This window comes from Enterobacter sp. JBIWA005, assembly GCF_019968805.1.
GTDB classification, from domain to species: Bacteria; Pseudomonadota; Gammaproteobacteria; order Enterobacterales; family Enterobacteriaceae; genus Enterobacter; species Enterobacter vonholyi.
The window spans coordinates 1,095,761-1,211,103 of the sequence record NZ_CP074159.1 but is presented as its reverse complement, the minus strand read 5'-3'; the positions used below and the strand labels follow the sequence as shown (position 1 = coordinate 1,211,103).

The following is a 115,343-nucleotide window of genomic DNA, read 5'->3' as shown; positions in this document are numbered from 1 at the left end:
ACTCGGCAGAAAAATCACGAAAGAAGATCGTCGTCAGGGAAAACAACAAAATCAGCCCGGCGGACGTATAAAAAACGACCGGGTTGATTTTGTCTTTTTCTCTGTCCTGTGAAAGGTCTGTCATCCAGTATCCTCACTGTTTTTGTAACTATTAAAATCCAAATCCGCAACAATTAAGACACATTTTATATTGAACGTCCAATCAAAAACCGCTTTAATGTATAACCAACGCTGATGAATGGAGTGGCAACAATGCCCAAAGTGGGGATGCAGCCGATCCGGCGCAGGCAGCTTATCGACGCCACGCTGGAAGCAATAAATGAAGTGGGAATGCATGACGCGACGATCGCGCAGATCGCCCGTCGGGCGGGCGTTTCCACGGGGATCATCAGTCACTACTTCAAAGACAAAAACGGTCTGCTGGAAGCGACCATGCGCGACATCACCGGCCAGCTGCGCGACGCGGTATTAAGCCGCCTGCACGCCCTGCCGAACGGCAGCGCGGAGCAGCGTCTGCAGGCGATTGTCGGCGGCAATTTTGATGAAACCCAGACCAGCGGCGCGGCAATGAAGGCCTGGCTGGCCTTCTGGGCGAGCAGCATGCACCAGCCGATGCTCTACCGCCTGCAGCAGGTGAGCAGCCGCCGCCTGCTGTCGAACCTGGTGTACGAGTTCCGCCGCGAACTGCCGCGCGAACAGGCCCAGGAGGCGGGCTACGGCCTGGCGGCGCTGATCGACGGGCTGTGGCTGCGCGCCGCGCTGAGTGGCAAACCGCTGGATAAGACCCTGGCCCAGTCACTGACCAGCCACTTTATCAGCCAGCATTTACCGACCGAATAACCGAGGAGAATTTATGTCCCGAATGGCAGAACAGCAGCTTTATATCAATGGTGGTTATACATCGGCCACCAGCGGTCGCACCTTCGAGACCATCAACCCGGCCAACGGTGAAGTCCTGGCGACCGTACAGGCCGCCGGGCGCGAGGACGTCGATCGCGCCGTAGAAAGCGCAACGCGCGGGCAAAAAGTCTGGGCGGCGATGACCGCCATGGAGCGCTCGCGCATCCTGCGTCGCGCCGTCGACATCCTGCGCGAGCGCAACGACGTGCTGGCAAAGCTGGAAACCCTCGACACCGGTAAAGCGTATTCCGAAACTTCCACCGTCGACATCGTCACCGGCGCGGACGTGCTGGAGTACTACGCGGGGCTGATCCCGGCGCTGGAAGGCAGCCAGATCCCATTGCGTGAGACCTCGTTTGTCTACACCCGCCGCGAGCCGCTGGGCGTGGTGGCGGGCATCGGCGCGTGGAACTACCCGATCCAGATAGCCCTGTGGAAATCCGCCCCGGCGCTGGCGGCGGGCAACGCAATGATCTTCAAGCCGAGCGAAGTGACCCCGCTCACCGCCCTGAAGCTTGCAGAGATCTACACCGAAGCGGGCGTTCCGGACGGCGTGTTTAACGTCCTTCCGGGCGTGGGCGCGGAGACCGGTCAGTACCTGACCGAGCATCCGGGCATCGCCAAAGTCTCCTTTACCGGCGGCGTCGCCAGCGGAAAAAAAGTGATGGCCAACTCGGCGGCCTCGTCCCTGAAAGAGGTGACGATGGAGCTGGGCGGCAAATCCCCGCTGATTATTTTCGACGATGCGGATCTGGATCTCGCGGCGGACATCGCCATGATGGCCAACTTCTTCAGCTCCGGCCAGGTGTGCACCAACGGCACCCGCGTGTTTATTCCGGCTAAGTTCAAAGCCGCGTTTGAGCAGAAAATAGTTGAGCGCGTGGGCCGCATCCGAGCGGGCGATCTGTTCGATGAAACCACCAACTTTGGTCCGATGGTCAGCTTCCCGCACCGCGACAGCGTGATGCGCTACATCGCCAAAGGCAAAGAGGAAGGCGCGCGCGTGCTGTGCGGCGGCGACGTGCTGAAGGGCGAAGGCTTCGATAACGGCGCGTGGGTAGCCCCGACCGTGTTCACCGACTGCACTGACGAAATGACCATCGTGCGCGAAGAGATCTTCGGCCCGGTGATGTCCATCCTGACCTATGACACCGATGAAGAAGCGATTCGCCGCGCCAACGATACCGACTACGGCCTGGCGGCGGGCATCGTCACGACAGACCTGAACCGCGCCCACGGCGCCATTCATCAGCTCGAAGCGGGCATCTGCTGGATCAACACCTGGGGTGAATCCGCCGCAGAGATGCCGGTCGGCGGCTACAAGCACTCCGGCATTGGCCGCGAGAACGGCGTCATGACGCTCCAGAGCTACACCCAGGTGAAGTCCATCCAGGTTGAGATGGGTAAATTCCAGTCCATATTTTAACCGGGAGGTTTATTTGCAATTTGACTACATCATTATCGGGGCCGGCTCTGCCGGCAACGTGCTGGCAACGCGACTGACTGAAGATCCGAACACCACCGTCCTGCTGCTTGAGGCAGGCGGGCCGGACTACCGCTTTGACTTCCGCACCCAGATGCCCGCCGCGCTGGCGTTCCCGCTCCAGGGCAAGCGCTACAACTGGGCGTACGAAACCGAGCCAGAGCCGTACATGAACAACCGCCGCATGGAGTGCGGTCGCGGCAAAGGACTGGGCGGCTCGTCGCTGATCAACGGCATGTGCTACATCCGCGGTAACGCGATGGACCTCGACCACTGGGCAAAAGAGCCGGGCCTGGAGCACTGGAGCTACCTCAACTGCCTGCCCTACTACCGCAAGGCAGAGACGCGCGACGTGGGGCCGAACGACTACCACGGCGGCGACGGTCCGGTGAGCGTCACCACCTCGAAGCCTGGCGTGAACCCGCTGTTTGAGGCGATGGTGGAAGCGGGCGTGCAGGCGGGCTATCCGCGCACCGACGATCTCAACGGCTATCAGCAGGAAGGCTTCGGCCCGATGGACCGCACGGTCACGCCGCAGGGCCGACGCGCCAGCACCGCGCGCGGCTATCTGGATCAGGCGAAACCCCGTCCGAATCTGACCATCCGCACCCACGCCATGACCGATCGCATTCTGTTTGACGGCAAGCGCGCCGTGGGCGTCGAGTGGCTGGAGGGCGAAAGCACCATTCCGTCCAAAGCAACGGCGAAGAGAGAAGTGCTGCTGAGCGCCGGGGCGATTGCCTCCCCGCAGATCCTCCAGCGTTCCGGCGTGGGCAACGCTGACCTGCTGAAGCAGTTCGATATTCCGCTGGTACACGACCTGCCCGGCGTGGGGGAAAACCTGCAGGATCACCTGGAGATGTACCTCCAGTACGAATGCAAAGAGCCGGTCTCTCTCTACCCTGCCCTGCAGTGGTGGAACCAGCCGAAGATTGGCGCCGAATGGCTGTTTGGCGGCACCGGCGTGGGCGCGAGCAACCACTTCGAAGCGGGCGGGTTTATCCGCAGCCGCGAGGAGTTCGAGTGGCCGAACATTCAGTACCACTTCCTGCCGGTGGCGATTAACTACAACGGCTCGAACGCGGTGAAAGAGCACGGCTTCCAGTGCCACGTTGGCTCCATGCGCTCCCCGAGCCGTGGGCACGTGCGCATTAAGTCGCGCGATCCGCACCAGCATCCGGCGATCCTGTTCAACTATATGTCCCACGAGCAGGACTGGCAGGAGTTCCGCGACGCGATCCGCATCACCCGCGAGATCATGCACCAGCCCGCGCTGGACAAGTACCGCGGCCGTGAAATCAGTCCGGGTATTGACTGCCAGACCGACGAGCAGCTGGACGAGTTCGTGCGTAACCACGCCGAAACCGCGTTCCACCCGTGCGGCACCTGCAAGATGGGTTACGACGAGATGGCGGTAGTCGACGGCGAAGGCCGCGTTCACGGGCTGGAAGGGCTGCGCGTGGTGGATGCGTCGATTATGCCGCAGATCATCACCGGCAACCTGAACGCCACCACTATTATGATCGGCGAAAAGATTGCCGACGCCATTCGCGGGCGCGAGCCGCTGGCAAAAAGTACGGCCGCGTATTATGTGGCCAACGGGGCGCCGGTTCGCCGCTGAGGATATTTCCCCTCACCCGAGCCCTCTCCCTCAAGGGAGAGGGCGTTTATCTTCCCACCCATAATTTTTTTATTTTCCTGCATCCAGTTTCCACCCTCCCCTCGTATATGCATATGTGAGCAACCCCTTTGCTCCCTAATCCGAGGAAAGATGATGAAAAAGCTAACCCGTGTTGCATTCGTAACCAGCGCTTTACTCTTCTGTGCAGGCGCATCAGCAGCCATGACGTCAGACACCGTGATGGTGGGCGGAGCGGCGATGTTCCCGAGCAAAAATATTGTTGAAAACGCCGTGAACTCGAAAGATCACACTACGCTGGTGGCTGCCGTCAAAGCGGCCGGGCTGGTGGATACGCTCCAGAGCAAAGGGCCATTCACCGTGTTTGCCCCAACCAATGCGGCGTTTGCGAAATTGCCTGCCGGCACGGTCGAGAACCTGGTCAAACCCGAAAACAAAGCCACGCTCACCAGCATTCTGACCTATCACGTGGTCGCCGGTAATTACGATATGAAAGCGCTGGAGCAGAAAATTAAACAGGGCGGCGGCCGCGCGGAGCTGAAGACCGTTAACGGTCAGCCGCTGTGGATCATGAGCAACGGCCCGCACAATATTCAGCTTAAGGATGGTAAAGGTAATGTGGCGAACATTAGCACTTATGACGTTCATCAAAAAAACGGCGTGATCGATGTGATTGATACCGTCCTGATGCCTAAGTAGTTGTCTATACTTCGGAAGTGTGACGTTGCCTTCCGGGAATAATATGGATAACGCGCTGGCTGAACAGCAGTTGAAATTAATGCAGGCGGTCGCAAACGGCGATCGCCGTGCATTTGAACAACTTTATCGACTCACATCGCCACACCTGTTTGCCGTCGCGCTGCGCATGCTGCACGACCGCGCATGGGCAGAAGAGATCCTTCACGACTGTTTTATCACCGTCTGGAGTAAAGCTGAAACCTACAACGCTGCACTGAGCTCCCCGATGACCTGGCTTACGCATATTGTGCGCAACCGGTGTATCGACTGGCTGCGCAGCGGGCAAACCCGGGCTGCCGACCGCGAGGCGCCGTATAACGAAGCGCTTTTGCCTTGCGAGAACGATGAGCAGAATAACTGGCACGACGATGGGCAGGCAGCACGGCTCAGGCAGTGTCTCGAACATTTGAGCAGCGAGCAGCGCCAGAGCATTACGCTCGCCTACTATCAGGGAATGTCTCACAGCGACATTGCCGACTGGCTCCAGCAGCCTCTTGGCTCGGTGAAAAGCTGGATACGTCGGGCAATGGACCATCTTCGGGAGTGTGTCGGGCTATGAATGACGCAGAAAAACGCGACGACATGCTGGCAGCAGAGTATGCCCTCGGCACGCTGCGGGGAGGAGCGCGGCTTCAGTTCCAGAAACGAGTTGCCCATGAACCCGCCCTGGCCGCCCGCGTCGCGTACTGGCAGGAAATGTTCAGCACGCTGGATAGCCATCTTGTGCCCGTCCCTCCACCCGAGACGGTGTGGAAAAAAATCGCCCTCGATCTGCCGCCTAAAAAGCCTTTACGCAAACGTCGGCCTTATGTCGGCTGGATGGTTGCAGCCTCACTCGCCGCCCTGGCGGTCGTTGCCTGGTATGCCACCCGAGCCCCGGAACTCGTTCCGCTGATGGTCCTCAACGATGCCCAACAGCACGGGGATTGGGTCGTCAGCGCGGACGCCAGCCGCCAGCACCTGAGCATTGCCCCTCTTCGACCAACTGCTGTCGCGGCGCAACACAGCCTGCAGCTTTGGCTGATCCCAGGCGGGCAGGCGCCGGTCTCCATGGGGCTGCTGCATAACGACATACCCACACGCGTCACCCTCCGGAACACAACGCTCCCTCCTGACGCCATGATAGCCATAAGCCTTGAACCAGAGGGCGGCTCGCCCACTGGCCTCCCGACAGGGCCGGTGCTTTACAGTGGCAAATTGTAATCCTCAGGCCCTGTTCGCAGGGCCGCTATTGTTAACCAATTTCATTTATATAATACCCTCGGTTACCTATAAGAATTAAATATTAGCCCTGCAATTAGTTTAATTATTAAAAAACGACATTGACAGACTCTTCCGCACTCCATTAAGTTTTATACGAACATCCTTTTATTCCTGATACACAATATATCAAAAACCGCGTTAATGAATTTGTCATTATTCATTAACGCTTCTCTGCCTTTTATTTTTTGCATCACTCAATAGCGAGATAAGATCATGAATAATAGTGCAAACAAAGTTGTTGTTATCACCGGCGCCAGCAGCGGTATTGGCGAGGCCATCGCCCTTCATCTGGCAGATAAACCTTTTTCACTGGTGCTGGTTGCCCGTCGTCTGGAGAAAATTAATGCCCTGGTGGACCGCATCATCCAGCAGGGTGGCCAGGCGATAGCCGTAAAAGCCGATGTCACCCGTCAGGAAGAGGTGCAGCGCGCCATTGACGCTGCCGTTGCCGCCTACCAGCGCGTGGATGTGCTGATCAATAACGCGGGCTTTATGGCTATCGCCCCGCTCAGCGAGCTGAAAACCGACGAATGGGACAAGATGATTGATACCAATCTGAAAGGGGTGCTGTACGGCATCGCCGCGGCTTTCCCGGTGTTCCAGCGTCAGGGCCGCGGGCATTTTATAAACGTTGCCTCCGTCGCGGGCATCAAAGTGCTGGCCCCTGGCGGCGTGGTGTATAGCGCCACGAAATTCGCCGTCCGCGCGCTGAGTGAAGGCTTACGTCAGGAGGCGGGTAAAACCATCCGCACGACGCTTATTTCTCCCGGTGCCGTCGAAAGCGAACTGCAGTTCGGCAGCTCTGATGCCCCAAGCAAACAGTTCCTGCATGAATTTTACAAGCAGGCTATTCCGGTTGACGCAATTGCCCGCGCGGTTTTATTTGCTATTGAACAGCCTGGCGACGTTGATATTAATGAGATTGTTGTTCGTCCGACGCAGGAAGAATTTTAGCCGGCGTTAAATAATGCTGAATGAGGTGTCATTATGATTAAATCATTAACGTCCTTATCAGATTTAAATATGCGATCGGGTGCCGACATTTTTCTTGAAGTGCTGGAGAGTGAAGGGGTGGAATATATTTTTGGTAACCCCGGAACAACCGAACTTCCGCTCATTGATGCCCTGCTTCGCCATGAAAATATTCACTATATTCTCGCGCTTCAGGAAAGCACCGTAGTGGCCATTGCCGACGGCTACGCAAAAGCCTCCGGCAAAACGGGCTTTATTAATTTGCATACCGCCAGCGGTCTGGGGCACGGCATGGGGAATCTCATTAATTCGCGGATCATGAAAACCCCGCTGGTGGTCACCGTCGGACAGCAGGACACGCGGCACTACGTCCGCGACCCGCTGCTGTATGACGATATTGTGTCCATAGGCTCCCCGGTCATGAAATGGGCGCAGGAGGTTACCAGCGCCGATCAGCTCCCGGTTCTTGTGCGCCGCGCGTTTCACGCGGCCAGCTACCCTCCGGGTGGCCCGGTCCTGCTTTCACTCCCGATGAACGTCATGGAAGAGCTGAGCGACGCCGGAATACAGACGGCGTCCAGAGTGAACTACCACACCGTCGCGGGCTCGCTGGACGAACTGGCCGAAGAACTGAGCCAGGTTACGCCCGGCAGGATCATGATTGTGGCGGGAGATGAAGTTCACTCCAGCGGCTCGACGCAGGAGATTGTCCAGCTTGCTGAAGCGCTCAGCGCCCATGTCTACGGCTCCTCCTGGCCCCTGAATTTGCCCTTCCCTACGCAGCATGCGCTCTGGCGGGGCAATATGCCCACCACCGCCAGCGAAATCGCCAGCATCATCAACGCCTACGATGCCGTATTTATCATCGGCGGCAGAAGCCTGATCACCATTTTGTACAGCGAGGGCGAGGCCATTCCGGAAACCTGCGCGGTATATCAGCTTTCGGCGGATATGCACGAGCTTGGCCGCACCTATGCCACTCGCCTTTCAGTGATGGGGGATATCAAACTGTCCCTGCATGAACTACTGCCAAAGCTTAAGCAGCGACTGATCGCCAGCACGCTGGTCCACCAGCGGCTGCTGGTTGCGGCCCGCGACGAACGGGAGAAGGAGTGGCAGCAGCAGGAAGAACGTCTGGCCGCCGAGCGGCTACGCCCGGCGATCTCCCCGATGGTGGCGGCCTGGGAAGTCATCCGGTCCATTCCGGCGGGTACCACCATCGTGGATGAGGCGATAGCGACCGCCCGGCATGTCCGCCGGTTCATCTCTGACCAGCAGCATCAGCGCTACTATTTTATGCGCGGCGGCGGACTGGGCTGGGGGATGCCTGCCTCAGTAGGGCACTCGCTGGGACGCGGGCGTGAGCCGGTGGTCTGCCTGATAGGCGACGGGGCCTCCCTGTACTCGCCGCAGGCGCTCTGGACGGCGGCACACGAAAATCTGCCGGTCACCTTTATCGTCATGAATAACAGGGAGTACAACATCCTGAAAAACTTTATGAAGAGCCAGGCTGACTACAGCTCAACGCGGCTGGGGCGTTTTATCGGGATGGACCTGGTGAACCCGCATATTGATTTTCAGTCGCTTGCCACCGCCATGGGCGTCCACTGCTGCCGGGTAACCGAGGCTGCAGATATCGCCGAAGCGGTAACGCGCGGCCTGCAGTCAGGAAAAACCAACCTGATTGAAATCGCGATTTCCGCGGATTAACCGCATGTTTACGCTGTACCCTACATAAAAAACTTATAACCGAAACGCCTCAAGCCGCTTTATCTGCCGCCCTTCATCGCCAAAATTCTCCGCCGCCAGCCAGGCGCGCAGCTCCGCATCTCTTTGCGGCCATTCGCCGTCAATAATAGAAAGCATATCGCTGTCGCGGTTGCGCCCTTTGCGCACCAGCTTCTGGCGCAGGCGCCCTTCCCAGACAAACCCCAGCCGCTCCGCCGCCCTGCGTGAGGCCACGTTCATCGAATCGCACTTCCACTCGAGGCGCCGGTAGCCGTGCTCAAACGCATTTTTCAGCAGCAGCCACACCGTTTCGGTGCCGATGCGGGATCCTTTCATTTTGCGCGACCAGGTGACGTGACCAATTTCCACCGAGCCCAACAGCCGCTCGTTAGCCATATAGCTCACCAGCCCTACCGCCCGTTCGGTGCGTAAGTCAATGACGGCAAACGGCACCAGCTCATCGTCCATAACCTTCGCCACGATCCAGTGCGCGGTGGCTTCCACGCTCGTGGGCTGCGTGCTGGCAAGCCACGTCCAGTCGCTGTCGTCACCCAGCGCGTAGGCCTCAAAGAGATCGGCCGCGTGGCGATCGGCGTCCAGCGGCTCCAGGCGACAATACTGGCCGAACAGCGGGGTGCGGGTTAATACGCGCGCGCCCTTCCAGTCGGGAACGATATCGTTAACGGTTTGACCATGTTGATTGATTTCGGGCACGGTGGTGACTCCCTGAAAGGTAAGGAGTTTGTTATAGCAGGTTAAAAAGCAGGCGAGAAGCAACATATTTTAATAGCCCCAGCGCATGCGATATTCCCGGAAGGCATAAGTAAAGCTGAATTTCGACTTTGCGGAATGTCACACTCGACCTAACGTAGCGGAGCATAAAACAATCACAATATATTCTTCTCAGGGATCGCTATGACAAAAAAACTGTTGCCGTTACTGGTGCTGGCTGCGCTCTCAGGCGCTGTCCACGCCGCTACTCCGCCCAACACGCTGGTGGTTGCCCAGGGGCTCGATGACATCGTGAGCCTCGACCCGGCCGAAGCCAACGAGCTTTCCAGCATCCAGACCGTCCCGAGTCTGTACCAGCGTCTGGTGCAGCCGGACCGCGATAACCCGGAAAAAATCACGCCGATTCTGGCAGAAAGCTGGGAAGCGGACGCGGCAGCAAAAACCCTGACCATCAAGCTTAAGCCCGATGCGAAATTCGCCTCCGGCAACCCGCTGCGCCCGGAAGACGTAATTTTCTCTTACACCCGCGCCGTGACGCTGAACAAATCCCCGGCCTTTATTCTCAACGTGCTGGGCTGGGACGCGAGCAACATCGCCAGCCAGCTGAAAAAGGTGGACGATCACACCCTCCAGCTTCACTGGACGGCGGACGTGAGCCCGTCGGTGGCGCTGAATATTCTCTCCACGCCGATTGCCTCTATCGTTGATGAAAAAGAGGTCGCCGCGAACGTGAAGGATAATGACTTCGGTAACGCGTGGCTAAAAATGCACTCGGCGGGCAGCGGCGCGTTCAAAATGCGCGTCTATCAGCCGCATCAGGCCATCGTGCTGGAAGCCAACGACTCCGCCCCCGGCGGCGCGCCGAAGCTGAAAAGCATCATCATTAAAAACGTCCCCGATCCGGCTTCGCGCCGCCTGCTGATCCAGCAGGGTGATGCGGACGTGGCGCGCGATCTCGGTGCAGATCAGATAAGCGCCCTGGACGGCAAGCCGGGCGTGAAGGTGCTGAGCATCCCGTCTGCGGAGCAGAATTATCTGGTGTTTAATACCGGCAACAGCGCCAACCCGCTGCTGAACAACCCGGCGTTCTGGGAAGCCTCGCGCTGGCTGGTCGATTATGACGGCATCACGAAGAACCTGCTGAAAGGCCAGTATTTTGTTCATCAGAGCTTCCTGCCGGTCGGCCTGCCGGGCGCGCTGGAAGACAACCCGTTTAAGTTTGACCCGGCAAAAGCGAAAGCCATTCTCGCCAAAGCGGGCATTAAGGACGCGCACTTCACGCTGGACGTGGAGAACAAGCCGCCGTTTATCACCATTGCCCAGTCAATGCAGGCGAGCTTTGCGCAGGGTGGCGTGAAGGTGGATCTGCTGCCTGCAGCCGGGAGCCAGGTCTATGCCCGCGTGCGCGCTAAGCAGCATCAGGCGGCGATTCGTCTGTGGATCCCGGACTACTTCGATGCGCACTCAAACGCCAGCGCCTTCGCGTGGAATGACGGGAAGTCCAGCACCGTGGCCGGCCTGAACGGCTGGAAAATTCCGGAGCTGAACAAGGCCACGCTGGCGGCGGTTGCCGAGCCGGATCCGGCGAAGCGTCTGGACCTGTACAAGAAAATGCAGGAACAGCTGCAGCAGAGCTCGCCGTACGTGTTCGTCGATCAGGGCAAAACCCAGATCGTGGTGCGCGATAACGTGAAGGGGTATCAGCAGGGGCTGAACGCGGATATGGTCTGGTACGATCGCGTTACGAAGTAGCTTTTCCCCCTCTCCCTGTGGGAGAGGGCGCCGTCCGTGCATATTTTCAGGATAACAGTTTTCCCATGCCACATCTTTCCACCCGCGTGCTTCAGGGCCTGCTTACCCTGCTGCTTACGCTCTTCGGGCTGCTGCTCGTCACCTTTGCGCTCTCGGCGTTTTCACCGGTCGATCGCGTGCTGCAGATCGTAGGCGATCACGCCAGCCAGTCGACGTACGATCAGGTTCGCCACCAGCTAGGGCTGGATCGGCCCCTGCCCGTGCAGTTCTGGCATTACCTGCAAAACCTTGCCCACGGGGATTTAGGCACCGCCAGCGCCACCGGACAGCCGGTGCTGCAGGATCTGCTGCACGCCTTCCCCGCCACGCTGGAGCTGGCAACGCTGGCGTTAATCATCGGCGCCGTGCTCGGCGTGACTGCCGGAGTGCTGTGCGCTCGCTACGCCGGTTCGCCGCTCGATTTAGCCATCAGAACCCTCACCCTGCTCGGCAACTCGGTGCCGATCTTCTGGCTCGGCCTGCTGATGCTGGCCCTGTTCTACGCGAAGCTGCAGTGGAGCGCGGGCCCCGGCAGGCTGGACGATATCTGGCAGTTCACCGTCGAGCCGCGCACCGGCTTTGCGCTGATAGATACCTGGCTTTCCGGCGATCGCGAGGCGTTCCGCAACGCCCTCAGCCACCTGGTGCTGCCGGTGCTGCTGCTGGCCTATTACTCGCTGGCAAGCATTACCCGCCTGACGCGCTCGGCCTGCCTGAGCGAGATGAACAAAGAGTACATCCTGCTTGCCCGCGCAAAAGGTGCCGGGGAGATGACCATCCTGCTGCGACACGTGCTGCCGAACATTCGCGGCACCCTGCTGACGGTGATCGCGCTGGCCTACACCAGCATGCTGGAGGGCGCGGTATTAACCGAAACCGTCTTCTCATGGCCCGGGATCGGGCGCTATCTCACCACCGCCCTGTTCGCAGGAGACACCACCGCGGTCATGGGCGGCACGCTGCTGATTGGCGTCTGCTTTGTCCTGATCAATAACCTTACCGACCTGCTCGTGCGGGCAACCGATCCCAGGGTACGCTGATGCCGTTATATCTCTTCTTACGCCGGCTGCGCCGCTCCCCTGCCGCATTTTGCGGGCTGGTTGCCATCGCGCTGCTGGGGGTTATTGCCCTGTTCGCGCCGTTGCTGGCCCCGGTTGACCCGAACTGGCAGGACGCCGCCGCGCGCCTTCAGGCACCCAATATCCAGCACTGGCTGGGCACCGACAGCTACGGGCGCGACCTGCTTTCACGTCTGATTTACGGCACCCGTCCGGCGCTCGGGCTGGTGGCGCTGGTTACCGTCATTACCCTGCCCGCCGGGCTGCTGGTGGGAATTTTGTCCGGCTACTACGGCGGCTGGCTGGAGCGCATCCTGATGCGTTTTACCGACGTGGTGATGTCGATGCCTCGCCTGATCCTCGCCTTCGCGTTTGTGGCGATGCTTGGCCCGGGGCTGGTCAACGGCGCGCTGGCGCTGGCCTTAACCACCTGGCCCGCATACGCGCGTCAGGCGCGGAGTGAAATTCAGCGTCTGCGCCACAGCGATTACCTGGCCGCCGCGGAGATGATGGGCATTCGCGGCCTGCGCCTGCTGGTCGGGCATATTCTGCCCCTGTGTTTGCCGTCCGCGATTGTGCGGCTGGCGCTGGATCTGGCAGGCATTATTCTGGCCGCCGCCGGTCTCGGCTTCCTCGGCCTTGGCGCACGTCCGCCCATGGCCGAATGGGGAGCGATGATTGCCGACGGCATGCAGGTGATTTTCGACCAGTGGTGGATTGCCGCCATTCCGGGCGGGGCCATCCTGTTTGCCAGCCTGGCGTTTAACCTGCTGGGCGATGGCCTGCGCGACGTTCTGGAGCCACAGCATGAATGAACCCCGCGTCATCGTCGATGCGCTGAATATCGACTACCCCGCCGCGCGCGTGGTCAACAATCTGAGCTTTACGCTTGGCAACGAGCGGCTGGCGCTGGTGGGGGAATCCGGCTCCGGCAAGTCCATGTCCGCCCGCGCCCTGATGGGTCTGGTGCGCAAACCCGGTATTGTAAGCGCCAACCGGCTTAACGTGCTTGGCAACGATCTGCTGACCCTGAACGCCCGCCGCTGGCAGGCGCTGCGCGGTAACGGGATTGCGATGGTCCTGCAGGACCCGCGCTACGCGCTGAATCCGGCGAAAAACGTCGCTGCTCAGCTTGATGAGGCGCAGACCCTGCATCAGCGCCTGCCCCGCGCTGAACGCCTGGCGCGCATTCACGACATCCTCCGCGCCGTCGGACTCAACGAACATGTCCTCCAGCGCTATCCCGGCGAACTCTCCGGGGGCATGGGCCAGCGGGTGATGATTGCGATGGCGCTGATCAACAACCCGCAGGTGCTGATTGCCGATGAACCCACCTCCGCGCTGGACGCCCGCCTGCGCAACCAGATCCTCGAGCTGCTGGTGCAGCAGTGCGAAGAACGCCAGATGGCGATGCTGTTAATCAGCCACGATCTGCCGCTGGTGGCGGAACACTGCGACCGCGTGCTGGTGATGTATCAGGGCGAAAAGGTCGATGAGATGGCGGCAAGCCATCTCCCGCAGGCGACGCATCCGTACACGCGAACCCTGTGGACCTGTCGTCCAGACGCCAATACCTATGGACAGATGCTGCCGACGCTCGACCGTTCGCAGCCGTGGAAGGAGGCCAGCGATGGCGCTCGTTGAGGTTAACCAGGTGCAGGTCACCTTCGGGGAAAAAACGGCGGTTTCGGCCGCCAGCTTTAGCATTGAGAGAGGCGAGACGTTCAGCCTGATCGGTGAATCCGGCTGCGGCAAATCGACCCTTCTGCGCGTGCTGGCTGGGCTGCAGCGCGAGTGGCGCGGCAGTATTGCGCTACTGGGAGAAGCGTTAACGCCAGGACGACGTTTTGAAGGCGAGCTTCGCCGCAACGTGCAGATGGTATTTCAGGATCCGTGGGCGTCGCTGCACCCGAACCACACCATTGCGCGCACCCTGTCGGAGCCGTTAAAAATCCACGGCGAAACGCAGATTGCCGAAAAGGTGGCGGATGCGCTGCAGCAGGTGGGGCTTTCCGCCGACGCGGGCAGGCGCTACCCGCACCAGCTTTCCGGCGGCCAGCGCCAGCGCGTGGCTATTGCCCGCGCGCTGCTGCTGCGCCCGCAGCTTCTGCTGCTGGACGAGCCGACCTCGGCGCTGGATATGTCGGTGCAGGCGGAGATCCTGAACCTGCTCAACCGTCTTAAGGCCGAGCACGAGATGACCTATCTGCTGGTGAGCCACGACGCGGACGTGATTGCCCATATGTCCGACCGGGCGGCGTTTATGGCGCACGGGAAGATCCAGAAGGTGTTTGACCGTGAGGCTATGTTAAGAGGCGAGCACAGGATGGAGTAAACCGTGCGGCGGCGCGGGTTTTCCAGGCCGGGTAAGGCATCGCCGCCACCCGGCCTACAATTACTTCAGCAGCTTCACCGTGGCATCAATGTCGATCTCATCTTCGGTGAAGATCAGCGTCGTGTTCTGGAAGGTGGTGATCGCCAGCTTCTTCACCGTGCGCATTTCGCCCGGCTTTTTATCAGATTTCGGCTTGATGCTGTTCATCAGCAGCCCCACCGACAGCACCGCATTCTCTTTGTCGATTTTGGTATCGGCAGGCTCTTCTTCGCTGAACACCACGAAGGACTTGATCGAGCTGAGCTTCACGCGCTCGCCTGCGATATAGAGATGTTTGCTTTCGGGGATCACCTTCACCGCGTAGGCGGAAAGGCCTTTGTTGTTGGTCGTTGGCTCAAAGGTCACCGCGGCATCTTTCTTAATCAGATCGGGGTTCGCGACCTTAATCACATGAAAATAGCGGTTGTCGCCGTTTTCATCTTTGATAAATCCAAAGCCTTTATCTTTAAACCACGTTGTGATTGTACCGTTCATCGCTGTTACCGCCTGTCAGATCGTAATGACTAAAGTTTTGCAGCGCGCAGTGTAATGCACAATGACGGAGGAGACAAAAAAAAGCCCCTGCACGGGTGCAGGGGAAAACTCATGTCAGAGCTTATTAGAATTTAGTTGAACACCATCCCGCCATCGATGAGCAGAGACTGGCCGGTCATGTAGTCGGAATCCGGTCCCGCCAGGTATGAAACGCAGGCGGCGACATCTTCCGGTTCGGACAGGCGGCCAAGCGTGATGCGTTTGGCAAAGGTTTCGGTACCGTAGCCGAGCGGTTTACCCGCCGCCTCGGAAACCTGACGGTCAATCTCTGCCCACATCGGCGTTTTAACGATGCCCGGGCAGTAGGCGTTAACGGTGATCCCCAGCGGAGCAAGATCCCGCGCGGCGGTCTGGGTTAGGCCGCGCACCGCGAATTTACTGGAACTGTAGACGGCCAGCTCGGGGTTGCCGGTGTGGCCCGCCTGGGAGCAGGCGTTGATGATTTTGCCGCCGTGCCCCTCTTTGCGGAACGCGTCAATCGCCGCCTGGATCCCCCAGATCACCCCTTTCACGTTAATGTTGTAGACCTTATCGACAATCTCTGGCGTGATGGATTCGATTGGCGTGGACGGCGCGATCCCGGCGTTGTTAACGATCACGTGGAAACCGCCCAGCGCGGTGCGGGCTTTCTCTACCGCCGCAAATACCTGCTCGCGGTCAGAGACGTCCACCTTCACGGCGACGGCGTTACCGCCGTTGCGGATAATTTCATCGGCCACGGCTCTGGCCGTCTCCGCGTTATAGTCGGCGATGGCGACGGCAAAGCCATCTTTCACCAGGCGAAGCGCAATCGCTTTACCAATCCCCTGGCCTGAGCCTGTTACGAGAGCAACTTTTTGCATTTCTCTGTCCTTATGTTGAGTCACAAAATCTGGCTGAGATGGAGCTGGCCCATCAGCAGCGGGTTATCGCTGTAGTCGACCGGAATGGCCACCACGGCCGGGCCATCCACATCCATCGCCGCACGCAGCGTGGGTTCGAGCGCGTCGGCGCTCTCCACGGCAAAGCCTTTCGCGCCAAAGGCGTCGGCATAGACTTTGAAATCGACCGGGCCGAACTCGACGCCGGAAAGACGCTGGTATTTTTTCTCTTCCTGAATGGCAACCATGTTGTAGCCGTTATCCACCCAGATGATGTGCAGCACGTTAGCGTTGAGGCGCACCGCGGTTTCCAGCTCCATGCTTGACTGCAGGAAGCCGCCGTCGCCGGAGACCGAAACCACCTTGCGGCGCGGGTTGACCAGCCACGCGCCAATCGCCCACGGCAGCGCGACGCCCATGGTCTGCTGACCGTTGGAGATCATCACCTGACGCGCACGGAAGCTGTAGAGGTAGCGGGCGATCCAGATGTGGAAGCTGCCCATATCCACGGTGAGCGTCACGTCGTTATTCACGATATCCTGCATGGCCCGCACGATGCGCAGCGGGTGCAGGGCAAACTGGTTGAGCGAGGCGCCGCGACGATCGAGCAGATCGCGCTGATGCTGGCGATCGACCAGAATTTCGGAGGCCCGCTGGCTCAGCTCGAGCTTATGGTCGATACGGTTAGCGAGCAGGTTCAGCGTTTCGGCAATGTCCCCCACCAGCTCCAGATCCGGCACGTAGTTACGTTCTTCATAGGCAGGCAGCACGTCAATGTGCACCAGCGTGGCGTCGCCGCTGTTCCACATGGATGGCTCGTACTCCACAGGGCTGTAGCCGATGCAGATAATCAGATCCGCCAGATGGAGCAGCCGGTCGCCCGCCTGGTTATTGAACAGACCGACGCGTCCGGCGAAGCGGGTGAAGTGCTCCTGATTCACCGCCCCGGCGGCCTGATAGGTGCTGGTGACCGGAATACGGCTTTTTTCCAGCAGCTTGCGCAGCGCGGCGCTGTTGGCGGGCTGGCTCGCCATGAGCCCCAGCAGGATGACCGGGTTTTTGGCCTTTTCGATAAGCTTCGCCACGTCGTTAATGGCGGATTCCGGTGCCGGGCCCATCAGCGCCGGGCCGCTGGCAGGCAAAATTGCTCCCGTGGCGGGCTGGTCGACAATATCCTGCGGCAGGCTGACGAACGCGCCCCCCGGCCTGCCGTGCTCGGCGGCGCGAAACGCGTTGGAAACCACCTCAGCAATCGCGTCCGGCGCACTCACTTCGACGGCGTATTTGGTGACCGGGCTGAACATGGCGACGGTGTCCATGCTCTGGTGCACCAGTTTGGCTTTATCTGCCCGCTTCACCGCCCCGCCCAGCGCCACGACCGGGTCGCCTTCGCTGTTGGCGGTGGCAATGCCGGTGATCAGGTTCGAACAGCCGGGCCCGGAGGTCACCAGCGCCACCCCGGCCCTGCCGGTCAGACGCCCTACCGCCGCCGCCATAAACGCCGCGTTGGCTTCGTGACGCACCGGAATAATCTCGATGGAGGAATCCAGCAGGGAGTCAAAGACCTTGTCGATTTTCGCCCCCGGGATCCCGAACACCTGCTTCACGCCCTGCGCTTCCAGCTGGCCGACAACCAAATCGGCGCCGTGCGCCCACTGACGTGACTGTTTCTCACTGTTCACGATAGTTCTCCTGTTAGTTTTCGACGGAACGGATCGCTGCGTCCAGATTGCTGGGGTGAAGGTTGGCCTGTAAAAACGCGTTGTCGGCGGGCAGGTCAATCATCAGCTTGTGAATTTCACCGAAGGTGAGCACGCCGCTCTCCAGCTGGTAATCGAGCAGATGGCCCCCGCCCTGACGGTCGTCGGTGATGAAATGTTCGTGGTAGCCCGCCACGTTGATGCCCTGCATATGCTGCGGCGTGCGGAACCCGACCAGCACCCCTTCGCGCTGGTTAAAGCGGAACACCGGCTGGTCGTCCAGCACGTCGGTCATCGCGCGGTACGGCGGCGTCTGGCGCGGTACGGTGCGGGTGTGGGCATGGCGGAAGTTGCCGTCAATGCGCAGCGCGCAGAACAGGTTATCGGAGGGGATCTGCTGGTCGATGACGTCGTGGATCTGCTGACGGCTAACCGGCGCGTCGAAGGTTTTACGGTACTGCGGCTGGAACCAGGTCATCACCGCGAACGGCGTTTTCTGCTCCGGCTTCGCGGCCCGGGCGCTGCCGTCGGCGCGCAGCTGGTACACCTGGCTGCTGAAGGCAATCATTTCGCCGTCCAGCTCGTTGAAGGTGCCCAGACCAAAATCACCGTGTGCCAGCAGATCGGCGATGGTGGTCTCTCCTTCATACACGCCGCTTAGCAGGGCGCTCATTAGCGATGTCTGATAGATCACGCTGTCAGGATGCTGGGCGGAGAACCCGCGCAGGGTCTCGCACAAGCTGGCTTCACAGTCGCAGGCAGATGAATGCACCATCATGCTCGTCCTCTTCAACTTTATTTAGAAAGGTTAAATAAATGTTGACCCGATTCAGCAGAGAGTTCCAATATAGAAACCATGCTGGTTTGAGACGTTTTAGATATGGAACTTCGTTATCTGCGGTATTTTGTCGCGGTTGCACGCGAGCGACACTTCACCAGGGCGGCCGAAGCGCTGGGTATTTCACAGCCTCCTCTGAGTCAGCAGATCAAACGGCTTGAAGAGGAAGTCGGTACGCCGCTGTTCAGGCGCCTGACGCGGGGCGTGGAGCTGACCGAGGCGGGAGAAGCCTTCTACGAGGACGCCTGCAAGATCCTGGCGCTGAGCGACGCCGCGCTGGAAAAAGCCCGCGGCATCGCGCGCGGGCTGAACGGAAACCTGTCGATTGGCATCACCAGCTCCGATGCTTTTCATCCCAAAATTTTCGCGCTGATTCGCCAGTTTCAGGTGCAGAATATGGCGGTGCAGGTTCACCAGGTGGAAGCCAATATGTCGTCGCTAACGACGATGCTGGCGGAGGGTGAACTGGATATCGCCTTCGTGCGCCTGCCGTGCGAGAGCAGCAAGGCGTTCGAGTTAAAAATCCTCGACCGGGAGCCGATGGTGGTGGCGCTGCATCGCGACCATCCGCTGGCGGCGTGCGGTTCGCTGGCGTTAGAGCAGCTTCGGGATACGCCAGTAGTGTTGTTCCCGCAGGAGGTCGCGCCGGGGCTGTACGAGCGGGTTCACGGCTGCTGCGAGCGGGCCGGAATCGACGTGCAGCACGCGCTGCAGTCGTCGCAGCTTTCCTCCTCCCTGAGCATGGTTTCCGCCGGCGGCGGGTTCGCGCTGGTGCCGAAATCCATGGCGGCCATTTCTCCGCCGAATGTCACCTACCACGCGCTGAGCTCGCCGGAGCTTTATACCGATATCGCGCTCTGCTGGCGGCGGTTTGAACGCTCGCGGACGGTGAAGCGGTTTTTGACGATGCTGAACGAGGGGTGACGGCAGCGCGGCTGTGCCCGGCGGCGCTGCGCTTGCGCGGGCCTACGGTTGGGGACGCGGTCAGGTTGGGTTTCACACGCCTGATGCTCTCTGTTCAGCTCCCCGTTGACTTATTTACGCTGTGTTTTCATCATCCGTTTCCGGGACAACGCGAGTCCGTTCAGTCTGCGAAGATCGAACGTCACTTGACAACTGCAGCGCTAACCTTAAAAAGCAGGACTATTTGCTATGAATCCAAGGGAAAATATTGTCAGTACATTCAGTGAGTTGTCTGCAGAATTACAGCGTGCTGCCGAGTTCTCGCTACAGAATACCAATCAACTGGTCGTGCTATCGATGCGCGCCTTCGCAAGTGAAGCCGGTGTGAAACCCGCCACGCTGCTGAGGTTGGCGCAACGATTAGGCTACAACGGCTGGGGTGAACTCAAGGACGCATTCATTGATGAACTCGGACTGCGCAATGATACATATGTATCAAAGGCCGAGAAGCTGATCGCCAAAGGCACTCAGCCGCAGTTATATGAAGAGGTGTTTCAGGCGCATCAGGCAAATTTGGCTTTTACACAGCACGAAAACCATCAGGCGATGGAGCAGGCCGTATCGCTGCTGGACGCGGCTGAGAATGTCTATATTTGCGGCTTCCGGGCCAGCTTTCCTATCGCCTGGTCGCTGTTTTATGTCTACCGACTGTTTAATCGTCAAGCGTCGCTCATTGATGGTCTGGCGAGCAACATCGAAGTGTTCACACGTGAATTAACAGCACAAGATTGCCTGTTACTCACCAGTTTTGCCCCCTATTCCCGTGAGTCGCTGGATGTCCTGCGTGCGGCCCGGCAGGCGGGCGCGACAATCGTCGCCATCACGGATTCTCCCGTCTCGCCATTAGCCCAGGCTGCCGATTGCACGCTGCTATTCTCTGTCGACAGCCCGTCATTTTTCCCTTCCGTAGTGTCGGGTATGGGGCTCGCCGAGTGTTTACTGGCGATGCTGGTCGCGCGACATGGTCGGGATGCAGTGAATAAAATCGAAAATGCTGAACGCTATCTTATCGACTCTGGTGCCTATGTGGTCCCTGGGAAACCCTGAAAAATGATTCATTTGCATTCGGCATAAGAAAACAGAATGCATTTGGATCAAAATGAAATTGACGCGATACAAATGGATCCTGCAAGATGCGCTTTATTAGCACAGCGCATTCAGGAGCAGGACCCGCATGACCCATATCATTCACCGCAGTTTACGCAGCACGCCCGCCGTGGCGGTACGCGCCCAGGGGGCGTACATTTTTGATGCACAGGGAAAACAGTATCTGGATGCCTGCGGTGGCGCCGCCGTTTCCTGTTTAGGCCACGCGCATCCTGACGTGCTGGCTGCGATGCATCGCCAGATCGATCGGCTGGCCTATGCCCACACCAGTTTTTTTACCAGCGACACCGTTGAACAGCTTGCTGAACAGCTGACGCGCACCGCGCCTGGCGATCTTAACTATGCCTATTTCGTTTCGGGCGGTTCGGAAGCGGTTGAAACCGCGCTTAAGCTGGCGCGCCAGTACTTTGTTGAGATCGGACAGCCGTCGCGCACCAAATTTATCGCCCGTAAGCAGAGCTATCATGGCAATACCCTTGGGGCGCTCGCGGTGGGAGGCAACGAATGGCGTCGCCGCCAGTTTGCTCCCTTGCTGATCGACGTGATCCGCGTTTCGGCCTGCAATGAATATCGCGACCGCCGCGCAGACGAAACCCAGCAGCAATACACCACGCGTCTGCTCAACGAGCTGGAGCAAGCCATTATTGAGGCCGGTCCCGACACCATTATTGGTTTCTGTGCAGAAACCGTGGTGGGAGCCACCACCGGCGCCACGCCGCCTACCCCGGGCTATCTTAAAGGCGTGCGCAACCTGTGTGATAAATACGGCATCCTCTATATCGCGGATGAAGTCATGTGTGGCATGGGACGCACCGGCACATTGCATGCGTTTGAACAGGATGATGTGGTGCCGGATTTGGTGACCATCGCGAAGGGGCTGGGGGGCGGCTATCAGCCGATTGGCGCAGTATTAGCGAGCGAGAAGGTTGTCTCAGCGCTGCAGGCCGGTAGCGGTCTGTTCCAGCACGGGCACACCTACATTTGCCACGCGACCGCCGCTTCCGCAGCTCTGGCCGTGCAGCAGGTGATTGCGCGCGATAATTTGCTGCAGGCGGTCAGGCAACAGGGGGCTTACCTGCACAACGCATTGCGTGAAGTGCTGGGGGAATTACCGCACGTCGGTGATACGCGCGGGCGCGGCTTGTTTGCGGGGGTTGAGCTGGTGCGCGATAAAGCCAGCAAAACCCCCTTCGATCCTGCCCTGAAGCTGCATGCAGCAATCAAAGCAAACTGTATGTCACGTGGGCTGATGGTCTATCCAATGGGTGGAACCATTGACGGACAGTACGGCGACCATATCCTGATCGCACCACCGTTTATCGTCACGCCTGGCCAGCTCGACTTTGTGGTGGACACGCTGAACACCGTGATTCGCGAAGAGACCAGCAAATTATGATCAATCGTTTACCGCCGCTGGCGGAGCATGAGTGGGACGACCAGCAGCGCGCGTTGGCCGAAGAGATAATCAACGGGCCCCGCGGTGCGCTGCTGCCACCTTTCGAGCCGCTGCTGCGCAGTCCAGAGCTCATGGCGCATGCGCAACGCATGGGAGAATACCTGCGTTATCGCAGCGCGCTGGGACAGCGCCTGTCGGAACTGGCGATTTTGATGACCGCGCGGCACTGGTCGCAGCCTGTTGAGTGGGCGATTCACGCGCCGATAGCGCGCGAGAAGGGTATTTCTGCCGCGTCGGTGCAGGCGATTAATGAAAAGCGTCTTCCAGAGGATCTGCAGCCAGATGAATGGGCGGTCTATCACTTTTGCAAGGAGTTACAGGAGCAGCAGAAGGTCAGCGATGCCACCTGGCAGCACGCTATCGCGCTCTGGGGCGAGAAAGGCGTGGTGGATCTGATCGGCATTAATGGCTATTACAGTTTTCTCTCAATGGTAATGAACGGCGCACAGACGCCGGTACCCGACAGCCGGGATGAGATTATTCCCGCATAAGCTTTCGCTTTAAATCTGGCGCATGAAAGTGCGCCCTGCATATCAACTTTTTATTTTCCCATTCCGCCGATGTATTTCGCCGGGTGACATTCATGCACGCTACTTCACTGACGCCGAGGGTTATCATGTCTGGATTATTCACTAAATTAAAAGTTACGTTAGCGCTGGTCGCTTGCTCCGCCAGTTTTGTGGCACAAGCGCAGGATAAATTAACGGTTGGCGTTGATACCGCCTTTGTCCCCTTTGAATTTAAACAAGGCGATAAATACGTCGGCTTTGATATTGATTTGTGGGATGCCATAGCTAAAAAAATGGATGTCAGCTACGAATTACGCCCGATGGATTTTGGGGGACTGATCCCGGGTTTACAATCACGCAATCTGGATGTCGCCATGGCGGGCATTACGATAACCGACGCGCGTAAACAGGTCGTCGATTTCAGCGACGGTTATTATGATGCTGATTTACTAATGGCGGTGAAAAGCAGCGATAACACCATTACTAAATTCAGCGATTTAGCAGGAAAGAAAGTGGGATTAAAGCAGGGAACGGCGGCGGCCAGCTTTATGAAAAGCAAATATAAGGCGAACTATGTTGAATTCCCGAATATCGACAACGCCTATCTTGATTTGCAGGCCGGTAACCTTGATGCCGTGGTGCATGATTCCCCCAACGTGCTCTATTACGTAAAAACGGCGGGCGATGGCAAAGTGAAATCGACCGGCGAGACTGACAGCATTCTGCCGCAGCACTATGGCTTTGCCATGCAGAAGAACAGCGCTCTGACGCCGAAGATCAACGCTGCGCTGCAGGCGTTACGTGCGGACGGGACGTACAGCAAGATTTACGTGAAGTGGTTTGCTAAACAGCCAAAATAATCCCGCCAGGTCGGAGCGATCCGACCTCGTTGCATCTTAACGGGTAACATATGAATTTCGACAGTAAATATATTTGGGAGTCCCTGCCGCTGCTGTTGCAAGGACTACAGCTGACGCTGATTATTTCATTATCAGGTTTATTGGGTGGTTTTGTTATTGGCCTGCTGGCGGGAACCTGCCGGGCGCTCGGAGGAAAAATATCAAAGACAGTCTCTTTAGTCTTTGTCGAGTTAATCCGCGGAACGCCTATTATGGTGCAAGTGATGTTTATTTACTTCGCACTCCCCATGGTGTTACCGATTCATATCGACCCGGTAACGGCGGCCATTACGACCATTGTGATTAACTCGGGTGCTTATATTGCAGAAATCACCCGAGGAGCGATCCTCTCAATTAATAAAGGTTTTAGAGAGGCCAGCCTGGCAATGGGATTATCCCAGCGCAGCACGCTATGGCATGTCATTATGCCGCTGGCATTACGCCGGATGATCCCTGCGTTGGGTAATCAGTGGATTATCAGTATTAAAGACACCTCGCTGTTTATTGTGATTGGTGTGGCGGAATTGACTCGTCAGGGGCAAGAAATTATTGCCGGTAATTTCCGCGCGCTGGAAGTCTGGACCGCAGTGGCAATGATCTACCTGCTGGTGACGCTGTGCCTGAGTTTCCTGCTGAAGCAACTGGAGAAGAGGATCCATATTTTATGAGCATGGTTGAATTTAGCGCGGTGTCGAAAAATTTCGGTGCCACTCGGGTGCTGCACGACATCAATTTAAAAATTGATGCTGGCGAAGTCGTGGTGATCATCGGACCTTCCGGTTCGGGCAAATCGACGCTGCTGCGCTGCATTAACAAGCTGGAGGAAATTTCCTCCGGCACGCTGCTGGTAGCGGGAATGCATATTACCGATCCTCACGCTAACGAATGTGATATCCGCCGTGAAGCCGGGATGGTGTTTCAGCAGTTCCATCTGTTTCCCCACCTGACGGCGCTGGAGAATGTGATGTTTGGTCCGGTTCGCGTACGCAAACAGAGCAAAGCCGCCGCGCGGGAACAGGCGCTGGCGCTGCTGGACCGCGTTGGCTTACGCGAACGCGCCAGTCACTACCCATCAGAGCTTTCTGGCGGTCAGCAGCAACGCGTGGCCATCGCCAGAGCCCTGGCGGTGAAGCCGAAAATGATGCTGTTCGATGAGCCGACATCAGCGCTGGACCCCGAATTACGGCATGAGGTGCTGAAAGTCATGCGCTCGCTGGCCGAAGAAGGCATGACCATGGTGATTGTGACCCATGAAATTGGCTTCGCCCGCGATGTGGCATCGCGGCTCATCTTTATTGATGGCGGTACCATTGCCGAAGATGGTCCACCTGATATGCTGCTGAATAGCAGTCGCAATCCACGCCTGAAAGAATTTTTGCAACACGTATCCTGAATAGAAGTGAATGATAACCCTATGAAAAAAATCGACATTCTTGGTTCCGCTTTTGCAGTAGGTCAGGCGCTTGGCGCGTTCGGACGCGAGGCCTGGCATGCAAAACTGACGCAAACGGCGCTGTGGCAAACCGTTACCGCCATGAAAGACGCAGAACAGACCCGGAGCATGCGCTCGCGGGTGCAGTCTCAGTATCCCCCGATCTGGCAGGAGCTGGAGGGATTGGCCGAGGGCCTGGATGCACCGTTTGATGAGGTGTTTGCCTGGAACTGCCGCGGCGATCTGGTGCGCTCAACCTCTGATGGTTGCACCACGGTAGCGGGAAGCACCGCGGAGGGAGAGCTGATTATCGCGCATAATGAAGACGGTTTCCCGCAGCTTCGCAATGACTGCGCCATCGTCAGCATCACCCCGGATGATGGCCTGGCGTTCACCAGTTTCGCATATCCGGGATCGATTTGCGGACACACCTTCGCCGTAAACGAAAAGGGTGTGGTGAACACGGTGAATAACATACGCGCTTTGCACCGTCCGAACGGCATGCCGCGCCAGATACTTGCCCGCGCTGCGCTGAATGCCGCCAGCCTGGATGAAGCTATCACTATACTGACCTCATCACCACGCGCCGGAGCCTTTCATCATACGCTGGGACAAATGGGAGACAGCCGGCTGTTTAGCGTGGAGGCGACGGGAACAGGCTGTTCCGTCACGCCGCTGCGGGATGTTTTCGCCCATGCTAATCACCTTATCCACCCTCAGCTTGATGCGGTTGAGCAGGTAATCACTGACAGCTCCCGGTCACGCCAGCAGCGGCTAAACGCCTGGCTGGATACGCAATCTCACCTTGATGCTGCAGCGGCTCTGGGTATTCTTTCAGACCAGCATGATCCCGCGCTCCCGATTTATCGTCTCTCGCCACACGACCCGGATGAAGAGAACACGCTGGCCACGGCCATTTTTACCCTGAGTACGTCGCAGATAAAATGGCAGATATTCACACACGATCGGCAAAAACCCATTTTACAGCAGGAAGGCCCGGCGGCGCTGCGCTAGCGCGGGCCTACAGGGCTGTGATTTTTGTAGGCCGGGTCAGGCGTAGCCGCCACCCGGCAATGCCGTTCTGGAAGCTGCCTCGCAAACCTGCAAGCAACCTTATGTAATTCAGGGGCATCCCCTTTCCTTCCTTTTTTCACCGCCGTAAAGTGCCTGCGTTGCGGCACATCCGTAACCGGGCGTAGGAACCCGTTAGCATGACATGACATTTTTGGACAAAGAGGATGCTAAATGGCGACTATCCCTGAATTTTCCTACGCGCTTTCTGAGGAAAGCGCTGTTCATCATCTCATCAACCACCCAAATTCCGATTCCGCGGATCTCTTCGAACTGGCCGATGCCTGCGCCGCTTACGTAAGCGTACTGGTGGAAACGGCGACGCGGTGACGTTTGCCATGCTCTGTACGCGATTACTGGCTGCGCTGAAACGGCTGCGCGAGTGCTGTGACTCGGAACTTCCGCCGTATCTGGTTGAACAGTTGGTTGCGGGGGAAAAGATTACCTCCTGCGTGCCGGACTGCTGGCAGGAAACGACGTTGCAGGTGGATTATGCCGTAGCGTTAACGCTGGCGGTGATGGGCGGAACACTGCCCATGAGCGTGGCGAAAGAACTGACCGGGCTGCTGCATGATATGGTCTGGCTGCTGGCGGAGTTTGTGAAGGAGCCGTATATCACGGCACACTGAGGCGGGTGATGGGAGGCCGGAATTCTGCTGCTGCGGATGGGGGAGCATTTCGGCCAGATACCCTCTCTTTTCCTGGTAATTGCTTGCGGAACGCCATCTGATACTCTGGCTGCACTCAAGGGATGACAAGGAAGAGAAATGCTGAATCCTGGATTCGTAACCCGCAAAGCGCTTGCTCAGTGGCAGGATGTCCCCGCTTTTTTACCTCAGTTCCAGTTTCATGAAAAACACCGAACGGTCATTCATACTGCGCATCCCGAACATATTCTGCCGTTGATTGCAAACTTTGACGTCCGGCAAGATGTCGTCATTCGGCGGCTGATGTTTTTACGGCAATTACCGCAGAAATTTCTGCGTAATCAGCAGGCTAACTCCATCGGCAACTTTGGCTTGCACAGTTTTACCCTTTTGAAAAACTCAGCATCTGAGCTCTGCTATGGCTTGCGAGGACAGTTCTGGCGTTCAAATTTTGGTCTGGAAAAAGTACCGGATGTCAGCGCTTTTCAGACGTCAGTGACGCCGGGCAGCGCGACATTGTTGCTGCGCTATCAAGTAACGGAATTGGCGCCAGGGCAGCATGAACTCAGTACAGAAACGTTCGTATATTGCCCGGACAGAAGCACCCGGCTCAGAATGGCGGCTTACTGGCTGGCAATACGGGCGGGCAGCGGCTGGATCCGTAAAAGGACGCTGAAGGCGGTCAGAGCGAATATTGAAAGTCAGACGTGAGGTGTACCTGTGAAATATTCCGAAAGGGAACCTTACGGGAATATTTTCCTGAACATTTATGGATAGAACAATGGAGGTTTTAATGAATAAACGCGCTATTGCCTGTTTGCTCTTACTCAGTTCATTCGCTGTAAATTCTGCTGATGGCGGTAAGGGTGGTGATGGAGGAAATGGCTCTGATGGCGGAAGCGGTTCTGATGGTACCGTCTCATCTAATGGCCGAGCGGGTTGTCCGGGCGGAACAGATCCGGATCCATCGGGGCATTTTTATCTTCCCGGTACAAAAAAACAATGCAACCCGGGGAAGCAGGATGCAATGAAGAGCGCCAGGCAATGAGATAAAGCGTCACAATACGCTAGCTCATCCTGATTCTGTTTCCTTACCTGCCTCCAGTCCCGGAAAAATGTTTAGCAAGGTAAAAGACAGGCATCACGACGACACCGACAGATAAGCGTTTATGGAAAGCTTCTCCATGAAAAAAAAAGAACCACCTGAGCGCTTATCACGAAAAATCGATTTTGACCACTTTGGGCAGCACGAGATTGAAAAGAGCTATCGATCCAGCGTGATTTTGACAATAATATCGACCTTATCTGGGATCGGTAAATTCATCCTTTAGTTAAGCGTCTATTCACTATGTCATTTACATAATGTTCAATCGAAATATTGTGCTCACGATTAATCTTAGAAATGAATGCGTTAAGATGCTCTTGCGATGCATGAAGGGTAGTGGCAATAAGGTTATCAAAATCGTTCTGAGTAAAATGTTTATGTCCCTTTAACGTCGAGCGCTGGAGCAAAGTGTGTGCGGACACTTCCAGGACGGCCCGCCGGTAATGATCGGACAACAGGATGTCAAGATCGGTCTGACGAATATCAAACTCAAAATGAAAACTGACAAACCCCGATTCAACAGGTAATGAATAAATCAATTTATCACCTAATTGCTCAACGTAAGGTTCATATCCTTCTCCCATTACTCGCGTAGTATGCATATAACCCCTCTCTTTTCATGCATTAGATTAATTACACTTAAATAAATACATAGTATTACTATTTTAAAGATCGAGAAAATCATTCCGGTATGTATCAGCCATTTCAAACACAGTATACTCTTTACCCGATTCTGCAAGGCCGTACAAAGACTCAAGCGTATCGTTTCCTTGATCATCAGACCATAGAGATGGTTGTAACACTTTGAAAACAATGTTTATATTAAAAAGAACAGAAGCGCCAAAATGAAGTAAATAGGCACGATAACTTTCAGGGATTAGCCCTATTGATGCTTCTAATGTATTTAAACACTTTATAAATTCATCTGATGGTAATGATGCCGGTTTCGCTCCAAAGCGCTCTAATTTTTCAACATTTTCCTTTCCTCCTCATATCAGATGCGGAGCCAATATGTTGCACATTATCATGAAGATCTCTTGGGACAAGAATTATAGTATTCGCACTAAGATGATTTGGAGTAAGCATTTTTCCCTTAACAAATTCTGAGCCGCTTTCTGTGTAATGCCTTTTTTCTATGCAATGGCATTATTACCAATGGCAAAATACAAGCATATCTGTCATTCTTTTTATTACTGTTTATCTATTTACTAGCATCTAAATGTAAAAAAAATAAGCCATGATCATATTCTGATTATGGATTTATTTTGAAATATCATAAATCAACAGTTACATTCATTCCTGCATCAAGAGATGCCTCACAAATTTCCTTGTATAATTCCGTAAAACTATTAGTAATTTCATAGATATTGCCGCACTCATTTTTCTCAGCGATTTCAGACTCTTGGATATCATCCTCAGCATGTAGATGTGTTCTGTCCCAATAATACACACCTTGGCTTTCACTGCCATTTAATATAAGGTAAAAATTACCTCCAGGATCATCACCAATAATTTACTTATCATCAATGAAATCAAGTTCACTTAAAAAATCTTCATTTTGACGAAAAATGTAGTGGTTTGGATTTTTCATATTTATTCCAAAAAGGGCATAAAAAGCGATAACCCCGTCATCGACACCTTCATACTCCAACTCACAAAAATCCGGAGATTTTACAACAAAGCCATTTTTCAACCTGAGAAATTCTTTATAATCTTCAGGTAAACTGATTTTGAATTTCCTCTCCAGAACTTTAATTTCATCTTAATTTGCAGGTTTACCATATGAAATAGGCATAAGCTCTCCTTGCAAAGGTCATGACTTAGTGATCTTAGATACTCAACCTCTATTATGGAAAAATAGATGGTAGTAATTAAAGCCGGAACTTAATGGTTTCCGGCATATTCCATTCATTTATCTAAATAAAAAAACATGTGCCCTAGCCATAAAAATAATCATAGAATGCATTAAAACTTTCATTACCGATAAGAGGCACAATTCTTTTCCGCAACTCATCAATAAAGTCATCTTTCACTTCGTCATTATCATCTGCTATATCAAAGATATCGTATTGACCATATACCAAATCAATAAGCTCAGCCAATGAAAATATAAACCCAGAGAGACTGCCAGCTATTTTAAATGGTTCAATTACATCATAACTAGCATAGACAGAGGTATTCCCTTCATCGATAACCGCAATTATAGGTTTACCTCCACCTAAATCATCACCAAAAACAAGATAATTGTTTGGTAAGTATTCATAACCACTTTGAGCCTTCGAGAGCTCACTGACAGAATGAATTTTAATTGGCGTGAAGCCTGTTTCAATCTTTAATTTTTCAGGATTATAATTTTTATATAAGTAATCAACATCTGTTGAACGAGGTAAGCTGGACGGGAATGCATTATCCAAGTCATTGATTGTATTAAAATTCCCTGACAGCGAGAATTTTTTGCAAACAGCAACAAGTTTTTTTAAAGACTCTTCAATTTCACTCATAACAATACCTCACATTCAGCATATTCATTGATATTATTGACAGCTCTTCAAATTCTTACGGGTAAGATTACGGTCTATCAATCGTCCTTTACCTGGAGTCTCATAGCTGCCACGGTGGCCTTGTAGACCATGTAAATGCTCATCATAGCCGCTTGGATGATTAGCATTCTGGAGAAATACAATATTCCTTGGATCACCTTGCCATTTCCCTCCCAGAACACCATTACCTTTCACACTATTGATATGATGGCCTGTATAACCCATTTCGGACATAACCGACGATAATTGGCGATTATTTTTTGTGCTTAATATTACTTCGCGTTCAGCGGCCGTCCAGTCTCGGCTTCCACCACCAGCCGCAACTAGTTCCCTTTCTTCTCCCCATGCTCGGCTTATTGCTGTCGCCCTAGCTCCCGGTTGCGCGCTAAGGGTGGGATCTGGTTTATAACGAACTAAACCTTGCGCAGAGAGTCCCCACGGATCAATCCACCCCAACGGATTTGGCGCATACTGATAAAGGTTCCACCCACCATTCAACCCAATCGGGTCCTGCACAATAAACCGCCCGACCTGCGGGTCGTAGTAGCGGAACAGGTTATAGTGCAATCCCGTTTCACCGTCAGCGTACTGCCCGGCATAGCGAAGCGGCTGGTGTGGCATCGCCGTACGGTTCACAACCCGTGAGAACCCTTCGCTCTGGTGGCGTACCTCGCCAAAGCTGTCGAACTGGCCGCTCCAGCACACCGCGCCGCGCTCGTCTGTGACTTCCAGCGGCGCGCCGTTCAGGTCGGTGTTGAACCAGTAAATCTCACCGCTGCTCTGGTCTCGAAGGTGATCCACCCGCGCCAGCGGGCTCCAGGCCTCATTCGGATCGTAAACATAGGTGCTGCACAGCCCGCTCTCCTGCTGCTCCTGCTGCTCCTGCAGCAGGCGGTAGCCCTGCCACAGGAAGCGCGTTTCTGTGGTGCCGTGCGTCGTAGTGACGATTTTGCGCGTACGGCGGCCCAGAGCGTCGTAGTGATAGCGCGCCTCAAACCGCCCTTCCGGCCCGGTTCCCCGGGCGGACACCAGACGGTTCTCGGCGTCATACGCATAATGCTGTTCATACAGCCCGTTCCGGCGGCTGACCAGGTTGCCCCAGGAGTCGTATTTCATAAACAGCGCCTGCCAGTGCTGCAGGCGGTTATCCGTGACCGGTTCCGCATCGTCATTGGCGGCGAGGTTATCCGCGGCGTCATAGCTGAACTGCGCGCGGCTGTGCCCCTGGCGGGCCTCGTAGTGCTTCAGCAGACGCCCTTCGGCGTCGTAGCCGTAGTCCACCTCACCGCGCAGGGTGTCGCTGACGCCGGAAAGCTCGCCGCGTGCGGTGTAGCGATACAGGCGTTCCAGTATCGCCTGCTCCGGCAGGGTCACGTCCGTGCTTAATTCGCTGCGCTGCAGGGTGCGTCTGCCGAGGCTGTCATAATGGCGAATCTGCTCGCGCGCGCCCTGAGTGCGGCGCACCTCGCGGTGCAGGCGGTCGCGGGTGAACTCGGTCACCAGCTGCTGCCCGAAGCGGATGGCGCTGACGTGGCCGGAGCCGTAGTGCAGCCACGCCAGCTTTTGCTCGCCGGGCAGCGTCAGGCCGGTCAGGTTGCTCAGGGCATCCCATTCGTAGCCCACCGCGCCGTTAATGCCGGACTCGCTCAGCACGCGCCCGGCGGCGTCGTGGCGGTAAGCGATCTCATCGCTTTCTATACCCAGGGCAACGCCTTCGGCCGTCGGCGTGCGGCGTATGCGGGTGATCTGGCCGCTCAGATCGCGGAAGTAGCGGTACTCCGCTTGGCGCTGAGTGCGTCCGATCAGCAGCCCGCTGTCGTCATAGCTGAACTGCTGGACGCGACGGGCGATGCCGCCGTCGGCGGCAGGCCGTCCGTTTTCTTCGAGCGCGCAGAGGAACCCTCGCGCGTCCCATTCCATATGGCGCACGGTCTCATCCGGGCGCGTTTCGCTGAGCGGGCGGCCCACGGCGTCGTAGGTGAAGCGGTATTCCGCCCCGTTGCCGTTATCAAGTCGCAGCAGGTTGCCGCGCGGGTCGTAGCGCCACTGGCGCACGCGGCCAATACGGTCGGTGAGGCTGACCGGGAGGCCGAGCACGTTGTAGGCCCAGCTCACCTCGCTTTCCAGCGGATCGCGCCAGCCCGTGAGCTGGCCGCGTTCGTTCCACACCAGCGACTCGCGGCTGCCGTCCGGGTGGATCACGGCGATCAGCAGCCCGGCACGGCTCCACTCCCGGCGCGTGATATTCCCTTCCGCATCCTCACTGGCAATCAGCTGCCCGAATCGATCGTAGGTGAAGCGGGTGACGCTGCCGGAGCAGTCGGTGCGCTGCGTCAGCAGCCCCTGGTGGTTCCAGACCAGGCGCACCACGCCGCCGACGGCGTCGGTAATGCTCTCCGGCAGGTTTTCTTCATCGTCAGGATAGCGATACGCGGTGGTGCTACCGGCCGGATACGTTTCCGACAGCAGACGACCGCGAAGGTCGTACATGGCCTGCGATGAGGTGCCGTCCGGGTACACCGTGCGGGTGATGCGGTCGGTCAGGCGATGCCAGTGATACTCGGTGCGGCGGCCCGCCGGGTCCGTCTCGCTGGTCATGCGGCCGTATTTGTCCCACGTGCTGCGGCGCATCGCGCCGCCGGGCAGAATAACGTCGCAGAGCTCGCCGTCGCGGTAAACAAACGTCGTCTGGCGACCGTCGTAATCCGCGAAGCGCGCGACGTTGTCGTCGTCGTCCACCAGCCAGTGCGCCTGAGCGCCGTCTTCGCGGGTCGCGCGGCGGGTGCCGTTATCAAAATCATATTCGAACGTCAGCTGTTCGCCGCCGCTGTGGCGGAAGCCGACCACGCGCGGCAGGCCGTCAATCTCCCGCCAGCGGTATTCGCTCAGCAGGCCGTTGACGTCCTCGTGGGCGCTCATCAGCCCGTCCTGCCAGCGGAAGCGTCGGCGCACGCTACCGCCCCGGCCGGTCACACAGACCAGCTGGCGCTGTTCATCATAAGCGTAACTGACCAGGCAGATCTCGTCATCCAGCCAGGCGCCGAGGAGCCTGTCACGGTCGTAGCGGCAGACCACGCGCTGGCCCGCGCTGTCGGTCAGGGCATGCAGGGTATTATCCGCATTCCACTCGAAGAGGATATCGTTGCCGCAGGGTTCAGAGATGCGCTGGAGCAGCGACGGGGCATCATCCTTAAGCGGTGAATAGCGCCAGCGTTCGCCGCTGACGTCATACACCGACCAGCTGTCGTCCTGATGATGTTCAAGCCAGTTCTTTTCGCTTTCGCAGTAGGTGCGCATCCCTTTAGGGACCTTCGGGAAGGCGACGTAATCGCCGGACGGCGCGCGCCACACCAGGCCGTCCTGATACGGCTCAAGGCGGCTTTCCCAGAACAGGCTCCAGCCGCGGCCCAGCACGCTGTCGCCGGGGTTGCCGCTGCGCCAATAGCGCTGCCAGCGCACCGGAAGACGGGAAGGCAGGACGAAGTCCAGCTCATCATCCCCGCTGAGAAACTTCTGTCCGCTGACGATATCTACCGGGCGGGCGATAATCCCCGCGGCCGCCACGCCGGTCATCAGCGTGCCGGCGCGACAGGCGATACGGGCCAGCTTGTTGATACCGGGGATTTTTCCCAGCAGCTTAGAGAGCGCCCCGACTTTACCAGCGGCACCGCCCCACCCGCCGATAAGCCCGGCGAACAGCAGGGTAAGATCGGAGACTTTGTAGAGCCACTCGGGGACTTCAGACTGAATGGGCAGGGTTTGCTGCGGATCGCCGCCGATAATGACGTTGTTCGAACCGGTCATCACCTTCGCGTCGCAGGTGGTTCGATCCCCGATGCGTGCCGCAGGCAGGCCGTTGATAGAGACCCGCGAAGAGCCTTCGGCCATCTGCTGCGAGCCGTCGTCAGAGCACTTCACCGTGCTGTCTGTTGCCATGGCTGCGGGTTTACCATTGATATACACATTGGGCGAGCCGGAGGTGATGACGCCTTTCTTCGTCATGCTGGATGCCCCGGCGTCCGCGATGCTGTCCCGGGCGGCGGTCGCCAGCTCCCCGGTATAATATCCCACGGCCAGGCTGGCGCCGACGAGCAGGACGCCCACCCCAAGACAGGATGCGCCGAGACCCGCAATAAACATGGCCCCCGCCAGGATGCCCCCGGCGGCGGCAATCAGGCCACCGACAATCGTTCCGGCAATCATCCCGGCCAGCGCACCGGAATGTCCGATATCATCGCCAACGCGTGCTGCTTCAAACATAACAACTGTCCCTGGTGTTAATGGTGGAAGCGGAAGCTCCTGAGAAGATCGCCAAACAGCGCGCTGTCGGCATCGCCCAGCGCACGGGTGCAGGTCATGGTGAAGACCAGAATTTTATCGCTGTCGACATTAAATACGGCCTGCTGCTGCCAGATGCGTTTCCCGTCGCGCAGGTAGCTGGCATGGACAATTTCACCCTGGGAAAGATTGTCGCCAAGCGTAGCGGCGCTGCGCTCACCCTGCTTCCAGCCCTTGATGTGTTTTTCCATCAGGACAAGCTGGCGATCGATATACGCGGCAAGCGCTTCGCCGGGGTGGAGGGCATCGCGGGAGATATTGAACGCCGGCGCATCCGCAGCGGGCGGCGCGAATACGTTGACGGTACGATCCTGATAACCCTCAGGAAAGGTGATCTGTCCTTCACTGAAAAGGCACTGCGAATGTAGTTCTGACATTGAGCGGGTCCCACCACATATTTTCAGAAGCGGCAAGTTTCGCATATGTGTTTAAGGCTGACTATCCCCAGATTATTGCCCAACGCCAGCCCTCGCCGAACGGAAAAACAGTAACCGTTAACCCGGCCCCTCGCTCCCTGCCGCCAGCAGCGGTACCACCACGTCGCTGATGGGCACCGCAATGCCGTGTTTGCGGCCGTAGCGCTGGATGACGCCGTTGCGGATATCCCACTCCATCGGGCGATCCGCCTGACGGTCAGCCAGAATCGACGTACCGAGGTCCTCGGGCGCGCGCTGAAAGTTCGCCAGAATCTCCTGCGCCACGTCATCGTTCAGCTTCGCCCCTTCGGCGCGGGCGACGGCCAGCCCCTCGCGCAGGTAGGCCAGCGAAAGTTCGCTGATATCCTCGCGCCTGAACATCCCGGCGCGACGGTTAGCGAGCACCATCAGCCCGGCGACCGCGTTTTGCAGCAGCTTGCGCCAGGCGACGGTGGGGAAATCTGCCGAGAGTTCAACTTCACAGCGCGTACCGCGAAGCGCCTCCACCACCCGCTGTGCCTGCGGCACATCCGGCAGCGTCAGGCGCGGTTTGGCGCGCAGCCAGACGGAGGCATCCGGCTCGCGCTGCGCCGGGAACCAGACTACCGACGGCAGCACCGTTGCGCCACTGACCAAAGGCTCAAGCTGAGCCTTCTGCTCTACGCCGTTTTGCAGGGCGCAGACCACCGTATTTTCATCGCACAGCGCGCGCAGCCATCCGGCGCTGTCGGCATTTTGCGTCGTTTTCACTGCGATAAACACGAGATCAACGGGACGCGTAATGGCCGTCGGGTCGGTTAGTACCGGACCGGGCACCACCGTTTCACCTTCGTCGTGGCGCAGGCGTAATTCCGGATGCGCGGTCCGTCCGCAGAGCAATGGCGTGCGGCCAGCGTCATGCAGTACCGCGGCAATGGTGGTGCCAATCGCACCGGGTCCTATCAGCGCAATGGTTGTATAGTCAGACATGATACACTCCCCTTTTGCTAAGCCTGCTATCAGTTATACCACCCTGAGACGAGCGCGCCACACCCGTTGTCTATACTCAACATTCACAGACAACGGAGTGCGCCATGCCTTTACCCGATTTCAAATCCTCTGAACCGTTCACCCTTGGCATCGAGCTCGAACTGCAGGTGGTTAACCCGCCGGGGTACGATCTCAGCCAGGACTCCTCCGCGCTCATCGCCGCCGTCAAAGACGACATCAAAGGCGGTGAAGTCAAACACGATATCACCGAAAGCATGCTCGAAATCGCCACCGGCGTGTGTCAGACCATCGACCAGGCAGCGGCGCAGTTTTCGGTGATGCAGCAGAGCATCCTGCGCGCGGCGGCGGAGCAGCATATCCAGATCTGCGGCGGCGGGACGCATCCGTTCCAGAAATGGCAGCGCCAGGAGGTGTGCGACGACGAGCGCTATAACGTCACGCTGGAGCGCTTTGGCTATCTGATTTTGCAGGCGACGGTGTTCGGTCAGCACGTTCACGTCGGCTGCCGGACCGGGGATGACGCCATTTACCTCCTGCACGGCCTGTAGCGATTCGTGCCGCACTTTATTGCCCTGGCGGCCGCCTCGCCGTACATGCAAGGCACCGACACGAAGTTCTCCTCGTCGCGGCTCAATATCTTCTCCGGGTTCCCGGATAACGGACAGATGCCGTGGGTAAACAGCTGGCAGGAGTTTGAAGGGCTGTTCCGCGGCCTGAGCTCCACCAGCATGATCGACAGCATCAAGGATCTGCACTGGGATATTCGCCCCAGCCCGCATTTTGGCACCGTGGAGGTGCGGGTAATGGATACGCCGCTGACGCTCGGCCACGCGATTAACATCGCCGGGTTGATTCAGGCCACGTCGCACTGGCTGCTGACCACGCGGCCGTATAAGCATCAGGAACGGGATTTTCTGCTCTACCGTTTTAACCGTTTTCAGGCGTGTCGCTACGGGCTGGAAGGCATCCTGACGGACGTGCATACCGGTGAGCAAAAAACCGTGGCGGAAGACATCGCCTGGCTGCTGGAGCAGGTGGCGCCGTCGGCCGATAAGCTCGGTGCCACAAGCGCAATCAATGAAATTGCCCTGCTGTTAAAGCAGGGCAAGAGCGAGGCGCAGCGCATGCGGGACTTTATCGCCGACGGCGGCTCGCTTATTTCTCTGGTGCAGAAACACTGCGAGCTGTGGGCGACGAGTCCGTAAGGCCGTGGCCCCACTCGCGCAGGCGCTGGAACAGCACGAACAGCGCCGGGATAAACAGGATCCCCACCACGGTCGCCACCAGCATGCCGCTGAACACCGTGGTGCCGATGATGCGGCGGCTCTGGGCACCCGCCCCGGTCGCCAGCATCATGGGCAGAACGCCGATGATGAACGATACGGCGGTCATCATCACCGCGCGGAAGCGGCGCGAGGCCCCTTCCCGCGCGGCATCAACAATCGCCATTCCGTCCATACGCCGCGCGCGGGCGAACTCTACGATAAGAATCGCGTTTTTGGCCGCTAACGCGATCAGCAATACCAGACCAATCTGCACGTACACGTCGTTGGCGTATCCGGCCATCCACAGCCAGACCAGCGCCCCGCCGAGGGCGAACAGCACCGAGAGCATCACGCTCGCCGGGAGCGTCCAGCTCTCGTACTGTGCCACGAGGAACAGCCACGCCATCACCACCGCCGCCAGCACAATCCAGATCGCCTGATTGCCTGTCTGCTGCTCCTGATACGACATGCCGCTCCAGGCGTAGTCGTATCCGGCCGGCAGGCTCTCTGCCAGAATATCGCCCATCACCGCCATCGCGGTGCTGCTGCTCACCCCAGTTGCTGCAGAGCCGCTCACCGAAACGGACGGGAACTGGTTGTACTGCTGCAGGAACGGCGCGCCGACGGTCGGCGTGATGGTGACGAGGTTGCTCAGGCGCACCCGCTCGCCGCTGTTGCTGCGCACGAACAGCTCGCTGATTTGTTCGGCGCGCTCGCGCCACTGCATCTCGTTCTGCATCACCACGTGGTAGACGCGGTTGTTGATGCTGAAATCCCCGGCGCGCGTGCCGCCAAAGGCGGTTTGCAGGCTGCTGAAGATACGTGACACCGGCACGTCGAGGCGGGCGGCACGCTCGCGGTCAACGGTCAGCGTCAGCTGCGGCACGTTGCTGCTCCAGGTGGTGAACACGCGGGTCAGCTGCGGGTGCTGGTTGGCTTTCGCCAGCACCTCACGCGTCACGCGCTCCAGTTCCGCCGGGCTCTGCCCCGCCTGAGCCTGGATGCGCAGGTCAAAGCCGGAGGCGTTGCCCAGCCCCGGCAGCGTCGGCGGCGCGAAGGTCATGATGGTGGCTTCCGGCAGGGCCAGCAGCTGGCGCTGCAGGGTGCCCATCACCTCTTCCAGCGGCGGACGCGCGCTCCAGTCCTTCAGCATGATGGAGATAAACCCGCCGTTGGAGGCGCTGGTGCCGTTGAGGATGTTAAACCCGGAGACCTGAATCACGTCCTCCACCGCCGGATGTTTGGCGATAAGCTCCCGCGCGGTGGTCATCACCGCTTCGGTCCGCTCCAGCGAGGCCGCTTCCGGCAGCTGGACGCTGGCGAAGAAGTAGCCCTGGTCCTCCTGCGGCAGGAAGCCTTTTGGCATCGACGTAAAGCTGAACAGCACGACTGCCGCCGCGCCTGCGGTGGCCAGCAGCGCCAGCCACGGACGCAGGTTTAAGACATTCACGATGCGGGTGTAGAAACCTCGCGTGGCGTCCAGCCCGCGGTTAAAGGCGCGATAAACGGCCGCCGGTTTCTCCGGGCGCGGACGCAGCAGCATCGCGCACAGGGCGGGCGTCAGGGTCAGCGCTACCAGGCTTGAGAGCGTCACGGCGGTGGAGAGCGTAACCGCGAACTGGCGGTACAGCTCGCCGACAATCCCCGGCAGCAGCGCCACCGGCACAAATACCGCCAGCAGCACCAGCGTCGTCGCGATGACCGGCCCGGCAATCTGGCGCAGCGCCAGCGCGGTTGCCGCCGTGCGGCTCTGTCCTTCCGCCATCAGCGTTTCTACGCTCTCCACCACCACGATGGCGTCATCCACCACCATGGTCACCGCCAGAATGATGGCAAACAGGCTGAGCGTGTTGGCGGAGTAGCCGAGCGTATAGAGCACCGCAAAGGTGCCCACCAGCGACACCGGAATGGCGAGGGCGACAATCAGCGTCGCGCGCCAGCTCTGCAGGAACAGGGAAACGATCACCACCACCGCCAGCATCGTCAGCGCCAGCGAGACGCCGATCTCCTTAATGGTCGCGGCAACAAAGGAGGTGGTGTCGAACTTCACCTCGTAGACCAGGTCGTCCGGGAAGCGCGTCGAGAGGCGCTCCAGCTCCGCGCGCACCGCGTCGGCCACGCGCAGGGCGTTGGCGGACGGCGTCGGGTAGATGCCGAGGTAGGCGGAATCGTGCCCGTTCAGCTGCGCGCCGGAGCTGTAGCTGCGCGAGCCGAGCTCGATGGTGGCGACGTCCTTCAGGCGCACCAGCTGCCCCATCTCCCCCGCGCGGATGATGATGTCGGCAAAGTCGTCGGCCTGGCTTAAGCGCCCCAGCCCGTTGATGGTCAGGGTCTGCTGCTGGCCGTTAAACACCGGCGGCGTGCCCACCTGACCGGCCGCGCCCTGCACGTTCTGCTCACGCAGCGCCTGCGCCACGTCGTCGGTGGTGACGTTCAGGGCGTTCATGCGGTCCGGACGCAGCCAGATGCGCATGCTGTAGTCGCGTGCGCCGAACATCTGCACCTGCCCCACGCCGGGCAGACGCGACAGCGCCTCGCGCACCTGGGTGCTGGCGTAGTTGCTGACGAACAGCGGCGTGTGGGTATTGTTCGGTGAGTAAAGACTTACCCCCATCATCAGGTTGGTGGCGCGCTTGCGCACCTGCACGCCATTTTGCTGCGCCTCGGTTGGGAGCTGCGCCACGGCCTGCGCCACGCGGTTTTGCACGTCGATGGCGGCGAGATCCGGATCGGTGCCCGCCGCAAAGGTAATGTTCAGGCTGTAAGTGCCTTCGTCCGAACTGGTGGACTCCATGTAGAGCATATGATCCACGCCGTTCAGCTGCGTCTCCAGCGGCGTGGCGATGGCCTCCGCCACGTCAGCCGAGCTGGCGCCCGGCCAGCTGGCAGAGACGTTCACCACCGGCGGCGCGATCTGCGGGTACTGCTCCACCGGAATAATCCTCAGCGCAATGGCCCCCAGCAGGGTGATGACCAGCGCAATCACCATCGCGAAGCGCGGGCGTTTGATGAAAAACGTCAGCATGATGGCTCCTTAATTCAGTATCTGGACGGCAGCGCCGGGCTGCACGCGCTGCGCACCGTCAGTAATCGCTCGCTCACCGGACTTCACGCCGGATAAAATCCGGAACTGCTGGCCGATCTGTCCGGCGACCTTCAGCGGGCGCATTTCGGCTTTTCCGTCGGCATTAACCACCCAGGCAAAGAACCCGTCGCCGTTCTGCTGCACCGCTGCGGCAGGCAGGGTCAGCACCGGCTGCTCGCTTGCCGGACGCAAAAACACGTTCACATTGCCGCCGGGCAGGAGCTGATGGCGCGGGTTGGCAAACTCGGCGCGCAGCATCACGCTGGCGGTACGCGGGTCAATGCGGTTATCCACTGACGTCAGCTCGCCGCTGACGCGCTGGCCATTGCTGTCGATCAGCGCCTGCCAGGCACGCTTCATGGCGTTGATATCCGCATGCTGTCCGGCTTTGGTGGAAAATGCCCCCTCTTCCAGCGCAAAGGCGATGCGGATCGGGTCAAGCTGCACCACCTCCACCAAAACGCCGCTCGCTGGGTTGACCAGGCTACCCACGTGGAAGCTGCTGTGGCCCACGCGGCCGTCAATTGGCGAGGTGATTCGGGTGTAGCTCAGGGTGACGTTGCGGGCTTCGAGCCGGGCCTTCGCCTGCTCGAGAGCGGCACTGGCGACGTCGCGCTGCATGCGGGCGTTGTCCACGTCGTGACGGCTGATGGCGTTGCTGCTGCCCAGGCTTTCAAAGCGGGAAAGCTGCTGCTGCGCCTGGCGCAGCGTGGCTTCGGCGCTTTTCACTTCGGCCTGCGCCAGGCGCAGGGCTGCGCGCGGCTCGGCGTCGTCCAGCTCAAACAGCACGTCGCCTTTTTTCACGTACTGCCCGTCGCGGAAGTTAATTTTGGTAATCATACCTTCCGTACGCGCGCGCAGCTCAACGGTGTGGATGGCTTCGATGCGGCCCGGGATCTGGCGCTCGGCGGCGTGGGCGGTCTGCTCCACGGTGGCGACGCGAACGGGGATCGCGGCGGCGAAGACGGGTTGCAGGGTACTGACAAGAAGTGCGAACAGGAGTGGAAGTTTCATGGGAGTACCTCAGCGTTGTCTCCCCTCACCCCGGCCCTCTCCCCAGAGGGGCGAGGGAGAAAACCGAGCCCAAGGGAAAGTACCAGACTGTCCCCTCTCCCCTGTGGGGAGAGGGTTAGGGTGAGAGGTAAAGTTTTAGTTATGCAGCCTTACGGAACCTGCGGGTCAGTCGCTTCTCGATTTCGACGACGAAGAACATCACGCCTGCAACGACCAGTGTCACAAACCAGTAGCGCAGCGGCAGGGCTTCGGTACCGAACAGCATCTGCATAAACGGCAGGTAGATAATCGCCGCCTGGAGCAGGAACAGCACGCCCGTCACCAGCCAGATCCCTTTGTTCGCCAGCAGGCCACGGTTGAGGGAGAACCCTTCGGTGTTGCGGCAGTTAATCATGTACACCCACTGGGCGCAGACCAGCATCTGCAGCAGCACGGTGCGGATGAACTCCGCGCTGTGGCCGCGCGGGGCGAGCCAGGCTTCCAGCGCAAAGGCGGCGATGGCAATCATGGTGCCGACGAAAGCCACGCGCCACACGGCGTAGGCGTCCATTACGTGCTGCCCGGTCTGGCGCGGCGGGCGGCGCATAATGTTGCGCTCGGCAGCTTCGAAGGCCAGGCCGAAGGAGAGCGTGGCGGAGGTGGCCATGTTCATCCACAGAATCAGCACCGGCGTCAGCGGAATAATGTTCCCCGCCAGCAGCGCAATCACAATCAGCAGCCCCTGCGCCAGGTTGGTCGGCATGATGAACAGAATGGTCTTCTTCAGGTTGTCGTATACACGACGCCCCTCTTTCACCGCGCTGGCGATGGTGGCGAAGTTATCGTCCGTAAGGACCATATCCGCCGCCTCTTTGGTCACTTCCGTGCCCTTGATGCCCATCGCGATGCCCACGTCCGCCTGACGCAGCGCCGGGGCGTCGTTTACGCCGTCGCCGGTCATGCCAACGATTTCGCCTTTGTCCTGCAGCGCTTTCACCAGGCGCAGCTTATGCTCCGGGCTGGTACGAGCGAAGATGTCATACTGCACCGCCGCCTCCGCCAGCGCGGCGTCGTCCATCTTCTCCAGCTCGTAGCCGGTGACCGCCTGCTCGCTGTTGGCGATCCCCAGCATCTGGCCGATGCTCATCGCCGTCTGCGGGTGATCCCCGGTGATCATCTTCACGCGGATCCCCGCCTGCTGGCAGGCGTTAATCGCATCAATCGCTTCCGGACGCGGCGGATCCATCATCCCGGCGATGCCGAGGAAGATCAGGCCGTGGCTAAGGTCGTCGTGCGTCAGTTCCTGCTCGCCGTTCGCTGGCTTGAACGCCGCGGCGACCATGCGCAGCCCCTGACGCGCATAGCGCTCCATCTCACTTTCCCAGTACGTGCGGTTGAAGGCTTCCGTACCGTGACGGGTCTGCTGCTGCGAACACAGGGCAAAAATCACGTCCGGCGCGCCGGTGATCAGGATCTGCTCCTCGCTGCCAATCTGGTAGTGGGTGCTCATGTACTTGTACTGCGAGTCGAACGGGATCTTGTTAACCAGCGTGGTCATTACCGGCTCAAGGCTGGCCTTCGCCGCCAGCACCTTCAGCGCGCCCTCGGTCGGCCCACCGGTGATGCCCCACAGGCCTCGCTCGTCCTGAATCAGCTGGCTGTCGTTACACAGGTCGATGGTACGCAGATACTGCTCCAGCACGGTGCCCGGCTGGATGTGGACCGGCTCGTCACTACCTTCCAGATAGATGTTGCCTACCGGCTCGTAGCTGTTGCCGTCCACGCGGTAGCAGGCGTCGGCGGTGATGATGGCTTTAACCGTCATCTCGTTCATGGTAAGGGTGCCGGTTTTATCCGAGCAGACCACGGTCATCGCGCCGAGCGTTTCAACCGTCGGCAGCTTGCGGATAATCGCCCGCTTGCGCGCCATCGCCTGCACGCCCAGCGAAAGGATGATGGAGATGATTGCCGGCAAACCTTCCGGTACGGAGGCAACCGCCAGGCTAATCAGAGAGAGCAGGAGCTCGCCCATCGGGATCTCGCGGAACGCCAGGCTGAAGACAAACAGCGCGGCCATCATCGCCAGAATAATCACGAAGATCGCTTTACCCAGCTTGTCCATCTGCACCAGCAGCGGCGTACGGTGCTTTTCGATACCCGCCATCATCTGGTTGATGTGGCCGAGTTCCGTATCCTTACCGGTCGCGGTGACCACACCGATACCGCCGCCCGCGCTGACGGTCGTCCCGGAGAAGACCATGTTGGTGCGATCGCCCAGCGGTAATTCCCCGCTCAGTGGATTAACGTGTTTATCCACCACGGTCGATTCACCGGTCAGAATCGCCTCTTCCACGCGTAAATTATGCGCTTCGATTAAACGCATATCCGCCGGAATACGATCCCCCGCGCGTAATAAAATAATATCGCCCGGGACTATTTCAGTTGTGGGGATTGTTTCGTGGTTGCCGTTACGAATAACGCGCGCCTCGCTGGCGAGCATATTACGAATACTCTTCAGGGATTTTTCCGCGTTGCTTTCCTGAATATGACCAATTAGGGCATTGATTACCGCGACGCCCAAAATAACCAGCGTATCAACCCAGTGGCCCATTACTGCCGTTAATACGGCGGCGGCCAGCAGAACATAAATCAGCACATCATTAAAATGGGCTAAGAAACGCAGCCAGGCGGGTTTGCCTTTTTTCTCCGGCAGCGCGTTCGGCCCTGTTTTTTGCAGACGCGCCTGCGCCTCTGCACGGTTCAGACCGCTTGCCTGGCTCTGCGCATGTGCAAGCGCCTGCTCTACGGTCTGCTGGTATGCCAGCCCGCCGGAAGGCGGCACGTTAGGAGTCAATTTTTTTTCAGTCATCGTATTTTTCCTTCAATTTCCGGAGAACAGAAGCCTGAATTCCTTTCGGGCTTAAATAAATTCATTTTAAAGTCTTGCGGGTAAAATTGATCCACCGCAATATAATGACTTCTCGGTTATTCAAAACTGATTAAAACTATTTCGATGATCTGATTTTTACAAAATATTTCTAAACCAAAACTAAACGAGGGGGAACCATGTGGGGTATTTATCGCGGGCGCAGACTGGTGTTATACGTTATCGCAGCCATTGTTATTGCCACGTTAATTGGTTATAGCACCTATACATTTGTAAAATTATTTTCCTGATGCGGACGTTTATTTACATAACGCGATATTAATATAAACGCCGGGTCGTATGTTGTTATTTGTGCGCAGTAATAATGTCTTTGTTTTATTCAAAAAGGTCAGCGGGGCTGATATTGCTTTACGTTACAGAATGCCGGACAATGACATTTTTAACTGACGATTAACATTACGATGAAACACCCGCTAGAATCGCTGCTCACCGCAGGCGGCATTTTATTACTGGCCCTGCTTTCGTGCCTGCTGCTCCCGGCGCCTTCGCTTGGGCTGGTGCTGGCGCAGAAGCTGGTTCAGACCTTTCACATGGTCGATCTGAACCAGCTTTACACCATTCTGTTCTGCGTGTGGTTTTTACTGCTCGGGGCGATTGAATTCTTCGTGCTGCGTTTCGTCTGGCGACGCTGGTTTTCCCTGGCATCCTGAGCCAATAAAAAAGCCGGGTGGCGGCTTCGCCTTACCCGGCCTACACGCGAAAGGTTAATGTGTCTGGCTATGGTTCTCTTTACGGTACGCTCCAGGTGGCTGGTTGAACGTACGGGTGAAGATACGGGTAAACGTCTGCTGCGAGTCAAATCCGTAACGCAGGCAGATGTCGTACACCCGGGCGTCGGATTCACGCAGATCGCGCGCCGCCAGCAGCAGCTTACGTTCACGGATATAACGCCCCAGACTCTCCCCTTTGTACTGCATAAATAGCCGCTGCAGGTGCCATTTCGAGTAACCCGCGTGGCGGGCTATCTCTTCAATTCGTAATGGCTGGTGCAGATTGTCGTCGATCCATTCGACGATAGTGTCGATGACTTGAGCGGAAATGGTCATACTGCTGTCCCCCTCTGCTTCTCGCTTAAACATTATTCCCACCACGCACGAAAGGTTTGTGCGCTGTCGCTTACCCGGACGGGCTCGCCCAGTTCCGGCGTCAGCAACCGATAATTTTTATCTTTGCTGGCTTTTGTCAGCTGGATCAGCGGATCGTTCCAGGCGTGTTTCGCCAGCACGAAGCGTCCGTTATGCCCCGGCACCACGGCTTTCGCGTTCAGGTCCGCCGAGGCCTGCGCCGTTTCCTCCGGCAGCATGTGGATGTACTTCCAGTCCTGGTCGTACTGGCCGTTCTCCATGATGGCGACGTCCACTTCGCCAAACTGTTCACCGATGGCCTTGAAGTGCGGGCCGTAACCGGAATCCCCGCTGTAGTAAACATTCTGCTCTGGCGTAACGAACATGAAGCTGCCCCACAATGTGCGATCGCGTTTGATGCCGCGACCGGAGAAGTGACGCGCTGGCAGAACGTGCACCGTCAATTCATCGCTGATGCTTACCGACTGGTTCCAGTCGCGCTCGTCAATAATCTCGGGCTTCATGCCCCAGTAACGCAGGTGGGACCCCACGCCCAGCGGCGTCACTACGCGTTTCACCTTCGGCAGTAGTGCCTTGATAGTGGCGTAATCCAGATGATCGTAGTGATCGTGCGAGATAATCAGCAGGTCGATCTCCGGCATGCTTTCAGCGCGCCACGGATACTCGCCGGCAAAGGCCTTATTGAGGAACGAGAACGGCGCGGCATAGTTGCCAAGCACCGGGTCAATCAGGATGCGTTTACCCGCGAGCTGCAGATACCACGAAGAGTGACCGAGCCACACAAGGGTGTTCTGCTCCAGCGGCAGGCTCGCAAGATCGGTTTTCACCAGCGGCAGCGGCCGGGTCGGGCGGGCGTTTTCGGTTTTTTTGGTCAGAAACTCCCACATCGCGACCAGCATATTTTTGTCACCGTTATAACCCGGCGTCGGCAGCGTGTTGTGGAATTTCCCCTCGCGATACTGTGGGGAGGCCTCCACTTCAGTGAGCCGTTCACCCTGCGGCGGCTGGCCGAATCCGGCATTCAGAACAAACGGTAAACTCGCGGCTGAAGCAATAATCATGATTAACACCACGCAGATGAAGAGAGGTTTTTTCATATCCTGACCCGAAAACGCGCCCCATCCGATAGCGTGCGCAGGGTAAACTTGATTATGAGTGAGTAAGCACTCATTATAGATATGATGATAAAGTCGTCAAGACGTTTTCGATCTTTGACATTCCGCGTTGCAGCGTGTCAAAGCACGTGTTTCAATCAGGGTTTTTATAATTGACAGGAGGAAAAATTTAGTGGCACGTCCGAAGAGTGAAGATAAAAAACAGGCCTTACTGGAAGCCGCAACGGTGGCGTTTGCACAGTCAGGTATTGCCGCCTCAACGGCGCTTATTGCCCGTAAGGCGGGCGTCGCCGAAGGCACCCTGTTCCGCTACTTTGCTACGAAAGACGATCTGCTGAATGCCCTCTATCTGCACCTGAAGCAAGATCTCTGCCAGACCATGCTCGCGAACCTCGATCGCACCATCACGCTGCCTAAAGAACATACCCGCAATATCTGGAACAGCTATGTGGACTGGGGTATTCGTAACCCCGTTGCGCATGCGGCGATCCGCCAGATTGGCGTCAGTGAAAAGCTGAGCACCGAAACGGAACAGGCGGTGAAAGAGATGTTCCCGGAGCTGCATGAACTCTGCCGCCGCTCGGTGCGTCAGGTGTTTATGTCTGATGAATTTAAAACGTTTGGCGATGCGCTTTTCTTATCGCTGGCCGAATCCACGATGGAATTTGCCACCCGCGATCCGTCCCGCGCCGTTGAGTTTAAAGCGCTCGGCTTTGAGGTGATGTGGCGCGGGCTTGCCCAGGAAGAGAGCGATGGACAGTAAAACGTTGCAGGAGCACGCAAAACGCGTGGCTCTGGAGCTGCCGTTCACCGAACACTGCTGGCCGTTTGGGCCGGAATTTGACGTGTTTAAAGTGGGTGGAAAAATTTTCATGATTGTGGCCGTCGCACACGGGCGGCCGCACGTCAGCCTGAAGTCAGACCCGGAAAAATCGCTGTTAAATCAGCAGATTTATCACGGCGTTGAACCGGGCTATCACCTCAACAAAAAGCACTGGATTTCCCTTTACGGCACTGACGACGTGACGCCGGAACTGGTTACCGATCTCATTAATGATTCCTGGCATCTGGTGGTGGATAAACTGCCGAAAAAAGACCAGAAGTGGATCCGGCCGGTCTGATTGTTCGTCTGAGACGAACAGATTAAGCGCTCGAATTGCCCTTATCTTTTTCCGCGTCCCGCTGTAATCTGCTCACCTTTCGCGCCCGCACGCGGGCGAATTTCATCATCAGGAGTTGTTATGGATATCATTTCTGTTGCGCTGAAACGCCACTCCACCAAGGCGTTCGACGCAAGCAAAAAACTGACCGCTGAAGAAGCGGAAAAAATCAAAACCCTGCTGCAGTACAGCCCGTCAAGCACCAACTCCCAGCCGTGGCACTTCATCGTGGCCAGCACCGAGGAAGGAAAAGCGCGCGTGGCGAAATCCGCTGCGGGCACCTATGTGTTTAACGAACGCAAAATGCTGGATGCTTCTCACGTGGTGGTGTTCTGCGCGAAAACCGCGATGGACGATGCATGGCTGGAGCGCGTTGTCGATCAGGAAGAAGCCGACGGTCGCTTCAACACCCCTGAAGCCAAAGCCGCGAACCATAAGGGCCGTACCTACTTTGCCGACATGCATCGCGTGGATCTGAAAGATGACGACCAGTGGATGGCGAAGCAGGTTTACCTGAACGTCGGCAACTTCCTGCTGGGCGTTGCTGCGCTGGGCCTGGACGCAGTACCGATTGAAGGTTTCGACGCCGCGATCCTCGACGAAGAGTTTGGCCTGAAAGAGAAGGGCTTCACCAGCCTGGTGGTGGTGCCGGTTGGGCATCACAGCGTGGAAGATTTCAACGCCACGCTGCCGAAATCTCGCCTGCCTCTGAGCACGATTGTGACCGAGTGCTGATCCCTTCTGGCACGTCGGGTTCCGGCGTGCCTGTTTTCAGTGACGCTTTCTTTGGGTTATGATTCTTCCTTCGATAAAGTTCACAAATACCCCCAGCAATTTGTAACAGCATAGAAATACTTATTCATAAAATCCATCATATATTTTTTATATTATATTCTTTCCGTAAGCCTTTTTTTATTAATGCATATCAATACTCCCCTTTAGTTTCATAAACACCACGAATCCATTGCGCAAAATTCAAACAAATCAATTTAGTTTTATCACTAAAGGCACACCGTAATAAAAAGACATATTGAAATAAACAATTACAAGTCTTTTAAAGGATTTTTGATTTCGCATGATTCCATTTAAAACCCATTTTAACACACGATGGGCGTTATTATTTCAAGGAATACAAGGATAGAGATATGAAAAATAAATGTGCAGTAAGCACCCACCTCACACGTCAGGTTTTGCACGCCAAACTCGCGCCGACCTGTTTCGCTACTATGTTAGCTCTGGGCATGATCATGCCTGTTCACGCTGCCGTTGTTGCAGGAAATACGGAACAACCCGGCATCCACACTAATTCAAACGGTACAACGATTGTTGATATTAATAAAGCCAGCGCAGAAGGCGTCTCTCATAACGTTTACTCTGAATTTAACGTTGAAACTCACGGTGTTATTCTTAATAACAGTGGCGCGGCGTCTAACACTCAGCTAGCAGGTATGATTGATGGCAATACAAATATGGCAAGCGGTAGTGCAAAAGTCATTCTAAATGAAGTACGCTCTTCCGACCCAAGCCAGTTAAATGGCATGATTGAAGTCGCTGGAAAATCTGCTCAGGTTATTATTGCTAACCCATCCGGGATTACCTGTGATGGATGCGGTTTTATTAATACGAATCACGCGACCTTAACCACCGGTACCGCCAATTTTGATGCAAACGGTAATGTAACAGGACTGGATATTAGCAAAGGCGAGGTTAACATTACCGGAAAAGGTATGGATACCCGCGCGGTTCAATATACAGATATTATCTCCCGGTCAGTCAAAGTTAACGCGAAGCTGCAGGCCAATGAGCTGAATATTATCACGGGTAACAACCGTATTGATAAAAAGGGTCGTGTTCAGAAAAGATATGATGACAGCAAAGCTCCCGAATTAGCACTAGATGTATCTGCGCTGGGCTCAATGTATGCCAATAAAATCTTTATGGAAGGTACGGATACCGGTGTCGGCGTTCGTCTTGACCATACCGATCTTACTGCAAACGACACGCTTTCGATTGACGTTAATGGTAACGTCGAAAACAATGGCGGCCATGTGAATGCTGGAAACGCAGCAATGATCAAGGGTACCAGCGTAGTAAACCGTAACGGTCAAATTACCTCCGACGGCGTGGTCTCCATCACAGCAGATGAAATGGTTGATAACAGCCATGGCCTTATCAAAGCGGACATGGTTAACCTGGCGGGTAAAACTACTCTCAACACAGCTGGCTCAGTACAGGGAAATGCCAGCACCTTTGTGATGGCTGATTCACTGGATAATGCGCAGGGGGAAATACTCAGTAATGGCGAACTGTTGGTTCAACGCGCGTCTTATGCCTATAGTAATTCGGACGCCCGTGGCATAAACAATACTCAGGGCAAGATTGTGGCGAAGGGTGCTCTTAGCCTAGATACCACCAATATCGATAATACATCTGGCCAGCTCGCCAGTAACGCGTCAATGAACGTAACTACCCGCGCGCTAAACAACGAAAATGGACTGATCTCAGCCGGTAATGGCTGGAATACGATCAGCGCCAATGTACTCAATAACAATAACGGCATTATTCAGTCCTTTGGTCACGACAGCCAACTGCAGTTGAGTGGCGACGATCTGCTTTCTAACCATAATGGGACTATCCATAGTGAAGGTTCACTTTCCGTAAATGGCGCACTGGATAATAGCTCGGGTGCCATCACCGCTGACAATGATATTTTCATGTATGCAAGGGCCTATAACTCTGACCTCAACAGCACACTTCAGGCAGGTCGTAATATTGATATGACCGTTACCGGTACGTTCCAGAATGCAGGGACTATCGCTGCTGGCCAAGACCTGGCTTTGAACATTGGTTCGAATGGCTGGAATAATTACGCTGGTCCAGTGACCAATAGCGGTAATATTACTGCAAAAGGTCATCTTGCAATGCAGATGAACAGCAGCGCACTGGAAAATAGCGGTACATTGACTGCCGATCAGATGGATCTTCAGCTGTCCGATCTCAATAACAGTGGTTCCATTTTAAGTAAAAACGACATCAATTTAAACCTTAATAATCTGAATAATCTGCGCAGCGGAGACATTAAGTCGGATCGTAACATTACAATCAATGCCTCAGCTGTGACTACAGAAGCGGGCAGCCAGCTCCAGGCAGGAGGTGACACCACACTTAACCTAATGAATAACCTTCAAAACGATGGTGAAATCCGCTCTGCGAATGATATCAACATGTTCATTTCCGGCGGCTACGGCTACTATCCATCTTCAGTCTATAACACAGGTGTTATCAGCGCTGGCAATAAACTTAATGCTCAGATGGAACGGATCAATCTTATCAACGGAGGAACGCTGTCGGCAGAAAATGGTATCAATATCACCAGCAACACTTTGACGAATAGCGGTAACATAACCAGTGCCGAGGATGTTCAGTTAAACACTTACAATGGTATAAATAACGAAAAGGGTGGAATCATCACTGGCAAGTATGTCCGAACCACTGGTTTCGTAAATAACACAGGAGTAATTAATCAGACTGGCACTGACAATCCGGACAATAATGTAATCACCCCTGATAGTAACAATACTTCCATCGACAACTCCGGCTTTATTAATGACAATAACAGCTGGAATGGAAATAATATGGATAATAGCACCAGCTATAATTCAATTAAACCAAACGGCACTCCCGAGGGTAATGGTGTTTGGGAAAATGGCATGGTCTTTTATCCTGGCGATACCTACTTCGGCAGAACCATTACTGAAATAGTCTATTTCCCTGGCGGATATGGCATTAACACCGCTATGTAATAATCCATGACTCTCAAAGCCCCATTTTTGGTTATGGGGCTTTTTATTTCTTTAAACCAGGGTTAAACATCCTCAGAATCTCTGAAGCCAATAACATGATTATCTCTTACCCTCGCCTCGCTGTCGTTTTAGCGTCGCTCCTCGTAATGTCGGCCGGTTACGTAAAGGCTGAGTCTGCGACCACTCAGCAACAGGATCAAGCCAGGCATGACCAGCTTGCGCCTCAAAGTAAGTCGCTACTTTCTGCAGAAGGAACGCGCGCAAGTGATACATTGATTCTGACCAAAGAAGCTGTTTGCTATGATATCCAGCACGTCGTTATTGATGGCGCAGAGTCGCTTCCACATTGGCTGACTTTTCGCGATCTCATAAAACAGACGGAGAAACAGTGTGTTGGTTCCGGGGGCATTAAAAACATTCATACTGCAATGCAGAATCGCCTCATTTCTCATGGATTTATTACTACTCGCATATTAGTGCCCACGCAGAATTTACGTAATGGTATTTTGCATTTTACAATTCTGCCTGGCCGCATCAGCGAAATAGACATAAAAGAGTTAAACGGTCATTCTTTAAATGCGTGGAACAACATTCCGGAAGACCAAAACGATCTTCTCGATTTACGAGGGCTGGAGCAAGGCTTAGAGAATATGCAGCGCATACCCGGCACTCAGGCGAGTATACGTTTGCTACCGGGCAATCGTCCCGGGGATACACATATTGAAGTGACCCGCACACAGCCACAATCATGGCGCCTGGGCTCCTGGTTTGATGATTCAGGCAGTAAACACACCGGACGTTATCAGGGAGGGCTCGCTTTTTATCTTGATAACCCAACTTCATTAAATGACATGTTTTACATTGCTTATGGTGGTGGGTTCAAAAATGAAGATGGACGTCGCAACGATAACAGCTCGGCCTTTTATTCTGTTCCATTGGGATACTGGTCGCTTGACCTTTATGCCAGCCATTATCGTTCCACGCAAACTCTCCGCAACGGTGAATTTCGCTACCAGTACAGCAGCGACGAAAAATTAATGACGGCTGTCCTTAACCGCGTGATCTTCCGCAGCGCCAGTCAGAAAACCACGCTGGCTTTTAAAACGATCAAGCGTGACTCACGCTATGACCTTAATGACGTGGAAGTGGAAGTACAGCATCGGGATACCAGCAGCTGGCAGTTAAGCCTGAATAACATTGCCTATTTTTCAGCGGGTCAACTTACGACTAGTTTCGGATACCAGCATGCGGCTCCGTGGTTTGGCGAACAACCTGATGCAGAAGAGCTGGTGGGCAGCGCTGATCCACTGGCAAGGATCCTTACGCTTAAAGTTGATGGGGTCTTCCCTTTCAAACTGGCCGGAAATGCTTTTAGCTACGAGCCGCATTTTATGCAGCAAACGTCACCAGATCGGCTCACCCAACCGGATAAGTTCACTATTGGCAACCGCTGGACTGTGCGAGGGTTTGATGGAGAAATGTCGATCTATGCGGATAAGGGCTGGTATCTACGCAATGACATTGATCTTAACCTGCCAAAGTGGGGGATGCAGCCCTATATTGGCGTGGATTACGGTGAGGTTAGCGGCTCTGAAAATGATTACTGGAGTGGCGCACACCTTGCCGGGGCAGTGGCTGGCATTCGAGGCGTCAAAGGTCAATTTGGCTATGACTTTTTCATCGGTACCCCGCTTTCAAAGCCGGATGAACTGCATACCAGTCCCGTCACGCTGGGTGTTTCGCTCCAGTGGCAATACTGATGCCTGACCGCTCACTCGAGACATATCAGGATCTGTCACTCCCTGAGAGGGTTAAAACGTGTTTTTACCCTCTTCAGGCTACTCGTTTGCGCAGCGATGTTCACCTCTGCTGTAATCTAAACACCACTGGCAGCTTAACCTATTACCGCAACACCTTATGCGGAAAGTGTTTACAGTCAAAATATAAACATCACTTCGCCCATAATTCTGACTTGCTAATAGCCGATCCCGACACGTTATCTTCTCTATGTTTTTGTCCTTTGTTTTCCTCAGCGTTTTAAGGACGGTTTATTTTCATCAGTAATGATCTTAGCAACTCGCAGGAATATGTAATTTGTGTTCTACACATTCAGTTATTTTGATTAAATGTAAGTACTCCCAGGAATAATACAAAATCATGAAACCTGAAAATGAAGAAAAAAGAATAATTGCAGCAATTACAAATCCACACCGTGTCCGACAAGCAGTTTCACGGCAAATAATCACTATGGAGAAATATCCCGAACCGATGACGCTGGTTATCCATGAGGGGATGCTGGCAGCCTATCGCACCAGAGGAAACTTGCTCATGAAATACTTTCAGAGCCCGATGTTAGTGGGTATGAACGCCTTGATGGACATGAATGCGAATTTCTATTTTAAAGCCTGCAGTGAGGTTAAATATGAAATCATTCCACGAAATGAAGTATTGAATATCATCGACCGGGAACGCCTCTGGAAAGAGGCTGCTCTACTCTATATGTTTGGAATCAAGCGACTCATTGAAATCAATAACGTCTCTGTAGGCCTGTCAACTTATGAGATAATACGAGAAAACATCATTGCATTAATAAATGAGAAAGACGATTTACGCCTGACAGTTAATGTCTGCGATTATATCCAGGAAAAAACACGTCTTTCGCGCAGCCGCGTCATGAAAATTCTGAGCGATCTGCGCATCGATGGTCATATAGACATTAAACGCGGCATACTTATAGCAGTGCATAAACTGCCAGAAAAGTACTAGTTAACACCTGGCGCGAAGCCACTCGCGGTGCTAAATCTTTTTTTTCTCCAGCCATGCCATCGCCCGCTCCCCTGCTTCATCCACCGGCAGATACACCAGCAGCCGCGAGCCGTTTCGCGGCGCGGAATACCAGTACATCTGCTGCAGCGTAAAATCCCCCAGCTCGGGATGGGTAAACAGCTTGAGCTGGTTCTCCACGCCGCGTACGTCGTTGCGCTGGTGCCACAGGGTTTTAAACTCTTCGGACACCGCAAAGAAGCGCGCCAGTTTGGCCTCCCACAGAGGATCGCCCCGGTGTTCGGCCATCGCCGCCCGGAAATAGGAGACAAAGATGGGCAGCACGTCGTCGCGTCTGCCGAGGCGGGCACGCCACGCCGGATGCGTGAGGAACAGATAAATACAGTTGCGGTCTTCGGGAGGGATGTCATTGAAATCGACGCCCATCAGATGCCCGAAGCTGTCGTTCCAGGCCACGATATCGAAGTTCGGTTTCTGAATGCTGGCGGGTTTCGGCATCAGCGTATCCAGCAGGCGGCGCGTGCCTTCGCTGATGCCTTCGCAGCAGACCGCCTGCGGCGCTTCACCCGGCGGTAAACCGGCTAATACAAACAGGTGCCGGGCTTCAGTTGGGGTACATTGCAGCGCTTTTGCCACGGCCGCCATCACCGCGCTGGACGGATTGACGTCCCTGCCCTGCTCAAGCCAGGTGTACCAGGTCACGCCCACGTCCGCGAGCATCGCCACCTCTTCCCGACGAAGACCCGGCGTGCGGCGGCGGCCGCTGCGCGGCAGGCCGAGACGCTGCGGATCGAGGCTTTCACGCCGGGCACGTAAAAATGCCCCCAGCTGTTTTCGCGTGTCATCCTGAAGTGAGACGACAGGTTCAGACATCAGCGCCATAAATTCCCCTGCATGGTAGTGCCAGTACCAGTATAAGCAAGAACTGGTACCCGTTTATCTGATGGTAGATGCTACGACCATCTGATGAATGACGCAATGGAGTTACCATGAATACGTCAGTTGTTTCACCGGGCCGCGCTGGCCTGATATTGCTGCTAACAGGCCAGATGCTGCCGATGATTGATACCTCAATCACCAACGTGGCGCTGGACGCCATCACCCATTCGCTGCACGCTACCGCCACCGAGCTGGAGCTGATTGTGGCCCTTTACGGCGTGGCCTTCGCCGTCTGCCTGGCGCTCGGCAGCAAGCTGGGGGATAACTTTGGCCGTCGGCGTCTGTTCATGTGGGGTGTAGCGAGCTTTGGCCTGGCCTCGCTGCTGTGCGGGATGGCGGGAAACATTGAACAGCTGCTGGCCGCGCGCATCGTTCAGGGCGCGGGTGCCGCACTCATCATGCCGCAAATTCTTGCCACGCTGCACGTGACGCTGAAAGGTACCGCCCACGCAAAAGCCATCAGCCTGTTCGGCGGCATCGGCGGGATTGCGTTTATCGTCGGGCAGATGGGCGGGGGCTGGCTGGTATCGGCGGATATCGCCGGGCTGGGCTGGCGAAACGCCTTCTTTATCAACGTACCGATCTGTCTGGTGGTGCTGGCGCTAAGCCGCCGCTTGGTACCGGAAACCCGTCGTGAGACGCCGTCACGCATCGACTGGCCGGGTACCGTGTTGCTGGCCATTATGCTTTGCTGCCTGCTGTTTCCGATGGCGCTCGGCCCGCAGTGGCACTGGTCCTGGCCGCTGAAGGCGATGCTGCTCGCCCTTATCCCTCTAGCCTGGCTGATGGCGATGAATGCGCGCATAAAGGAGCGTGAGAATGCCCACCCGCTGATCCCGCCGCGCCTGCTTTCGCTTCGCAGCGTGCGCTTTGGCATTCTGATTGCGATGCTCTTTTTCAGCGTCTGGTCCGGTTTTATGTTCTGTATGGCGCTCACCATGCAAACCGGTCTGGGGATGGCCCCATGGCAGTCCGGGAACAGTTTTATCGCTCTTGGAGTGACTTATTTTATCTCCGCGTGGTTCGCGCCGCGGCTGATTGCCCGCTACAGCACCAGCACTATTCTGCTGACGGGTCTGGCGATCCAGATTGCCGGTCTGCTGGCGCTGATGGCGACGTTCCGGCTGTGGGGCATGAACAATACCACCCTGACGCTGGCACCCGCCACCGGACTGGTGGGCTACGGGCAGGCGCTGATCGTGAACAGTTTCTACCGCATCGGGATGCGCGATATTCAGCCTGACGACGCCGGGGCCGCGAGCGCCATTCTCAGCACCCTGCAGCAGGCCGCGCTGGGGCTTGGCCCGGCCATTTTTGGCGCGATTTTGCTGCACGCACTGCAGAACCATCACGGGGATTACACCCAGGCAGTTAACGTCTTCCTGATGGTGGAAACGGCGATGATGGTGGTGCTTGCCCTGGCGACGCTGCGCATCCGCCATCACCTGTGTCTGCCGGTGGCGAAGATCTGCCAGGCCACCAAATAAGCCTGTGAATTTGCATAATAGATCCGCAGCCGCCATTATGGGGCTGCAAAAATACAGGAGACGTTATGCAGGAATTGATTGCTCAGGTTGAAGAGTTAGGCATTGAAATTAATCACACCACCTCTTTAGTGATTATCTTTGGTATTATTTTTCTTACCGCCATCATCGTTCATTTTATTCTTCACAAAGGCGTGCTTCGCGCTTTCGAAAAACGCGCGCAGGCTAGCAGCCATTTATGGCTGCAGATCATCACCCAGAATAAATTATTTCACCGTCTGGCCTTTACCCTGCAGGGGATAATCGTCAACGTCCAGGCAGTACTTTGGCTGCAAAAAGGCAGCGAAGCGGCGGAAATACTCACCACCTGCGCGAAGCTGTGGGTGATGGTGTATGCCCTGCTCTCCTTCTTCTCGCTGCTGGACGTGATTTTCAATCTGTCGCAGAAAATGGCTACCGCGTCACAGCTGCCGCTGAAGGGGATCTTCCAGGGCATCAAGCTGGTGAGCGCCATCCTGGTGGGAATACTGATTATCTCCCTGCTGATTGGTCAGTCCCCGGCGATTCTGATCAGCGGTCTGGGTGCCATGGCTGCCGTCCTGATGCTGGTGTTTAAAGACCCGATACTCGGACTTGTGGCGGGGATTCAGCTTTCCGCTAACGACATGCTCAAGCTCGGCGACTGGCTGGAGATGCCGAAATACGGTGCCAACGGCACGGTGACGGACATCGGCCTGACTACCGTTAAGGTACGCAATTTCGATAATACGATTACGACCATCCCTACGTGGGCGCTGGTCTCCGACGCCTTTATCAACTGGAGCGGCATGTCGGCCTCCGGCGGTCGACGCATTAAGCGCAGCCTGAACATTGATACCACCAGCATTCATTTTCTCGACGAGCAGGAACAGCAGAAACTTATTCAGGCGAAACTGCTTAAGCCCTATCTGGCCGCGCGACATGAGGAAATAAACCTGTGGAATCAGAAGAACGGTGAAGGGGAATCGGTATTAAACCTTCGCAAGATGACCAATATTGGCACCTTCCGCGCCTACCTGAACGAATATCTTCGCAACCACCCGCGCATTCGCAAAGATATGACGCTGATGGTGCGTCAGTTGGCGCCTGACGCGAATGGTTTGCCGATTGAAATATATGCCTTCACCAATACGGTGGTCTGGGCAGAATATGAGGAGATACAGGCCGACATCTTCGACCATATTTTCGCGGTGGTGGATGAATTTGGTTTGCGTATTCACCAGTCGCCGACGGGGAATGATATTCGCTCCCTGTCGGGGGTCATCGTCAGATAATCAGTTTCGTACACCGGGCGTGAAGGCAGGTGCGGTCTGGTGCCCTCACCCCGGCCCTCTCCCACGGGGAGAGGGTGAAAAGCAGATCACTTTTTTCGGGAGAGCTTAAACGCCACAAACAGGAATATAACCCACACCGGCAGCAGCATCGCCGAGAGGCGCATCTCATCCATGGTGCACATCAGCACCAGAATCAGCCCCAGGAAAGCGATACAGATGTAGTTCCCCGCCGGGTAAAGCAGCGCTTTGAACTGCGTTTCGCGTCCCTTGCGGCGCATCGCGGCGCGAAAGCGCAGGTGCGCCAGGCAGATCATGATCCAGTTCAGCAGCAGCGTGGCGACAACCAGCGCCATCAGCAGGCCGAAGGCCTCTTTCGGCAGGAGGTAGTTGATCAGCACCACCAGCGACGTAATGGCACCTGACAGTAACAAGGAGTTCACCGGCACGCCACGACGGCTGACGCGAGTTAAAAAGCGCGGAGCATTGCCCTGTACGGAGAGGCCAAACAGCATACGGCTGTTGGAGTAAACGCCGCTGTTATAGACCGACAGCGACGCCACCAGAATGACGAAATTCAGCGCAGAAGCCACCACGTTGCTGTTCAGATCGTGGAAAATCATCACGAACGGGCTGCTGTCGGATTTCACTTCCACCCACGGATAGAGGGCCAGCAAGACCACCAGCGAGCCGATGTAGAACAGCAGAATCCGATACACTACCTGGTTAACCGCTTTGGGAATGCTTTTATGCGGGTCGCGCGCTTCGGCGGCGGTAATGCCAATTAGCTCCAGCCCACCGAAGGAGAACATGATCACCGCCAGGGAGAGAATCAGCCCTTTCCAGCCGGTGGCGAGGAAGCCGCCGTGCTGCCACAGGTTGTCGATCGTGGCGCGCTCGCCGCCGTGGCCAGAGAACAGCAGCCACAGGCCAAAGCCGATCATGCCGATAATCGCCAGCACCTTGATCAGCGCAAACCAGAATTCGGTTTCGCCATACAGGCGGACGTTGACGAGGTTAACGGCGTTAATAATGATGAAGAAGGCCGCCGCCCAGATCCACGTCGGGACATCCGGCAGCCAGTACTGCATATAGATGCCTGCGGCGGTTAATTCCGCCATCCCCACCAGCACGAACATTACCCAGTAGTTCCAGCCGGACAGGAAGCCGGCAAACGGGCCCCAGTATTTATAAGCAAAGTGCGCGAAGGAGCCTGAAACCGGCTCTTCAACGACCATCTCGCCAAGCTGGCGCATGATCAGGAAGGCAATAATCCCGGCGATACCATAACCCAGCAGAACCGCCGGGCCCGCCATCTGAATAGCGGGGCCGATGCCGAGAAACAGCCCGGTACCGATTGCGCCGCCAAGGGCAATTAACTGAATATGTCGATTTTGCAACCCACGTTGCAGCGTCGGATTCTGATCCGACGAGGCTTCGGCGCTACCATGGCCTGAAGCGGATGACGCGTCTTTCACGTCCTACCCCTGTCTCTTTTTTAGAAGGGGCACGTTTTAACACTTCATGCTGGAGGTAGCAAGGGATTGGGGCATCCCTGCCCCGGATAACGAGATGGAACGCTTAGAATTCGTAGCCAACCGAAACCTTAAAGGTGCGCGGTTCGCCCTGCGTAATATAGGTACCGGAATCGTCCACGCTGGACCAGTAGTTTTCATTGGTCACGTTGTCGATTCCCGCGCGCACGGTCATTTGGTTTGCATTGTGGTTCACCGCGAAGCGATAACGCATCCCCAGATCCAGCGTGGTGTAGCTGTCCAGCTTTTTGGTGTTTGCAAGGTCAGCATATTGCGCGCCGGAGTGGTTCACGCGGGCGGTGGCAGTCAGGCCGTTAATCGGCTTGATGTCGTACTCTGCGCCCAGCACGGCGTAAAAGTTCGGAATACCGATCGCATCGTTACCTTGATTCACGCCATTTTTGGTTTTGGTTAGCTCAGCCTGCAGCCAGGTAGCGCTGGCGTTCAGACGCATCCCCAGCATTGGCTCGCCGAAGACGTTCAGCTCCACGCCACGGTTACGCTGTTCAGCGTCAAGGCCGTAGTGACCGCTGTCGTCGAGGATCGCCGACGGCATTTTGATTTCGAACAGCGCAAGCGATCCGCCCACGCGGCCAAAGTCCACCTTCACGCCCACTTCATTCTGCTTAGAGTGAACGATACCGGTGCTCTGGCCGTAGTTGGTGGCGGTATTAGGCGCGGTTTTGCCCGGCTGCAGCGCTTCGGTATGGTTGGCATAGAGGGAGATCGTCTCCCACGGCTTGTAGACCACGCCATAGGTTGGCATCCAGCGGCTGCCGTCGAAGCCATCCGCCGCGTTTTCCGCACCGGTAATTTTGTTATACCCGCGAATGACCACCTTCTGATGGCGGGCGCCTGCGGTGAACAGCAGTTTGTCGTCCAGCACGCCCAGCGTATCGCTCAGCAGCCAGCCCTGTGTGCGCGTGCGCCCGCTGGTCAGCGGATCGCTGTACTTTCCGCCGGAGCCGTTGAAGTTAGTGCTGTCCGGCATATCGACGCCGGTATTGTGGTAGATGTTGGTGGTCGGGTTATCCTTCGCAGCCGACATTTTCCACGCGATTTTTTCGTTTTTGGTCATCGCCGAATAGCCGACATTGACCTTGTGCGAGATAAAACCGGTATCAAAGTTACCGCGAATGCCCGCCATGCCGCTGACGGAATCGCTGATACGGTTGGTATCAAGGCGGCTGACCGTTGCCTTGCCGCTTTTATCCACCAGCTTTGGCGCGCTGTAGATCCCTTCCTCATGCGCGTGCTGCGCGCCCAGGCCGGTGTAGGCGGTCCAGCCGTCGGTGATGTCGTACTCGCTGCGCCACATCCCAAACTCGTTTTCGATGTCGCTGTAGGCCCACTTCTGAGAGAAGTTGCGATCGTTTTTCGGCGGCTCGGGAACGAAATCCACCGCGGAGATATTGACGCTGGTCGGGCTGCCGTGGAAGGTTTTCTTCTGATAGCCGAGATCCAGCGAGGTGCGGAAGCGGTCACCGCTGTAATCCAGGCCGGTAGAGAGCAGCGTGGTGCGGCGGCGGTCATTCGGTATGCCGGTTTCCCCTTCGCGATGGACCAGGTTCACCCGCGCGCCAAACTGGTCGCTGTCGCCGTAGCGACGGCCCGCATCCAGCGTGGTGCCAATCTGGGAATCAGAGGTATAGTCGATGCCCACTTTCGCCTGCGGGAGTTCGCCCGCGTGTTTGGGCTCAAGGTTGATCATCCCGCCCACGCCGGAGCTCGCCGCGCCGTTCATCAGCGAGTTGGCACCTTTGAAGATCTCGATGCGATCGACCATCTGGGTATCTACTACCTGCCGCGGCAGCACGCCGGACAGACCGCCAAAGGTCATGTCGTCACCGTCAAACTTCAGGCCGCGGATGCGGTAGGTTTCCGCGCTGTTGCCGTACCCCTGAACGAACTGCACGCCCGCGTCGTTAGCGACCACGTCAGCAATGGTTTTCGCCTGCTGATCTTCCACCAGCTTTGAGGTGTAGCTGATGATGTTGAACGGCACGTCCATGGCGTTCTGCTGGCCCAGCATTCCCATGCGTCCGCCGTTCGCCACCTGTCCGTCAAGGAAGGCCGGTACCAGCTGGTCGCCACCGGGTTTGAACTCGTTGGCAGGCTTAGCCTGCACGATGAGGGTATCTTCTTTTTGATCGTCAGCCGCGAAGGAGGAATGTGTTACCGCGCCAACGGCGAGCGCCAGCAGCGTTTTGTGTATGTTGGTGTTGTTCATCGTTAACTCTTTTGAAAGTGCGCGCAAAAATGACCCGTTGTCGGGCCTTAGAATGTGTTTGCTGAAATGCAAATGAGAACTATACGCATTATAAATGCATTAGCAAGTGTAACCGCGTTTATGAGGAGGTATGGCGAGAAAAGAGGGTGAACAACCACCCCGTTTCGGGGTGGCTGCAATGACGTTATTTTTTCTTGTAGATATTGGCCGTACCGTGAATTTTATTGTTGGTGTTCCCTGAAGTGAGCACCAGGACATCCGCGCCTTTCTTATCGGCTTTCTCAATCAGTTCTTTTTTTGCATCATCCACCGATACTTCATTCGAGGTGTTTACCGTACCGATTTTTTTATATTGAGATGCAACTTTTTTGAACTCGCTTTTAGTGAGTAGCTGTGCAGCAAAAGCATTGGTTGTAAACAGTAACGCCGTTCCCAACAAAATAGCAGTCGTCTTTTTCATAACCTTTTTCCTTGAGATTAATCAGCAACTACGAAAAACCTCACGCATTGTGGTGAGGTTTTATGAGCATGGTAGAGAATCTCAGAGAATGCCATACGTTCGGGAAAAATCTTTTATAACAACCCGTTGCATGAAATTACTAACGAATATTAAGAATATTCGAATACACGCGCGGTGCCAGCAATATCAATGCGTACCGCCGTGCCAGGGTTCCATCCTGGCTGGCTGACGGTCTTCAGGGTCACGGGCTCGTGCTGCCCGGCAAGCCCAAGGGTGAGCGTCGACAGCTGGCCGGTGAAGTCCACATCAAGAATCGAAATTGGGCTTTCATGGGAGGCACATGCCGTCACGCTCAGCTGTTCCGGGCGCAGCATTACTCTGCCCTGCCCTGTAGCCTGCGCGTTGTCCGTGGGCACCTCACCCAGGGCGCACAGGGCGTAGCCCGCGGTGAGCTGCGCAGGCAGGATCAGCGCATCGCCAAGAAACAGCGCCGTCTCTTCGTCAACCGGACGAGTGTACACCTCATAAGGCGTCCCGACCTGCGTGAAGCGTCCTGAACGCATGACGGCAACCTGCGTGGCAAAGGATAACGCTTCGTTCTGATCGTGGGTGACCAGAATCGAGGCCACGCCCGCTTCAGCCAGCAGATCGGCCGTGGCTTTACGTGTCATGGCGCGCAGGCCGGTGTCCAGCGCCGAGAAAGGTTCATCCAGCAGCATCAGTGAAGGACGCTGGGCAAGCGCACGGGCAAGCGCCACGCGCTGCTGCTGTCCGCCGGAAATCTCATGGGGCCAGTGCGTTGCGAGCTGCCTGTCCAGAGAGACCATCTCCATCAGCGCCTCAACGCGCTGGCGCTTCTCGTGGCGGGTACAGTCCAGCCCCCAGGCAATGTTGTCTGCCACATTAAGGTGGGGGAACAGCGCGCCCTCCTGAGGAACAAAACCGATCCGGCGCAGGTGGGCGGGAACAAAGTTGTTTTCATCAAACAGCGTTCTCCCCTGCATGACAATGCGCCCCGTGTCGGGCGTTTCAAAGCCGGCAAGAATACGCAGCAGCGTGGTTTTACCCGACCCGGACGGCCCGACAATCGCCGTCCTGCTCCCCGGCGCAACGCTCAGGTTTAAGCTGTCGAGCACCTGCACATCAGAAAACGATTTAGAAATGGCGGTTAATTCAAGCATGTCATAGCCCTGCTATTTTCTTCGACTGCATATAGAGAATGGCGGTCAGCGGGAGTGAAATCAGGATCATCAGCATCGCGTAAGGCGCTGCAGCCACATAATCAATTTCGCTGGTCAGCGCCCAGAATCCGGTTGAGAGCGTGCGCGTGCCCAGAGGAGAGAGCAACAGCGTGGCGGTCAACTCGTTGCTGACGCCGAGGAAAACCAGCGCGGCACCCGCCGCCGCACCCGGCGCGGCCAGCCGCATCGTGACGCTCCAGAGCGCCTTCGCGGGCGTGCTGCCCAGGCTGCGCGCCACGTTTTCCAGCTCGACCGGCGCCTGAGCAATCCCCGCCCGCAGGTTGATGAGCGCACGGGGCATAAACATCAGCAGGTAGGCCAGGAACAGGGTAATTTCCGTCTGGTAAATGGGACGGGCGTAATGAATAGTGACGGTGACCAGCGCCAGCGCCGTGACAATGCCCGGCAGCGAACTGGTGATATAGATGCACCCTTCCAGCATCCGGAAGATGCGGTGTGGATAGCGGATACCGAGCCACGCGATGGGGATCACGCACACGGTCGTGAGAAGTGCGCCGCCCACGCCGAGCATCAGCGTCTGGCGCAGGGAGTGCCAGAGATCGGCACTCATCCAGTTTTGCACGCCGCCGAGCCAAACCCAGCGACACAGAACAATTAACGGCACGCCCAGCGCCAGCACGATCAGCACGATGAAAAACAGCTGACCCAGCGCGGCCGCTGCAGGCTTCAGCGGCCAGCGTTTCTGCTCGCGCGCGGCCCCGGCGCCAATTCGCGCGTAGCGGGCTTTTCCACGCGTCACGCCTTCCAGCATTAATATAGCCAGGCAGCACAAGGCCAGAACGCCCGCCAGCATGTTTGCCGCCGGGCCGCTGAAGGTAGACTGAAACTGGTCATAAATTGCCGTGGTGAAGGTATCAAAGCGGATCATCACGTACAGGCCATATTCCGCCAGCAGGTGCAGCGCCACCAGCAGCGCGCCGCCGCAGATAGCCAGCTTAAGCTGGGGCAGCACCACGCGGAAAAAGACCTTCCACGGCGGCGTGCCGAGCGACGCGGCGACATCTTCAAGCGTCGGGTCAAGGCGACGCAGCACCGCCGCAACCGGCATATAGATAAACGGATAGTATGCAAGAACCGAGAGGAACACGCCCGCGGAAAGCCCATGCATGGACGGGACAACGCTCACCCAGGCATAGCTTTGCACAAACGCCGGAATGGCCAGCGGAGCGACCGCCAGCGCGGACCAGATCCCTCGCCCGGCAAGCTGCGTACGCTCCGTGAGCCAGGCGATTGCCACGCCCGTCACGATACACAGCGGAACCGCTAAAGCCGTCAGCCACAGCGTGTTGCTGAGCAGCTCAGCCACACGCGGGCGAAACACCAGCGCCTTAATGGTTTCCCAGCCGGTCTCAATGCCAATGGCAATGATAAAACCCAAAGGCAGAAGCGCCATTAATGAAAACAACACAGCTAACGCAACCATCGGCAGTGCAGGACGCCTGCGGACAGGCTCCTGCACTCTGTTTTTTCCGATGTCGAGACTCAGACCAGACATAAGACGTTCACTTCACTCTCAGGATCACAGCAGACCGGCTTGCGTCATCAGCTCGATAACTTTTTTACTGTTGAGCGTTGAAGGTTCAACTTTCGGTGCATCAAGATCTTTCAGCGGAACCAGTTTCGGGTTGGAGGCCGCGTTCACGCCCACGGCGTATTCAAAGGCGTTGTTGGTACGCAGACTTTCCTGACCTTCTTTGCCGGTAATGTACTTGATGAAGGCCTGCGCCTGCGCTTTGTGTTTGCTGGACGCCAGCACGCCACCGCCGGAAAGGCTCACAAACGCACCCGGATCCTGGTGTTTGAAGTAGTAGAGCTGAGTGTTTTTGCTGTTTTCACCGGTTTTAGACTGGTCGACAAAGCGGTAGTAGTGATAAATCACGCCACCATCAATCTGGCCGGCATTGACTGCCTTCATCACGGTGCTGTTGCCTTTATAAGCAACGAAATTGGCTTTCATCGCTTTAAGCCATTCCAGGGTGGCCTTCTCGCCTTTCAGCGCCAGCATTGCGCTCACGATGGCCTGGAAATCCGCACCTGAAGGTGATGCCGCCCAGCGGCCTTTCCACTCGGGTTTCGCCAGATCCATCAGCGACTTAGGCAGCTGCTGTTCGCTGAGTTTTGCCGGGTTATAGACGAATACCGTGCTGCGGGCGGCAATGCCGATCCAGCGACCGTGCGCCGGACGATACTCTGCCGGTACCTGCTTCAGGGTGTCTGCATCCAGCGGCGCAAACAGGTTGGCGTTATCCACCAGCACCATGGACGGCGAGTTCTCCGTCAGGAATACGTCTGCCGGCGACGCGCTGCCCTCCTGCACCAGCTGGTTACCCAGCTCGCTGTCATCACCATTACGTAGCGTGACCTTAATGCCGGTTTCTTTGGTAAAACCGTCAACCCACGACTTCACCAGGTTTTCGTGCTGCGCGTTATAAACAACGATACCTTCGTTGTTATCGGCGGCAACCGATTGTGTGGAAAGGAAAAGGGAGGAAGACAACAAGGCAAGCGAGAAGCAGGACAGCAGGCGAGAATTCATGAACATATCCTTAATAGACCAACGGGAGTAACCACTCATAGCTTTGTGGGACAGGATTAAAGCATACAACAACGCTAATGATAATTAGTATCAATCGAGTTTAGTCGTAAAAGTGTAAAATTTCTTTTTAGCAGATTTTAGAATGATAAAAATCCAAATTTTAATGAGAGGTAATTATTAGATTAAGAAAACCTTAAGCCTGCCTATAATGAAATTAATTAGCCTTCTATTTATTATGACGCGAAGGTAAATCTGTTATTCATGCGCCCGGCAGATATAAAAGCCCCGATATTGCGGGGCTTTGTATGCTTATCCGGAGGTAGCTAAATTTATAAGGCTACTAATTTAAAAAGCATCACATAACCGCATGAGGGGCATACATAGGATAGGTGAAGAACAATAAATGCACGCCGTTCAGCCCAAAATGGAATAACGTTGCAACCCAGAGCCTGCCGCTCCACATCCACGCCAGGCCATAAATAATGCCGGAGAGGCTGGCAAAAATAATCAGCAGTAAACCGCCGCTATAATGCATCAGCCCAAAGATGACTGAGGCAATCAACAGCGCTACAACAGGATGAACGATCCGGGACAAGCGCTGCTGCAGGTAGCCTCTGAACAAGGCTTCCTCGGCCAAAGAGACGAAGAAAATATTCGCAAGGGCAAATTGAGCGAACCATTCTGGCGCATGCGGCTCAATTCTAAGCCCGCCCAACGCAACAGCCAGAAGTAACAGCGCGGGTACCGCAAGAACCAATATCGCCCAGCCGACCTTGCCAGCTTTATAGAGGGGTTTTGCTACGAATAACGTTGGCATACACGTAATTAAAAAGAACGGAACCACCGCCTTGTCCATATTAAAGTACATACTGAACGGTATGCTTTGCGGACCAACGACGACAGCATCCAGCACCTTTGGGTTATGAAAACCCGGGATCACATGCAAAACCAGGGCAACGGCAATGACCACGCACGGGCCTTCGACCAGATATGTGTATTTATTATTTTTATTACGTAGCCATTCAACAACAGACCAGCCAACAACGATTGATGCAATAACCAGCAGCGCCGGGGCGTCAAGAATACTCTGTTTCCAGCCGAGAAATGCCGTTAATCCCAGCAGCAGGTAAGCCAGGCTTTTATTAAGAGAGAGTGCGGCAAGCGAAGTTGCGAGTAGATACCACATAAATGTCCTTCATGACCGGTAAATTTTAGGGGTGATGTCCCAAATATGTCCCACAATGGAAATCAGGAGGATGTGAAGGAGGGGTAACTCTATGAAATTAAATGGCACGCCCTGTAGGATTCGAACCTACGACCTACGGCTTAGAAGGCCGTTGCTCTATCCAACTGAGCTAAGGGCGCACTGAGAAGTGTGTACTTCGCGGTGGTGAAACGCGAAGAATTATACGGTCAATGGCAGGTGAGTCAATGCCTTTTCCGTTTTCAGAGTCAATTACCGCTAGCCGATTGTAAATACGGCTATTTTCTCAACATTTTGTCCTGTTTCACCGTAAAATTTAGCGCTGCGAAAAGGCTTAGTTGCATTTAAGTAACGCCTGCTGTTTTCCCGAACGTCAGCTCGTCACACTAGAGTCAGGTATCCCGGCCGCCTGGAGGCTGACAGACAACAGGACAATGGAGTGACAGCGCAAAACCTGATCGATACGCCCCCCCGGTTACAGTACATATCTCAGGACATCGTCGGCATTAAGCTTGAGCCCATCGTCGCCCTTACCTCCTTACGTCAGGTTGGCGTCGAGGTCCTTAGCGTTCTGGCCGACACGCGGCACAGTGAGGACTTTTTTTGCGATCGGTCCGCAGACTGGTCGATAACGCTGCTTGAAGCGCAGCTTGCCACGTTAAAAAATACGCCGCACGGTCATAACCTTTTTATTAATCTGCCGATAACCGTTCTGACAGAGCCCACGTCTTTTCAGCGACTTATAAGATTATCCTGCGTGCCGCTCAATATTGAGTTTGTCGACCCCGCGTCCATTTTGGCGCTTTCCGTCGCACAGAAGCAGTTCGTGGTTCAGAATCTCCATCAGTTGAGCAGACGAGGGCACGCAATCTGGCTGGACGACATCGATGACGTCTTAGTGCAGTCGTTTTTATCCTTTCGACTCCCGTTAAGCGGCATCAAAATAGATAAGGAAGCATTCTGGCGTTTACGCGACACCCCTGAGTTGAGGCAACTGGTTTCCCTTTGCTTTCAGCTTGCCGGGAAAGTGCTTATTGAAGGTATTGAGACTGAACGCGATCGTACCTGTGCACTGCAGGCAGGCGCAGATCTCGGCCAGGGGTATTACTGGCCGTCCTGGACATGGCCGGAGGATTAGAAAGCCATTTCCAGGAGGGAGACCATGCGAATGACAGTGCGCCGTTACCGGCGGCGGCGTACAGGAAGTGATGCACTGGGATTTACGCGCTCACCTTTTGCTCCCCCCTTTTTCGACCGGCTCGAATTCTTGAGCCAGTCCATCAGCCAGCCCCGCAAAACAGACGCCCCTTTTATCCTTCTGGTGACTGAGGATCACTACCTGCGCACCGGTTTTCTCAACGGGCAATTTCCCCTGAGCAGCTGCTGCGACTACGCCACGCTGGACGATGCCCTCATCGCTCAGACGCAGTGGCCCTCAGCCCGTCTGGTCGTGGATATTGAAAGCCGGTCCACGGGGCTTCTGGAGAAACTGGATCAGTTGAGACGGCATAGTCTGTTTCCTCCGTTCCTGACGCCCTGGCTGTTGGTCAGGGCCGATAATTACGACACCCGCCTCTTCTGCAAAGCGGCAGGTCCCTTTCATGTTCTCGAACGCCAGCTGAATGCCGCTGCGCTCCAGCAGAGCCTGCTGGATACCCTCCCTCCGCAGGGTACGGAGAAAGACTGGTTTTCACGCAACGAATGGCCCATCCTGCAGGAGCTTTCCCGGGGCAAGACATTACGTCAGATTGCCCTTATGCAGAATCGTCCCTATAGCCGTATTATCTATCGTCTCAGCTGCATCCTGGTGAAGCTCGGGCTGAGCCATCGTCAGGAATTGCTGCATCTTCTTAATAACCTCTCAGACTGCACATTTTCACTCACGTCCTAACCCCTTATTTCCTAAAGCTGTTTAGGAATTTACTTACCACCTGCGTTGCATAAATGTTAATTTTTAACAATTAAATCGAATTTATAACTATTCCTAATTTAAGGACGCGAACATTGTGAAATGCCACAGAATGAACAAACGGCAGCACTTTACTCCATCCGTTAAGTGAATGCAGATAGCGTTAACAAGATGATAATGATGTAAAAACAAGCAGCTTAGCGGCAACGTCAGGGAGGAAAAAGCAAAGCGGATAGCATGTTCTCCTGTGCAGGAGATGTGGACCTTCTAATCAACCAGCGCGCTTTCAGATGAAGGACTGGCGGCCTGCGAGGGCAATTGTTGAGCTCACCAGCGTGGGTTAGTCCCCCTAAATGATGGGTATTTTCGTTAACAATTAATCAACATTAAGAGATATCTGTTATTTTTTGTTATTACATAAAGATGAAAATATGCGGTAAATGAGATAACAGGATATTTCCGCTAAATTTAAAAAAATAGCGATTCAGATCCAGAAGATAATACAAACCCATAAGCGGATATTAATTTACAGGGTTTTCGGAAAAAACTTACCCTGTATAATAAGATGCGTATCAAATCTGAATAAGAAAAACCTTTTTGCCAACACCAGCCTAATGAGATGACCGCGCTGAGGCATAGTTCTTTTCATTACGTAAACAAGGATGCTTTCGCTCTTTCCAGGGAAATACTACGGTATAGGGATCTGCACATTATATCCTTCCGGCATTTCGAGAGTTTTACCAAACTCTGCACAACGCTTTTAACAATCTGAGGCATTAAAAATGAAACCGGCATCCGTTATCATTATGGACGAACATCCTATCGTCAGAATGTCGATAGAAGTCCTGCTACAGAAAAATAAGAATATCACAGTCAAGCTCAAGTCTGGCGATAGCCATGAAGTCCTTGACTGTATCCGCAATCACCCTATCGATCTGGTGATCCTTGACATTGAACTCACGGGCACGGATGCTTTCGCTTTGCTTAAGAGAATCAGAAACTTAAACAAAGACATTAAGGTTCTGTTTCTCTCGTCTAAATCAGAGTTATTTTACGCGGGTCGCGCCATTCGCGCCGGGGCAAATGGCTTCGTCAGTAAACGTAAAGATTTGGGCGAGATCTACAACGCCGTAGAAATGATCCTGATGGGCTATTCCTTTTTCCCGTCAGAAACGCTGAACTTTATAAACCATTTGGGTTCAGGGAAAGGGATGGCAGTAGATATGCCATTATCGAACCGCGAGGTCACGGTATTACGATATCTGGCGAATGGATTATCCAATAAGGAAATTGCTGAACAGCTACTATTAAGCAACAAAACCATTAGCGCGCATAAATCCAATATTTATTCCAAGCTGGGTGTGCAAAGCATCGTGGAATTAATTGATTACGCCAAAGCGCACGAACTGCTTTAACCTGAATTCACTCCCTGCAGCTTATCTGAGCTGCAGGGAGTGCGGTCAGTGCTAATTATAGTTAATCATAAAGGTGGCATCCGCATCGGCTCGTCCGGGCTGAGGGTTATCTGCGGTGGCAATATAATTGGCATAAAACGACAGTATCGCATTCCCCTGCGCATCAACCGAGACCGGCTGGCTGGCCTGCTGGAGAGCCAGGCGCGTTTTATTCGCATCCCTGATCTCTACCGCGACACGACTTGCAGTACTGGCGTCATTCAGCGCCAGCAGGCCGCTATTGCTCCCGTCGGCTTTACCCGAAAACGTGATGGACGCCGAGCCCGGCGGACAGCCGGTCAGCTTCAGCGTAAACGGCATGGGCTGCGTGCGGCTCCCGGTGGTGCTGAGCTGTTTCGTGGGCCATGTGCCCAGCGTGACGGTCTTGTCGCTGTCGCTGCCTTCCGCGACGCAGGTAAAATCGACAATATTGCCGTAGAGCCGAATATTAATTTCGCCCAACGCGGTGTCCGCCTGGGCCTGTGTGCAAAGCGCAAAGAGCGCTACGGTGATTAAACGGATCCCGTTTCGCATATCGGCTCCTTAATCGTAATCCACGCGCAAATACCCGCGCGAGGTGAAGCGCCCTTCCGCAGGCTTATTGCCCGTCACGCTCACCGGCCAGACCCGGATCCCCACCTGCGCCTGCGCGCTGTCGTCAAGGCGGAACGGAATTTTACTTGTCAGGTTGTTAGGCGTCAGCGGCGCCCCGCTCTGATTAGCAATGATGAATCCCACATCCGGGTTATCCGACACCAGCACATTATCAGAGACTTTTTCCGCCTCGACGCGCATCGTCAGCATGGCGTTCGCCTCTACGTTGGTGCATTTAATGGCGATGGTTTTGCTCTGCGATGAGACGCCCTCCGGTTTGTTACCTACGCCCGCCTTGCTGAACAAGGAGGCGCCAATGTCGCCGAAATCAAACTCCACCACGTTACCTGCATTAATGGCGCAGCTTTGCGGCACCTGAATGGTTCCGCTGTAGCTAATGGTATAGACCGGCGTGGTTAACGGATCGGATGAGGTGGTGGTGACGTAGACGCGGAACATGGTGGCGCGCGGGATAACGACCATGTTAATAAAACGCCGGGTCACCTTAAGGCGGAAGACAAGGCTGGAGTCCTGAACGCCAAACGGTTTGTTTTTAGAGACGTTAGGATGGCTCCCCATCTGGATATAGCTTTTTGGCGGATAAAACACGCCAGCATAGCTGTCCGTGATTTTCATGGCCCCGTCCAGATAGTCGTTAAGCTTCAGATACTGGTAGCCATCGCTCGTTCCTGTTACCTGATAATCGGTCACATAGCTACGCTTGGTGGTATTCCCGACGGTGCCCTTCGGGCAGACGGCATTGACCCCTACCCACTGCGACTTCTCGCTGAGCGTCACGACCTGTCCGATCTGGTTATTCGAGCTGTTGAATTTATCCGTCAGATCGTAATGCACTTCCGTCGGCACGCCTTTTTCATTGACGCACACGGTCGCTAATGCGTTTGTCGCGGGCAGTAACGCCAGAAGCGACAAAGCAAAGATTTGAGTTTTAATCACAGCCGATCCCCTTAAGTGTGATTGCCTGTTGCAGGCTCTTTTCAGACAAGCTGTAAGGCGCGCGACACTGGGATTGCGCCCCGTCGCCCCACTGGATCAGCAGTTCGCCTTCCAGCGGCAGCCCGCTCAGGTAAATTTGCCCGTCATCCCCCACCATGCTGGTCACGCCGCTTCGGTTTTCGCGAACCACCGCGCCGAACGGCACCGGCTGGTTGCCGCGCATCACCGTCAGCAGGGCGCGCACGCCGATGCGGGTATCAAAGCTGGCGCGCACCAGCGCGCCTTTGGTTGGCACCACGCTGCTCACGTTGTTTTCGATATCGGTGTTATTGCTCATGGTGTTGGTATCCAGCGCCACACGGTTGTAGCGGTAGACAGTGGCATACGGCATCACCGCGTAGCCTCGCCAGTCGGTTCTCACGCCGGTCTGGTTTTCCACGCTGACGCCAGATGCCCCCGGAGCTTTGATCAGCACGTTGGTGTCCCCCAACGGCTGGCTGAAGGTCACGCCATCGGCGTGGCCGACCACCCCGCCGGAGAGCTGCCAGTTGAGATCGTGCTGATCGTCGCTGTAGTTGTAGCCGACGCCCAATGTGCCGTAGGTCGCCTGCCAGTTGGCGCTGGCGCTTCCGCTTGAGCCGTTGGTGCTGGTGTGTCCCTGGGTCACGCTGTAGTTCAGGTTGCGGTCTTCCAGCAGCGTGCCGCTGACGCCGGTTTGCCAGCTTGTATCGCCATCGCTGTTCCGGCTGGCGGATGCCGTAGCGTAGGCGCGGTCAATCGCGCTGTCCCGACGATAGCCCTGACGGGTAAAGATGCTGAACGGCACGGAGACGTTAAACGACGCGATGCGGTCGGTGCCGTCGATCCCGACGGATTTGTTCCACGACCACGAGACGGAGTAGTTGATCCCCTTCATGCCTCCCGCGTAGCCCAGCTGGTACCAGAGATTCGTCTCGTCTGTTCCCCAGTAGGTCTGCTCGCTACCGGAGATATAGACCGAGCCATAGTCCCCCAGCGACTGAGAAACGTTGAGCTGGAAGCGGCCTTTTTTATTCCACGTCAGGTTGTGATAACTCTGCACGTCCGGCACATCGTTATCGTTCTTGCTATCGGCATACTGATAGCCCTCCATTGAGCGCCAGGCCACATCGTCAAGGGTGTAAAACCCTTTTGTGGAGTAGCGGTACCCCAGCAGCTGGAAGTTGGTGCCGAAGCCGTTAAGGGATTTCGCGTAGAGGAAGCGCAGAGACTGCCCTTCATGCTTGCTGTCGTCCGCGAGCTGGCTGCAGGCGTGGGTGATATCGAGCGAGACCGCGCCCCAGTCGCCCAGGTTTTTTCCGGCCCCGACGGCCACCGCGGTATAGCGCGATGCCAGCTGAGTTCCGCCGTAGAGCGTGTAACCGTTGGCGAGACCGGTAATCAGGGTTCCCTGGGTGAAGAATGGCGTATCCTGATCGCTGTTACCGCTGCGGTAATCCCCCGCCACGAGGTCATACTTCCAGCGCCCTTCACGCTGCAGAAGCGGCACGGTGGAGTACGGCACGGTATAGCGCTGCTGGGTGCCGTCTTTCTCTTCGACCGTGACTTCCAGGTCACCGCTTGAGGAGGTGGGGTTAAGGTCGGTGATGGCAAATGCGCCCGGCTGCACATAGCTTTGATAGATAACGTAGCCATTCTGTCGAACGACCACTTTGGCGGGCGTACGGGCGATCCCGCGCACGGTCGGCGCGTAGCCCTGCAGGCTGTCCGGATACATGCTGTCAGACGAGAAAAGCCGCCCGCCGCGAAAACCCATGCTGTCGAAGACGTCATTCCCGGTATTGCTGTCGCCCAGCACCAGTTCACTTTTCAGCGGGATGACGGTGCGCTGCGCCCAGGTGCCAATATTCTGCCACTCGCTGTGCCGCTGCCCGTTATTCTGCGTGTACCGCCATGCGCCGTTGTTACGTAAACGCCAGGCGCCATAGTTCAATCCGCTTTGCAGGTTGAGGTAATAGCTGTCGTCTTCGCTTCCCCGGTTACCGGAGAAGCTGTAGTTCACCAGTGCGGCGGGGATACCTTCATCCCACTGTTCAGGCGGAATATAGCCCCGGGCGCTGTTTTGCAAAGCCACCTGCGGCAGGCTGACGTCCAGACGCTGCGAGGCAAAGTTGAATACCGTTTCGCTGCCGGGTATAGCCGTGGTCAGCGGAACGCAGGTCTCGCCCTGCACCTTAGCCAGCTCGGGAAACGCCGCGACGTTGACGCCAAAGCGATCGAGCATCGCGCGCGTAATGCACGCCGACAAACCGCCCGCCACCGGCGGTGTGTTCTCTGCCAGCTCAAAACGCACGTCCTGGGTACCGATAAACTCATCGTTACGCCAGATATCCACGCGATAAACGCCGGGTGCCTGCTGGTGTCCTTGTTCAAAACGCGACAAATCCGCCACGCTGGCGGTATCGTCGGACAAAAAGGCCGGGTTGAAATAACTTTCGCTCCAGCCAGCCTGCGGCCAGAGCGCAGCCATCAGCGCCAGTGCAACCGGGCAGTAACGTCCCTGGTGGTTTTTCATCGCCCTGACTCTGCTCACAGGTTGACGCTGCGCGCCGGGGTGATGGCACCGTAGTCATTCACGCTCTGCCAGGAAAGCGTACCGCTGGCACCGGCTGGCAGCACCTGCTGAGACGAACTTTTCGGCGCAACCATCAGGTTGTCCAGCGTCTGCCCGCCCAGCTTCAGATTAACGAGCGTGATGTAATACGGCGACGCGTTGCTGACTTTGAGATGGTTGCCGGCGCGCTCAAACCGCAGCTGGGAAAGCGCCTCTTCCGGCTGCATCGCCAGGTTGTTCGGGCGCACAAACAGCTTGATGCGTGAAAGGATCGCCAGCTGCAGCACGTTATTGTTTTCCGTTTTCGCTTTGTTCACCGACGGGATCGCCTTCACGTTCATGTAAAAGAGCGATTCGCGATCGGCAGGCAGCGCCGGCCCGGCGTAAATAATACGCAGCGTGTTTTCGCTGTTCGGCTCGCTAACAAACAGGGGCGGAGTGACGGCAAACGTTTTTTCTTTTTGCCCGCTCGCATTTTCGATCCACGCGTTAATTAAATAACGTTCCTGTTTGTTGCTGTTGGTGATCGCCAGCGACGTTTGCTTCGCCTCTGCCGGATAAATAACGCGCGTGGCCCCCAGTGCAATACCGCCGGATGCATTTGCGCATGCAGAAACCATCATCAAAATAAACGATAAAAAAAGTCCTGGTTTAATTAGGGTATTCATCACAACCGTACCTTTAATAATGTGTTCGCAGGTGTTACGGATAAATCAACGTAAACCAGACATCCGACTGAATTTTGCCTGGCTCGAGATGTTCGGAAATAGCCCGATAGCGGGCGCTAAAATGGAACGCGAGCTCGCGGGTATCGACAGGCAGCCAGCTGACGGCCGTAGCGTTTGGGATTATCTGACGTTGCTGTTCGTCAAAGAGCGCCAGCCCGACGCCGCTGCTGACAGATGTTTCACCCGGCCGCGATGTCGCCAGAAAGACCTGCGGATCCTCTGCGGGCGTGACGCCCTGAAACTGGATCCCCACGGTGCGCGAAACATCAACGCTGCAGTCCAGCAGCCGTACGGTGAAAGGCACATTCACCGTGGAAAAACTGCCCACACCGGAAAATGAATTGGTTCGGTACTGGCCCATGTCGATGCGCATATTCTGGCTGTCGGGCGCCACGGCGCAGCCGCCGTTCACCAGTTCACCTCTGAGATGAACCTTGCCGCCTTCGATCACCACGGTATGCGCCGATGCCGGGCAAGCCATCGCAAGGGTTAACAGCAGTAGTGTTCCAGTCCTTGTCATCCTTCGTTCCTGGCATTAGCGTATGACGGGCCTCATCCCTGAGGCCTGAACATCCCTGTGCGGAGGAATTATTCGTATTTCATTACGAAGGTGGCGTCAGCGTTCGCCTGGCCTGGCTCAGTGGTGGCAGCCGTTGATTTGTAACGCGCGGTGAACTTCAGGGTGTTCGTCCCTTCGATCAGCGTCTGCGCAGCAGAGAAGGTCGCGCCGTCCGGGGTCAGAACGCTGGATTTGCTGTCGAGGATCTCGATACCCACGCCTTTCGCGGTGTTGTCGTTGTTACCGGAGGTGACGGCCAGCAGGGTTTTGTCGGTTGGGTCGATCTGACCGGTGAACGCAACGGCTGCAGTTTTGGCAACCAGCGGATCGCAATCGTTCAGTTCAATGTTGAATGGGATATTAGAGGTGGTGTCGCCCACTTTGGTGAATTTCGCGGTACGATACTGACCCAGATTAACGGTCTGCTCGGAAGAATCAGTATTTACTGAACAAGCAGCATTAACCAGCTCACCTTTAAAATGTACGGTACCGCCATTTACGGAAACCGGCGCAGCAGGATCCGCTGCATTTGCGGCACCCGCAACCAGGGCCAAAGTTGCAATAACATTAGAAGCAATGTTGCTGAGTTTCATGTCTATTCCTTTAAAATGTAAATAACCCTTCCCGCGAATAATCGGGAATAAGAAATACGTTCAATTGATGAATTGAAAGCTTATTTCGGAGGAGACAAAGTAGCTCAGTGCACGGTTTTTAAATATGTCAAAACGCTGCCATTTCGCCAGGTCACATCCTAATCCCGCCTAAGAAATTGACCATCCCTTAAGAAGGGTTTTTGCGTCACGCTGATAAAAACGCGTAAAGGGTGACTGACAGCGACGCTCGCTTCTGACAAAATACACGCCATCCCCCCTTTCAAACGTTACAGACGGAATCTTCTCTCTGATGGCAGCAAAGATTATTGACGGTAAAACGATTGCGCAGCAGGTGCGCTCTGAGGTCGCGGAAAAAGTGAAGGCGCGTAAAGCTGCCGGAAAACGCGCCCCCGGGCTGGCCGTTGTGCTGGTTGGCAGCAACCCGGCATCGCAAATTTATGTCGGCAGCAAGCGCAAAGCGTGTGAAGAGGTGGGCTTCGTCTCCCGCTCTTACGATTTGCCGGAAACCACCAGCGAAGCAGAACTGCTGGAACTTATTGACACCCTGAACGCCGATAAAGAAATCGACGGTATTCTGGTTCAGCTGCCGCTACCCGCTGGTATCGACAACGTGAAGGTGCTGGAGCGTATCGCACCGGATAAAGACGTGGACGGTTTCCACCCGTACAACGTTGGCCGCCTGTGCCAGCGTGCGCCGCGTCTGCGTCCTTGCACGCCACGCGGTATCGTGACGCTGCTTGAGCGTTATAATATCGACACCTACGGTCTGAATGCCGTGGTCATCGGCGCGTCCAACATCGTGGGCCGTCCGATGAGCATGGAGCTGCTGCTGGCCGGCTGCACCACCACCGTCACCCACCGCTTCACCAAAAACCTGCGCCACCACGTTGAGAACGCCGATCTGCTGATCGTCGCGGTCGGCAAGCCAGGCTTTATTCCTGGCGAGTGGATTAAAGAGGGTGCGATTGTCGTGGACGTCGGAATTAACCGTCTTGAAAACGGCAAAGTGGTCGGCGACGTGGTGTATGAAGATGCCGCCGCGCGCGCGTCTTACATTACCCCAGTACCGGGCGGCGTAGGCCCGATGACCGTAGCAACGCTGATTCAGAATACGCTGCAGGCGTGCGAAGAATATCACGACGTAGAGGACGCGTAAGATGGCGACTTTTTCATTAGGTAAACACCCGCACGTTGAGCTGTGCGACCTGCTCAAGCTGGAAGGCTGGAGCGAAAGCGGCGCACAGGCGAAAATCGTTATCGCCGACGGGCTGGTAAAAGTCGACGGCGTGGTAGAAACGCGCAAGCGCTGCAAGATTGTCGCGGGTCAGACCGTGAGCTTTGAAGGACAGAGCGTAACCGTTACGGCCTGAGCCGTTTGATGCCCTCACCCTAACCCTCTCCCACAGGGAGAGGGGATTTAAAATCCCCTCACTCCCATCATGGTTATTTATCGATCCACTTCAAATAATCACTATTTCATCTGTTGAAAAGTGAAAATTCAGTTGCGCGTTTTTCACTCTTTGCCCACGATAAGTAGAACGTTCTACTAAAACGTTCTACTTACAATAACAGCGCAAAAAAAGCGCTACTCGGGGGAAATCAGCATGAGTCTGATATCAGGGTTTGTTAAATCGCTGTCTAAGTTATCGATGATTGGTCGCGCCTTAATGCTGCCAATTTCACTGCTTCCCGCTGCGGGCCTGCTGCTGGCCTTCGGCGATAAGTTCCATCTGCCGCTGATGATGAACGCGGGCGGGGTTATTTTTGATAACCTGCCGATGCTGTTTGCCATTGGCTCCGCCGTGGGTCTGGCGTCAGAATCCGGCATCGCGGCGCTGTCTGCGGCGGTATCGGTGTTTGTCACGAATATCACCATCAGCACCGTGCTGAGCATCACGCCGGAAATGGCCTCTCAGGGCGGGAAATACGCCATGGTGGTGGGCATTCCGACGCTGCAGATGGGCGTCTTCGGCGGCCTGATCTGCGGTATTCTCGCGGCCTGGTGCTATAACCGCTTCCACACCATGCAGCTTCCGGAATTCCTGGGCTTCTTCTCCGGCAAGCGCTTCGTGGCGATTGCAACGGCGTTCCTCTCGTTCCTGATGGGGCTGCTGCTGCCATACGTCTGGCAGCATATTCAGGCCGGTATCGACGCGCTCTCCGTGGTGGTGAACGGTGATAATCAGGCGGCGTCGACCTTTATCTTCGGTCTGGTAGAGCGCGCGCTGATCCCGCTCGGTCTGCACCATATCTGGTATCCGTCCTTCTGGTATTCGTTTGGGGATTACACCACCCAGGCAGGCCAGGTGATCCACGGCGACCAGACCATCTGGTTCAAGATGCTGGAAGAAGGGGTGAAATCCTTCAGCAGCGACACCTACCAGAACGCTGGTAAGTTCATGCAGGGTGAATTCCCGCTGATGCTGTTCGCGCTGCCTGCGGCATGCCTGGCGATGTATCACGAAGCCCATACGAAGAATAAAAAAATCGCGGCCGGTATTCTGTTCTCCGCGGCGCTGACCTGCTTCCTGACGGGGATCACCGAACCGGTTGAGTTTACCTTTATCTTCGTGGCGCCGATCCTGTACGTCTTTAACGCCATCATGGCGGGCCTGGCCTACATGACCATGTACCTGCTGCATGCGCATATCGCCAAGTCGTTCTCCGCGGGCTTTATCGACTATCTGTCATTCGGGATCCTGCCGTCCTTTAACGGCTACCAGACCCACTTCCTGAGCGCCATTATCATCGGCATTCCAATGGGCCTGATTTATTACTTCACGTTCCGCTTTGTGATCCGTCGTTTCGACGTGAAAACGCCGGGCCGCACTGAAGTGACCGCTAACGCGGATGAGAAATCGGATTCCGAACTCGCGACAGAGATCATCACCCTGCTGGGCGGTGCGCATAACATCGACTCCGTCGGCGCCTGTATCACCCGTCTTCGCCTGGAAGTGACAAAAAGCGAGGTGGTGGATAAAGACGGTCTGAACGGACTCGGCGCGCGCGGCGTGGTGTTTGTCGGCGACAACGGTATTCAGGTGATTTTCGGTGCCAGAGCACAGTTTATCGCCCAGACCATGTCCACCATGATCGGCAAATAATAAGATGCCTGAACGACACGTCTCCTGTACGCTGGGAGACGTGTTTTATCTGGCTGATAATCGGTAAATTTCAGGGAGCGGTTTTGAAGAAAGTCAGCATTATTGATGTCGCAAAGCACGCGGGCGTGTCGGTCTCAACCGTCTCGCTGGTGCTGCGCCAGAAAGGGAAAATCTCAGAGGCAACGATCGAGAAGGTCAACGCTGCCATCAATACGCTGGGCTATGTTCATAACGTTGCCGCTGCCAACCTCCGCGCCAATACGTCCAACCTGATTGGCCTGATCCTCCGTGACTTTAGCGACAGTTTCTCCATCAAGGTGATGGCGAGCATCGTTCAGGATCTCGAAAAACAGGGGTATATGGTTTTTCTCGGTCAGCCCCAGAACGACCATGACCATCTTGAGCGCTGCCTGCTGTCGTTTAAGCAGCAGGGCGTCGCCGGAGTTATCTATCTGGCCTCGGATACCCGCACGTCTACCCTGCCGGAACAGATTCGCCGCTGCCCGCTGCCGCTGGTGGTGGTCTCGCAGTCGCTGCTGGATGAAAAATGCAATCTGGTGATGCGCGATAACCGACAGGCGGCCAATCTGGCGGTGCGTTATCTTATCGAGCGCGGTCATCGCAATATCGCCTACATTGGCGGACGCGAAGGCTGCCTTATCCGCGAACAGCGCCTGCTCGGTTTTCGCAGCGCGATGGCGCAAAACGGGCTGGTCTGGCGCGATGAATACTCTCCGGCCTGCAGCGATGACACGCTGGCCGCGGGTTTCGCCACCCGCCAGTTGCTGGAAAAAAACAACACCATCACCGCCCTGCTCTGCCACTCGCCGGATGCCATGATCGGCTCTATCTCCGGTATTCATCAGGTCGGGCGTACGGTGGGTAAAGATGTCTTTCTGACGCAGCAGGTCGCGCTGGTCGGTTTCGAAGATATGCTCCACGTTAACCTCACCTCGCCATCGTTTACCTACGTCTCGTCCGCCAGCGAAGAGACGGGGCGTCAGGCGGCCGGGCTGATTATCCGCACGCTGAAGGAGCCGACGCTGCAAACCCAGCGCATTACGCTTTCCGGGCAGCTTATCGCTCGAGAATCGGCGTAAATTCAGAATTTCGCACAGGTTTTTTAGCGCGGGATGACTGCTATATTTCCATGATTTGCCATGGATAATCACAATGCCTACCGTTATTACGCACGCCGCTGTTCCGCTTTGCCTGGGCTTAGGCCTGGGAACCAAAGTGATTCCTCCCCGCCTGCTGTTTGCCGGGATTATCCTCGCCATGCTTCCGGATGCCGACGTGCTGGCATTTAAGTTTGGTGTCGCGTACGGCAATGTTTTCGGCCACCGCGGCTTTACCCACTCCCTGCTGTTTGCCTTTGTAGTGCCGATACTTTGCGTGCTGACTGGACGACGTTGGTTCAGAACCAGCCTGACGCGGTGCTGGTTGTTTTTAACGGTGTCACTGCTGTCGCACAGCCTGCTGGATTCGATTACCACGGGCGGGAAAGGCGTCGGCTGGCTGTGGCCGTGGTCAGATGAACGCTTCTTTGCGCCGTGGCAGGTGATTAAAGTGGCGCCGTTTGCGCTGTCGCGCTATACCACGCCGTACGGGCATCAGGTGATTATTTCAGAGCTGCTGTGGGTGTGGCTGCCGGGGATCGTACTGATGGGGATGTTGTGGTGGAGGCGGAGGTAAAAGCAAAACGGCAACTCAAGTTGCCGTTTTTAGTGTTTGCACCCTCTCCCTGTGGGAGAGGGCTGGGGTGAGGGCATCAGCGCGCCCCAGACTTACTTACGGCGCCAGGTCGTTCCCTGCGGGCCGTCTTCCAGAATGATGCCCATCTCGGTCAGACGGTTGCGCGCCGCATCTGCCGCCGCCCAGTCCTTCGCCTGACGCGCTTCCAGACGCGCCTTGATCAACGCTTCAATCTCCGCCACTTCACCGTCGTCCGCCTGCGCACCGCTCTGCAGGAACGCGTCCGGATCCTGCTCCAGCAGGCCAAGAACGGAGGAGAGCTTACGCAGATGGGACGCCAGCGCATTCGCCGCGGCCATATCTTCTGACTTCAGGCGGTTCACTTCGCGCGCCATGTCGAACAGCACGGAGTACGCTTCAGGGGTGTTGAAGTCGTCGTTCATCACCTCAACGAAGCGGGCTTCGAACGCTTCGCCGCCTGCAGCAGGAACAGACCTGTCGGTACCGCGCAGCGCGGTGTACAGACGCTCCAGAGCCGAGCGCGCCTGTTTCAGGTTCTCTTCGCTGTAGTTCAGCTGGCTGCGATAGTGGCCGGACATCAGGAAGTAGCGAACGGTTTCCGCGTCGTAGTACTTCAGCACGTCGCGCACGGTGAAGAAGTTACCCAGCGATTTCGACATCTTCTCGCGGTCAACCATAACCATCCCGGAGTGCATCCAGTAGTTCACGTACTCGCCGCCGTGGGCGCAGGTGGACTGCGCGATTTCGTTTTCGTGGTGCGGGAACATCAGGTCTGAACCGCCGCCGTGAATGTCGAAGTGCTTGCCCAGCTGTTTGCAGTTCATCGCGGAACATTCAATGTGCCAGCCCGGACGGCCTTCGCCCCACGGGGATGACCAGCTTGGTTCACCCTCTTTGGACATTTTCCACAGCACGAAGTCCATCGGGTTACGCTTCACGTCAACCACGTCAACGCGGGCACCGGCCTGGAGCTGTTCCAGATCCTGACGGGAGAGCGAACCGTAGGTTGGGTCCGTCGGCACGGAGAACATGACGTCGCCGTTGTCGGCAACATACGCATGACCGCGGGCAATCAGCTTTTCGGTGATCTCGATGATTTCGTGAATATGGTGGGTCGCGCGCGGCTCGCTGTCCGGACGCAGAATATTCAGGGCGTCGAAGTCTTTGTGCATCTCAGCGATCATGCGATCCACCAGCGCAACAAAGCTTTCGCCGTTTTCATTGGCGCGCTTGATGATCTTATCGTCGATGTCGGTGATATTACGCACGTATTTCAGGTTGTACCCCAGAAAACGCAGGTAGCGAGACACCACGTCGAAGGCGACAAAGGTACGGCCATGGCCGATGTGACAGAGGTCGTAAACCGTAATACCACACACGTACATGCCAACTTCCCCGGCATGGATAGGTTTAAATTCCTCTTTTTGGCGCGTCATTGTATTAAAGATTTTTAACATCGAAGATTCCATGTAAACACGTGTGTGGTTGAAAACCGGCTATTCTACCCGTAATTCAAACCCGAAGCAGCACACAATGCAAGGTGATCGCATCCTGTGGTTATGCTATAACAAGCCCCTATAGATGACCCGAAGGCGGGTCGACGTACCACAATAACGGAACAGGATGCAAAAATGGTTACTTTCCACACTAATCATGGCGATATCGTAATCAAAACCTTTGATGACAAAGCGCCTGAAACAGTTAAAAACTTCCTGGACTACTGCCGCGAAGGTTTCTACAACAACACCATTTTCCACCGCGTGATCAACGGTTTTATGATCCAGGGCGGCGGTTTCGAACCTGGCATGAACCAGAAAGCCACCAAAGAAGCGATCAAAAACGAAGCGAACAACGGCCTGAAAAACACCCGCGGCACGCTGGCGATGGCGCGTACTCAGGCACCTCACTCTGCTACCGCGCAGTTCTTCATTAACGTGGCTGACAACGACTTCCTGAACTTCTCCGGCGAAAGCCTGCAGGGTTGGGGCTACTGCGTATTCGCAGAAGTGGTTGAAGGTATGGACGTGGTTGACAAGATCAAAGCCGTCGCTACTGGCCGCAGCGGTATGCACCAGGACGTTCCTAAAGAAGACGTTGTGATTACAAGCGTGACCGTCAGCGAGTAATTGGTGGCGACACTCTTTATTGCAGATCTGCATCTGCAAACAGAAGAACCGGCGATTACCGCCGGTTTTCTGCGTTTTTTACGCGGTGAAGCGAAAAGCGCCGATGCGCTGTACATCCTGGGCGACCTGTTTGAAGCCTGGATTGGCGACGACGACCCTAACCCGCTGCACAGTGAAATGGCCGCCGCCATTCACGCGCTGGTAGATTCCGGCGTCCCCTGCTACTTCATTCACGGCAATCGTGATTTCCTGATCGGCAAGCGCTACGCCCGCGAAAGCGGCATGACGCTGCTGCCGGAAGAACGGGTACTCAATCTCTATGGCCGCAAGGTCCTGATCATGCACGGCGACACGCTCTGCACCGACGATACCGGCTACCTGGCGTTTCGCGCCAAGGTCCACACCCCGTGGATCCAGAAGGTGTTCCTTGCCCTGCCGCTGTTTATCCGCAACCGTATCGCTGCCAGAATGCGTGCGGGCAGCAAAGCCGCCAACAGCAGCAAATCCATGACCATCATGGACGTGAATCCGCAGGCCGTGGTGAGCGTGATGGAAAAGCATGGCGTTCAGTGGTTGATACACGGTCATACCCATCGTCCAGACGTGCATTCCCTTATCGCCAACGGCGAACCGGCCCATCGCGTGGTGTTGGGTGCCTGGCACACCGAAGGCTCCATGGTCAAAGTCACGCCAGAGGGCGTCGAGCTGATCGCTTTCCCGTTTTAATCCCCCTCAAAATTCATTCTATTTTTTTGAACAATATTGGCAAATTGTTTCGATTTTAATCAGTCCGTGGTCGGTCTACTATTTATCACATCAGGGCAAAACACCCTATCCCAAACAAAATACTTAAGGAATACGACCATGAAATCCATCAAAACTTTCGTTGCAGTTGCTGCTCTGTCTCTGGCTTCTTTCGGTTCTTTCGCTCAAAGCGTGAGCGCAACTGCCTCTACCCTTGACCGCGCAGAAGCGAAAATCGCTGCACAGGCTGCTGAACAGGGTGCGTCTTACAAAATCACCAGCGCGAAGGTCGACAACCGCGTCTATATGACCGCAGAACTGACGAAATAATGATTGCCCATCGACGAAAACAGACCGCCAGAATGCGGTCTGTTTTGTTATGAATTGACGGCAACAACGGCTCAAGATTTAACCGCGCAACCGTTTTCCTTGCCCGTATAACATGCTATTCTCTGTGCCCTCGAAAGCAGTGTGTTTCGCACCACAGGAGTTTTAAGACGCATGTCTTCCCGCAATAATCCGGCGCGTGTCGCCATCGTGATGGGGTCCAAAAGCGACTGGGCTACCATGCAGTTCGCCGCCGAAATCTTTGAAATCCTGAATGTTCCGCACCACGTTGAAGTGGTCTCCGCGCACCGTACGCCTGACAAACTGTTCAGCTTCGCAGAAAGCGCCGAAGAGAATGGTTATGAGGTGATCATTGCCGGCGCGGGCGGCGCAGCACATCTGCCGGGCATGATTGCCGCCAAAACCCTGGTACCGGTTCTGGGCGTCCCGGTACAAAGCGCCGCGTTAAGCGGTGTGGATAGCCTCTACTCCATCGTCCAGATGCCGCGCGGTATTCCTGTCGGCACGCTGGCGATTGGCAAAGCGGGTGCCGCCAATGCCGCCCTGCTGGCTGCGCAGATCCTGGCGACACACGATAAAGCGTTGCATCAGCGTCTGGCGGAGTGGCGTAAAGCCCAGACCGACGAAGTGCTGGACAATCCAGACCCGCGGGGTGAGGCATGAAGCAGGTTTGCGTCCTCGGTAATGGCCAGTTAGGCCGAATGCTGCGTCAGGCCGGTGAACCGCTGGGGATTGCCGTCTGGCCCGTCGGGCTGGACGCCGAGCCGGAAGCCGTCCCATTCCACCAGAGCGTGATCACCGCCGAGATCGAACGCTGGCCGGAGACCGCTCTGACCCGCGAGCTGGCGCTTCACAACGCCTTTGTTAACCGCGACGTGTTCCCAATCATTGCCGACCGTCTGACGCAAAAGCAGCTGTTCGACAAGCTCGGTCTGCCGACCGCACCGTGGCAGCTCCTGTCCGATAAAAGCGAGTGGAACGACGTCTTCGCCATGCTGGGCGAGCTGGCGATTGTGAAGCGCCGCGTGGGCGGCTACGATGGCCGCGGCCAGTGGCGCCTGCGCGCAAACGACACCGCCGAGCTGCCGGACGACTGCTACGGCGAATGCATCGTTGAGCAGGGCATTAACTTCAGCGGTGAAGTCTCGCTGGTTGGCGCGCGCGGGCATGACGGCCGCACGGTGTTTTATCCGCTGACGCATAACCTGCATCAGGACGGCATTCTGCGCACCAGCGTCGCCTTCCCGCACGCCAATGCTGACCAGCAGGCGCAGGCGGAAGAGATGCTCTCTGCCATCATGCACGAGCTGGGCTACGTGGGCGTCATGGCGATGGAGTGTTTTGTGACGCCGTCTGGTCTGCTAATCAACGAGCTGGCACCGCGCGTGCACAACAGCGGCCACTGGACGCAAAATGGCGCGTCCATCAGCCAGTTCGAACTGCACCTGCGCGCCATCACCAACCTGCCGCTGCCGCAGCCGGTGGTCAATAGCCCGTCGGTGATGATCAACCTGATCGGCACCGATCTGAACTACGACTGGCTGAAGCTGCCGCTCGTGCATCTGCACTGGTATGACAAAGAGGTTCGCGAGGGTCGTAAGGTCGGTCACCTGAACCTGAACGACAGCGACACGGGCCGCCTGAGCGCCACCCTGGAAGCCATGATCCCTCTCCTGCCGCCGGAATACGCGAGCGGTATTGTCTGGGCACAGTCAAAGCTCAAGTAAGACATCTGCGCCGGGGAGTTGACCTTCCCCTTCCCCGGCGTAAAATCCCCGCCCATTGCTGCTGAGTTTTCTTCTGGAATAACCATGAACGATGGAACGGACTATCGCGCGATCCTCGCGTCTGATACCCCTTTAATCGACGTTCGCGCGCCGATCGAATTTGCCCAGGGCGCGATGCCTGCGGCGATCAACCTGCCTTTAATGAACGACGACGAGCGCGCGGCCGTCGGCACCTGCTATAAACGCCAGGGCCCCGAGGCCGCGCTGGCGCTCGGCCATCGCCTGGTGAACGGCGACACGCGTGAAGCACGCATCAACGCCTGGCGGGAAGCCAGCCTTGCCCATCCTGAGGGCTTTCTCTGCTGCGCGCGCGGCGGCCAGCGCTCGCATATCTCGCAGGCCTGGCTGAAAGAGGCGGGTATCGACTACCCGCTGATCCGCGGCGGCTATAAGGCCCTGCGCCAGACGGCGATTCAGGTGACCATTGAGCAGTCGCAAAAGCCGATGGTGCTTATTGGCGGCTGTACCGGGAACGGTAAAACCCTGCTGGTGAAGCAGCACGCGCAGGGTATCGATCTGGAAGGGCTGGCGCACCATCGCGGTTCGTCGTTTGGCCGCACGCTCACGCCGCAGCTTTCCCAGGCCAGCTTTGAAAATCACCTTGCGGCTGAGCTCCTGAAAAAAGACGCCGCACGCTGGGTGCTGGAAGACGAAGGCCGGATGATTGGCTCCAACCACCTGCCGGAGTGCCTGCGCGACCGCATGGTTGAAGCCCCTATCGTGGTGGTCGAGGATCCGTTTGAGATCCGTCTTGAACGGCTGCGCGAAGAGTATTTCGACCACATGTGGGCGGATTTTTCTGCGGCCTACGGTGAAGAAGCGGGATGGAAAGAATACAGCGAGTACCTGCATCACGGCCTGTTCGCCATTCGTCGCCGCCTGGGGCTACAGCGGTATGCAGAATTCACCGTGCTGTTAGATTCCGCGCTGCTGGAACAGCAACGATCTGGCCGCACGGACGCGCACTTCAGCTGGCTTGCGCCGCTGCTGAACGACTATTACGACCCGATGTACGGCTATCAGCTGGAGAAAAAGGCGGAGAAAATTGTCTATCGCGGGACGTACGGCGAGGTCGCTGACTGGCTTAATCGCTGAAAAAAAGCCGGGTGGCGAGGTAAAAGCAAAACGGCAACCTGGGTTGCCGTTTTTAATGTTTTTTCCCTCTCCCCGTGGGAGAGGGTCAGGGTGAGGGCATCAGGCCGCACCCTACAACACGGCTTAGAAGTCGTAACGCAGACGCACCAGGTTCATGTCGCCCAGGTTGTCGGTGCTGGAAGTGAACACGTGTTCGTAATCCACGCGGAAACCGTAATCCAGCTGGAAGCTGATACCCACGCCGTTGTCGATGCGCTGGTAGTTACGGCCGTTCACGTAGTCAATACGGTCGCCCATGAAGTAAGGCTGGATGGATTTCACCGCGTACTGACCGACTGGGAATTTGTAACCTGCGAAGTACTCAATACCCCACGCGTCGCCCGCAAAGTAGTCGTTAACAGACACTTTTTTGGTGGTCATGAAGTTCTGGTACCAGCCGCCGCCAACGGAGAAGGTCCAGTTGTCCGGGGTCCAGCTCAGCGCAGTACCGAGGATGTTCTGGTCATAGGTTTTGCTGTCGCCGTTGTCCGGATTACGCATATCCGCGCGGGTGTAGTTCCACGCGGCGCCCCAGGTCAGATCGGTGGTCAGGTGGTAATCCAGACCCAGCGAGCCGCCGCCTTTACGCTTGTAGCGCAGGCCGTTGCCCGGCAGGTATTCGCTGTCTTCAAACAGGTAAGATGCGTAGATGTCAGCATCGCCCACGGTTTTCTTATATTTCAGCATCTTACGTGAACGGTAAGAACCGTCGTAATCGCCTTTGATCCCGTTACCCGGCGCCTGACCGATCATGTCGTAGTCCCAGATATCGGTTTTCGCACCCACCACATCATAGTAAACGCTGTTCTGTTGGCCGAAGGTCAGCGTACCCCAGGTGTCGCTCTTCAGACCGGTGTAGAGCATACGACGCGTCGTGTCGTGGTCGCTCTCGCTGTAGTGGTTATCCCAGTTGAACATTGCAGGGAAGTTCACGCCCAGCTCGTAGTAGCTTACCCAGCTGATGTCATCAAACAGGTAGTAATCTGCTGCGAAACGGAAACGGGTACCGCCGTCAAAACCGTTACGCTTGTAGCTGTTTTTACCGTCGTCGCCGGTCATGTTCTGGAACTGAGGACGAATGCTGCCGCCAACGGTGAAGTTCAGGCGGCTCAGCGGGTTACCCGCCTGAGGATCCTGCTTAAGAACCGTGATTTCCGCCTGAGAAGCGAAGGTAGTCAATGCCACTGCCGCGCCGATCGTTACCGCCAGCGCTGATTTTTTTATAGTCATTATTTTTCCCTTAATAGACACGCTGCTAAATATTTAGCGGGTGAATATTAACTGGAAATAATCGGGCCGTGTGGTCGGTTTTTTAATGTTTTGTGCTACTAAATGAGTGGGTATTATCACTTTGTGCCATTTTAATACTACGCGCCGGAATTAAAAACCAACGCGTAATTATCACAGTGCTAAATCAACTGGCAAACTGACGGAACAGGGCTTTGCCCTTTAACAGCCGCGTGCCGAGCCAGCCTCCGCAGAGAGAAAGCAGCGCAGCGCCGCACAGAGGCAGGATCAACCAAAGACGCCAGTCAGGCTCCCACGGGAAGTCGAAGACCTTTGTCTGCAGCACCGCCAGCGCCGTCTCTGCGCCAATGGCCGCCACCAGACCGGCCACCAGCCCCAGCAGCGCAAACTCGCTCCAGAGCGTCATTCGCAGCAGCCGCTTTCCGGCCCCCAGCGTGCGGTAAACCACCAGTTCCTGATGGCGCTGGCGCATGCCCACCTGCACCTGGGCCAGCAGCAACAGCACGCCGCAGATCGTCACCAGCACCACCATCACCTCCAGCGCGCGGCTCACCTGCTCCAGCACCTGCCCCACCTGTTTGAGGATCGCGCCGATATCCAGCAGGCTGACCGTCGGAAACTCCCGGTTGAGCTGGGTCAGCATGCCGTTGCCGTTTTCCCAGCGGAAGCTGGTCAGCCAGCTCTGCGGCTGCCCGTCCAGCGCACCCGGCGGGAAGATAAAGAAGAAGTTGGGCCGCAGGCTCTCCCAGTCCACCTTACGCAGGCTGGTGACCTTCGCGGTGAAATCCTGCGTATCGCCTGTGAAGGTGACGCTGTCCCCCAGCTTCACGTTCAGCCGCGTCGCCAGCCCCTCCTCCATCGACACTTCCCCCGCTTTCGGCGGCCAGGTGCCGGCGGTTATCGGGTTGTGGTCAGGGCGTTTCTCCTGCCAGGTGAGGTTCAGCTCGCGGTTAAGCGACTCGTCCTTATTCCCCTCCGTTGGGTGGCCGTTGATCTGCGTGAGACGCGCGCGAACGATGGGATAGAACGACTCGGGAATGATGTGATGCTCCGACAGGAAGCCCTTCAGCGGCGTAACCTGCTCAGGCGCGATATTGATCAGGAAATAGTTCGGGCTTTCAGGAGGCAACTGCTGCTGCCAGCGATCGAGCAGATCGCCGCGCAGCACCAGCAGCAGCGCCAGCAGCATAAACGACAGCGAGAACGCCGACAGCTGGCTGAGCGTAGACCAGGGCTGGTGCAGCAGTCGGTTGACCGCCAGGCGCACGGGCAGCGATTTTACCGTCACCCTTTTCAGGAGGTTGAGTAGGATCCAGCCCAGCACACCGCACAGCAGCGCCAGCACAACCGCCCCGGCCAGCACCGCCCACAGCAGCGTGCTGCCCCCCATCAGCCACGCCAGCAGCCCCACCGCCACCGCAATAATCACCGGAAGGTAGAACTTCAGCGGCCAGACGTTCGCCACCACATCGTTACGGAGCACGCGCAGCGGCTGCGTGGCGAGCAGCAGGCGGTAGGGTCGGAGCCCCACCAGCACCGAGATCACCGTCATCGCGCCCATCGCCCACAGCCACGGCCAGAGGCTGGCAGGCGGCAATGCGGCAGGGAGCACCGGTTTCAGCATCACCATCAGCAGTTTTTCAAACAGCAGCCCCATTATGCCGCCGGTCAGCGCTGACAGAACCAGAAGCATCAGCCACTGGCCGACAATCAGCTTGCGCAGCTGCGCCCGGCCCGCCCCCAGGGTTTTGAGGATCGCCACCAGGTCGTAGCGGCTGCGGCAGTAGTGCCCCATCGCCACGGCCACCGCCGCCACCGCCAGCAGCAGGGTTAACAGTGCCGACAGCAGCAGGAACTGCTGAGAGCGCTCCAGAGATTTACCGAGCGCCCCCTCATCCTGCTCCAGCCCGTACCAGCGGTGCTCTGGTTTGAGCTGCGGCATAAGCCATTTTTCATAAGCGGCAAGCTGGGCGGGCGTGCCGCCAAATTTATAGCGCCAGGTGACGCGGCTGCCCGGCTGTACGGCATGGGTGGCCGCGACATCCGCGGTGTTCATCAGCAGGCGAGGCGCAAGCTGGAACGGGTTAAAACCGCCGTCGGGCTCCTGCACCACTTCCCCGGCGATTTTCAGCGTGGCGTCGCCGACGTCGATACTGTCTCCAGGTTTCAGGTTCAGCAGCGCCATCAGACGCGATGCCAGCAGCACCGTACCGGGCGTCGGCTTTAACCCTGGCGGACTGGTTTGTAAGTCACCATACATCGGGTAGATATCATCGACGGCCTTGACGCTCGCCAGCTGCGGCGTGTCGCCCGCGAAGGTCATGGTCTGGAAGGTGATTTGTTCCCCCACCTTCAGCCCTTCTTTGCGCGCTGATTCAATCCAGCCCGACGGCACGGGGCGGGAGCTTTCCAGCGCCCTGTCCCCCGCCATAAACTCCCGGCTCTGCTGGCTGAGCCCTTTTTCCATGCGGTCACTGACGCTGCCGAGCGCCAGCACGCAGGCCACTGCCAGGCTTAGCGCCAGCCAGACAATCAGCAGCGAGGGGGAGCGCCACTCGCGCCAGAACCAGCGGGTAATCATGCTTCCTCCTGCAGAACGCCGTTCACCAGCCGCAGGCGACGGTCGCAGCGCGCGGCGAGCTGCGGATCGTGGGTCACGAGGATAAGCGTAGTGCCGTGCTCGCGGTTGAGCGAAAACAGCAGGTCGGCAATCCGGTCTCCGGTGTTACGATCAAGGTTGCCGGTAGGCTCATCGGCAAACAGCACCTGAGGGCAGCCGTTAAACGCGCGGGCCAGCGCCACGCGCTGCTGCTCACCGCCGGAAAGCTGGGCGGGAAGATGGTCAAGACGTTTACCCAGACCGAGCTGTTCGAGCAGCGCCTTCGCGTGAGCGCGGCTTTCACGGCTATTTTCACCGCGCAGCAGCGCCGGGAGCTCGACGTTTTCCAGCGCGTTCAGGGTCGGGATCAGCATAAAGGACTGAAAGACAAAACCAACGTGACGCGCGCGCAGCGCGGCCCGCGCCTCTTCATCAAGCTGATGCAGCGGCTGCCCGACAAGGTGGACCTCGCCGCTGCTGCCGTCGTCCAGACCGGCCAAAATCGCCAGCAGCGTGGACTTGCCGGAACCGGATTCGCCAATCAGCGCGATGGTTTCAGCGCGTTTGACAACGAGTTCAACTCCGGTAAGGATGGAAAGCTCGTGCTCCCCCTGACCGACGGACTTCTTAAGATGATGAACTTCAACACTGTTTTCCGCTGGCATTTGCCCTTCCTGTTTTTGATTCTGATGACCTTCCGCGCGGCGGCAGCGGACACGTTACTGGTTCTCGGCGACAGCCTGAGCGCAGGCTATCGCATGGCGGCCAGCGCGGCCTGGCCCGCCCTGCTCAATGACAAATGGCAGAGCAAGACCGCTGTAATCAACGCCAGCATCAGCGGCGATACATCGCAGCAGGGTTTATCGCGCCTGCCTGCGCTGCTCAAACAGCATAAGCCGCGCTGGGTGCTGGTTGAGCTTGGCGGTAATGATGGATTGCGCGGTTTCCAGCCTCAGCAAACCGAGCAAACGCTGCGTACCATTTTGCAGGACATCAAGGCGGCAAACGCCCAGCCGCTGCTGATGCAAATTCGCCTGCCCGCCAACTACGGTCGTCGGTATAATGAGGCCTTTAGCGCGATCTACCCTAAGCTTGCCAAAGAGTTTGATATTCCGCTGCTGCCATTTTTCATGGAAGAGGTCTATCTCAAACCCCAGTGGATGCAAGACGACGGGATCCACCCCAATCGCGATGCGCAGCCGTTTATTGCCGACTGGATGGCAACGCGGCTGGCTCCTTTAGTTAAACATGACTCCTGATTAAGCGGAGATCCTGACAGGTAAAGTTATGCAAAAATCGGTCTTAATTACAGGATGTTCCAGTGGAATCGGCCTGGAAAGCGCGCTCGAACTGAAGCGCCAGGGGTTTCGGGTTCTGGCGGCCTGTCGTAAACCTGACGACGTCGAACGCATGAACGGCCTGGGCTTTACCGGCGTGCTGCTGGATATGGACTCGCCGGAAAGCGTTGAGCGCGCCGCCGATGAGGTGATCGCGCTGACCGGTAATCGTCTGTACGGGCTCTTTAATAATGCCGGCTACGGCGTGTATGGCCCGCTGGATACCCTCACCCGCGAAACGCTGGAGAAGCAGTTTTCGACCAACTTCTTCGGCGTGCATCAGCTCACCATGCGTCTGCTCCCCGCGATGCTGCCGCACGGTGAAGGGCGCATCGTGATGACGTCGTCGGTGATGGGACTGATTTCCACCCCGGGCCGCGGCGCCTACGCCGCCAGCAAATATGCGCTGGAGGCCTGGTCCGACGCCCTGCGCATGGAGTTACGCCACAGCGGCATTAAGGTCAGCCTGATTGAGCCCGGCCCGATCCGCACCCGCTTTACCGAAAACGTGAACCAGACCCAGGCGGATAAACCGGTCGAGAACCCCGGCATCGCCGCGCGTTTTACCCTCGGGCCCGAAGCGGTGGTGGCCAAAGTGCGCCATGCTTTTGAGAGCGACCATCCCAAAATGCGCTATCCGGTAACGCTGGTCACCCATGCCGTAGGCTGGTTAAAACGCCTGCTGCCGGGCAGGATGATGGACAAAATTTTGCGCGGTTGAGTTGAAGCGACGACGCTCATCCCCATGTAAAGAACAAACCGACAAAAGAGAAAGCCGCATGTCCGTACAGAATATCGTCAATATCACAGAAGCTAACCTGCAACAGACTCTTGAACAGTCGATGACCAAACCGGTCCTGTTCTACTTCTGGTCTGAACGCAGCCAACACTGCCTGCAGCTGACGCCGGTGCTGGAAAGCCTTGCCGCCCAGTACAACGGTCAGTTCATTCTCGCCAAGCTGGACTGCGACGCCGAGCCGATGGTAGCGTCTCAGTTTGGCCTGCGCGCCATCCCTACCGTCTATCTGTTCCAGAACGGCCAGCCTGTTGACGGTTTCCAGGGGCCGCAGCCGGAAGAGGCGATTCGCGCCCTGCTGGATAAAGTGCTGCCGCGCGAAGAAGAGCTGAAAGCGCAGGAAGGCATGGCGCTGATGCAGGAAGGCAAATACGACGAAGCGCTGCCGCTGCTCAAAGAGGCGTGGCAGCTGTCGAATCAGAACAGCCAGATTGGCCTGCTGCTGGCGGAAACGCAGATCGCCCTGCACCGCTCAGAAGACGCGGAAGCCGTACTCAAAACGGTTCCGCTCCAGGATCAGGACACCCGCTATCAGGGGCTGGTTGCACAAATTGAGCTCCTGAAGCAGGCGGCGGACACCCCGGAAATTCAGCAGCTGCAGCAGCAGGTAGCCGACAACCCGGCAGATGCCGCGCTGGCAAGCCAGCTTGCGCTGCAGCTGCATCAGGTGGGGCGTAACGAAGAAGCGCTTGAGCTGCTTTTCAGCCATCTGCAAAAAGATTTAGCCGCCGCAGACGGTCAGGCGCGCAAGATGTTCCAGGAGATCCTGGCCGCGCTGGGCACCGGAGACGCGCTGGCGTCGAAGTATCGTCGTCAGCTTTACGCGCTGTTGTATTGATAAAAAAGCCCGGTGGCGGCTTCGCCTTACCGGGCCTGGAAATGCCGATATTACCCCGTCTTTTTCAACTGCGTCACCACCAGCTGGTGGCGCGCGTTGTAGAACTTCCGATAGGTCAGGTAGCAGGCAATGATGGTCGACAGGCTTGCCGTGGAAAGCAGCATAAACGTCACCATGATCTGATACTTAATCGCTTTTACCGGATCGATACCGGCAAAAATCAGCCCCGACATCATGCCCGGCAGGCTCACAAGCCCCACCGTTTTGGCGGAATCCACGGTCGGGATCAGCGATGAGCGAATGCTCTCGCGAATCAGCCGCGCCGAGGCCACTTTAGGCGTCGCCCCCAGGCTTAGTTTCTCCTGCAGCTGCTGCTGTTCGCTGCTGAAACGCTGGCCGAGATTGTTGTAACAGAGCCCAACGGCCACCATCGCGTTCCCCGCAATCATCCCCGAGATAGGGATAACCTGCATCGGCGTAAACTCAATCGAGCCGGAAAGTACCAGCACCGCCAGCGTGAGCGCCGTTCCGGTGGTAATCGCGATAAACGACGAAACAAACGCCTTATCGATGTATTTACTGCGCTTTTGCGCATTCCACGCCGCGTTAAAGCAGATAAAGAGCACCATCAGCAGCGTCAGCACCGCGTGGTTAACGTTGAAGATATACTTCAGCACATAGCCGACGATGATGAGCTGAACCACCGCGCGGCAGATACTCCACACGATATCTTTTTCCAGCCCCAGCTTTTCCCGGTAGCTGACCACAATCGCAATCAGCACCAGCACCATCGAAAAGGCCAGAGATTCGTTGGTAATGTTATGTTCACCCACGGTTTGCCTCCTGCATTTTTCCGCCGCGCGGCTGGAGCGTAATCACGTCATCCGCATGGGTTATTTCGTTAGCGTCGTGCGTCACCCACAGCACGGCAATGTTCTGCTCCCGGGCGTAACGATGAATAATCTCGTTAACGTTGCGCTTGTTGACGTCATCGAGCGCGCTGGTGATTTCGTCCAGCAACAACACCTTCGGTAAAAACTGCAGGTTGCGGATCAGCGAGACCCGCTGCTTTTCGCCGCCCGACAGCGCGTTGATGGATTTTGTCAGCGTCTCCTGCGCCAGGCCAAAGCGGGCCAGATCGTGGGTAAACGTTTCCGGCTCCGGCGTTTTATTGCGAATTTGCCACGGGAAAATCAGGTTGTCGTAAACCGTATCGCCAAAAAGCGCGGGCGTTTGCACGCAGTACGAGACCTGCTGGCGATAGCTTTCCGGGGAAAGCGACGCGATATCCTCGCCTTCAAACAGAATGGCTCCCTCCGTCGGGCTGAGGAGTGAAGCCACAATCTTCAGCAGCGTGCTTTTCCCACAGCCTGAGGGACCCGTGATTAATTTAAACTCGCCCGGCGACAGGCTAAACCCGACGTGCTGCAGGATCGTGTTTTCCCCGACTCGAAACCCGACGTCCCTGAGATGCAAAAGGTTTTTTTTATCGTTCATTGCGCTTCCGTTAACCGCTTCGTGTAATAACCGCCTGTAGCATAATCCTTTCGCCCGCACAGCGCGAATAGCCTCACGCTGAAGCAAGTGTTAAACTTTTTGTTTATAAATTGTCACCACCATCACTACAGGAAGTATGCAGCATGGCACATATCTTTTATGAGTTTCCTTCCCTGAAGCCTGGTGTTCCTGATGTCGAAACATTAATGGAAGTCATCAAATCGTCGGAACTCACGCGTTTTGTGATAGGTGCAGAGGTGGTCGATTTTGTTAAGAAGGCGCTCATCGTGAACACCACGATCGGCAGCTTCAAAAATTGCTATTTCGCCTTCGACAACGGGACACACTTCCTTGAATTTGACGGTAAAGGCAAATCAAAACGCTTCAATGAAGTGCCGGACTGGTTCGTCTCTCCGGCGGAATTTTCACGCACACAGTGGCTTATCAACCACGATCTTGCGGATGTGAAAGCCACCCGGTTCATTGAGGTCCTGATGTCCTACCCGCTGAAAGCGCGCCGTGCGCACTGTAATTTGTTATTCGGGCTGGAGCTGGAAAAGGTGAATGCGGTTCCGGCCGCGGCGTCAGCGGCAGGCAAAATCGGCAATAAAAACGGTAAAACGACCAAACCCCGCGTCACCGATCTGGGATCGTTCGAGCTGTTCAGCCAGTTCTTTGCGCGCATGAAAACCGCCGTGCAGGCCGATGAGTTCCCTACCCTGCAGATCCTGACGGGCATGGATAACCTGGCAAAAGCGCCGCATAATTTAAAGCAGGGCATCAGAACCTGGTTTAAAGCCATCGCGGGCGACCTTCCACCGAATAACAAACGCGTTGAGGCGGGAAATGCCGTTCTGTTCTGCGCCCCCATTCGCGAACAGATCCAGCGCATCGAAGCGCTGGGGCTGGAGAATTACTACCAGGGATTATCCAAAGCCATTGCCGAAGCGGGTGATGGCTTCATCTCTGACTTTACCTATACTTACGAGCAATAAACACACACTTTCACTCATCACGGCATGCAAAACAGGAGGTTTTTATGCTTATCGTTGTTCCCGTCCTTATTTTCGTTGCGCTGGTTATCGTGGGCGCTGGCGTCAAAATTGTCCCTCAGGGTTATCAGTGGACCGTCGAGCGTTTCGGCCGTTACACCAACACGCTCCAGCCCGGCTTAAGCCTGATTGTCCCGTTCATGGACAGAATCGGCCGCAAGATCAATATGATGGAACAGGTGCTGGACATTCCTTCCCAGGAAGTGATCTCAAAGGATAACGCCAACGTCACCATCGACGCCGTGTGCTTTATTCAGGTGATTGACGCGCCGAAGGCGGCCTATGAGGTCAGCAATCTGGAGCTGGCGATCGTCAACCTGACGATGACCAACATCCGTACCGTGCTCGGCTCGATGGAGCTGGACGAGATGCTTTCCCAGCGCGACAGCATCAACACCCGCCTGCTGCACATTGTTGATGAGGCCACCAACCCGTGGGGGATCAAAGTTACCCGTATTGAGATCCGCGACGTGCGTCCGCCGGCGGAGCTGATCGCCTCCATGAACGCCCAGATGAAGGCCGAGCGAACCAAGCGCGCCTACATTCTGGAAGCCGAAGGGGTACGCCAGGCGGAGATCCTCAAAGCGGAAGGGGAAAAACAGTCACAGATCCTGAAAGCGGAAGGCGACCGTCAGTCCGCGTTTTTGCAGGCGGAAGCGCGTGAACGTTCCGCCGAAGCGGAAGCCCGCGCCACCCAGATGGTGTCCGAGGCGATTGCCGCCGGTGATATCCAGGCCGTGAACTACTTTGTCGCGCAAAAATATACCGACGCGCTGAAAGAGATTGGCTCGGCGAACAACAGCAAAGTGGTGATGATGCCGCTGGACGCCAGCAGCCTGATGGGCTCTATCGCGGGGATCGCCGAACTGATCAAGGACAGCGGAAACGAGCGTAAAAAATGATTGAGCTCATCGTTGCACATCCTCACGCCTTCTGGCTAAGTCTCGGTGGCTTATTGCTGGCAGCAGAGATGCTGGGCGGCAACGGCTACCTGCTCTGGAGCGGTGTTGCCGCCGTCATTACCGGTCTTCTGGTCTGGATCCTTCCCCTGGACTGGGCGTGGCAGGGAGCGCTGTTTGCCGCGCTGACGCTGGTGGCCGCCTGGCTGTGGTGGCGCTGGCTTAACCGGCGGGTTAACGAGCAGAAACCGGTGGACGCCCACCTTAACCAGCGCGGACAGCAGATTGTCGGCAAGCGTTTTACCCTCGACACCGCGCTGGTGAACGGACGCGGACATATGCGCGTAGGCGACAGCTCGTGGCCGGTGGTCGCCGACGATGACCTCAGCGCCGGCACGCGGGTTGAAGTCATTGCGGTGGAAGGCATTACCCTGCGGATAAAAGCCTGCTAAGCGTGGGTTTTGCGGTCGCAGCAGCCGGCAAGATTATCAATAATCGGGCAGTCGGCGCTGTCATCCCCCGGACAGGAGTCCGCGAGCTGCAGCAGCTGTTCGCGCATCGCCTGCAGCTCGACGATGTGGCGTTCAATTTCAGCCACTTTTTCCAGCGTGCGTTTTTTCACGTCGGCGCTGTGACGCTTCGGATCGTTGAACAGGTTAACCAGCTCGCCGCACTCTTCCAGATTAAAACCGACCTGTCTTGCCTGGCGAAGCAGCGTCAGCTCATCCAGATGCAGCTGCGTGTAGCTACGGTAGCCGTTTTCACTGCGCAGCGGCGGCGTGACCAGCCCCTTCTCTTCATAAAAGCGGATCGCTTTGCTGGTTAAGCCGGTTTTTTTTGCCACATCACTGATATTCACAATTCCCCCTTGACCTTCCCCTTGATGGAAGGTTTAACCTTCATAACAGTTAGTGAAAAGCGTTACTCCGGTCAACAACTGACCAAAATATTATACGGGAGTTTTGTTATGTCTCACACTATTGACCTGACGCTGGACGGCCTCTCCTGCGGCCACTGCGTCAAACGCGTTAAAGAAAGCCTGGAACAGCGCCCTGATGTGGAAAGCGCTGACGTGACTATCGATCATGCCGCCGTGACCGGCAGCGCCAGCGCGGATGCGCTGATCGATACCATCAAGCAGGCCGGTTACGGGGCGGAGTTAAGCCACCCAAAGGCTAAACCGCTGGCAGAGTCATCATCCCCGTCGGAAGCACTGACAGCGGCCACTCCTGAGCTTCCGGCAGCGGATGATATTGACGACAGCCAACAGCTGCTGATCAACGGCATGAGCTGCGCCAGCTGCGTCTCCCGGGTACAAAACGCCCTGCAGGCGGTACCGGGCGTCGCCCAGGCACGGGTCAATCTTGCGGAGCGTACTGCGCTGGTTATGGGCAGTGCCTCCGCCGCAGAGTTAGTGCAGGCCGTTGAGAAAGCGGGCTACGGCGCGGAGGCCATCGAAGATGATGCAGAGCGTCGCGAGCGCCAGCAGGAAACGGCTATCGCCACCATGAAGCGCTTCCGCTGGCAGGCCATCGTCGCCCTGCTGGTGGGTATTCCGGTGATGGTGTGGGGCATGATGGGTGACAATATGATGGTCACCGCTGACAACCGCACCCTGTGGCTGGCGATCGGTCTGATTACCCTGGCGGTGATGGTATTCGCAGGCGGTCATTTCTATACCAGCGCCTGGAAGAGCCTGAAAAACCGCACCGCGACGATGGATACGCTGGTTGCGCTCGGTACCGGCGCGGCGTGGCTCTATTCGATGAGCGTGAACGTCTGGCCCCAGTGGTTCCCGATGGAAGCGCGGCATCTCTATTATGAAGCGAGCGCAATGATTATCGGCCTGATCAACTTAGGCCATATGCTGGAAGCCCGCGCCCGCCAGCGCTCATCGAAAGCGCTGGAAAGATTGCTTGATTTAACCCCGCCGACGGCCCGCGTGGTCACGGACGAGGGGGAAAAGAGCGTTCCATTGGCTGAGGTTCAGCCCGGCATGACGCTGCGTCTGACCACGGGGGACCGCGTTCCCGTTGACGGTAAGATAACCCAGGGCGAAGCCTGGCTGGATGAAGCGATGCTGACCGGGGAGCCTATTCCCCAGCAGAAATCAGATGGCGACGCCGTGCATGCCGGTACGGTGGTGCAGGACGGCAGCGTGCTGTTCACCGCCAGTGCCGTCGGCAGCCACACCACGCTGTCGCGTATTATCCGCATGGTGCGCCAGGCGCAAAGCAGCAAGCCGGAGATAGGCCAGCTTGCTGATAAAATCTCGGCCATTTTTGTGCCGGTGGTGGTCGGCATTGCCCTGCTGAGCGCGGCTATCTGGTATTTTTTCGGCCCGGCACCGCAGATTGTGTATACCCTGGTAATCGCCACCACGGTGCTGATCATCGCCTGTCCTTGCGCCCTGGGCCTCGCGACGCCGATGTCGATTATCTCCGGCGTAGGCCGCGCGGCCGAATTTGGCGTACTGGTGCGGGACGCGGACGCGCTGCAGCGGGCCAGCACCCTGGACACGCTGGTGTTTGATAAAACCGGCACGCTGACCGAAGGTAAACCACAGGTGGTCGCCGTTACGACCGCTGGCATTACCGAAGAACAGGCGCTTCGGCTTGCCGCCGCGCTGGAGCAAGGCTCAAGCCATCCGCTGGCGCGCGCCATTCTCGATAAAGCCAATGCGTCTGCCCTGCCGCAGGTGAGCAATTTCCGCACCCTGCGCGGGCTCGGCGTGAGCGGTGAAGCAGAAGGTCACGCGCTGCTGCTGGGCAATCAGGCGTTGCTCAATGAAAACGGTATTGATACCGCCGCGCTGGAAAACGAGCTGAAGGAGCAGGCGTCACAGGGCGCCACCCCGGTTCTGCTGGCGGTGGATGGCAAAGCCGCCGCGCTGCTGGCCGTGCGCGATCCGCTTCGCCAGGACAGCGTGGATGCCTTACAGCGCCTGCACCGTGCGGGCTACCGTCTGGTGATGCTGACCGGGGATAACCCGACCACTGCCAACGCCATCGCAAAAGAGGCCGGTATTGATGAGGTCATTGCAGGCGTACTGCCGGACGGCAAAGCGGACGCCATCAAGAAACTGCAAAGCCAGGGTCGTGAGGTGGCGATGGTCGGCGACGGCATCAACGATGCCCCGGCGCTGGCCCAGGCGGATGTGGGGATCGCAATGGGCGGCGGGAGCGATGTCGCCATCGAAACCGCTGCCATCACGCTGATGCGCCACAGCCTGATGGGCGTTGCCGACGCGCTGGCCATTTCAAAAGCCACGCTGCGCAACATGAAGCAGAACCTGCTGGGGGCGTTTATCTACAACTCGCTCGGCATCCCGATTGCTGCCGGCATTTTGTGGCCGCTGACCGGCACGCTGCTTAACCCGGTGGTCGCGGGTGCGGCAATGGCGCTCTCCTCCATTACCGTGGTAAGCAACGCCAACCGGCTGTTGCGGTTTAAACCGAAGGATTGAACCTTGTACCCGTACGCGCTAGCATGAACCTTTCCGTTCATGGAGCGCGTATGGGTCTGTTTCATCGTATAAAAACATCGTTTCGCGCCCTTTTCCCTCGCCGTTACGCCTGGCCCGGTCTGGATATCTCGCTTCCCGGCGGGCAGCACCTGCACCTGGTCGGCAGCATCCATATGGGCACGCAGGATATGTCTCCCCTGCATCCGGGCCTGATAAAACTGCTTAAACACGCCGACGCGCTGGTCGTTGAGGCGGACATTTCGGGTCAGGAGTCGCCGTTTGCCGGGCTCGAAAGCGATCTCACCCTGGCGGAACGTCTGGATGATACCCGGCTTGCGGAACTGACGCGCGTCGCCGATGAGACGGGCGTCTCGCTCTCCATGATTGATACCCTGCCGCTGTGGCAAATCGCGATGGTACTGCAGGCCACGCAGGCGCAGCGTCTGGGCCTGCGCGGTGACTACGGCATTGATTACCAGCTGCTGAACGCGGCAAGGGCGCGCAGTTTGCCCATCATCGAGCTGGAAGGAACGGACAGCCAGATTGCGCTCCTGCGGCAGCTTCCCGACGACGGTCTGATGCTGCTGGATGATACGCTGACCCACTGGCACACCAACGCGCGCCTGCTGCAAACGATGATTGGCTGGTGGCTGGATGCGCCGCCCGCGGACGGCAGGCTGGCGTTACCGTCGACGTTCAGCGAATCGCTGTATGATGTGCTGATGAATGCGCGTAACAAAGCCTGGCGAGAGACTCTGCATGCTTTACCTGCGGGGCATTACGTGGTGGCGGTTGGGGCGTTACATTTGTACGGGGAAGGGAATTTACCGTCGTTGCTGAAGTAAAAAAATGGCCAATATTTCTATTGGCCCGTCAAAGAGGAATTTCATCGTTTTTATTATGCCGAAGGAGACCTTCGGTTGAGCCGATTGTCGCTCAAAGTGACCATCACTGCCAATACTATTGCGCAAGATGGTGCTATTTTTTAGACAAACGTCAGGCGTATGCTGGCTGCATGAATTGTCTGTCGTAAGAAGGATAGCTATGACTCCCGCCGTTAAATTACTCGAAAAAAACAACATTTCTTTCCGGATCCACACTTACGATCACGATCCGAATGAAACCAACTTTGGTGATGAAGTGGTGCGCAAGCTGGGGCTGAACGCTGACCAGGTTTATAAAACGCTGCTGGTGGCGGTGAACGGCGATATGAAGCACCTCGCCGTCGCGGTGACGCCCGTGGCAGGACAGCTGGACCTTAAGAAAGTCGCCAAAGCGCTTGGGGCGAAGAAGGTGGATATGGCGGATCCGATGGTGGCGCAGCGCACCACGGGCTACCTGGTGGGCGGCATCAGCCCGCTCGGGCAGAAAAAACGCCTGCCGACGCTGATCGATGCCCCTTCACAGGAATTTGAGACCATCTATATTTCCGGCGGCAAGCGTGGGCTGGACATTGAGCTGGCGGCGGGCGATCTGGCGAAAATGCTGGACGCGAAGTTTGCGGATATTGCGCGCCGGGATTGAGAAAATTGCCCGGTGGCTGCTACGAGGTAAAAGCAAAACGGTAACAGGCGTTACCGTTTTTTTGTGTTCGTGCCCTCTCCCGGTGGGAGAGGGTTAGGCTAGGGCATCAGGCCGCACAACGCTACTGCCAGCTCACCTCACCTTTCGGCTCATACGCATTCACGTCAATCGGCGAATTCTGCTCGATATACTGCTTCAGCACTTCTGCGTCGATAAAGCCGGTATTCACGTATCCCGGCTTATTATCAAGATGCGGATAGCCGTCGCCGCCGGTGGCGTTAAAGCTTAACGTCGCCAGACGGTAGGTTTTCGCCGGGTCAACCGGTTCGCCTTTGATCCTGAGGTCGTTAAGCTTGCCGTCTTTCGCTACGAAGCTCACGTTGGCAAACTGCGGATAGGCCCCGGAATCCGGCTTCATCTGCGCCACGGCGGTGAGGTAGTCAATGACCTCTTTTCCGCTCATGTCAGCATAAACCACCACGTTGCCGAACGGCTGCACCTTCAGAACGTCTTTATAGGTGATGTTTCCACCTTCGATGGAATCTCGAATACCGCCGCCGCTCATCACCCCAAAATCAGCCCCGGTGCGCGCCATTTGCGCCGCCAGCACCAGGTGACCCATGTTGGTCTGCACGAAGCGAACTTTACTGCGGTCCCCCTCCAGACGCCCGTTCAGCGTGCCGATTTTCACGTCCAGCTGCGCCTTGCCTTTGTTCTGGAACGGCGTCAGCAGGGAGAGCATCTGCTGGTTTTCTGCGATTTCTGGCGTGTAAAGTACGCGCTCGCTCTTCCCGTCCGGGTAGGTCACTTTCTTCTTCAGGTTGACCGGGATAAGCTGATAATGAACCAGCTTCATCTCGCCGTTACGGAACTCAAAGTCCGCCCTGCCCACGTATTTGCCCCACTCGTGCGCCTGCACAATCCAGATACCGTTCTGACGGTCTGGCGCACAAGGCGTGCCCGGGACATAGTCCACCTGCTTTTTGTTCTCGGATGCCATACATACCGGATCCTGTGAGTGACCACCCACAATCATCGCCAGCGAGCCCGCAGGCAGGCTGCGCGCCATCTCTACGTCGCCGGGCGCGTTAGAGCCATGCTCGCCGTTGTCATAGTGCCCCATGTGCGTGGTGGCGATAATCACGTCCGGCTTTTCGTTTTGCTGCAGCTCCTGAATCACCAGCTTCGCTTCGTCTGCCGGTTTACGGAATTCGATATCGGTAAAGAACTCAGGATTGCCAATTTTCGCCGTGTCGTCGGTGGTTAAGCCGATGACCGCGATCTTCAGATCCTGACGCTTAAAAAGCGCCCACGGCTTAAACAGGCGCTCGCCGGTGCTTTTCTGGTAAATGTTGGCGGAGAGGAACGGGAATTTGGCCCATTTCTCCTGCTGACGCAGCACGCTGAGCGGATTATCAAACTCATGGTTACCGACGGCCATCGCGTCGTAGCCAATCAGATTCATGCCGCGAAAGTCGGGCTCGGCGTCCTGCAGGTCGGATTCCGGCACGCCGGTATTGATATCGCCGCCTGAGAGCAACAGCACGCTGCCGCCCTGGGCCGCCACCTCTTTACGTATTCCATCCACCAGCGTTTTTTGTGCCGACAGGCCATATTCGCCGTATTCACTGCGCCAGAAATGACCGTGGTGGTCGTTGGTATGCAGAATGGTGATTTTATAGGTTTTGTCTTTTTCATACGCCTGCGCGGGCAGGCTTACCAGCCCCCACGCCGCGATGAGCGCCAGCGCGACGCCCCGCTTCATTAACTTCATCTTCTCTCTCCCTGACCAATAGACAAAGGCAGAAATTACAGTGACTAATAAGAATAGACAAATAAGTTTTCAGAATTGCGACTTTCTTCAAATGTCCCGGGCGGGTATGTTAGTCGGATAATAATTACTCCCTGCACTTCTGCTAACAAAACGTGGTATTTATGGCAATCAGTGAATCAACTCAGCCCGTTCCGGGCGCGCCGGCGTCGCGCACCTCCTTTAAAGTCTTAGGCGCAATCAGTCTCTCGCACCTGCTCAACGATATGATCCAGTCGTTGATTCTGGCAATTTACCCGCTGCTGCAGTCCGAATTTTCCTTAACCTTCGTGCAGATCGGGATGATCACCCTGACCTTCCAGCTGGCTTCCTCGCTGCTGCAGCCGGTGGTGGGCTACTGGACGGATAAACATCCTATGCCGTGGTCGCTGCCCATAGGCATGTGCTTTACCCTAAGCGGCCTGGTGCTGCTGGCCATGGCCGGGAGTTTTGAAGCCGTGCTGATTGCCGCCGCGCTGGTAGGTACAGGCTCGTCCGTGTTCCATCCGGAGTCTTCCCGCGTGGCGCGCATGGCGTCCGGTGGTCGTCATGGCCTGGCGCAGTCACTTTTCCAGGTGGGCGGTAATTTTGGTAGCTCTCTCGGCCCGCTGCTGGCCGCGGTGATTATTGCCCCGTACGGTAAAGGCAACGTGGCGTGGTTTGTTCTGGCCGCGCTGCTGGCGATTATCGTGCTGGCACAGATTAGCCGCTGGTATGCCGCTCAGCATCGCGTGAATAAAGGAAAACCTAAAGCGAAGGTTATCAATCCCCTGCCGCGCAATAAGGTTATCCTGGCGGTTTCCGTCCTTCTGGTGCTGATTTTCTCGAAATACTTCTATATGGCGAGCATCAGCAGCTATTACACCTTTTATCTGATGCAGAAATTCGGATTATCGGTACAAAACGCGCAGATCCACCTGTTTGCCTTCCTGTTCGCCGTCGCGGCCGGTACGGTCATTGGCGGGCCCGTGGGTGATAAGATCGGGCGGAAATATGTCATTTGGGGCTCTATCCTCGGCGTGGCGCCCTTTACCCTCATTTTGCCGTACGCCAGCCTTGAATGGACGGGCATTTTAACCGTGATTATTGGTTTTATCCTCGCCTCCGCGTTTTCCGCCATTCTGGTCTATGCCCAGGAGCTGCTGCCCGGACGTATCGGTATGGTTTCCGGACTGTTTTTCGGTTTCGCTTTCGGCATGGGGGGGCTTGGGGCAGCGGTTTTAGGGATGGTTGCGGATCACACCAGCATCTTCCTGGTTTATAAAATCTGCGCTTTCCTGCCACTTCTTGGGATGTTGACCATATTCCTGCCTGATAACCGCCACAAAGCGTAAATTACGGGCAGCCAAAGTTTGACTTTGGCTGCCTGACACCCTGATGCCATAAGGGTTTCTTCTTTCTCCACTCGCTGAATTTATCAAAATGCGCTTTTTTACGTGCATATTGCTGTTTTATTCAAACTTCAACAATTATTCATAAACATAAGGGTAAAAATTGTCATAAACTATTACTCGGTTTTTTGGTTTTTCACCAAAAAGGAACACCCACAACGAAAGGAGACGGAATGCACCACGCCACACCGCTTATCACCACCATTGTTGGTGGACTTGTGCTCGCTTTTATCCTCGGCATGATTGCCAATAAACTGCGTATTTCTCCTCTTGTCGGTTATCTGCTGGCAGGTGTGCTGGCGGGACCGTTTACCCCAGGTTTTGTTGCGGATACCAAACTGGCCCCTGAGCTGGCGGAATTGGGCGTGATTCTGCTGATGTTTGGCGTCGGTCTGCATTTTTCCCTGAAGGATTTGATGGCGGTAAAGTCGATTGCCATACCGGGAGCGATCGCCCAGATAGGGGTGGCGACGCTGCTTGGGATGGCGCTTTCGGCCGTGCTGGGCTGGTCGCTCATGACCGGCATCGTATTTGGGCTGTGTCTCTCAACCGCCAGTACCGTGGTGCTGCTGCGCGCGCTTGAGGAGAGACAGCTGATTGACAGCCAGCGCGGGCAGATCGCGATTGGCTGGCTGATTGTTGAAGATCTGGTCATGGTCCTGACGCTGGTGCTGCTGCCCGCCGTCGCCGGGATGATGGAAAAAGACAATGTCGGCTTCGCCTCGCTGGCGCTGGATATGAGCATCACCATCGGTAAGGTTGTGGCGTTTATCGCCATCATGATGCTGGTGGGCCGCCGTCTGGTACCGTGGATCATGTCCCGCAGCGCGGCGACCGGCTCCCGCGAGCTGTTCACCCTCTCCGTACTGGCGCTGGCGCTGGGTATCGCCTTTGGTGCCGTTGAGCTGTTTGATGTCTCCTTTGCCCTGGGCGCGTTCTTCGCCGGGATGGTGTTGAACGAGTCAGAGCTGAGCCACCGTGCGGCGCACGATACGCTGCCGCTGCGCGATGCGTTTGCCGTGCTGTTCTTCGTCTCCGTCGGGATGCTGTTCGATCCGCTGGTGCTGATCCAGCAGCCGCTGGCCGTGCTGGGCACGCTGGCGATCATTATTTTTGGTAAGTCGCTTGCCGCCTTCTTCCTGGTGCGGATGTTCGGCCACTCACCGCGGACGGCGCTGACTATTGCCGCCAGCCTGGCGCAGATCGGTGAGTTCGCCTTTATTCTGGCCGGTCTGGGCATGGCCCTGAACCTGCTGCCGCAGGCGGGACAAAACCTGGTGCTGGCGGGGGCGATCCTGTCGATTATGCTGAACCCGGTGCTGTTTGCCCTGCTGGAAAAATACCTCGATAAAACCGAAACGCTGGAAGAGCAGACGCTTGAAGAAGCCATCGAAGAAGAGAAGCAGATCCCGGTTGATATTTGCAATCATGCCCTGCTGGTCGGCTTTGGCCGCGTGGGCAGCCTGCTCGGCGAGAAGCTGATGGCGCAGGGCATTCCGCTGGTGGTGATTGAAACCTCACGCACCCGCGTCGACGAGCTTCGCGAGCGCGGTATTCGTGCGGTACTGGGCAACGCGGCGAACGAAGAGATCATGAATCTGGCGCATCTGGACTGCGCCCGCTGGCTGCTGCTGACCATACCCAACGGCTATGAAGCGGGTGAGATTGTGGCCTCCGCGCGCGCGAAGTGCCCAACGATTGAGATTATCGCCCGGGCGCACTATGACGACGAGGTGGAGTACATTACCGATCGCGGTGCAGATAAAGTGGTGATGGGCGAGCGCGAGATTGCTAACACCATGCTGACGCTGCTGGAGAAACCACCGGTTGAAGAGGCGGTTACGGGGTAAGTTTGGTGCGATCTGGTCCCCTCACCCTTGCCCTCTCCCACAGGGAGAGGGAATAAACACTAAAAACGGCAACCTGGGTTGCCGTTTTTATTTTACCTGTCCCAATAAGCCTCTTCGAGGCTGTCTTCCCGTTCAGGCAGGCCACGCGTTAAGCGCGGTGAGTGCTGGTTCAGCACCTGATAGCTTACGCGGTTGGCGTACTTGCATACCTGCGCCAGCGACGAATAGGTCAGCCAGCTGAACTTATGCTTGCTGGAATTCGGCACGTTGGTTTTGTGGTAGGCATTGGCGGTAATGTCGTGCAGCAGCGCGGCCAGCGCGCCGTCGCCCGCGCCGTTGGTGTTCATGATCTTCTCCGGTCCGCCCATGTAAGGGGCGATGTGCGAGTAGATGCGCAGCGGGTTAATGCAATCTTTATAACGCATGCCGCGGCTGAACTCGTACTGGTTAAACTCGGCAATCGCGCCGGGCAGCAGCGGGTGCTGGGTTTTGCGTTTGCTCTCTTCTTCCGTGAAGCCTGCCATATACAGCCCAACCGGACCCGCGGTGCAGAGCACCAGATCCACCCAGTCCAGCGCTTTATCGGACGCCAGCAGCGGATCGCTTTCGCCGGTCAGCGCTTCGGCCTCTTCTTCGTTCATCGCCAGAATCGAGACGTGCTCTTTCAGGAACGCCTGCCACCATTCAGGATTATCGGCGATAACGAATTTAGTACCCAGCGTAAGAACGACGGGCACGTCGTACTTCTTCGCGTACTCAATCGCTTTCATGGTCGCTTCCGGCATCGGCTCGCCCGGCTTACAGCGCACCAGATAGGAAGTCAGCACCAGCGCCGAGGCACCCGCAATCACCTCTTCCGGAATACTCTCGGCGCGCAGCTTGTTCATATGACCCGGGCTGATGGCGAAGGTGCGCTCGCCGGATTCACCGATCAGGGTAAAGCAGCGGCCAATCGGGCCGTCGACGCCCTGCAGGTAGTTCAAATCGGTGCGGCTGGAGGTGTTGCACAGATAGCGGTAGGCGTAGCCGCCGATTTCAATGTTGCTGCACATCACGCCGAGCAGCACCGAGCGGTCGTCGGCCAGCACGGAGTAGTTGTGCATGGTATTGCCGATGGTACCGCCGGCGAACTGATGGGTAATCAGGTTTTCGCGCACCAGCTCCTGATACAACGCTTCGGCAACGTCGTCTTCAATGACCAGCGAGTGGCCGGCACTCAGACCATAACGGGCGACAAACGCATCATCCACTTTCGCTTCAATGTCCACCAGCGTCTGGTCGATACCGACGACCCAGGCCGCGCTGGTTTCATTTTCTGGCTGGATTTGCTGCAGGAGCGGATCGCGGGCATCGACGGGGAAGTAGTGTTTGGATTTGCGTTTACCGGGAAATTTCATGGTCTGAACTGTACGAAGAATATGGGCCGGGAATGGTAGCACAAACCCGGCCCGAAGTGCGATTAGCGACCGTTCGTTACCAGCGAGACCATCATGTCGATATGCTCAGGCGAGTCGTTAAGCGCCGGAATGTACTCGTACTTTTCGCCACCAGCCTCCAGGAAAAATTCCCGGTTTTGCACCGCGATCTCCTCCAGCGTTTCCAGACAGTCAGCCGAGAAGCCCGGCGACATTACCTGGATGTGCTTCACGCCTTTCTCACCCAGCATTTTAAGGGTTTCATCGGTGTACGGCGTCAGCCACGGCTCGCGGCCGAAGCGCGACTGGAAGGTCATCATCACCTTCTCAGGCGGCAGGCCAAGGGCGGAGACCAGCTCGCGGGTGGTATCGCGGCAGCGCTGCGGGTAATCATCCCCTTCATTGGCGAAGCGCTGCGGGATCCCGTGATAGGAGAGCAGCAGCAGATCAGGCTCGCCGTGTTTTTCAAACGACGCGCGCGCGCTGTTGGCGAGCGCCTTGATATAGAGATCGTTATCCGCGTAGTCGCGAATAAAGGTCACGCCCGGAATGCGGCGGCGGGTCGCCAGTATTCGCGCCAGCTCGTCCCAGACGGCGGCCACCGTCGAGCAGGAGTATTGCGGGTAGAGCGCCAGCACCACGATATGGTCCACGCCCTGCGCCAGCAGGGATTCCACCGCGCTTTCCAGGGACGGTTTTCCATAGCTCATGCCGAGCGCGACGGGCATATCCGGCAGGCGGGCGGCCAGCGCTTTTTCCTGGCGACGGCTGTAGACCATCAGCGGCGAGCCCTCTTCCATCCAGACGGACTGATAGAGTTTGGCGACGCGCGGGGAACGAATCGGCAGAATGACGCCACGCAGCAGCGGCCACCACAGCAGTCGCGGGAAATCCACGACGCGCGTGTCGCTTAAAAATTGTCGCAGGTAGCGTTTTACCGCGTCTGATGTAGGTGCTTCTGGAGTGCCCAGATTGGCAAGCAGGATGCCGGTTTTCGCCTGACTCATTCACGCCTCTTAACCATTTGATAGGTTGTCAATTGTAGCGGAAATGCGTTTAAACGAAACCCATTGCTGTAATAGGTAAGATGAGAATATTTCTCACCCGGAAGACCGGGTGAGAGGCGCGCGATTAGCCGAGGATTTTTTCCAGCTCTGCACGTACGTCAGCCACGGCTTTGGTGCCGTCAACTTTGGCGTATTTGGTGTTACCCGCCTGCGCTTCTTTGGTGTAGTAGCCGATCAGCGGCGCGGTCATCTGATGGTATTCCACCAGGCGTTTACGCACGGTCTCTTCCTGATCGTCTTTACGGGTAGTCAGCTCTTCGCCGGTCACGTCATCTTTGCCTTCAACCTTAGGTGGGTTGAATTTGATGTGGTAAACGCGGCCAGAAGCAGCGTGTACGCGACGGCCAACGATACGGTCAACGATCAGCTCGTCCGGTACGTCAAACTCCAGAACGTAGTCCACGTTGATGCCCGCTTCTTTCATGGCGTCAGCCTGAGGAATGGTGCGTGGGAAGCCGTCCAGCAGGAAACCGTTACGGCAGTCTTCCTGAGCAATGCGCTCTTTAACCAGAGCAATCACCAGCTCGTCGGTCACCAGCTTGCCTGCGTCCATGATGTCTTTCGCCTGTTTACCCAGCTCGGAGCCAGATTTAACAGCGGCGCGCAGCATATCACCGGTGGAGATTTGCGGAATACCGTATTTCTCCATGATGAACTGAGCCTGAGTTCCTTTACCCGCGCCCGGAGCGCCAAGCAGAATAATACGCATTGCGAAAATCCCCTCAAAAGTCGTTTCAATTTTTCAAAAGCGCTAAACAATACCACCAGAACGGGCATCGCTCAAGGAAGGGAGGAAGGCTGAAACGGTTAATGAGGGGTGATTATTTGGAGTCGTGCGGTCTGGTGCCCTCACCCCGGCCCTCTCCCACAGGGAGAGGGAGAAGACCAGGGGAGGCGTGGTCAATTACGCCAGCAGCAGCGCATTCACACGTTTAATGAACAGGTTAGGATCTTCCAGCGTGCCGCGCTCGGCCAGCAGGGACTGATCCAGCAGGAGTTCAACCCACTCGGCAAAGCGGGCGTCGTCCTGGGTATCCGCCGCGCGTTTCACCAGCGGATGATCCGGATTAAGCTCAAAGATATATTTCACTTCCGGTACCGCCTGGCCCGCCGCCGCGAACAGCTTCGCCATCTGGGTGCTCATTTCGTCGGCATCGGTGGTGACAATAGCCGGGGTGTCGGTCAGACGGTGGGTGAAACGTACCTCTTTCACGCGCTCGCCCAGCAGGGTTTTCACGCGATCAATGAACGGCTCCAGCGCCTTCTCGGCTTCTTTCGCGCTTTCGTCAACTTCATCCGCCAGCTTGTCGATAGACTCGTCGGCTTTGGCAACGGACTGGAACGCCTTGCCGTCGAACTCGGTCAGGTAGTTCATCATCCACTCGTCGATGCGGTCAGAAAGCAGCAGCACTTCGATGCCTTTCTTACGCAGCAGCTCCAGGTGCGGGCTGCTCTTCGCCGCGGCGTAGCTGTCGGCGGTGATGTAGTAGATCTTCTCCTGCCCTTCTTTCATGCGGGAGACGTACTCTTCCAGCGACACGGTCTGGGCGGAGGAGTCGGTGTGCGTAGAGGCGAAGCGCAGCAGTTTGGCGATGGTTTCAACGTTCGCCATGTCTTCAGCCGGGCCTTCTTTCAGCACCAGACCGAACTGTTTCCAGAAGGTCTGATATTTTTCCGCATCGTCTTTCGCCAGTTTTTCCAGCATCTGCAGCGCACGTTTAGTCAGGGCGTTGCGCAGGTTACGGGTGACGGCGCTGTCCTGCAGAATTTCACGGGAGACGTTCAGCGGCAGGTCGTTGGAATCTATCAGACCACGCACGAAGCGCAGGTAGTTCGGCATGAACTGCTCGGCATCGTCCATGATGAAGACGCGCTGCACGTACAGCTTCAGGCCGTGCTTGTGATCGCGGTTCCACATGTTCCACGGCGCCTGTGCCGGGATGTACAGCAGGCTGGTGTACTCCTGCTTGCCTTCCACACGGTTGTGGCTCCAGGTCAGCGGGTCGGTAAAATCGTGGGCGATGTGCTTGTAGAATTCGTTGTACTCGTCGTCCTTAATTTCAGCCTTGTTGCGCGTCCACAGCGCCTGCGCCTTATTGATTTTCTCCCAGGAAACAATGGCTTCACCGTCCTTCTCTTCCTGTTTTTCAATCTCAACCGGCAGGGCGATATGGTCGGAATATTTGCTGATGATGGAGCGCACGCGCCAGTCGTTCAGGAAATCATCTTCGCCTTCACGCAGGTGCAGGGTGATTTCGGTGCCGCGGTCCGCTTTAGTGATGTCATCAACGGTGTATTCGCCTTCCCCTTTGGATTCCCACAGCACGCCGTTTTCAGCGCTGTCGCCCGCCGCGCGGGTGCGCACGGTGACTTTATCCGCCACGATGAACGCCGAGTAGAAACCGACGCCGAACTGGCCGATCAGCTGGCTATCTTTCGCCTGGTCTGAGCCCATGGACTCCAGGAACGCCTTGGTGCCGGATTTCGCGATGGTCCCGAGGTGGTCGATCACCTCGTCGCGGTTCATCCCGATGCCGTTATCGGCGATAGTCAGAGTGCGGTTCTCTTTATTAAACGAGACGCGCACGCGCAGCTCGCCGTCGCCTTCGTACAGGTCCGGGTTAGACAGCGCGCGGAAGCGCAGCTTGTCCGCCGCATCCGAGGCGTTGGAAATCAGCTCACGCAGGAAAATTTCTTTGTTGGAATACAGGGAATGGATCATCAGGTGCAGAAGCTGTTTTACTTCTGACTGGAAACCACGGGTTTCTTGTCCTTTCATCTATGTCGACCTCAACAATGCCATTTAATGGGGTTTTAAAACGTTGAGTGAGAGATGGGGATACGGGGGGAAATTTTCAAGCGGAGGCCGCGCGCGCAGCCTCCGTTTGGTCAGAAAATAATCTTGTGACGTCCGGCCAGAGAGTGTGACAGCGTGGTGCCGTCCACCATCTCCAGCTCGCCGCCGACCGGCACGCCGTGGGCGATGCGGCTGGCGTCAACGCCATACTGCGAGCACAGCTCGGCGATGTAGTTGGCGGTTGCCTCCCCTTCCACCGTGGGGTTAGTGGCGAGGATCACCTCTTTGATCGTTTCGGACTCAAGACGCTGTTCAAGGCGGTCAAGACCGATATCGTCCGGGCCAATACCGTCCAGCGGGGAGAGATGCCCCATCAGCACGAAATAGCGCCCGGAAAACTGCCCGGTTTGTTCGATGGCGTAGATGTCCGCTGGACTCTCCACCACGCAAATCTGGCCGTTTTCCTGACGACGCGGGTTCGTACAGATGTTACACACGTCCTGCTCGGTAAAGGTACGGCAATCCGCACAGTGACCAATTTCTGACATGGCGCGGGTTAAAGCCTGCGCCAGGCGCATCCCGCCGCTGCGGTCGCGCTGCAATAGCGTAAACGCCATGCGCTGCGCCGACTTCGGGCCAACGCCCGGCAGGCAGCGCAGTGCTTCCATTAACTGCGTGAGCAGCGGACTGGTTTGCATCAGAATGGCATCTTGAAGCCAGGCGGCAGCTGCATGCCGCTGGAAACGGAGGCCATTTTCTCTTTCTGAGTTTCGTCGATACGGCGCGCAGCATCGTTAAACGCGGCTGCAACCAGATCTTCCAGCATCTCTTTGTCGTCTTCGAGCAGGCTCGGGTCGATTTCAACGCGACGGCAGTTGTGCGCACCGTTGATGGTCACCTTGACCAGACCGGCTCCGGACTCACCCGTGACTTCCAGCTGAGCGATCTCTTCCTGCATCTTCTGCATTTTTTCCTGCATCTGCTGAGCCTGCTTCATCAGGCCACCCAGACCGCCTTTTCCACCAAACATAGGCTTCTCTCTTCTTTCACGTTTAAGGGATTACAACCGTAAGTCAGACTCACGATCAAATGGGGCGAATACTCTCTTCATCCAGATCGGCGTCGAAGAACCGGCGCAGGGTCTGAATGTTGTTATCCGCAATTATCGCCTCGCGCGCCTGCGCGAGCTTCTCTTCATAAATGGCCTGGCGCCACTCGAGCGGCGTTTTCACTGCCGGATTATCATCTTCAATGATAGTCAATTCAACCGGCGCACCCTGTAATGCGGCGAGCGCCTCGGCCAGCGCCTTTTGCGCGCTAGGGGAATTGAGGTGCCGTTGGCCTGGACGCAGGTGCAGACGTACCTGATTGCCGTCCTGCTCTTTCCAGGCGTTCAGCGCGACCTGCTCGACCAGCTTCGGCAGCTGGAGCTTACTGACCTCGGCGGCCCAGGCGTCGCGCGCGATGGACTCTTCGGCAAGCTTCGCGGAAAGCTCCGGCGTTTTTTCATGCTCCAGCGCCTTTTTCAGCGCTTTCGGCGTGGCGACCTCTTCCTTCACCGCTTCGGTGATGGTGGTTGCCTTCCAGCGGTAAGCCTCTTCTTTCACCGGGGCTTTCTGCTCGAGCGAGGATGGTGCCGGACGCGACTGTACGCGCTCCGTTACCGAGGCCAGTCGTTCAAGCGCGGCGTTGTTCACCGGCCGCGCTCTTCCTGGCGCTGCCGGTTCACTCTTTTTTGGTTTGGTTACTCCTTGCGCACGCTGCAGCTGACTGCGTGCGGCAAGCACCGAACTGGTGGCATCCGACAGCGGCACGTTTTGCTGCGGCGGCGGTGTCGTCTGCGGTGGGACCTGCTGCGGCGACATCACCGCCGTAGGGGCGACCGGCGCGAAAGACTGCCGCGGCACTTCCGGCTCCGGCAATGGCATACGCGGATGAAACGCCAGCGCGCGCAGCAGCGTCATTTCAACGCCCATCCTCGGGTCCGGCGCGAACGGTAACTCTTTGCGGCCAATCAGCAGCGTCTGGTAATACAGCTGCACGTCGGCAGGCGGCACGGTGCGCGCGAGCTCACGCATCCGCTGTTCAA

Annotated in this window: 103 protein-coding genes, 1 tRNA gene, 2 pseudogenes and 1 other annotated feature (2 of these 107 running past the window's edge); of the genes and pseudogenes, 59 read left to right on the top strand and 47 right to left on the bottom strand. The window is 56.6% G+C overall.

The window, feature by feature from the left end:
• On the bottom strand, positions 1-124 hold the 5' portion of the coding sequence (gene betT / locus KGP22_RS05690; protein ID WP_029741651.1) for a choline BCCT transporter BetT. 1,910 nt of this gene lie to the left of the window's left edge; 124 of the gene's 2,034 nt are visible here — the first part of the coding sequence; it begins with the start codon at positions 122-124; its stop codon lies off the left edge, out of view.
• 128 nt (positions 125-252) lie between these two features.
• Between betT and betI the strand changes: the two genes are divergently transcribed.
• The 8 genes from betI to KGP22_RS05650 all read left to right on the top strand — a co-directional run bounded on the left by betI (position 253) and on the right by KGP22_RS05650 (position 8,705).
• Positions 253-840: a transcriptional regulator BetI gene (gene betI / locus KGP22_RS05685; protein WP_127732737.1), complete on the top strand. Its 588-nt coding sequence runs from the start codon at positions 253-255 to the stop codon at positions 838-840.
• A gap of 13 nt (positions 841-853) precedes the next feature.
• Entirely contained in the window at positions 854-2,326 is a 1,473-nt protein-coding gene (gene betB, locus KGP22_RS05680) for a betaine-aldehyde dehydrogenase (protein ID WP_223581531.1), read from the top strand.
• 13 nt (positions 2,327-2,339) lie between these two features.
• Positions 2,340-4,004, top strand: a complete 1,665-nt coding sequence (gene betA / locus KGP22_RS05675; protein ID WP_223581530.1) for a choline dehydrogenase — start codon at positions 2,340-2,342, stop codon at positions 4,002-4,004.
• Between the two features lie 153 nt (positions 4,005-4,157).
• Positions 4,158-4,721 (top strand): fasciclin domain-containing protein, encoded by a 564-nt coding sequence (locus KGP22_RS05670; RefSeq protein ID WP_111964440.1) that lies wholly within the window; start codon positions 4,158-4,160, stop codon positions 4,719-4,721.
• 43 nt (positions 4,722-4,764) lie between these two features.
• Positions 4,765-5,319 (top strand): RNA polymerase sigma factor, encoded by a 555-nt coding sequence (locus KGP22_RS05665; RefSeq protein ID WP_111964441.1) that lies wholly within the window; start codon positions 4,765-4,767, stop codon positions 5,317-5,319.
• Entirely contained in the window at positions 5,316-5,963 is a 648-nt protein-coding gene (locus KGP22_RS05660) for an anti-sigma factor (protein ID WP_223582397.1), read from the top strand. The genes KGP22_RS05665 and KGP22_RS05660 overlap by 4 nt, the downstream gene beginning before the upstream one ends.
• A gap of 273 nt (positions 5,964-6,236) precedes the next feature.
• Positions 6,237-6,977 carry an SDR family oxidoreductase gene (locus tag KGP22_RS05655; RefSeq protein ID WP_223581529.1) on the top strand — a complete coding sequence of 247 codons (741 nt, stop codon included), beginning with the start codon at positions 6,237-6,239 and terminating at the stop codon, positions 6,975-6,977.
• A 33-nt stretch (positions 6,978-7,010) separates the two neighbouring features.
• Entirely contained in the window at positions 7,011-8,705 is a 1,695-nt protein-coding gene (locus tag KGP22_RS05650; protein WP_223581528.1) for a thiamine pyrophosphate-binding protein, read from the top strand.
• Positions 8,706-8,738: 33 nt separating this feature from the next.
• On the opposite strand, the gene KGP22_RS05645 is transcribed toward KGP22_RS05650, so the two are convergent.
• Positions 8,739-9,437 carry a GNAT family protein gene (locus tag KGP22_RS05645; RefSeq protein WP_223581527.1) on the bottom strand — a complete coding sequence of 233 codons (699 nt, stop codon included), beginning with the start codon at positions 9,435-9,437 and terminating at the stop codon, positions 8,739-8,741.
• A 201-nt stretch (positions 9,438-9,638) separates the two neighbouring features.
• Between KGP22_RS05645 and KGP22_RS05640 the strand changes: the two genes are divergently transcribed.
• From KGP22_RS05640 to KGP22_RS05620, 5 genes are all read left to right on the top strand, one after another.
• Positions 9,639-11,207 carry an ABC transporter substrate-binding protein gene (locus KGP22_RS05640; protein WP_223581525.1) on the top strand — a complete coding sequence of 523 codons (1,569 nt, stop codon included), beginning with the start codon at positions 9,639-9,641 and terminating at the stop codon, positions 11,205-11,207.
• A gap of 65 nt (positions 11,208-11,272) precedes the next feature.
• Positions 11,273-12,286, top strand: a complete 1,014-nt coding sequence (locus tag KGP22_RS05635; RefSeq protein WP_111964447.1) for an ABC transporter permease — start codon at positions 11,273-11,275, stop codon at positions 12,284-12,286.
• The gene (locus tag KGP22_RS05630) at positions 12,286-13,119 is read left to right on the top strand and encodes an ABC transporter permease (RefSeq protein WP_111964448.1); all 834 of its coding nucleotides are present in this window, start codon (positions 12,286-12,288) and stop codon (positions 13,117-13,119) included. The genes KGP22_RS05635 and KGP22_RS05630 overlap by 1 nt, the downstream gene beginning before the upstream one ends.
• A complete protein-coding gene (locus KGP22_RS05625; protein WP_223581523.1) occupies positions 13,112-13,948 on the top strand; it encodes an ABC transporter ATP-binding protein in 837 nt (278 codons plus the stop codon). Before KGP22_RS05630 ends, KGP22_RS05625 begins: the two co-directional genes overlap by 8 nt.
• Positions 13,935-14,639 (top strand): ABC transporter ATP-binding protein, encoded by a 705-nt coding sequence (locus tag KGP22_RS05620; protein ID WP_223581520.1) that lies wholly within the window; start codon positions 13,935-13,937, stop codon positions 14,637-14,639. Before KGP22_RS05625 ends, KGP22_RS05620 begins: the two co-directional genes overlap by 14 nt.
• Positions 14,640-14,699: 60 nt before the next feature.
• On the opposite strand, the gene KGP22_RS05615 is transcribed toward KGP22_RS05620, so the two are convergent.
• The 4 genes from KGP22_RS05615 to budA all read right to left on the bottom strand — a co-directional run bounded on the left by KGP22_RS05615 (position 14,700) and on the right by budA (position 18,568).
• Complete coding sequence (locus tag KGP22_RS05615) at positions 14,700-15,173, bottom strand: cold shock domain-containing protein (RefSeq protein ID WP_111964451.1); 474 nt, start codon at positions 15,171-15,173, stop codon at positions 14,700-14,702.
• Positions 15,174-15,304: 131 nt separating this feature from the next.
• On the bottom strand, positions 15,305-16,075 hold the full coding sequence (locus KGP22_RS05610) for a (S)-acetoin forming diacetyl reductase (protein ID WP_023618768.1): 771 nt from the start codon (positions 16,073-16,075) through the stop codon (positions 15,305-15,307).
• A 20-nt stretch (positions 16,076-16,095) separates the two neighbouring features.
• Positions 16,096-17,775 (bottom strand): acetolactate synthase AlsS, encoded by a 1,680-nt coding sequence (gene alsS, locus KGP22_RS05605; protein WP_223581518.1) that lies wholly within the window; start codon positions 17,773-17,775, stop codon positions 16,096-16,098.
• A gap of 13 nt (positions 17,776-17,788) precedes the next feature.
• Positions 17,789-18,568 carry an acetolactate decarboxylase gene (budA, locus tag KGP22_RS05600; RefSeq protein WP_223582395.1) on the bottom strand — a complete coding sequence of 260 codons (780 nt, stop codon included), beginning with the start codon at positions 18,566-18,568 and terminating at the stop codon, positions 17,789-17,791.
• A 105-nt stretch (positions 18,569-18,673) separates the two neighbouring features.
• Here budA and KGP22_RS05595 point away from each other — a divergent pair, with 105 nt between their 5' ends.
• The 11 genes and pseudogenes from KGP22_RS05595 (at position 18,674) to KGP22_RS05545 (ending at position 27,763) form a co-directional block, all read left to right on the top strand.
• Positions 18,674-19,555: a LysR family transcriptional regulator gene (locus tag KGP22_RS05595; protein WP_115874437.1), complete on the top strand. Its 882-nt coding sequence runs from the start codon at positions 18,674-18,676 to the stop codon at positions 19,553-19,555.
• 228 nt (positions 19,556-19,783) lie between these two features.
• Positions 19,784-20,641 (top strand): MurR/RpiR family transcriptional regulator, encoded by an 858-nt coding sequence (locus KGP22_RS05590; RefSeq protein WP_111964456.1) that lies wholly within the window; start codon positions 19,784-19,786, stop codon positions 20,639-20,641.
• A gap of 127 nt (positions 20,642-20,768) precedes the next feature.
• Positions 20,769-22,097, top strand: coding sequence for an aspartate aminotransferase family protein (locus KGP22_RS05585; protein WP_149366064.1), 1,329 nt, complete (start codon positions 20,769-20,771; stop codon positions 22,095-22,097).
• Positions 22,094-22,648, top strand: a complete 555-nt coding sequence (locus tag KGP22_RS05580; protein WP_181574023.1) for a carboxymuconolactone decarboxylase family protein — start codon at positions 22,094-22,096, stop codon at positions 22,646-22,648. Before KGP22_RS05585 ends, KGP22_RS05580 begins: the two co-directional genes overlap by 4 nt.
• Before the next feature lie 125 nt (positions 22,649-22,773).
• On the top strand, positions 22,774-23,526 hold the full coding sequence (gene glnH / locus KGP22_RS05575; protein ID WP_111964458.1) for a glutamine ABC transporter substrate-binding protein GlnH: 753 nt from the start codon (positions 22,774-22,776) through the stop codon (positions 23,524-23,526).
• A 50-nt stretch (positions 23,527-23,576) separates the two neighbouring features.
• Positions 23,577-24,233: a glutamine ABC transporter permease GlnP gene (gene glnP, locus KGP22_RS05570; RefSeq protein WP_024906945.1), complete on the top strand. Its 657-nt coding sequence runs from the start codon at positions 23,577-23,579 to the stop codon at positions 24,231-24,233.
• A gap of 2 nt (positions 24,234-24,235) precedes the next feature.
• Positions 24,236-24,958: a glutamine ABC transporter ATP-binding protein GlnQ gene (gene glnQ, locus KGP22_RS05565; RefSeq protein ID WP_111964479.1), complete on the top strand. Its 723-nt coding sequence runs from the start codon at positions 24,236-24,238 to the stop codon at positions 24,956-24,958.
• A 21-nt stretch (positions 24,959-24,979) separates the two neighbouring features.
• Positions 24,980-26,011: a C45 family peptidase gene (locus KGP22_RS05560; RefSeq protein WP_223581516.1), complete on the top strand. Its 1,032-nt coding sequence runs from the start codon at positions 24,980-24,982 to the stop codon at positions 26,009-26,011.
• A 231-nt stretch (positions 26,012-26,242) separates the two neighbouring features.
• A pseudogene (locus KGP22_RS05555) lies at positions 26,243-26,697 on the top strand (hypothetical protein).
• 138 nt (positions 26,698-26,835) lie between these two features.
• Entirely contained in the window at positions 26,836-27,426 is a 591-nt protein-coding gene (locus tag KGP22_RS05550) for a hypothetical protein (protein ID WP_111964461.1), read from the top strand.
• Positions 27,427-27,508: 82 nt separating this feature from the next.
• Positions 27,509-27,763 carry a hypothetical protein gene (locus KGP22_RS05545; protein WP_111964480.1) on the top strand — a complete coding sequence of 85 codons (255 nt, stop codon included), beginning with the start codon at positions 27,509-27,511 and terminating at the stop codon, positions 27,761-27,763.
• A gap of 272 nt (positions 27,764-28,035) precedes the next feature.
• Here KGP22_RS05545 and KGP22_RS05540 read toward each other — a convergent pair whose 3' ends face one another.
• The 6 genes from KGP22_RS05540 to KGP22_RS05515 form a co-directional block, all read right to left on the bottom strand.
• Complete coding sequence (locus KGP22_RS05540) at positions 28,036-28,422, bottom strand: hypothetical protein (RefSeq protein ID WP_149366067.1); 387 nt, start codon at positions 28,420-28,422, stop codon at positions 28,036-28,038.
• Between the two features lie 911 nt (positions 28,423-29,333).
• The gene (locus KGP22_RS05535; protein WP_245405366.1) at positions 29,334-29,549 is read right to left on the bottom strand and encodes a hypothetical protein; all 216 of its coding nucleotides are present in this window, start codon (positions 29,547-29,549) and stop codon (positions 29,334-29,336) included.
• Between the two features lie 208 nt (positions 29,550-29,757).
• Complete coding sequence (locus KGP22_RS05530) at positions 29,758-30,321, bottom strand: hypothetical protein (protein WP_045401990.1); 564 nt, start codon at positions 30,319-30,321, stop codon at positions 29,758-29,760.
• A gap of 33 nt (positions 30,322-30,354) precedes the next feature.
• Complete coding sequence (locus tag KGP22_RS05525; RefSeq protein ID WP_223581514.1) at positions 30,355-34,620, bottom strand: RHS repeat-associated core domain-containing protein; 4,266 nt, start codon at positions 34,618-34,620, stop codon at positions 30,355-30,357.
• Between the two features lie 17 nt (positions 34,621-34,637).
• Positions 34,638-35,075 (bottom strand): DUF1795 domain-containing protein, encoded by a 438-nt coding sequence (locus KGP22_RS05520; RefSeq protein ID WP_111964465.1) that lies wholly within the window; start codon positions 35,073-35,075, stop codon positions 34,638-34,640.
• A 117-nt stretch (positions 35,076-35,192) separates the two neighbouring features.
• On the bottom strand, positions 35,193-36,083 hold the full coding sequence (locus KGP22_RS05515; RefSeq protein ID WP_223581511.1) for an oxidoreductase: 891 nt from the start codon (positions 36,081-36,083) through the stop codon (positions 35,193-35,195).
• Positions 36,084-36,187: 104 nt separating this feature from the next.
• Between KGP22_RS05515 and KGP22_RS05510 the strand changes: the two are divergent.
• A pseudogene (locus KGP22_RS05510) lies at positions 36,188-37,309 on the top strand (YbdK family carboxylate-amine ligase).
• On the opposite strand, the gene KGP22_RS05505 reads toward KGP22_RS05510, so the two are convergent.
• The 3 genes from KGP22_RS05505 to KGP22_RS05495 form a co-directional block, all read right to left on the bottom strand.
• Positions 37,260-40,394 carry an efflux RND transporter permease subunit gene (locus KGP22_RS05505; RefSeq protein ID WP_223581509.1) on the bottom strand — a complete coding sequence of 1,045 codons (3,135 nt, stop codon included), beginning with the start codon at positions 40,392-40,394 and terminating at the stop codon, positions 37,260-37,262. The pseudogene KGP22_RS05510 and the gene KGP22_RS05505 overlap by 50 nt on opposite strands.
• Positions 40,395-40,403: 9 nt before the next feature.
• The gene (locus tag KGP22_RS05500; RefSeq protein WP_223581507.1) at positions 40,404-41,468 is read right to left on the bottom strand and encodes an efflux RND transporter periplasmic adaptor subunit; all 1,065 of its coding nucleotides are present in this window, start codon (positions 41,466-41,468) and stop codon (positions 40,404-40,406) included.
• Between the two features lie 139 nt (positions 41,469-41,607).
• Positions 41,608-44,316, bottom strand: coding sequence for a cation-transporting P-type ATPase (locus KGP22_RS05495; RefSeq protein WP_223581505.1), 2,709 nt, complete (start codon positions 44,314-44,316; stop codon positions 41,608-41,610).
• Between the two features lie 479 nt (positions 44,317-44,795).
• Between KGP22_RS05495 and KGP22_RS05490 the strand changes: the two genes are divergently transcribed.
• The gene (locus KGP22_RS05490; protein ID WP_013097677.1) at positions 44,796-45,044 is read left to right on the top strand and encodes a DUF1158 domain-containing protein; all 249 of its coding nucleotides are present in this window, start codon (positions 44,796-44,798) and stop codon (positions 45,042-45,044) included.
• A gap of 54 nt (positions 45,045-45,098) precedes the next feature.
• Here KGP22_RS05490 and KGP22_RS05485 read toward each other — a convergent pair whose 3' ends face one another.
• Positions 45,099-45,440: a RamA family antibiotic efflux transcriptional regulator gene (locus KGP22_RS05485; RefSeq protein ID WP_010428317.1), complete on the bottom strand. Its 342-nt coding sequence runs from the start codon at positions 45,438-45,440 to the stop codon at positions 45,099-45,101.
• 32 nt (positions 45,441-45,472) lie between these two features.
• A complete protein-coding gene (locus KGP22_RS05480; protein ID WP_223581503.1) occupies positions 45,473-46,576 on the bottom strand; it encodes an MBL fold metallo-hydrolase in 1,104 nt (367 codons plus the stop codon).
• 190 nt (positions 46,577-46,766) lie between these two features.
• On the opposite strand from KGP22_RS05480, the gene KGP22_RS05475 reads away from it, so the two are divergent.
• From KGP22_RS05475 to KGP22_RS05450, 6 genes are all read left to right on the top strand, one after another.
• Positions 46,767-47,357 carry a TetR/AcrR family transcriptional regulator gene (locus tag KGP22_RS05475; RefSeq protein ID WP_133293937.1) on the top strand — a complete coding sequence of 197 codons (591 nt, stop codon included), beginning with the start codon at positions 46,767-46,769 and terminating at the stop codon, positions 47,355-47,357.
• Positions 47,347-47,715 carry an MmcQ/YjbR family DNA-binding protein gene (locus tag KGP22_RS05470; protein WP_223581501.1) on the top strand — a complete coding sequence of 123 codons (369 nt, stop codon included), beginning with the start codon at positions 47,347-47,349 and terminating at the stop codon, positions 47,713-47,715. Before KGP22_RS05475 ends, KGP22_RS05470 begins: the two co-directional genes overlap by 11 nt.
• Positions 47,716-47,835: 120 nt before the next feature.
• The gene (gene nfsB, locus KGP22_RS05465; protein WP_021241586.1) at positions 47,836-48,489 is read left to right on the top strand and encodes an oxygen-insensitive NAD(P)H nitroreductase; all 654 of its coding nucleotides are present in this window, start codon (positions 47,836-47,838) and stop codon (positions 48,487-48,489) included.
• Between the two features lie 410 nt (positions 48,490-48,899).
• Entirely contained in the window at positions 48,900-51,557 is a 2,658-nt protein-coding gene (locus KGP22_RS05460) for a filamentous hemagglutinin N-terminal domain-containing protein (RefSeq protein WP_223581499.1), read from the top strand.
• Positions 51,558-51,703: 146 nt separating this feature from the next.
• Complete coding sequence (locus tag KGP22_RS05455; RefSeq protein ID WP_223582390.1) at positions 51,704-53,317, top strand: ShlB/FhaC/HecB family hemolysin secretion/activation protein; 1,614 nt, start codon at positions 51,704-51,706, stop codon at positions 53,315-53,317.
• A gap of 397 nt (positions 53,318-53,714) precedes the next feature.
• The gene (locus tag KGP22_RS05450; protein ID WP_111963350.1) at positions 53,715-54,323 is read left to right on the top strand and encodes a helix-turn-helix domain-containing protein; all 609 of its coding nucleotides are present in this window, start codon (positions 53,715-53,717) and stop codon (positions 54,321-54,323) included.
• Positions 54,324-54,353: 30 nt separating this feature from the next.
• Here KGP22_RS05450 and KGP22_RS05445 read toward each other — a convergent pair whose 3' ends face one another.
• Positions 54,354-55,223, bottom strand: a complete 870-nt coding sequence (locus KGP22_RS05445) for a helix-turn-helix transcriptional regulator (protein WP_111963351.1) — start codon at positions 55,221-55,223, stop codon at positions 54,354-54,356.
• 107 nt (positions 55,224-55,330) lie between these two features.
• On the opposite strand from KGP22_RS05445, the gene KGP22_RS05440 reads away from it, so the two are divergent.
• Together KGP22_RS05440 and KGP22_RS05435 are read left to right on the top strand one after the other, a co-directional pair.
• The gene (locus KGP22_RS05440; RefSeq protein ID WP_223581497.1) at positions 55,331-56,767 is read left to right on the top strand and encodes an MFS transporter; all 1,437 of its coding nucleotides are present in this window, start codon (positions 55,331-55,333) and stop codon (positions 56,765-56,767) included.
• A gap of 65 nt (positions 56,768-56,832) precedes the next feature.
• Positions 56,833-58,077, top strand: coding sequence for a mechanosensitive ion channel family protein (locus tag KGP22_RS05435; RefSeq protein WP_127729861.1), 1,245 nt, complete (start codon positions 56,833-56,835; stop codon positions 58,075-58,077).
• 86 nt (positions 58,078-58,163) lie between these two features.
• Here the strand turns inward: KGP22_RS05435 and pheP are convergent, their stop codons facing one another.
• From pheP to KGP22_RS05395, 8 genes are all read right to left on the bottom strand, one after another.
• Complete coding sequence (pheP, locus tag KGP22_RS05430; protein ID WP_047650497.1) at positions 58,164-59,552, bottom strand: phenylalanine transporter; 1,389 nt, start codon at positions 59,550-59,552, stop codon at positions 58,164-58,166.
• Positions 59,553-59,655: 103 nt separating this feature from the next.
• A complete protein-coding gene (locus KGP22_RS05425; RefSeq protein ID WP_223581495.1) occupies positions 59,656-61,839 on the bottom strand; it encodes a TonB-dependent siderophore receptor in 2,184 nt (727 codons plus the stop codon).
• 184 nt (positions 61,840-62,023) lie between these two features.
• On the bottom strand, positions 62,024-62,299 hold the full coding sequence (gene yahO, locus KGP22_RS05420; RefSeq protein ID WP_023310654.1) for a DUF1471 family periplasmic protein YahO: 276 nt from the start codon (positions 62,297-62,299) through the stop codon (positions 62,024-62,026).
• A 149-nt stretch (positions 62,300-62,448) separates the two neighbouring features.
• A complete protein-coding gene (locus KGP22_RS05415) occupies positions 62,449-63,480 on the bottom strand; it encodes an ABC transporter ATP-binding protein (RefSeq protein ID WP_223581493.1) in 1,032 nt (343 codons plus the stop codon).
• Between the two features lies 1 nt (position 63,481).
• Complete coding sequence (locus KGP22_RS05410) at positions 63,482-65,056, bottom strand: iron ABC transporter permease (protein WP_223581491.1); 1,575 nt, start codon at positions 65,054-65,056, stop codon at positions 63,482-63,484.
• 24 nt (positions 65,057-65,080) lie between these two features.
• Positions 65,081-66,097 carry an iron ABC transporter substrate-binding protein gene (locus KGP22_RS05405; protein ID WP_047748646.1) on the bottom strand — a complete coding sequence of 339 codons (1,017 nt, stop codon included), beginning with the start codon at positions 66,095-66,097 and terminating at the stop codon, positions 65,081-65,083.
• Between the two features lie 355 nt (positions 66,098-66,452).
• A complete protein-coding gene (locus KGP22_RS05400) occupies positions 66,453-67,283 on the bottom strand; it encodes a CPBP family intramembrane glutamic endopeptidase (protein ID WP_149366084.1) in 831 nt (276 codons plus the stop codon).
• Positions 67,284-67,385: 102 nt separating this feature from the next.
• Positions 67,386-67,462 (bottom strand) — tRNA-Arg (locus KGP22_RS05395).
• A 278-nt stretch (positions 67,463-67,740) separates the two neighbouring features.
• Here KGP22_RS05395 and KGP22_RS05390 point away from each other — a divergent pair.
• The 3 genes from KGP22_RS05390 to fimZ all read left to right on the top strand — a co-directional run bounded on the left by KGP22_RS05390 (position 67,741) and on the right by fimZ (position 70,625).
• Positions 67,741-68,439, top strand: coding sequence for an EAL domain-containing protein (locus KGP22_RS05390; protein WP_111963360.1), 699 nt, complete (start codon positions 67,741-67,743; stop codon positions 68,437-68,439).
• 24 nt (positions 68,440-68,463) lie between these two features.
• The gene (locus tag KGP22_RS05385) at positions 68,464-69,192 is read left to right on the top strand and encodes a response regulator transcription factor (protein ID WP_111963361.1); all 729 of its coding nucleotides are present in this window, start codon (positions 68,464-68,466) and stop codon (positions 69,190-69,192) included.
• Between the two features lie 800 nt (positions 69,193-69,992).
• A complete protein-coding gene (gene fimZ, locus KGP22_RS05380) occupies positions 69,993-70,625 on the top strand; it encodes a fimbria biosynthesis transcriptional regulator FimZ (protein ID WP_008499339.1) in 633 nt (210 codons plus the stop codon).
• Positions 70,626-70,676: 51 nt separating this feature from the next.
• Here fimZ and sfmF read toward each other — a convergent pair whose 3' ends face one another.
• The 6 genes from sfmF to fimA form a co-directional block, all read right to left on the bottom strand.
• Positions 70,677-71,198: a fimbria assembly protein gene (sfmF, locus tag KGP22_RS05375; protein WP_111963362.1), complete on the bottom strand. Its 522-nt coding sequence runs from the start codon at positions 71,196-71,198 to the stop codon at positions 70,677-70,679.
• A 9-nt stretch (positions 71,199-71,207) separates the two neighbouring features.
• Positions 71,208-72,215, bottom strand: coding sequence for a type 1 fimbria D-mannose specific adhesin FimH (fimH, locus tag KGP22_RS05370; RefSeq protein ID WP_115874401.1), 1,008 nt, complete (start codon positions 72,213-72,215; stop codon positions 71,208-71,210).
• Positions 72,208-74,769, bottom strand: a complete 2,562-nt coding sequence (locus KGP22_RS05365; protein ID WP_223581489.1) for a fimbrial biogenesis usher protein — start codon at positions 74,767-74,769, stop codon at positions 72,208-72,210. The genes fimH and KGP22_RS05365 overlap by 8 nt, the downstream gene beginning before the upstream one ends.
• 14 nt (positions 74,770-74,783) lie before the next feature.
• Complete coding sequence (gene fimC, locus KGP22_RS05360) at positions 74,784-75,476, bottom strand: type 1 fimbria chaperone FimC (RefSeq protein ID WP_115874399.1); 693 nt, start codon at positions 75,474-75,476, stop codon at positions 74,784-74,786.
• A 34-nt stretch (positions 75,477-75,510) separates the two neighbouring features.
• Positions 75,511-76,056: a type 1 fimbrial protein subunit FimI gene (gene fimI, locus KGP22_RS05355; protein ID WP_111963365.1), complete on the bottom strand. Its 546-nt coding sequence runs from the start codon at positions 76,054-76,056 to the stop codon at positions 75,511-75,513.
• A 68-nt stretch (positions 76,057-76,124) separates the two neighbouring features.
• Positions 76,125-76,688, bottom strand: a complete 564-nt coding sequence (fimA, locus tag KGP22_RS05350) for a type 1 fimbrial major subunit FimA (RefSeq protein WP_223581486.1) — start codon at positions 76,686-76,688, stop codon at positions 76,125-76,127.
• A gap of 310 nt (positions 76,689-76,998) precedes the next feature.
• Here fimA and folD point away from each other — a divergent pair, with 310 nt between their 5' ends.
• The 5 genes from folD to KGP22_RS05325 all read left to right on the top strand — a co-directional run bounded on the left by folD (position 76,999) and on the right by KGP22_RS05325 (position 81,508).
• Positions 76,999-77,865 (top strand): bifunctional methylenetetrahydrofolate dehydrogenase/methenyltetrahydrofolate cyclohydrolase FolD, encoded by an 867-nt coding sequence (gene folD / locus KGP22_RS05345; protein ID WP_008499332.1) that lies wholly within the window; start codon positions 76,999-77,001, stop codon positions 77,863-77,865.
• A gap of 1 nt (position 77,866) precedes the next feature.
• Positions 77,867-78,079, top strand: a complete 213-nt coding sequence (gene ybcJ / locus KGP22_RS05340; protein ID WP_023334767.1) for a ribosome-associated protein YbcJ — start codon at positions 77,867-77,869, stop codon at positions 78,077-78,079.
• A 234-nt stretch (positions 78,080-78,313) separates the two neighbouring features.
• On the top strand, positions 78,314-79,813 hold the full coding sequence (locus tag KGP22_RS05335) for a PTS transporter subunit EIIC (RefSeq protein ID WP_024906880.1): 1,500 nt from the start codon (positions 78,314-78,316) through the stop codon (positions 79,811-79,813).
• Between the two features lie 83 nt (positions 79,814-79,896).
• Entirely contained in the window at positions 79,897-80,913 is a 1,017-nt protein-coding gene (malI, locus tag KGP22_RS05330; RefSeq protein WP_090417966.1) for a Mal regulon transcriptional regulator MalI, read from the top strand.
• A gap of 73 nt (positions 80,914-80,986) precedes the next feature.
• Entirely contained in the window at positions 80,987-81,508 is a 522-nt protein-coding gene (locus KGP22_RS05325; protein ID WP_111963367.1) for a metal-dependent hydrolase, read from the top strand.
• A 92-nt stretch (positions 81,509-81,600) separates the two neighbouring features.
• Here the strand turns inward: KGP22_RS05325 and cysS are convergent, their stop codons facing one another.
• Positions 81,601-82,986 (bottom strand): cysteine--tRNA ligase, encoded by a 1,386-nt coding sequence (gene cysS, locus KGP22_RS05320; protein ID WP_111963368.1) that lies wholly within the window; start codon positions 82,984-82,986, stop codon positions 81,601-81,603.
• Positions 82,987-83,160: 174 nt separating this feature from the next.
• Between cysS and ppiB the strand changes: the two genes are divergently transcribed.
• From ppiB to mnmH, 6 genes are all read left to right on the top strand, one after another.
• A complete protein-coding gene (ppiB, locus tag KGP22_RS05315; protein ID WP_111963369.1) occupies positions 83,161-83,655 on the top strand; it encodes a peptidylprolyl isomerase B in 495 nt (164 codons plus the stop codon).
• 3 nt (positions 83,656-83,658) lie between these two features.
• The gene (lpxH, locus tag KGP22_RS05310; RefSeq protein ID WP_111963487.1) at positions 83,659-84,381 is read left to right on the top strand and encodes a UDP-2,3-diacylglucosamine diphosphatase; all 723 of its coding nucleotides are present in this window, start codon (positions 83,659-83,661) and stop codon (positions 84,379-84,381) included.
• Between the two features lie 138 nt (positions 84,382-84,519).
• Positions 84,520-84,729: a YdgH/BhsA/McbA-like domain containing protein gene (locus KGP22_RS05305; RefSeq protein WP_111963370.1), complete on the top strand. Its 210-nt coding sequence runs from the start codon at positions 84,520-84,522 to the stop codon at positions 84,727-84,729.
• 171 nt (positions 84,730-84,900) lie between these two features.
• Positions 84,901-85,410, top strand: a complete 510-nt coding sequence (gene purE, locus KGP22_RS05300; protein ID WP_223581484.1) for a 5-(carboxyamino)imidazole ribonucleotide mutase — start codon at positions 84,901-84,903, stop codon at positions 85,408-85,410.
• Positions 85,407-86,474 (top strand): 5-(carboxyamino)imidazole ribonucleotide synthase, encoded by a 1,068-nt coding sequence (gene purK, locus KGP22_RS05295; protein ID WP_223581482.1) that lies wholly within the window; start codon positions 85,407-85,409, stop codon positions 86,472-86,474. Before purE ends, purK begins: the two co-directional genes overlap by 4 nt.
• A gap of 84 nt (positions 86,475-86,558) precedes the next feature.
• Positions 86,559-87,629, top strand: coding sequence for a tRNA 2-selenouridine(34) synthase MnmH (mnmH, locus tag KGP22_RS05290; RefSeq protein WP_149366092.1), 1,071 nt, complete (start codon positions 86,559-86,561; stop codon positions 87,627-87,629).
• Between the two features lie 123 nt (positions 87,630-87,752).
• On the opposite strand, the gene KGP22_RS05285 is transcribed toward mnmH, so the two are convergent.
• The 3 genes from KGP22_RS05285 to ybbA form a co-directional block, all read right to left on the bottom strand.
• On the bottom strand, positions 87,753-88,898 hold the full coding sequence (locus tag KGP22_RS05285; protein ID WP_111963373.1) for a porin: 1,146 nt from the start codon (positions 88,896-88,898) through the stop codon (positions 87,753-87,755).
• 184 nt (positions 88,899-89,082) lie between these two features.
• A complete protein-coding gene (ybbP, locus tag KGP22_RS05280) occupies positions 89,083-91,497 on the bottom strand; it encodes a putative ABC transporter permease subunit YbbP (RefSeq protein ID WP_223581480.1) in 2,415 nt (804 codons plus the stop codon).
• The gene (gene ybbA, locus KGP22_RS05275) at positions 91,494-92,180 is read right to left on the bottom strand and encodes a putative ABC transporter ATP-binding protein YbbA (RefSeq protein ID WP_223581478.1); all 687 of its coding nucleotides are present in this window, start codon (positions 92,178-92,180) and stop codon (positions 91,494-91,496) included. Before ybbA ends, ybbP begins: the two co-directional genes overlap by 4 nt.
• On the opposite strand from ybbA, the gene tesA reads away from it, so the two are divergent.
• From tesA to KGP22_RS05260, 3 genes are read left to right on the top strand one after another with little or no spacing between them, the layout of a single operon-like run.
• The gene (tesA, locus tag KGP22_RS05270) at positions 92,151-92,774 is read left to right on the top strand and encodes a multifunctional acyl-CoA thioesterase I/protease I/lysophospholipase L1 (RefSeq protein ID WP_111963490.1); all 624 of its coding nucleotides are present in this window, start codon (positions 92,151-92,153) and stop codon (positions 92,772-92,774) included. The two genes, ybbA and tesA, sit on opposite strands and share 30 nt — an antisense overlap.
• A gap of 28 nt (positions 92,775-92,802) precedes the next feature.
• Entirely contained in the window at positions 92,803-93,573 is a 771-nt protein-coding gene (locus KGP22_RS05265) for an SDR family oxidoreductase (protein ID WP_111963375.1), read from the top strand.
• 58 nt (positions 93,574-93,631) lie between these two features.
• Positions 93,632-94,486 carry a co-chaperone YbbN gene (locus tag KGP22_RS05260; RefSeq protein ID WP_023310624.1) on the top strand — a complete coding sequence of 285 codons (855 nt, stop codon included), beginning with the start codon at positions 93,632-93,634 and terminating at the stop codon, positions 94,484-94,486.
• A 50-nt stretch (positions 94,487-94,536) separates the two neighbouring features.
• Here KGP22_RS05260 and fetB read toward each other — a convergent pair whose 3' ends face one another.
• Complete coding sequence (gene fetB, locus KGP22_RS05255) at positions 94,537-95,319, bottom strand: iron export ABC transporter permease subunit FetB (protein WP_115874387.1); 783 nt, start codon at positions 95,317-95,319, stop codon at positions 94,537-94,539.
• The gene (gene fetA, locus KGP22_RS05250) at positions 95,312-95,983 is read right to left on the bottom strand and encodes an iron ABC transporter ATP-binding protein FetA (protein WP_223581475.1); all 672 of its coding nucleotides are present in this window, start codon (positions 95,981-95,983) and stop codon (positions 95,312-95,314) included. Before fetA ends, fetB begins: the two co-directional genes overlap by 8 nt.
• A gap of 143 nt (positions 95,984-96,126) precedes the next feature.
• Between fetA and KGP22_RS05245 the strand changes: the two genes are divergently transcribed.
• Genes KGP22_RS05245 through KGP22_RS05235 form a run of 3 tightly spaced genes read left to right on the top strand, consistent with a single transcriptional unit; the run spans position 96,127 to position 98,386 of the window.
• Complete coding sequence (locus KGP22_RS05245; protein ID WP_111963378.1) at positions 96,127-96,978, top strand: hypothetical protein; 852 nt, start codon at positions 96,127-96,129, stop codon at positions 96,976-96,978.
• Between the two features lie 44 nt (positions 96,979-97,022).
• Entirely contained in the window at positions 97,023-97,937 is a 915-nt protein-coding gene (locus tag KGP22_RS05240; RefSeq protein ID WP_008499312.1) for an SPFH domain-containing protein, read from the top strand.
• Positions 97,934-98,386, top strand: coding sequence for an NfeD family protein (locus KGP22_RS05235; protein WP_039023757.1), 453 nt, complete (start codon positions 97,934-97,936; stop codon positions 98,384-98,386). The genes KGP22_RS05240 and KGP22_RS05235 overlap by 4 nt, the downstream gene beginning before the upstream one ends.
• On the opposite strand, the gene cueR is transcribed toward KGP22_RS05235, so the two are convergent.
• The gene (gene cueR, locus KGP22_RS05230) at positions 98,383-98,793 is read right to left on the bottom strand and encodes a Cu(I)-responsive transcriptional regulator (protein ID WP_223581473.1); all 411 of its coding nucleotides are present in this window, start codon (positions 98,791-98,793) and stop codon (positions 98,383-98,385) included. The two genes, KGP22_RS05235 and cueR, sit on opposite strands and share 4 nt — an antisense overlap.
• 108 nt (positions 98,794-98,901) lie before the next feature.
• On the opposite strand from cueR, the gene copA reads away from it, so the two are divergent.
• From copA to ybaK, 3 genes are all read left to right on the top strand, one after another.
• On the top strand, positions 98,902-101,400 hold the full coding sequence (copA, locus tag KGP22_RS05225) for a copper-exporting P-type ATPase CopA (RefSeq protein WP_111963379.1): 2,499 nt from the start codon (positions 98,902-98,904) through the stop codon (positions 101,398-101,400).
• Between the two features lie 50 nt (positions 101,401-101,450).
• Entirely contained in the window at positions 101,451-102,245 is a 795-nt protein-coding gene (locus KGP22_RS05220; protein ID WP_223581471.1) for a TraB/GumN family protein, read from the top strand.
• 199 nt (positions 102,246-102,444) lie between these two features.
• Positions 102,445-102,924: a Cys-tRNA(Pro)/Cys-tRNA(Cys) deacylase YbaK gene (ybaK, locus tag KGP22_RS05215; protein WP_021241623.1), complete on the top strand. Its 480-nt coding sequence runs from the start codon at positions 102,445-102,447 to the stop codon at positions 102,922-102,924.
• A gap of 121 nt (positions 102,925-103,045) precedes the next feature.
• Here ybaK and ushA read toward each other — a convergent pair whose 3' ends face one another.
• A complete protein-coding gene (gene ushA, locus KGP22_RS05210) occupies positions 103,046-104,698 on the bottom strand; it encodes a bifunctional UDP-sugar hydrolase/5'-nucleotidase UshA (protein WP_223581468.1) in 1,653 nt (550 codons plus the stop codon).
• 161 nt (positions 104,699-104,859) lie between these two features.
• On the opposite strand from ushA, the gene KGP22_RS05205 reads away from it, so the two are divergent.
• A complete protein-coding gene (locus KGP22_RS05205; protein WP_223581466.1) occupies positions 104,860-106,068 on the top strand; it encodes an MFS transporter in 1,209 nt (402 codons plus the stop codon).
• Positions 106,069-106,298: 230 nt separating this feature from the next.
• Positions 106,299-107,975 (top strand): YbaL family putative K(+) efflux transporter, encoded by a 1,677-nt coding sequence (ybaL, locus tag KGP22_RS05200; RefSeq protein ID WP_149366101.1) that lies wholly within the window; start codon positions 106,299-106,301, stop codon positions 107,973-107,975.
• 92 nt (positions 107,976-108,067) lie between these two features.
• On the opposite strand, the gene KGP22_RS05195 is transcribed toward ybaL, so the two are convergent.
• The 7 genes from KGP22_RS05195 to dnaX all read right to left on the bottom strand — a co-directional run.
• On the bottom strand, positions 108,068-109,372 hold the full coding sequence (locus KGP22_RS05195; RefSeq protein ID WP_045909745.1) for an inosine/guanosine kinase: 1,305 nt from the start codon (positions 109,370-109,372) through the stop codon (positions 108,068-108,070).
• A gap of 62 nt (positions 109,373-109,434) precedes the next feature.
• Positions 109,435-110,397, bottom strand: a complete 963-nt coding sequence (gene hemH, locus KGP22_RS05190; RefSeq protein WP_136195276.1) for a ferrochelatase — start codon at positions 110,395-110,397, stop codon at positions 109,435-109,437.
• 124 nt (positions 110,398-110,521) lie between these two features.
• Positions 110,522-111,166: an adenylate kinase gene (gene adk, locus KGP22_RS05185; RefSeq protein ID WP_006809841.1), complete on the bottom strand. Its 645-nt coding sequence runs from the start codon at positions 111,164-111,166 to the stop codon at positions 110,522-110,524.
• A 195-nt stretch (positions 111,167-111,361) separates the two neighbouring features.
• On the bottom strand, positions 111,362-113,236 hold the full coding sequence (htpG, locus tag KGP22_RS05180) for a molecular chaperone HtpG (RefSeq protein ID WP_223581464.1): 1,875 nt from the start codon (positions 113,234-113,236) through the stop codon (positions 111,362-111,364).
• Between the two features lie 110 nt (positions 113,237-113,346).
• Positions 113,347-113,952, bottom strand: a complete 606-nt coding sequence (recR, locus tag KGP22_RS05175; protein ID WP_008499298.1) for a recombination mediator RecR — start codon at positions 113,950-113,952, stop codon at positions 113,347-113,349.
• Positions 113,952-114,284 carry a YbaB/EbfC family nucleoid-associated protein gene (locus KGP22_RS05170; protein WP_003858972.1) on the bottom strand — a complete coding sequence of 111 codons (333 nt, stop codon included), beginning with the start codon at positions 114,282-114,284 and terminating at the stop codon, positions 113,952-113,954. Before KGP22_RS05170 ends, recR begins: the two co-directional genes overlap by 1 nt.
• A 55-nt stretch (positions 114,285-114,339) precedes the next feature.
• Positions 114,340-115,343, bottom strand: partial view of a DNA polymerase III subunit gamma/tau gene (dnaX, locus tag KGP22_RS05165; protein ID WP_223581462.1) — the 3' portion only. Its footprint extends 925 nt past the window's final position; the window shows 1,004 of its 1,929 coding nt (coding positions 926-1,929); its start codon lies off the right edge, out of view; the stop codon is at positions 114,340-114,342.
• Positions 114,946-115,010, bottom strand: a sequence feature (DnaX frameshifting element). Its footprint overlaps the gene before it by 65 nt.

Bases quoted from the DNA above. Each gene is read 5' to 3' on its own strand.
- betI (WP_127732737.1), top strand. From the start codon at position 253: ATGCCCAAAGTGGGGATGCAGCCGATCCGGCGCAGGCAGCTTATCGAC.
- betB (WP_223581531.1), top strand. From the start codon at position 854: ATGTCCCGAATGGCAGAACAGCAGCTTTATATCAATGGTGGTTATACA.
- KGP22_RS05670 (WP_111964440.1), top strand. From the start codon at position 4,158: ATGAAAAAGCTAACCCGTGTTGCATTCGTAACCAGCGCTTTACTCTTC.
- KGP22_RS05665 (WP_111964441.1), top strand. From the start codon at position 4,765: ATGGATAACGCGCTGGCTGAACAGCAGTTGAAATTAATGCAGGCGGTC.
- KGP22_RS05660 (WP_223582397.1), top strand. From the start codon at position 5,316: ATGAATGACGCAGAAAAACGCGACGACATGCTGGCAGCAGAGTATGCC.
- KGP22_RS05655 (WP_223581529.1), top strand. From the start codon at position 6,237: ATGAATAATAGTGCAAACAAAGTTGTTGTTATCACCGGCGCCAGCAGC.
- KGP22_RS05650 (WP_223581528.1), top strand. From the start codon at position 7,011: ATGATTAAATCATTAACGTCCTTATCAGATTTAAATATGCGATCGGGT.
- KGP22_RS05640 (WP_223581525.1), top strand. From the start codon at position 9,639: ATGACAAAAAAACTGTTGCCGTTACTGGTGCTGGCTGCGCTCTCAGGC.
- KGP22_RS05635 (WP_111964447.1), top strand. From the start codon at position 11,273: ATGCCACATCTTTCCACCCGCGTGCTTCAGGGCCTGCTTACCCTGCTG.
- KGP22_RS05630 (WP_111964448.1), top strand. From the start codon at position 12,286: ATGCCGTTATATCTCTTCTTACGCCGGCTGCGCCGCTCCCCTGCCGCA.
- KGP22_RS05625 (WP_223581523.1), top strand. From the start codon at position 13,112: ATGAATGAACCCCGCGTCATCGTCGATGCGCTGAATATCGACTACCCC.
- KGP22_RS05620 (WP_223581520.1), top strand. From the start codon at position 13,935: ATGGCGCTCGTTGAGGTTAACCAGGTGCAGGTCACCTTCGGGGAAAAA.
- KGP22_RS05615 (WP_111964451.1), bottom strand. From the start codon at position 15,173: ATGAACGGTACAATCACAACGTGGTTTAAAGATAAAGGCTTTGGATTT.
- KGP22_RS05610 (WP_023618768.1), bottom strand. From the start codon at position 16,075: ATGCAAAAAGTTGCTCTCGTAACAGGCTCAGGCCAGGGGATTGGTAAA.
- budA (WP_223582395.1), bottom strand. From the start codon at position 18,568: ATGGTGCATTCATCTGCCTGCGACTGTGAAGCCAGCTTGTGCGAGACC.
- KGP22_RS05595 (WP_115874437.1), top strand. From the start codon at position 18,674: ATGGAACTTCGTTATCTGCGGTATTTTGTCGCGGTTGCACGCGAGCGA.
- KGP22_RS05590 (WP_111964456.1), top strand. From the start codon at position 19,784: ATGAATCCAAGGGAAAATATTGTCAGTACATTCAGTGAGTTGTCTGCA.
- KGP22_RS05585 (WP_149366064.1), top strand. From the start codon at position 20,769: ATGACCCATATCATTCACCGCAGTTTACGCAGCACGCCCGCCGTGGCG.
- KGP22_RS05580 (WP_181574023.1), top strand. From the start codon at position 22,094: ATGATCAATCGTTTACCGCCGCTGGCGGAGCATGAGTGGGACGACCAG.
- glnH (WP_111964458.1), top strand. From the start codon at position 22,774: ATGTCTGGATTATTCACTAAATTAAAAGTTACGTTAGCGCTGGTCGCT.
- glnP (WP_024906945.1), top strand. From the start codon at position 23,577: ATGAATTTCGACAGTAAATATATTTGGGAGTCCCTGCCGCTGCTGTTG.
- glnQ (WP_111964479.1), top strand. From the start codon at position 24,236: ATGGTTGAATTTAGCGCGGTGTCGAAAAATTTCGGTGCCACTCGGGTG.
- KGP22_RS05560 (WP_223581516.1), top strand. From the start codon at position 24,980: ATGAAAAAAATCGACATTCTTGGTTCCGCTTTTGCAGTAGGTCAGGCG.
- KGP22_RS05550 (WP_111964461.1), top strand. From the start codon at position 26,836: ATGCTGAATCCTGGATTCGTAACCCGCAAAGCGCTTGCTCAGTGGCAG.
- KGP22_RS05545 (WP_111964480.1), top strand. From the start codon at position 27,509: ATGAATAAACGCGCTATTGCCTGTTTGCTCTTACTCAGTTCATTCGCT.
- KGP22_RS05540 (WP_149366067.1), bottom strand. From the start codon at position 28,422: ATGCATACTACGCGAGTAATGGGAGAAGGATATGAACCTTACGTTGAG.
- KGP22_RS05530 (WP_045401990.1), bottom strand. From the start codon at position 30,321: ATGAGTGAAATTGAAGAGTCTTTAAAAAAACTTGTTGCTGTTTGCAAA.
- KGP22_RS05525 (WP_223581514.1), bottom strand. From the start codon at position 34,620: ATGTTTGAAGCAGCACGCGTTGGCGATGATATCGGACATTCCGGTGCG.
- KGP22_RS05520 (WP_111964465.1), bottom strand. From the start codon at position 35,075: ATGTCAGAACTACATTCGCAGTGCCTTTTCAGTGAAGGACAGATCACC.
- KGP22_RS05515 (WP_223581511.1), bottom strand. From the start codon at position 36,083: ATGTCTGACTATACAACCATTGCGCTGATAGGACCCGGTGCGATTGGC.
- KGP22_RS05505 (WP_223581509.1), bottom strand. From the start codon at position 40,394: ATGCTGACGTTTTTCATCAAACGCCCGCGCTTCGCGATGGTGATTGCG.
- KGP22_RS05500 (WP_223581507.1), bottom strand. From the start codon at position 41,468: ATGAAACTTCCACTCCTGTTCGCACTTCTTGTCAGTACCCTGCAACCC.
- KGP22_RS05495 (WP_223581505.1), bottom strand. From the start codon at position 44,316: ATGACTGAAAAAAAATTGACTCCTAACGTGCCGCCTTCCGGCGGGCTG.
- KGP22_RS05490 (WP_013097677.1), top strand. From the start codon at position 44,796: ATGAAACACCCGCTAGAATCGCTGCTCACCGCAGGCGGCATTTTATTA.
- KGP22_RS05485 (WP_010428317.1), bottom strand. From the start codon at position 45,440: ATGACCATTTCCGCTCAAGTCATCGACACTATCGTCGAATGGATCGAC.
- KGP22_RS05480 (WP_223581503.1), bottom strand. From the start codon at position 46,576: ATGAAAAAACCTCTCTTCATCTGCGTGGTGTTAATCATGATTATTGCT.
- KGP22_RS05470 (WP_223581501.1), top strand. From the start codon at position 47,347: ATGGACAGTAAAACGTTGCAGGAGCACGCAAAACGCGTGGCTCTGGAG.
- nfsB (WP_021241586.1), top strand. From the start codon at position 47,836: ATGGATATCATTTCTGTTGCGCTGAAACGCCACTCCACCAAGGCGTTC.
- KGP22_RS05460 (WP_223581499.1), top strand. From the start codon at position 48,900: ATGAAAAATAAATGTGCAGTAAGCACCCACCTCACACGTCAGGTTTTG.
- KGP22_RS05455 (WP_223582390.1), top strand. From the start codon at position 51,704: ATGTCGGCCGGTTACGTAAAGGCTGAGTCTGCGACCACTCAGCAACAG.
- KGP22_RS05450 (WP_111963350.1), top strand. From the start codon at position 53,715: ATGAAACCTGAAAATGAAGAAAAAAGAATAATTGCAGCAATTACAAAT.
- KGP22_RS05445 (WP_111963351.1), bottom strand. From the start codon at position 55,223: ATGGCGCTGATGTCTGAACCTGTCGTCTCACTTCAGGATGACACGCGA.
- KGP22_RS05440 (WP_223581497.1), top strand. From the start codon at position 55,331: ATGAATACGTCAGTTGTTTCACCGGGCCGCGCTGGCCTGATATTGCTG.
- KGP22_RS05435 (WP_127729861.1), top strand. From the start codon at position 56,833: ATGCAGGAATTGATTGCTCAGGTTGAAGAGTTAGGCATTGAAATTAAT.
- KGP22_RS05425 (WP_223581495.1), bottom strand. From the start codon at position 61,839: ATGAACAACACCAACATACACAAAACGCTGCTGGCGCTCGCCGTTGGC.
- yahO (WP_023310654.1), bottom strand. From the start codon at position 62,299: ATGAAAAAGACGACTGCTATTTTGTTGGGAACGGCGTTACTGTTTACA.
- KGP22_RS05415 (WP_223581493.1), bottom strand. From the start codon at position 63,480: ATGCTTGAATTAACCGCCATTTCTAAATCGTTTTCTGATGTGCAGGTG.
- KGP22_RS05410 (WP_223581491.1), bottom strand. From the start codon at position 65,056: ATGTCTGGTCTGAGTCTCGACATCGGAAAAAACAGAGTGCAGGAGCCT.
- KGP22_RS05405 (WP_047748646.1), bottom strand. From the start codon at position 66,097: ATGAATTCTCGCCTGCTGTCCTGCTTCTCGCTTGCCTTGTTGTCTTCC.
- KGP22_RS05400 (WP_149366084.1), bottom strand. From the start codon at position 67,283: ATGTGGTATCTACTCGCAACTTCGCTTGCCGCACTCTCTCTTAATAAA.
- KGP22_RS05385 (WP_111963361.1), top strand. From the start codon at position 68,464: ATGCGAATGACAGTGCGCCGTTACCGGCGGCGGCGTACAGGAAGTGAT.
- fimZ (WP_008499339.1), top strand. From the start codon at position 69,993: ATGAAACCGGCATCCGTTATCATTATGGACGAACATCCTATCGTCAGA.
- sfmF (WP_111963362.1), bottom strand. From the start codon at position 71,198: ATGCGAAACGGGATCCGTTTAATCACCGTAGCGCTCTTTGCGCTTTGC.
- KGP22_RS05365 (WP_223581489.1), bottom strand. From the start codon at position 74,769: ATGAAAAACCACCAGGGACGTTACTGCCCGGTTGCACTGGCGCTGATG.
- fimC (WP_115874399.1), bottom strand. From the start codon at position 75,476: ATGAATACCCTAATTAAACCAGGACTTTTTTTATCGTTTATTTTGATG.
- fimI (WP_111963365.1), bottom strand. From the start codon at position 76,056: ATGACAAGGACTGGAACACTACTGCTGTTAACCCTTGCGATGGCTTGC.
- fimA (WP_223581486.1), bottom strand. From the start codon at position 76,688: ATGAAACTCAGCAACATTGCTTCTAATGTTATTGCAACTTTGGCCCTG.
- folD (WP_008499332.1), top strand. From the start codon at position 76,999: ATGGCAGCAAAGATTATTGACGGTAAAACGATTGCGCAGCAGGTGCGC.
- ybcJ (WP_023334767.1), top strand. From the start codon at position 77,867: ATGGCGACTTTTTCATTAGGTAAACACCCGCACGTTGAGCTGTGCGAC.
- KGP22_RS05335 (WP_024906880.1), top strand. From the start codon at position 78,314: ATGAGTCTGATATCAGGGTTTGTTAAATCGCTGTCTAAGTTATCGATG.
- KGP22_RS05325 (WP_111963367.1), top strand. From the start codon at position 80,987: ATGCCTACCGTTATTACGCACGCCGCTGTTCCGCTTTGCCTGGGCTTA.
- cysS (WP_111963368.1), bottom strand. From the start codon at position 82,986: ATGTTAAAAATCTTTAATACAATGACGCGCCAAAAAGAGGAATTTAAA.
- ppiB (WP_111963369.1), top strand. From the start codon at position 83,161: ATGGTTACTTTCCACACTAATCATGGCGATATCGTAATCAAAACCTTT.
- KGP22_RS05305 (WP_111963370.1), top strand. From the start codon at position 84,520: ATGAAATCCATCAAAACTTTCGTTGCAGTTGCTGCTCTGTCTCTGGCT.
- purE (WP_223581484.1), top strand. From the start codon at position 84,901: ATGTCTTCCCGCAATAATCCGGCGCGTGTCGCCATCGTGATGGGGTCC.
- purK (WP_223581482.1), top strand. From the start codon at position 85,407: ATGAAGCAGGTTTGCGTCCTCGGTAATGGCCAGTTAGGCCGAATGCTG.
- mnmH (WP_149366092.1), top strand. From the start codon at position 86,559: ATGAACGATGGAACGGACTATCGCGCGATCCTCGCGTCTGATACCCCT.
- KGP22_RS05285 (WP_111963373.1), bottom strand. From the start codon at position 88,898: ATGACTATAAAAAAATCAGCGCTGGCGGTAACGATCGGCGCGGCAGTG.
- ybbP (WP_223581480.1), bottom strand. From the start codon at position 91,497: ATGATTACCCGCTGGTTCTGGCGCGAGTGGCGCTCCCCCTCGCTGCTG.
- tesA (WP_111963490.1), top strand. From the start codon at position 92,151: ATGAACTTCAACACTGTTTTCCGCTGGCATTTGCCCTTCCTGTTTTTG.
- ybbA (WP_223581478.1), bottom strand. From the start codon at position 92,180: ATGCCAGCGGAAAACAGTGTTGAAGTTCATCATCTTAAGAAGTCCGTC.
- KGP22_RS05265 (WP_111963375.1), top strand. From the start codon at position 92,803: ATGCAAAAATCGGTCTTAATTACAGGATGTTCCAGTGGAATCGGCCTG.
- KGP22_RS05260 (WP_023310624.1), top strand. From the start codon at position 93,632: ATGTCCGTACAGAATATCGTCAATATCACAGAAGCTAACCTGCAACAG.
- fetA (WP_223581475.1), bottom strand. From the start codon at position 95,983: ATGAACGATAAAAAAAACCTTTTGCATCTCAGGGACGTCGGGTTTCGA.
- KGP22_RS05245 (WP_111963378.1), top strand. From the start codon at position 96,127: ATGGCACATATCTTTTATGAGTTTCCTTCCCTGAAGCCTGGTGTTCCT.
- KGP22_RS05240 (WP_008499312.1), top strand. From the start codon at position 97,023: ATGCTTATCGTTGTTCCCGTCCTTATTTTCGTTGCGCTGGTTATCGTG.
- KGP22_RS05235 (WP_039023757.1), top strand. From the start codon at position 97,934: ATGATTGAGCTCATCGTTGCACATCCTCACGCCTTCTGGCTAAGTCTC.
- copA (WP_111963379.1), top strand. From the start codon at position 98,902: ATGTCTCACACTATTGACCTGACGCTGGACGGCCTCTCCTGCGGCCAC.
- KGP22_RS05220 (WP_223581471.1), top strand. From the start codon at position 101,451: ATGGGTCTGTTTCATCGTATAAAAACATCGTTTCGCGCCCTTTTCCCT.
- ybaK (WP_021241623.1), top strand. From the start codon at position 102,445: ATGACTCCCGCCGTTAAATTACTCGAAAAAAACAACATTTCTTTCCGG.
- ushA (WP_223581468.1), bottom strand. From the start codon at position 104,698: ATGAAGTTAATGAAGCGGGGCGTCGCGCTGGCGCTCATCGCGGCGTGG.
- KGP22_RS05205 (WP_223581466.1), top strand. From the start codon at position 104,860: ATGGCAATCAGTGAATCAACTCAGCCCGTTCCGGGCGCGCCGGCGTCG.
- ybaL (WP_149366101.1), top strand. From the start codon at position 106,299: ATGCACCACGCCACACCGCTTATCACCACCATTGTTGGTGGACTTGTG.
- KGP22_RS05195 (WP_045909745.1), bottom strand. From the start codon at position 109,372: ATGAAATTTCCCGGTAAACGCAAATCCAAACACTACTTCCCCGTCGAT.
- hemH (WP_136195276.1), bottom strand. From the start codon at position 110,397: ATGAGTCAGGCGAAAACCGGCATCCTGCTTGCCAATCTGGGCACTCCA.
- adk (WP_006809841.1), bottom strand. From the start codon at position 111,166: ATGCGTATTATTCTGCTTGGCGCTCCGGGCGCGGGTAAAGGAACTCAG.
- htpG (WP_223581464.1), bottom strand. From the start codon at position 113,236: ATGAAAGGACAAGAAACCCGTGGTTTCCAGTCAGAAGTAAAACAGCTT.
- recR (WP_008499298.1), bottom strand. From the start codon at position 113,952: ATGCAAACCAGTCCGCTGCTCACGCAGTTAATGGAAGCACTGCGCTGC.
- KGP22_RS05170 (WP_003858972.1), bottom strand. From the start codon at position 114,284: ATGTTTGGTGGAAAAGGCGGTCTGGGTGGCCTGATGAAGCAGGCTCAG.